This is a genomic window from Streptomyces sp. NPDC043861 (assembly GCF_056435905.1).
In genome coordinates this window covers 194172-309514 of record NZ_JBWKDP010000008.1, presented here as the reverse complement: position 1 = coordinate 309514, position 115343 = coordinate 194172, and the positions used below count along the sequence as shown (strand labels likewise).

Below are 115343 nucleotides of genomic sequence, written 5' to 3'. Positions count from 1 at the left end.
TGAACTTCCCTTCCTTCACCGTCGCCGCGATCGACGCCATCACCAACGGGGACGCCTGGACGCGCGCCTGTCCGATGGTGGCGGCCGCCTTGTCGTTGTCGCCGGTCGCGACCGGCACACTGCCGTCGTAGGTGGTGACGCCGACGTCCCAGGTGCCGCCGATACCGAAGGCCCCGGCCATGTCGTGCAACGACGAATCACCCAGCTTGCCGCGTGCGTTGACGAAGAAGGTGTTGCAGGACTTGGCGAACGAGTCCCTGAAGGTGGAGCCCCGGGGCAGGGTGAACCGGTGCTGGTTCTCGAACCGCTGGCCGTTGACATGGGCGAACTCGGGGCACTCCACGGTGTCACCGGGGGTCATCCCCTGCTTCAGCAGGGCGGCCGCGGTGACCACCTTGAACGTGGAGCCCGGCGGATAGCGTCCTTCCAGGGCCCGGTTCATCCCCCCCGGCCTGTTGGCAGCGGCGAGGATGTGGCCGGTGGCCGGATCGATCGCCACGACGGCGGCGTTCTTCCCCACTCCGTCCAGCGCTTCGGCGGCTGCCTTCTGGACCTTCGGGTCGATGGTGGTCTTCACCGGAACGCCCTTGGCGCCGCCGGTGTTGCTGAGCCGCTTCACGGCACGCCCGGACGCACGGTCCACGACGGCGACGGACTTCGCTCCTCTCGCACCTCCCGTGAGCTGCTTGTCGTAGCGGGCTTCCAGCCCGGAGATGCCTTTTCCGCTCTTCGGGTCGACCGCACCGACGATCGAGGGCGCCTGCAGGACCTCTCCATTCGCATCGAGCACGGCGGCACGTTCATGCGATTGCAGGGCCAAAGTCTGACCGGGTACCAACTGCGGATGGATGAGCGGAGTACTGAACTCCACCTGCCATTCACCCTGCTTCCTCACGACCTTTGCGGTCGAATCCCAGGTGTAGTCACCGGCTCCGGGAATCTCCATCGCAACTGTGAACGGAATACGAACATCCCCTTCACCGCTGCGTTTCCCGCCCTCGGCCGTCGCCTCTGTTTTCGACGGCTTCAGATTGGTCATGACGGACGTGATGAGGGACTCGGCATGCGCGGGAGTGTCCGTGTACGAGCCGGCCTTCCCGGCGTCTCCCGACTCCCACGCCTCGAGGAACGTGTTCAGCCGCGCCCCGGCCTCCCTGACCTCCGGGTCCTCGGACTCGCCGGCGATCAGCGTGCTGTACCCCCAGTAACCGATCGCCGCAATGGCCGCGAGTGACACCAGGGCGCCGATGACAAAGCGACGTCGAGACCGCCGCCTGTCCTGCAAGAAGTAATCCCCGTAAGATCCCTCTCGTGCCATGCGCGCATCCTATGGGCGTGCTCTCTTCGCACTCTCCTCAGCCGCGTGATTCCGGACAGGGGCATTCCCTGCGGCATTGACGATCGCCCGCCCCATTGCGCTGTTCGGGCCGAGTCGATTCGACTCCGGCTCGACCATGCGTCGAGACTCCGAACGTATATTCGCACCGGGCCGACCGATCGATATCCGCCCAGGAATGGCCGAAAGTCGAAGGCCTCCCGGGGGCGGCCCGTGCCGGGGACATGTGCAGGGGTGCATCAGGGTCCTTCCGGCCTCAGATGTCCAGCTCCCACATCCGCCGGCTGCCCGCCGACCGGAAGCCGAACTCCTCGTTGATCCTGCGCATATGGACGTTGCCCACGGCGTTCCAGGTGTCGATGGTGCGCAGCGACGGCTCGCTTGCCCGGGCGTGCCGGAGGTTGAGGGCCTTGACCAGCCGCCCCAGGCCATGACCGCGAAGGTCCGGGTCGACCACGGTGACCGCCTGGAGGGCGTTGTCGGGGTTGGCGGTGGTCATGGACAGCGCGGACCAGGCCACCAGGCGGCCCGACCCGTCATGGCACAGGCCGGTCTGGTGGGCCCGCCGGCCACGGGCGATCCGCATGCGTTCGAAGTCGCGGATACGGGAGATCGCCGCGGGCGGCGGTTCCCAGTCCAGCTCGCCGGTCGGGGCGTCCGCCGAGAGCGTGGCTTCGAGCCTGGCCGCCTCGGCGACGAGGTCGTCGGGGACCGTGCTGCCCCAGGTGCGGACCGTGTAGCCCTCCGGTACGGCGGTGGCGGCGGGCGCATCGACGACATCCAGGCGCAGATGGTCGAGGGTCATGACCGCCCGGGCGCCGAGCGTGTCCGCGAAACGGGCCCCGGGGACGGTTTCCCGGGCCCGCGCCGTCGCGTCGGCGAGGAGGAGCAGTCTGGTGCGTCCGTCGATTTTGCCCCGGGTGCCGGCGAAGTCCGCGACCTTGCGGCCGATCCCCCGACGCCGCAGACGGGGCCGTACGACGAGGACGGTGGCGGTCACGGCCGCGGTGTTCTCCTCGGTGGGGAACTCCAGGCGCAGCGAGGCGACGGCGTCGCCGCCCTCCGTGACCAGCCACTCCTCCACCCGGGTGGCGGGCGGGGGGACCCGGACGGAACCGATGAGGTCGGCCCGGCAGGGCATCGGGAGCTGCGGGGTGTCCTGGCGTGCCGCTTCCGTGCGCAGCGCGAACACCGCGTCGATGTGCCCGTCATGGTGCGGGTCGAGTGCCGTGAAGACCGCGTTCACCTGTTGCCTTCTCCCCCGGCCGGGACATCCTCGCTGTCGCCGACGAGCCCGAGGGCCTGGATGTCGTAGAGGCCGAATGCGGGGTGGACGTACACATTGGTCAGGGCGGGGTGACGGTAGTGCAGGGTGCGGTCGTGGGCCATGGGGAGGATCACGGCGTGGTCCATCACGGTCCGCTCGACGCGCTCCCACAGCTCCCTGCGCCGCTGTGCGTCCGGCTCGGCGTTAGCCTCGTCGACGAGCCGGTTCACATAAGGGTCGTCGAGCTCGGCGAAGTTGAAGTTGCCACCGCCACGCTTGATCTGCCGCCCGTCGATGAGCGGGGCGAGAAATCCGTACTCGGTCGGGTAGTCGGCGCCCCAGTCGGTCACACCGAGGCCGAGCCCCAGCTCGCGGACGGTGGCCGGGCTGCCGAGCCCCGACCGGTAGTAGGAGGCGGTGTCGAGGACCTTCACCTCGGCCTCGATGCCGACACGGGCCAGCGAAACGGCCAGTGCGCGGGCGACGAGTTCGAACTTGCCGGGCTGGGTGCCGATCGCCGTGCGGAAGCCGTCGGGCAGTCCCGCGGCGGCCAGTTCCGCCCTGGCTGCGTCGAGGTCGCCCGTCAGATCGGTCCCGGACGGGTAGCGGTCGCTGCCCGTGTGGCCGGGCAGGGTCGGCGGGATCAGCGAGGTGGCGAGCGTCCCTCCGACGCCGGCGCCTCCGCGGGCCTCGAGAAGGGCGGCCTTGTCGGCGGCGTGGAACACCGCTCGTCGGGCGTGCACGTCACCGAACGGCGGTACGGCGCGCTGCACGGTGATGTACTGCAGGAAGCCGGTCGCCGGGTTGTCCGCACACGCCCGCAGGTCCGGTGCGGCGAGCACACGGTCGCGCCCCGCGTGCTGGATGCCCCGGCCCTCCACGTCGAGGTGGAACTCGCCCGCCAGCAAACGGTCGTCGAGCTCGTTCACCTCGATCCCGAAGGCGACCGTGAGCTCGGTGGGGAGCGCTGAGCGCACGGGGTCCGTGGCCGGGTCCCAGTATGGATTGCGGACCAGATGGAGGGACCGGCCGGGCTCGTAGCTCCGGATCCGGTACGGGCCCGAGCACACCGGCGCGCTCCCGTACGTCTCGCGGGTGTCCCGGAGGCGGGGAACGGGCGCGGTGTTGGGCTGGGCCATCAGATGGTCGAAGTCCCCGAAGGGCCGCCGGAGCCGGAAGACCAGGGTGCGCTCGTCGGGACATTCGACGGCCTCGAGTCCGTCGGCGCCGTCGCGGTAGGGGCCCGGGTAGCCGCCGTGGTCGAGCAGGTCGAGCAGATAGACGGGCCCGCCGGGCAGGGTGTCCTGGGCGAAGACGCGTTCCACCGCGTACTTGATGTCGTACGAGGTGATCTCCTCCCCCGTCTCGAACCGCGCACCGGAGCGGATGCGGTACGTCCAGGTCAGGCCGGAGTCCGAGACCGCGCCCGGTGCCTCCGCCAGATCCGGGACGACGCCCTGCACGGCCGGGTCGGCGGCGAACGCCATGAGGGTGCGGTGCATCGTGCGCTGCAGCAGCCAGGACCACACGTAGTAGGTACGGGCGGGGTCGAGCGAGTCGACGTCGGCCGAGGCCACCGTCCTGATGTGCCCGCCGCGCCGTCCTGACGGGTTCGCGATCCGCCCAACGGCACCGTTCCAGCCGGTCATCGGCCGAGCTCCTTCACATACAGGTACTGCGTGGAGAGAGTGCAGCCGCGCGAGACCTTGGCCGCCGTGCTGCCGATCCCGTAGTGGATGCGCGTGACGTGGTGGGCCGGGGCATGGTCGGCGGGGGTGTAGTAGAGGAGTTCGTAGTAGAGCGGCAGACCGAGCGCGCTCTGGCGCGCGTAGTCGAATCCCGCCCGGTGGGCGAACCAGTGGCCGCCGTGGCCGAGGATCAGCCCGAAGCCGACGATCCGCCCGTCGTGCACCGCCTTGCTGACGAGGGCGCGGGGGCCCAGTTCCTGCTGCGCCGCGGTGAGCACGGCGGCGGAGCGCCGCGGATCCCAGCCGGTCATGCCGTACTTGGCGAACAGCTCGGTCTCCAGCTCCGCGAGCCGGGGTATCTCGTCCGTCACCAGCGGAGCCAGGGTGATCCGGACGCCGGACGCCTCGATACGGCGGCGTTCGGCACGGACCCGGCGCGAGCGACGGGACGGCAGACCGAGCGCGTACTCCGCGAAGCCTCCGGCCGGGATGTCCAGGGAGGCGAACTCGCCCGAGGTGTGCGAGAGATATCCACGGGCCTCGAGGACTCCGGCGACCATCCGGTCCCCTGCGTCGAGATACGGAAAGCACACGGAGGCGGCGCCCATGTCTGCCGCGATGTGCTCGGCACGCTCGACGACGCGGTGGGCGTCCTCGGCCGTGGCGGCCCCGGACACCAGCAGACGGGTGCGGCCGAGGTGCCGGCCGCCGCACATCAGCGAGGGCATCAGGCGGTCCGCGCCGTCGAAGGCGGAGAGGAGTGCGGCAGCGCCGTCCATGTCCTCGGCCGCGCAGTGCCGCATCAGCAGATCGGTGCGACCGAGCGACCAGGGGGCGGTCCGGTCGGCGAACACGAGCGGGAGGCCGGCGACGAGCCCTGGGCCGGAGCCGGGTCGTGCCGCCGTGAGATAGCGCATCGGGGCTCCGGCCGTTTCCTGCAGGACCCTCATCCATTCGGGGGTGAGGAAGAAGTCCTCGCTGCCGGCCAGCTTCGTCCAGCCGGCCCGTTCGGCCTCCGCCGGATCCTGCCATTCGTCTACGGCCGCATCATCGCCGACCGTCGTACCGGACTTTGCAGAACCGGACGACACCGCATGGGGGTTCGCTGTTCCAGACACCGCAGGAGTGTCACCCGCCGCCGTCTCCGGCTTCTCTTCGCGCACTCCCCGATACCGGCGGAAGAGAGCCCGGAGAGCAGGGCCGGTCACGGTTTCCGGGTCCCGTTCACCGCCGAACGACCTGGAGACCCATGTCCCGCGTATCGACCGGACCCAGCACGGAACCGACGGCCGCCCACGCACTCCTCACCCGGCTGCACGAGCACGGTGTCGACAAGGTGTTCGGGGTGGTCGGCCGTGAGGCCGCATCGATCCTCTTCGACGAGGTCGAGGGCATCGACTTCATTCTGACCCGGCACGAGTTCACCGCCGGTGTCGCCGCCGATGTGCTCGCCCGGATCACGGGCCGTCCGCAGGCCTGCTGGGCGACACTCGGCCCCGGCATGACGAATCTGTCCACCGGCATCGCCACCTCGATGCTGGACCGTTCGCCGGTCATCGCGCTCGCCGCCCAGTCCGAGTCGCACGACATCTTCCCCAATGACACCCACCAGTGCCTGGACTCGGTGGCGGTCATCAAGCCGATGGCCAAGTACGCGGTGGAACTGGAGCGTCCGCACGAGATCACCGATCTGGTGGACTCCGCGGTGTCGGCCGCCATGACCGAGCCGGTCGGGCCCTCCTTCATCTCGCTGCCCGTCGACCTCCTCGGCTCCTCCGAAGGCATCGACACCTCCGTCCCCAACCCGCCCGCACGCACCCCCGTCCGGCCCACCGGTGCGATCGCCCCGGGCTGGCAGACCGTGGCCGACGAGGCCGCCGAGCTGCTGCGTTCGGCCGAGCACCCGGTACTGGTCGTCGGCGCCGCCGCGATCCGCTCCGGCGCCGTCCCCGCGATCCGCGCTCTCGCCGAGCGGCTGAACATCCCCGTCATCACGACCTATATCGCCAAGGGCGTGCTGCCCGTCGGACACGAGCTCAACTACGGTGCCGTGACCGGCTACATGGACGGAATCCTCGGCTTCCCCGCCCTGGAGACCCTGTTCGGCCCGGCCGACGTCATCCTTACCCTCGGCTACGACTACGCCGAGGACCTGCGGCCCTCGATGTGGCAGCGCGGCGCCGGGAAGAAGACCGTACGCGTCTCACCGACCCCGAACCCGATCCCCCGGGTCTACCGTCCGACGGTGGATGTCGTCACCGACGTCCTCGCCTTCGTCGAGCACCTCGACGGCGCCACGGCCACGCTCACGGCGAAGGTCCGCCACGACATCACGCCACTGCGCGAGCGCATCGCCGAATTCCTCGCCGACCCGGAGAACTACGCGGACGGCATGCGGGTCCACCAGGTCATCGACTCCATGAACACCGTCATGGCCGAGACCGCAGGGCCCGGCGAGGGCACGATCGTCTCCGACATCGGATTCTTCCGGCACTACGGTGTGCTGTTCGCCCGCGCCGACCAGCCCTTCGGCTTCCTCACCTCGGCGGGCTGCTCCAGCTTCGGCTACGGCATTCCCGCAGCCATCGGCGCGCAGCTGGCCCGCCCCGGCCAGCCCACCTTCCTCATCGCGGGCGACGGCGGCTTCCATTCCAACAGCGCCGACCTCGAGACCATCGCCAGGCTCGGACTCCCCATCGTCACCGTCGTCGTCAACAACGACACCAACGGGCTGATCGAGCTCTACCAGAACCTCGGCCACCACCGCAGCCATGATCCGGCCGTGAAGTTCACCGGAGTCGACTTCGTCGCCCTCGCCCATGCCAACGGTGTCGAGGCCGCCCGAGCGACCTCGCGCGAGGAACTGCTCGCCGCACTGCGCAAGGGGACGGAACTCGGCCGGCCGTTCCTCATCGAGGTACCCGTCACCTACGACTTCCGGCCCGGCGGCTTCGGGGCGCTGAGCATCTGATCATGGAGAAGCAGGATTTCCCTGCCGCCTTCGGTTTTCTGGCCTCCGCCCGACTGGGCGAAGGCCGGATACCGGGCGCGGCCTTCGCGACCCGAGGAACGTGCACCAGGCTCCGGGAACGGCTGCGCACGCAGACGCTCGCCGTGTCGCTGGTGCATGACCCCACCCAGACTCCGGACCCGGCGCTCGCGCGCGATGCGGACACCGCCGTGCTGATCGCCGGCGAGATCTACAACCGGGGCGAACTCCGCTCCGTACTGCCCGGTGCCGACGAGGGCGACGGCGACGCACAGCTGGTCCTGAGGCTGTTCCGCCGCTACGGCCACCATGCCTTCCGCCTGGTCAACGGGCGCTTCGCCGCGGTCGTCTCGGAGGGGCAGCGCATGCTCCTCGCCACCGATCACGCCGGTTCCGTACCGCTGTATCTGCGTCCGGGACGCGGCGAGGTCGTGGCGGCGACCGAGGCGAAGACGCTCGCCCGGGACGCCAGTCCGCAGGGCCTGCCGATCGCCGGGGCGCGCCGCGTCCGACGGCTGCCCGGGCTCTACCAGGTTCCCGCCGGCGCGGTCATGGTCATGGACCTCAGGAGCGGTACCTGTGAGACGCACCCGACCTGGACCCCGCCGGTCTCGCGCCGCATCGTCGAGGAGAACGAAGCGATCGAGGCCGTACGCACGGCACTCGACGCGTCCGTACGGGCCAGGCTCGCTCCCGGTTCGACCCCGCTGGTGGTGCTGTCCGGCGGCATCGACTCCTCCGGGGTCGCCGCGCTCGCCCACCGGGCTGCCGGCAGCCTGGACACGGTGTCCATGGGCACCGACACCAACAGCGAGTTCCCGCAGGCCAGGCTGGTCGCCGACCATCTGGGCTCCCGTCACGGGGAGTTCAGCCTCCGGACCCGGGATCTGCTCACCCAGCTTCCGCACACGGTGTGGGCAGCGGAGTCGCACGACCCTGACATCATCGAGTACCTCCTCCCGCTGACCGCTCTCTACCGGGCGCTGAGCGGGCCGCGGCGCAGAATCCTCACCGGATACGGAGCCGACATCCCGCTCGCCGGGATGCATCGCGAGGACCGGCTGCCCGACCTGGACTCCGCCGTCGCACACGACATGGCCACCTTCGACGGGCTGAACGAGATGTCGCCGGTGCTCTCGGCCGTGTGCGGCCACTGGTCGGCCCATCCCTACTGGGACCGGGAGGTCCTGGACCTGCTGGTCTCACTCGAGGCCGGACTCAAGCGCCGCTACGGACGCGACAAGTGGGTCCTGCGGGCCGCCATGGAGGGACTGCTCCCCGAGGAGACCGTGAACCGGCCGAAGCTCGGCGTCCACGAGGGCTCGGGCACGACCTCCTCCTTCTCCCTGCTGCTCGCCGATCACGGCATACCGGAGGAGAGTATCCACGGCGCCAAGCGGCTCGTGGTCGAGGAGCTGTTCGACCGAACCGTCGTCGCCGGCGACCATCCGGACCAGGTGAGCACCGGCTCGGTGGTGGAGTCGGTGGCAGCCCGGCTGAAACGGGGTGCCGCATGACGGCGTACACCGGTTCACCGGGTGTCACCGGTTTCGCGGGCAAGCGGCTCGCGCTCGTGGAGTCGATGCTGCATTCCGCCTTCTACGACGGCATCCACGCGGCCCGCGAACTCGGCTGCGAGATCTGGCTGCTGGTTCAGGGCGTGGAGTGGTACACGGACGGCAAGCCGTTCGCCGACCATCCACTCTCCCGGGTCGACAAAGTCATACACACCGATACGCACGACCCCCGCGCCATCATCGACGCGATCACCGACAGCGACGGACGGCCGCTGGTCGACGGCATTCTGTCGTTCTCCGACTACCACACCGAGGCCACGGCCACTGCCGCGGAGACCCTCGGGCTGCCCTCACAGGGGCTGGAAGCGGTGACCGCCGCGAACCACAAGCACCTGCTGCGGAACCTGCTCGGCGACGATCCCGCGAACGTCCCGCATCTCCTGGCCATCTCGCCCGACGAGGTGCAGGACGCCATCGACCGGGTGGGGCTGCCACTGATCGCCAAGCCCCCGTCCGAGGCCATCTCGTACGGCGTGCGCAAGTGCCACGACGAGGCGGAGGCACTCGCCGCCTACCGGGAACTGTCCAACGTCAAGCGGTCGTTGCGCGGCCAGCCGCGACCCGGGCATGTGCTGTTCGAGCAATACGTGCCCGGGACCGAGATCTCGGTGGAGTCCATGACCGCCGGGGGCGTGACGCACTTCTACGGCGCCACCTCCAAGGAGCTGCACGGCGCGACGATGCTCGAGGAGGCCCACAGCTTCCCGGTACCGCTCGCCCCGGGAGTGTGGGAACAGGTCACCGCCGCCGTGGACCGGGCGCTCAGGGCCATCGGATACCGGCAGGGCCCGGCCCACACGGAGGTGAAGCTCACCGACGACGGCCCCAGGATCATCGAGGTCAACACCCGCCTCCCCGCGCACATGATCTCCACGATGGTGGCCGACGTCTGCGGCGCCGATCCCCATCTGGCCGCCAAACTCCTCGCGCTCGGCGGCGATCCCCGGCCGGGGATCGCCGGTGACGGCGTGACCCCGGCGGCAGCGGTCGTCGTGCTCTTTCCCGACCGGCCGGGCGTACTGACCGCGGTGCGCGGCATCGACCGGGCGGAGGAGATGGGCGGCGTCACCGTCGCGCTCCACGCCGACCCGGGCACCCGGGTGGCCTCCCGCCTGGACAACTCGGCCTCCGTGGGCTTCGTGTACGCGCATGCGCCGACTGCCGGCGCGGCGCTCGCGAAGGCGCGCGGGGCGGCTTCCCTCATCACCGTCGAGACCGTCGAGCCCGGGACCGCCGGGGACGTCAAGGAAACCGAGAAGGGGGACTGAGCCCGTGGAACGCGTCGACTCGCATGTCTCACCGCGCTATGCACAGATCCCCACGTTCATGCGCCTGCCGCACGACCCCGAACCCCACGGCTACGACGTGGTGGTGATCGGCGCCCCGTACGACGGCGGCACCAGCTACCGGCCGGGCGCCCGGTTCGGCCCCCGCGCCATCCGGAACGAGTCGGGGCTGATCCACGGCGTCGGCATCGACCGCGGCCCCGGCACCTTCGACCTGATCAGGTGCGCGGACGCCGGGGACATGGATCTGACCCCGTTCAACATGCACATCGCGATGGAGACCGCGGGCTCCCATCTCTCCAGGCTTCTCGGCGACAACGCCGCCTTTCTGATGCTGGGCGGCGACCACTCCCTCACACTTGCCGGGCTGCGCGCCGTCGCCGAGCAGCACGGACCCGTCGCCGTGGTCCATCTCGACGCGCACTCCGACACCAACCCGGCCTTCTACGGCGGGGAGTTCCACCACGGCACGCCCTTCCGGCACGGCATCGACGAAAAGCTCATCGACCCGGCCTCGATGGTCCAGATCGGCATCCGCGGTCACAATCCCAAGCCGGACTCGCTCGACTACGCACGGGGGCACGGCGTCCGGATCGTCACCGCCGACGAGTTCGCCGGCCTCGGCCCGGCCGGCACCGCGAACCTCGTCCGTGAACGGGTCGGCCGACGTCCGGTGTACGTCTCCGTGGACGTCGACGTCGTCGACCCCGCCTTCGCACCCGGCACCGGGACTCCCGCCCCGGGCGGGCTTTCGTCGCGTGAACTCCTTGCGCTGCTGCGTTGCATCGGTGACCTCGACCCCGTCGGCTTCGACGTGATGGAGGTCTCTCCGCCCTACGACCACGCCGGGATCACCTCCCTCCTGGCCACCGAGATCGGCGCGGAGCTGCTCCACCAGTACGCCCGCGCCCACCGCCCCGGAAGTGAAGGAGACCACCAGCAATGACCACTCCGGTCATCGACTGCACCCCGAACCAGGACCGGCTGCGGGCGCTCGCCGCGCAGCTCCCGCAGGTTCCGCGCGGCGACCTCCACGGATTCCTGGAAGCCGCGAAGGAGCTCTCCGCACAGCTGCCGGAGGACCTGGCCGGTGCGCTCGACGCGTTCAGGACCCATGGCAACGAGGACGGCTATCTGCTGCTGCGCGGCCTGCCCGTCGATGCGGACGAGGAGCTGCCCGGCACGCCTACGAGCACCCCGGCTCCCGCGGACCGCCCGCTGCTGGCCATGGAGGCGATGCTGGCCCTGGCCGGGCGCAGGCTCGGGCTGCACACGGGCTACCGGGAGCTGCGTGCCGGCACGGTGTACCACGATGTGTATCCGTCGCCCGGCGCACACCACCTGTCGTCGGAAACCTCCGAGACGCTCCTGGAGTTCCACACGGAGATGGCGTACCACGTCCTCCAGCCCAACTACGTGATGCTCGCCTGCTCCCGTGCCGATCACGAGCGCAGGGCGGAGACCCTGGTCGGCTCCGTGCGCAAGGCCGTGCCGCTGCTGACGGAGGACGTCAGGGCGCGGCTCTTCGAACGCAAGCTGCCCTGCTGCGTCGATGTCGCCTTCCGCGGCGGTGTCGAGGACCCCGGCGCCATAGCCAACGTCAGGCCGCTGTACGGCGAGCCGGACGACCCGCTGCTGGGGTACGACCGCGAGCTCCTCGCCCCGACGGACGCCGAGGACAGGCAGGCGGTCGCCGCCCTGTCCAAGGCGCTGGACGAGGTCACCGAATCGGTCCGGCTCACGCCCGGCGATGTGCTGATCATCGACAACTTCCGTACCACCCACGCCCGTACGCCCTTCACCCCGCGCTGGGACGGCAAGGACCGCTGGCTGCACCGCGTCTACATACGCACCGACCGGTACGGCCAGCTGTCGGGCGGCGAACGGGCGGGCGACGTGGTCGTCTTCAGCCCCCGCCGCTGAGGAGGCCCTCCGTGCGCCCTCCGGCCTGCCCGGAGGGCCGTCGGGGCGGCTGCACCGGGGCGAGCGCTCGGACCGCCGGCTGCGGGCAAGGAGCCGTACGGCACGCCGACCACGTCGGCGTCACCTTGGTCGCCCGGAAATTCACGATCACAAAAAGGCAGGGCCTTGGACGGCTGACCGTCCAGGGCCCTGCTCCGTCTTTCTCTGGATTGCTCAGAGTCGGCGACCACCTCGGCAGTTCTGGATCGTTTCAGCCGCCATCATGGCGACCGCGATGATCACGACTGCCCAGGTGCTGTTGCCGTGCGTCGCTCCCGTGGCGATGTAGCCGGCCAGGGAGGCGGCCGCGTACGTACCGGGCCTGCCGGTGATGCTGGCCTTCGCTGACATCAACGCCGGAGGAACGGGTACGCCGATGCGCTGCCAACCCTGACGGGGGGCTGGCTGCTTGTCCTCGCCCTGACCGGCGGGCGGTGTGTCATGGTGGTTCGGGTGCACGTCTCTCCTCAAGGGGGGTGTACTCCCTGCCGCCCCGATGGGTCGCTAGCCCGGGGCGGCAGGCCTCAGACGCGTTGACGGTTTCCCGCCCCGCACGAGGGGGTTTGGAAAACCCAGTAAATCCCTGATGTGATTGTCCGTCACACCTCAGAGGGGTTTGGCCTGGTCGATGCCGGACAAGCCGGGGTGACCGGACGGACAAGAAGGGCGAGCCAGTATGCCTGGCCGACAACGCGGGCCGTTACAGGGGGAAACCCCGGAGGCGGACGCCTTTGCCCAGTGGCTTCGAGACCTCGTGGGCGACACGACCCAGCGTCAGCTGGAGGAGAAGTTCAAGTACAAGCGTCAGAGCTGGAGCGATTTCCTCAACGGGCGCAAGCTGCTGCCCAGCTACCTCCTCGACGACCTCCTCCACACCTACGCGGACAAGAACAAGAACAAGCGCGGGGAAGGCGAGCGGCTCCTTCGCGAGGCCGAGGCAGCCGCACTCGGCAAGGGGGTCGTCCAGACGGAGGAGGACGAAGAGCCTTCTCCCGAGACACCCACCGAACTCGCCATACTGCTTGATCAAGCCCGTCAGGGCCAGATCGAAGCCGAACGCGCCCTGTTCTCCGTGGGTCAGATGGTCTACATGCTTTTGGGCATCGTCGCCTCGCTCAAGGACCGCTGCGCGGCCCTGGAAAGCCAGCAGGCCCAGGCGAAGGCCGAGGGCAAGGCCGAAGCCCACGAACAGTTCGCCCATGAGCTGCAGGAATCCAAAGACCGGCAAGAGGTGGCCGAACGCCAGCTCGATCAGGCCAGAAGGGAGCGCCAGGAAGCAGAAGAGATCCGTGTCGCTGCCATGCAGGCTGCCGAGCAGCATCAACGGGCCCTGCAGCGGACCTCGGAAGACAGCGTTGATGTCCCGCACGCTCGCGTGCCTGAGGATGATCAGCCCACGGTCGCCGCGCCCACGGCAGTACGGCCACTGTACGAGTACGACGCGGTACTGGAACAGTCGGAAGAACGGCTGGGACAGCAGCAAGAGAAGCTGAGCGAGCTGCGCACCCGTGTAGGGCTGGAACCGCCAGGCGAAGCGGAGGGCAGCCCGATTGTCCGTATGGAAGCTGCGGACAGAGCGGACAGCACTCAGCAGAGCCCAACCAGATCCGACGGGTTCTACCCGTACCCGAGCACAGCGTACGGAGATGGGGCCCACGGCTACGACCTCTATGGGAGCTACCGGGATCCCTACACAACCTATCCGGCAGTTTTTTACGGGGCATACCCGGCGGATCCCTACCAGTCTCCTCCTGACACGGCGCCGTATTCGTACGAGGAGCCCTCCCCTCCTGCGCCGCTTCAGGAACCAGGCGCTCCCCCGGAGGAAGTCCCGGATCCTTTTGTCCACGCATTGTCCGCGCTGTCCGCTCGCGGAACCGATGAGCATTCCATCCTGACCACCGACGAGCAGTTGCTCGCGGAAGCCGAGGCGCGCAGAAAGGCTGAGGCCCGCGCCCGCGCCGGAGCGGGGCCCTCCCACAGGTCGCCCGAATCGTCGGAATGGCTGAAGGGCGGCGTTCCACAGGTCGTGGGCCCGACCACTCGGGTAGGTCGGTGGATGCAAGCGGTGGACGAGACGACGGCGCTTCTCCGGCGGTGGCCGACGAGCAGGCAGGCGGGCCGCATCTGGAGAATGGGAGGGCTGCTGCTTTCCTGGGTGCCGGTGATGATCTGCACGAACACCTCAAGGGCGCTGCTCTTCAGCAAGCCTGACAAGCCGGTGTGGCTGCTGATTTGCGCCTGGACCCTGCCACTCTTGGGTCTTCTCCTCGGCATGCTGATGATCCGCAAAGCGGAGCGGACCGCGTACGTCGCTCACATCACGTATCTCGATGGGGGCGACCCGCTGCCTCTGCTGCTGTTGCGCATCGTCCGGCCGACGGCTGTCGTCCTGGGGGCCGTCGCGTTCTTGGTGGACCCAGCTCGCTTGGGGCCTATCGGATACCTCGCAACCAGCCTCGCCGCGCTTGTCTCCCCATCGGGCTGAGCCGAAAAGAGCTGGCTACACACATACAGCGCCTGAAGGGCAGATCGGGGTGGGCCTGGGGCGGCGACGTCGCGACTGCGGAGCCGGCCGCCACAGTTCTCAGCTTCGGCCGAACCAACGCCGCAGGCCTCGTCGACGGGCAGGCCGGTCGGCTGCCGGCGGAGGCCGGAGCGGCAGCGGGGGAAGCGGCGGCGGTGCTGGCATTGACGGCTGCGGCTCTGCGGTCGGCTCCTGCTCAGCTGGGGAAGGTGCAGCCGGGGCGGCGCCGGAGGCAACTACCGATTCGAAAACTGGTTCATCGCGCGGGGGCGTTGCAGCAGCAGGCGATGGGGCAGGCTCGGCGCGGGCTGGCGGCTTGAATGGGGCGGGGGCCTGCCCGGCTGGACGAACAGGTGCCGTAGGGAGGCATCACACGCCTGTTCCTGGAGATCCAGGCTCGCGGCTATCGCGGCAGCCGCCAGGTCGTTCGCAAACACCTCGCCGCCCTCCGCGCGGCACCGCCGAACCGGTCCGGGCCGACATCCCGAGTCCTCGCAAGATCACCTCGTGGATCATGCGGCCCCGGGAGACGCTCACCGAGGAGGTCCTCGTCAGCGAGGCTGACGAGGACCGTCAGCCAGGTTCGAGGGCTAGTTGCCGATCTCGGCATATCCCCAGGAGAGCGAGGAGTTCACTTGGGTGCAGTACGCCCAGGACCAGCTGCCGCTGCCCACCCTCTTCCACTGCTGGCCACGGACTTCCTGGCCGTTCTTGCACACCGCGACAGCCCGGAAGTAGCGGCCTTCCGCGGAGCTGCAGTAGGTGCCGAAGGTGTTGGAGTCCTGCGACTTCCGACAGCTGGCCGCTGCCGAAGCCGAGGACGGGTCTGCCACCGCTGAGCTGCCGCTCATCACGACCGTGCCAGCAGTCAGCGCCAGTCCAGCCGCTGCGACAGAGACTGTCCGAAGAAGTTTCACGATGAGATCTCCCAAGCGTAGTCGGTAGGTTCTCGAGCAGGCCAGGCCCCTTTCCCGCAAGCGAGGACCAGGGGTATCCGGGCCATAGGCTCCGGCTCTCGTGCCAGTTCCACGATGCCGGTACCGCTTTGCACAAACCTTGCGGAAACCTTGAAACAGCAGGTCAACACACCTCTCGACAGAGAGACCGATCGCCACGGCAACCTGGGTTGGGAACAGCTGAAGTTCTCCACGCCGCGTGATCCTGCGGACGTGGCGCAGTTTGTCGCGCTGCGGGTGCTACACCCGGAGACCGACTTCTGCGCAGCGGGCACGGCACGCCGTGGAGTCGACGCTCAGGTCCCACGTGATAGCACCTTCCGCGTCAGCCAGGGACTGAAGACGGGTGAGGATCCGGTGCCAGGCGCCGTCCCGCTGCCATCGGCGGAACAGGTCGTGGATCCGGCCCACGCCCGTACTCGACGGGCACGTCCCGCCACGGAACACCTGTCCGGACCCGGAACCGTATGCCGTCGATCAACTGCCGCCGAGGCCAGACTGGCGGCCGCCCCGTCCTGGCACCGTTCGGCAACAGCGGCTCCAGCACCGCCCACTGCTCGTCCGTGAGATCTCCCCGCCCCATGAACCGTGATCATTCACAGCCCGAGATCCACTTCCGATACAAGGCCTAGCCGCCGGCGGCGGTGTCGTCCGCCGACGCGAGGAGTTCCAGTGCGTGCTCCCAGCGGAAGCTCTCGTCCGTACCGAACAGCACGCCCATCCCGCGCAGCCGCTTCACACTCTCCTGGTACGCGGGATGGGCGGCGAGCGCGGCGTTCACGCTCGGCAGGACCGCGGTGGGTACGCCCGCCCCGTACGCCTCGCACAGAGTGGCCACCGCAAGGGTGTCGGCGATACCCGCGGCCCACTTGTTGATGGTGTTGAACGTCGCCGGGGCCACCGCCATTGCGTCCGCGGGCGGAAAGGGCCGTGCCACGCCCGGTCGGCGCCAGGCCGAACGGACCGGGTGCCCGGTCATGGCCGTCACGGCGTCGGCGTCGATGAAACCGAGACCCTGCGGAGTGGCGATGACGCCCACGTCCCACAGCTGTTCCTGCGCAGCGGTGATCAACTTGCCTACGTCGCCAGCGTTCCCGGCCGCGCATACGATGACGTAGAGGAATGGCCTTCCGGGCTGGTCGGTCACGCGGGTTCTCCAGTTCGAGACTGCTGAGGACTGTTTCGGAGCGCCTCGGAATTCCCAGGACCGCTTCGGACCACTTCTGCCTGGTCGGAACCGATTCTGCGGGAGTGCCGGACACCCCGGGGGTGCGCGGGCAGCGTACGGCCACCGGCCATGGGCGGTCCGTGCGGGATACCATCCGTGGCTCTGGGGTCCGGCGAGGATCGCGTGGGGATCGAGCGCAGGAGGAACCACATGACATCCCCTTCCGGCCCGGGCGTGCTCGCGCGGCTGGCCGAACTGAGCGAAGGAATCGCGGAGGACCGCAGCGGGGCACTCTGGCGCCTCTCGGCGGACGGCCGCCAGCTCGACGCCAACGTCGTCCGGCTGCCGCCGGACACCCATGTCGCCGAACACATCGAACCCGATCTTGACGTGCTGCTCCATGTCACCGGCGGGAGCGGCCTCCTCCATATCGACGGCGAGCAGCAGGACATCGCCGCCGGTTCGCTGGTCTGGCTGCCGCGCGGCACCCGCCGGTCCCTGCACGCCGGCCCCGAGGGCCTCATCCAACTGAGCGTTCACCGGCGGCGCCCCGGCCTCGCGATCAGGACCGCCGACGGGGCGGGCGCGGCGATGGACGGGGGTGAGCCCGTGTGTCTGCTGGACCGCGTCTGCGTGGAGTGCGGACGGCTCGCCACGGAATCGGACGCACGCTACTGCGGCCGCTGCGGGGAGCGCCTTCCCGACGCCGGCTGAACCGGGCCCGGAAGGAGACGGGTTGTCCCGCGTGGGGGATCGGCCCCTGCCGGAGTGGGGACGACCGGGACAACCCGCCCCCGGCCTGCCCGGCGGACCACACCGGAGTTCGCGCCGGAGTTCGTTGTGCCGGAGTTCGTTTCGTGCGGTGTACGCGTGCAATGCGGAGCAGAGGCGCCGTGCGATCCGACAACGTTGTCTCGGCATGCCGCACACGACCGTACAAGAGTTCCCCCTTCTGCGGACGGTCCGGCTGTTGCCGGCGTCGGCTTTGCGTCACACGAGCGAGGCCCAGACGAGGAGGACGAACGAGACGAGGACGAGCACCGTACGCACGGCATGGAACCGGTTCCACTTGGCTTCGAACGCCGCACGCACCTCGGAGTCGGGGGACGCCACGGAGGATGCCAGCGCGTTGTTCAGCGGGATGTTCCCGGCGAGCGTGATCAGATGATTGAGCACCGCGCAGACCAGCCCGGCCAGGACGAGCCACATCCGGGCGTCCGAACGGCCTTCGGCGGGCACGGCGAGCGCCGCCACGGGGAACGCAATGATGGCCAGAAAGACCACCAGGAACACGGCACGTGGCACCTCTTCGTTGATGCGCCGCATGGCCGGGACGAACTGGTCGTCGGGGAGCCTCGCCAGCGCGGGCATGATCCCGGTCAGAAAGATCAGCATGAAACCCGCGTACAGGCCGGTGGAGATGACGGCGAGGGCGAGCAGCAGGGAGGCCACCATGCCGCACATTCTGACGTGCCGGGCGCTCGCGCGCAGCACACCTGCCGCACCGGGCCAGCGGTCTGCCGGCCATGGCCGGGGCGGGCGCCGTCCCACGCCCGTCCCGGCCCCGCGGTTCCGCCGCCGCCCTGGAACCGGGACCGGTCGCGGGCCTCGGTCCGTCCCCGCCCCGGCCCAGCCCCTCAACCGCACCCGCACCCGCACCCGCACCGCGGACGACGGCCCGTCGGGCTCACCCGAGCAATGCGTCGGCCTGGCGGATCGACTCGGCCATCTGACGCACCGACGCGTCCTCCGTACGCCGCGCGAGGGTGCCCGCCCGCTCGGCGAGGTCGGCCATTGCCGGCGCCCCCGGTGTCCCGGCGCCGCGCAGCGCCTGGGCGAAGTACGCGGCCGTGGCGCTGACCTGGAGCCGGGGGGCGGTGTCCGCCGACCAGAGATCGCGGTCGAGCGCGGACGCCTCCACCGTGCCCGACGCCTCGTGCGGCGCCCGGCTGCGCGGATCGAGCCAGCGCACGGTGGCCGTGGCGACGTGGCCGTCCGCCCCTTCACGGAGCCGTACCGCGTAGAGCGCGGTCACGGTGTGGCCGGGGCCGACCTCGCCTCCGTCCACCCTGTCGTTGCGGAAGTCCTCGTCGGCCACTTCCCTGTTCTCGTATCCGATCAGCCGGAACTCCTGAACCGTCTCCGGGTCGAACGCGACCTGCGCCCTGGCGTCACGCGCGCGCAGCTCCACATGGGCGGGAAGCTGGTCGACGAACACCTTCCGGGCCTGCGCGGAGGTGGACACATAGGTCGTGTGGCCGTCACCGCGGTTCGTGAGCCGCTCCATCAGCTTGTCGCCGTACTCACTGCCGACCCCCACGCCGAACAGCGTGATGCCGTACTCCCTGCGGGACTCCCCGATCCGCTCCAGGATCGCGTCGGCCTCGGTCTCACCGGTGTTGGCGAGCGCGTCGGACAGAAGCACCACCCGATTGTTCGCGCCGGGCCTGCGTCCCTCCACGGCGACGTCATAACCGGTTCGGACACCGGCCTCCACATTGGTCGAGTCGGTCGGCTCCAGCCCGTCGACGATGCGGTGGACACGATCCCGGTTGCCGTCGAGCCGGGTCATCGGCAGCCGGGTCTCCGCCTCGTCGCTGAAGGTGACGAGGGCGATCGAGTCGTCGTCGCGCAGCTGGTCGGTGAGGATACCCAGGGACTCGCGGACCAGGTCGAGCCGACCGGGCTCGGCCATCGACCCGGAGATGTCGACCACGAACGTGAGGGCGGCCGGAGGGCGTTCACCGGTCCTCGTGGACGTACGGGTGGCCAGACCCACCCGCACCAGCGACCAGTCCCGCTCCTCTCGGCCACCCGCACGGGCGCCGTCCACGGTCACGGTGAAGCCGTCACCCGCGGGGCGCGGATAGTCCTGGCGGAAGCTGTTGACGAACTCCTCGGGCCGTACCGAGTCCGGCTCCGGCAGTCGCCCTTCCGACAGGGCTCGCCTCGCGTATCCGTACGACGCCGTGTCCACGTCCAGCGCGAAGGTGGACAGGAGGTCGGCCGGTGGCGCGAACTCCCGCTGCGTGTCTCCCTTCTGCTCGCCCTCGCGCGCCCTTCCGTCGGCGCCCTCCGCAGGCCGGCCGCCACCGTCGGGTGGCATCGGTGCCGCCGGACCGTCCTCCGCCCGGTGCGCACCTCCCGACGCACGGTCGGCCTGCCCGCTCGCGGAGCAGCCGGTCACCAGCACGGCGCCGGCCAGCAGCGCGACGAGCGCTCCCCTGAACGCCCTTGTCCGATTCGCCCTTGCGCAGAGATTCATCTTCGCCCCCTGGATCGTCAGCACTGTGAATGTGACGTCCGGGACGGCCCGAAGGAGCAGTCGAAGAAGTTGCGGATGAGTCTCGATGCGGCAACGGCGGCACCCGCCGGAAGGGGTCGCCGAGTCGGGGCGACGGTCCGTCAGGACACGATGTCCTTGCGGGCGAAGCCACGGAAGGCGAGGGCGAAGAGGACCAGGGCATAGGTCACGGACACCGCTGTCCCCTTCAGCATCCCTCCCCACTCCAGTTGCGGCTGCAACGCGTCGGCCCAGGCGAACTGCCAGTGGGCCGGGAGGAAGTCGCGCCAGGAACCGAGCGCCGTCACCGCGTCCAGCACATTCCCGATGATGGTCAGCCCGACCGCACCGCCGACCGCACCCAGCGGGGCGTCGGTCCTCGTCGACAGCCAGAACGCCAGCCCTGCGGTGACCAGTTGGGACACAAAGATGAACGCGACGACGAGTGCGAGCCGCGGCAGGGTGTCGGCGGTGGCCAGGGTGCCTCCGGTGGGCAGCTCCAGCGGACCCCAGCCGTAGGCCGCCGTGCCGGCCGCGAGTGCGACCAGTGGCAGCAGCAGCATCGCCGCCGCGCTGAAACCGAGGGCCACGATCAGCTTCGACCACAGCAGCCGGGACCGGGGCACCGGTGCCGCGAGCAGATAGCGAAGGGAGGACCAGCTCGCCTCGGACGCCACGGTGTCCCCGCAGAACAGCGCGACCGGCACCACCAGCAGAAACCCGGCCGATACGAACAGACAGGTGGCGGCGAAGTTCGCGCCGGACGCGGTCGCCGTGTCCATCAGCGTGATCCGGCCGCCGCCCCCGCCGCGCTCGTCCGGTGCACCGCCGATCGCGAAGGCCACGATCAGCACGAAGGGCAGTACGCCCAGGATCGCGCCCATCACGAGCGTCCGCCTGCGCTTCAGCTGACGTACCGCCTCGACGCGCAGCGGCAGGGTGTGCCGCGCCCGGTAGCCGGGCGCGGTCGCCACGGTCGTCCTGGTGTGCACGGTGCTCATGCGGATGCTCCTCCGATCAGGGTGAGGAAGGCGTCCTCGAGGCGTCGGTGCGGCCCGACGCCGGTCACCGGTACGTCCAGCCGTACGAGTTCGGCGATGAGCACGGTGGCGCTCGCGCCGTCCAGACGGACCAGCAGTCCACCCCCGTCGTCGGTGCGGACGGCGGAGCCGATCCCGGGCAGGGCCGCGATCTTCTCCACGAGCGGCTCGGACGGCGCGGCCGCGGTCGTCACCAGCAGGGTGTCGCCCGCACCGGTGATCTCGGCGACCTGGCCCGCCTGCACGAGCCGTCCGCGGTCCATGACCACCAGATCGGTGCAGGACTGCTCGACCTCCGCGAGCAGGTGGCTGGAGACGATGACGGTCCGGCCCCCGGCCGCGTACCGGATCATCACGTCCCGCATCTCACGGATCTGTGGCGGGTCGAGCCCATTGGTCGGCTCGTCGAGGATCAGCAGATCCGGCAGTCCGAGCATGGCCTGGGCGATGGCGAGGCGCTGGCGCATGCCCTGCGAGTACGTGCGCACGGCGCGGGCCAGCGCGTCGCCGAGACCCGCGATGTCGAGGGCCTCGTCGAGGTGGGAATCCTCGGCCGGCCGGCCCGTGGCCCGCCAGTACAGTTCCAGGTTCTCCCGCCCGGACAGGTGTGGCAGGAAGCCCGCACCCTCGACGAACGCGCCGACCCGGGAAAGGACGGGCGCGCCCGGCCTGATGGCATGCCCGAAGACCCGGATCTCGCCCTCGTCGGGAGTGATCAGGCCCATCAGCATGCGCAGCGTGGTGGTCTTGCCCGCGCCGTTGGGGCCGAGGAGTCCGAGAACCTGGCCCTTCTCGACGCGGAAGGACAGGTGCCGCACGGCGTACCGGTCGGCCGATCGTGCGTAGCGCTTGGTCAGCCCGGTGATCTGGAGCGGTACATCGGCCAGTTCGGGATCGGGCGCGGGTGCGGTGCTGCGGCGGCGGGCGGTGAGCAGCAGCGCCGCGGCGAGGGCGGCGCCCGCGGCCGGCAGGCCCCAGACCCACCAGGGCAGTGCGGCCGCCTGGGTGGTGACGTCCGTCGCTGTGGGCACCGTGAGCTGCCCCGACAGGGAAACGGTGTAGGTGGCCGGGGCGACCGGGGACGCATAGCCCAGGTCGGTGGCGGCGAGGACCAGCCGGAGCCGGTGCCCTGCCTCGACCTTGTGGTCCACGGCGGGCAGGGTCAGCTCGACGGCCTTGCCGTCCTTGGCTCCCTCGACCCGCACGGGGGCGACGAGCTGGGCGGGCAGCACCTGTTGGCGTCCGTCGGGTCCGACGTCGTACAGCTTGCCGAAGAGCACCGCTTCCCCGCTGTCGGACGTCACATGGACGCGGACCGTGGGCGAGCCGGTGATCCGCGTCTGCCGCTCGAGCGGGCGGGAGTCGAAGCGGGCGTGCTGTCCGGGGAAGTCGAGGGAGAGGCCGACACCGAGGGAGGAGAGCCCGGACAGTCCGCCTCCGATGCCGGGCACGGCGGAGATCCCGGGCGGGTTCGCGCCCGCGGGATTGCGGAAGCTCTGGGTCCGGCCGGTGAGTTCGACCGTGCGGGCGTCGGCCCGCAGACCCGGGTAGGCGGCCGCGGTGGCGCCGCGGAGTGTCGCCTGCCCATCGGTGGAGTCGACGCCTCCGGTCCTGCTGACCCGGAAGGCGGGACCGGTGTCCACGCTCGTGTCCCCGTTCAGATGACGGTCGAACCATGCGGAGACCCGCCCCTGGACACGGTCGCCCTCCAGATCACCACCGTCGTGCCCGCCTGCGATCCAGTCCACGGCGACGGGCGCGCCGTTCCTCTTGATCGCCTCGGCCATCGCGTCGGCGTGCGAGAGCGGGAAGAGCGAGTCGGACTGGCCCTGCACGATGAGCGTGGGCACCTTGATCCGGTTCCCGACGGCGGACGGGCTGCGCGCCTCCAGCAGTGCGCGGGCCTCGGCGTCGGGCTTGCCTGAGGTGGCGACGCGCTCGTACATGGCGCAGAGCACGGGCTCGAAGCGCCCGCAGGCGGGCACGGCACCATCGGCCCGAGGCCCCGACGGCCTGCCTGCGGCGACCGCCGCACCCGGCCCGTCCGGCGCCGGGACCCCTTCGTCCGGGCCTGCGGCGACGGCGGGGCTGTCGCCGCCGGTCCCGGTCGCGGCCTGCCCGCGCCCGGCCGGAGCCTCCTCTTCCGCAGGGGCCTCGGGGATGTCGGGCGTGAGCCCGGACGTACCCGCCGAGCCGGTGGTGAAGAACATGCCGGCCCAGAGCTTCTTGAAGACTCCGTCCGGGAACAGCGCATCCGCGAGGTTCCAGTACGTGACCGCCGGGGCGATCGCGTCCACTCTCCGGTCGTGGCCTGCAGCGAGCAGTGAGATCGCGCCGCCGTAGGACGCGCCGGTCACTCCCACCCGGGGGTCGCCGTCCGCGTCCAGTCGTACCTCGGGCCGCTTGGACAGCCAGTCGATCAGCCGGGAGACATCCTTGACCTCGCGGTCGGGGTCGTTGAGGCCGATCCGGCCGGTGGAAGCGCCGAAGCCGCGGGCGGTCCAGGTCAGGACCGCGTATCCGTCACGTGCCAGCTCCTCGGCCTGGCTCCGTACCGAGTCCTTGCTGCCGCCGAAGCCGTGCCCGAGCAGCACGGCCGGCCTGCGCCCGTCGTCCTTGCCCGAGGTGAAGTACGAGGTGTCGATCCTCGCCCCCGGCACGGTCAGCACCTGGTCCTTGCGGTGCACGGAAGGTGCGTCGTCCGATGCGGCGGCCGTCCAGGTGCCGGCGCCGACGAGGACGGCGAGCGCACCGAGCCCGGCCGCCCATCGCCCGCGGTACCGGGACACGGCGTCCCGCCGGGGAAGTCGGATCTTCATGCTGGAAACCCTAAACGGACGCAGCCGCGACAGCCGCTGCCGCCAGGCGGAAGTCACAGACCTCCTCGGGTAGTACCCGGCGCCCTGTCCGTACACCAGCCGCGGTATGCGCGTCCGATATGCGGCACTCGCAGCCTTGCACACGGTGCACATACCGGCGGACCGGGACCGGGGAATGAGACCGGGAATTCACGAACGACAGCAAATTCACCGCGCTGACCTGGCACTTCATGACTCCTTACGGTTCGGGTGATTCGCGTCGAGGGGCCATCGGAATGCGTGAGCCGAAATACCCAGCGCAAATGTCGGCGATGTCCGCCAAATTCCGTACGCCACCGGGACATTGATTCGAACCCGCCAGTAACAACCTCTTGTTTTCCCCGATCACCGCACGAGACGCTGTGCCGCACATCCGCACGAGCCGCGCGGATGTTTGTCGTGTTCCGATCAAGGAAAGGTCAGGTGCACGAGATGAGATTCACTGCCCGGCGCTCCATACGCCTGGGCGCACTGCTCCCCGCAGTCGTCCTCGCGGCCGGTCTCCAGTTCGCCGTCACCCCCACCGCGCAGAGCGCGTCACTCGGCGATCTCCGTCTCGCCCCCACTGCAACAGCTGTCGGGAACAGCTGGATCGTCGTCCTCAAGGACGGCAGCACCCGCGTCTCCGATTTCGCCGCCGACGAGGGTGTGACCCCCAAACACACCTACCGCTCGGTCCTCAACGGCTTCTCCGCCGCGATGTCCAAGGCGAAGGCCGCGCAGGTCGCCGCCGACCCGCGCGTGGCTTACGTCGAGCAGAACAGCGTCGTCCGGCTCAATGAGACCCAGACGAACGCGACCTGGGGCCTCGACCGCGTCGACCAGCGCAACCTGCCGCTGTCGACGACGTACACGTACAACGCGTCCGCTTCGAACGTGAACGCGTACATCATCGACACCGGAATCCGCACCTCCCACGGCGAGTTCGGCAGCCGCGCGAGCGTCGGCACCGACACCGTCGGCGACGGCCGGAACGGACAGGACTGCCAGGGCCACGGCACCCATGTCGCGGGAACGGTCGGCGGCGGCAAGTACGGCGTCGCCAAGGGCGTGAAGCTTGTCGCCGTGCGCGTCCTGGGCTGCGACGGCTCCGGAACGACGGCGGGCGTCATCGCCGGTGTCGACTGGGTGACGGCCAACGCCGTCAAGCCGGCCGTCGCCAACATGAGCCTGGGCGGCTCGGCCAGTGCCGCTCTCGACAACGCGGTGAAGCGGTCCATCGCCTCGGGCGTCAGCTACTCGGTCGCGGCCGGCAACGGCATCCTGATCGGCATCCCCGTGAACGCGTGCAACTCCTCGCCCTCCCGCGTGCCCGAGGCGATCACGGTCGGCGCGACGGACAGCTCGGACCGGCGGGCATCGTTCTCCAACTACGGAAGCTGCCTGGACCTGTTCGCGCCCGGCGTGGACATCACTTCGGCGTGGAAGGACAGCGACACGGCGACGAACACCATCTCCGGTACGTCGATGGCCACCCCGCACACCGCAGGAGTCGCCGCGCTGTATCTCGCGCAGAACCCCACGGCGACCCCGGCCCAGGTCCGTGACGCCCTGGTGAACAACGCGACGAACGGCAAGGTCGTGGACCCGCGTGCGGGCTCCCCGAACAGGCTGCTGCACTCGCGGTTCTGATCGCGGCCACGGCCACTGCGCCGCGCTGTTGCCCGAGGAGCCCCCTCCCCGGCCGGGCGGACCCGCTCCTCGGGCAACAGCCTCGCGCGGCACCCTTCGGACCCCCGCCCCGCACCGGACCATGGATCTCGTGCCCGAACGGGGTCATGTCGTCGACGGCCACGGTCTCCGGGTCGACAAAAGCCGGCACCGACACGCCACTTGTGTGGTGCCGCAGCGCGGTGACCGAGACCACTGCCTGTGCGAACTGCGCGACCGTCAGCAGGTTCGTCCTGTACTCCGAGGAGGACCGTGTCGTCTCGGGTTCCCCGGGAGTCAAGCAGTGGGCGACAGACATGCCCCGAGCCACGCCACCATGAGCACCCGCCGGCCAGGAGCGCCTTCCGGGAGATCTCCGCCGGGTCCCGCATCAGATCTGCCACCGCACATCACGCCGGACTGCGTGGCATCGTGGTTATGCCGCCGTTGGCATCATGACGTGCTGCCGGACGAGTTCGTAGGACCTCAAGCGGTCGGCCAGCGCATAGATCGGCGTCACCAGCATGAGCTCATCCGCACGGGTCACGTCCACGAGGTCGATCAGGCGCTTCGCAACGGTCTCGGGCGAACCGTGGGCCTGTTGGGCGCGGAAGCTCGCCAGCGCCTGCACGTCCTCCGCGGCGAACGAGTGGGGGGCTGCCTGTTCGGGCGTGGGGAAGGGGATGTCGCCCCGCCCCTTGAGGAGTTCCGCCTTGACGACATTCATCGGGCCGGCAAGCCGGGCAGCCTCCTGCTGCGTCTCGGCGCATATCGTTTCCACGCAGATCAGCACACGGGGACGCGCACACCAGCGGGAGGGAGAAAAGCGCTCGCGGTAGTGGTCGAGCGCGGGGAGGGTGTTGTCAGGACGAATGTGATGGGCGAAGGCGATCGGCAGTCCGAGTTCCGCGGCAAGCGCGGCTCCGGCCGTGCTCGAGGACAGCAGCCACGGCTCCGGGAGCGGGTCCAGCGCGACCTCGTCCACCAGGAGACGCAGAGTCTCTGACACATCGTCCCGGTACTCGTCGTCCGTGGTCGGTCCGGCGCCGCGCCGCAGGGCCCGAGCCGTCGGCTCGTCGAAGGTACCCGGGCCACGGCCGATGCCCAGATCGATACGGCCCGCGTGCAGTGCGGCCAGCGTGCCGAATTGCTCCGCCAGCATGATCGGGGCGTGGTTCGGAGCGAGAACGCCCCCGGATCCGAGACGGATGGACGACGTCAACGCGGCAGCGTGGGCGGTGAGGACGACGGGCGGGAACGCCCCGATGGCCGGGGAATGGTGATGCTCGGCGTACCAGAGTCGCCGGTATCCGAGGTCTTCCATACGGCGGGCGAACTCGGTGGTGTCTCGTAACGTGTCTGCGGCTCGGGCACCCGCTTGGACCATGGCCACTTCGAGCGCGCTGAGCGGTACGGTGATCATTCGGTCAGTATAGGAAGCGCCCGTTGGCGTTCACGCCTGTGCGCGCGAGGCCGCCCGGGACGATCGGCATCGCCGTCCTCGTCTTCCTGACGACCGGCAGGACCGGCAGGACCGGCGGTACCAGCGGGACCGGCACCAGCAACTGGACGCCGATGGCCGGGCCTTGCGCCTGGTGGACGGTGCCGTTGGACTCGGTGTGCAGGGCGCGGACCCGGTGCCTCGGCGGGTCATGACGCACGAACCCGGCACTGCGGGCGCTGCCGAAGCGTGCCGCGCACGAACTCCGGCCGATCGTCGACGAGCCCGACGAGCGCTGTTGAACGGCCGCGCGGCCCGTACGGACGAGGCATCCGTACGGGCCGCGCGGCGTCCTGCGCAACGTGGCGGAGTATCAGTGGTTGCGGGGGAAGCCCAGGTCCACACCCACCGGGGCCTCGGACGGGTCGGGCCAGCGGGTGGTGACGACCTTGCCACGGGTGTAGAAGTGCACGCCGTCGTTGCCGTAGATGTGGTGGTCGCCGAAGAGGGAGTCCTTCCAGCCGCCGAAGCTGTGGTAGCCCACCGGCACCGGGATCGGCACGTTGACGCCGACCATGCCCGCCTCGATCTCCATCTGGAAGCGGCGGGCGGCGCCGCCGTCGCGGGTGAAGATCGCGGTGCCGTTGCCGAACGGAGAGGCGTTCATGAGCGCCACGCCCTCCTCGTACGTCTCGGCGCGCAGCACGCACAGCACGGGGCCGAAGATCTCGTCCCGGTAGGCGTCGGACTCGGTGGAGACCTTGTCGAGGAGCGACAGTCCGATCCAGTGGCCGTCCTCGAAGCCCTCGACCGTGTAGCCGGTGCCGTCGAGGACGACTTCGGCGCCCTGGCCGGCCGCGCCGTGGACGTAGGAGGCGACCTTGTCACGGTGGGCCTTGGTGATCAGCGGACCCATCTCGGAGGTCGGGTCGTTGCCCGGGCCGATCTTGATCTTCTCGGCACGCTCGCGGATCTTGTCGACGAGCTCGTCACCGATCGCACCGACCGCGACGACCGCGGAGATCGCCATGCAGCGCTCACCCGCGGAGCCGTACGCGGCGGAGACCGCTGCGTCCGCAGCCGCGTCCAGGTCCGCGTCCGGGAGGACCAGCATGTGGTTCTTGGCGCCACCGAGCGCCTGGACGCGCTTTCCGTTGGCGGAGGCGGTGGTGTGGATGTACCGGGCGATCGGCGTGGAGCCGACGAAGGAGATCGCCGAGACGTCCGGGTGCTCGAGGAGACGGTCGACGGCGATCTTGTCGCCGTGGACCACATTGAGGACGCCGTCCGGCAGCCCCGCCTCGGCGAACAGCTCGGCGAGCTTCAGCGAAGCCGACGGGTCCTTCTCGCTCGGCTTGAGGACGAAGGTGTTTCCGCAGGCGATGGCCAGCGGGAACATCCACATCGGCACCATCGCCGGGAAGTTGAACGGCGTGATGCCGGCGACGACTCCGACCGGCTGGCGGATGGCCGCGACGTCCACCCGGTTCGACACCTGGGTGGACAGCTCGCCCTTGAGCTGGGTCGTGATTCCGCAGGCCAGATCCACGATCTCCAGACCGCGGGCCACCTCGCCCAGCGCGTCGGAGTGGACCTTGCCGTGCTCGGCGGTGATCAGCTCGGCGATCGCGTCGCGGTTCGCGTCGAGGAGCGCCCGGAAGCGGAAGAGGATCGTCGTGCGCTGGGCCAGCGAGGACGTGCCCCAGGTGGCGAACGCGGCCTTGGCGCTGGCTACGGCGGCGTCGACCTCCTCGACGGAGGCGAGTGCCACCTCCCTGGTCACGGCTCCGGTCGCCGGGTCGGTGACCGGACCCCAGTTGCCGGACGCGCCCTCGACGGCCTTGCCACCGATCCAGTGGTTGACGGTCTTCGTCATGACGAAAAGCTCCTTCAAGTCCTTCAGAGATGGCGGCGTCGGGCTACGACATGCCGGTCGTACTCCTCCCGGGCCTTGATCGCCGACGGGCGGGTCGCGGTCGCGGCCACAGGAACATCCCACCACGCCTGGGCCGGGGGCGCGCCCGACACAGTGTCTGCCGTTTCGGTCTCGGCGTAGACACATGTGGGGCGGTCGGCCGCGCGGGCCTCCGCGAGAGCTTCGCGCAGGTCACGCACGGTCTTCGCACGGATCACACGCATCCCGAGGGACGCGGCGTTGGCCGCGAGATCGACGGGGAGCGGTGCTCCTGTGTACATACCGTCGGCTTCCCTGTGACGGTAGGCGGTGCCGAATCGCTCGGATCCGACGGCCTCGGACAGGCCGCCGATCGATGCGTAACCGTGGTTCTGGAGGATGAGCAGCTTGATCGGGATGTTCTCCTGCACTGCTGTGACGATTTCGGTGGGATTCATCAAGTATGTGCCATCACCGACGAGTGCCCATACGGGCCGGCCGGGCGCGGCCATCGCGACGCCGATCGCTGCGGGGATCTCGTAGCCCATGCAGGAGTAGCCGTACTCGACGTGGTACTGGTCACGGGACCGGGTGCGCCACAGCTTGTGGAGGTCGCCGGGGAGCGAACCCGCCGCGTTGATCACGATGTCGTCCTCGGTGACCATGCTGTCGAGCAGACCGAGAACCTGTGGCTGGGTGGGGCGCGCCTCCTCGTCGTGCACCTCGTACGCGGCGTCGACCCGGTGCTCCCAGCGCTCCTTGTCGTCCGTGTACTCCGTCTCGTAGGTGTGCTCGACGTGGTGGCCGTGAAGGGCCGCGGTGAGGGCTTCGAGGCCGGCCCGGGCATCGGCGACGAGCGGGAGCGCGGCGAGCTTGTGCGCGTCGAAGCCGGTGATGTTGATGTTGAGGAAGCGGACCTCGGGGTGGGTGAAGAGGGTGGCGGACGCGGTGGTGAAGTCGGAGTAGCGGGTGCCGATGCCGATGACCAGATCGGCGGCGCGGGCCAGCTCGTCGGCGACCGCGGTGCCGGTGTGGCCGATGCCGCCGACGTCCGCGGGGTGATCGTGGCGCAGGGAGCCCTTGCCCGCCTGAGTGGATGCGACCGGGATGCCGGTCGCTTCGGCGAAGGCCTTGAGCGCCGGCTCAGCGGCGCTGTGATGGACACCTCCGCCGGCGATGATCAGGGGCCTGCGAGCCGACCGGACCGCCCGTACCGCCGCCGCCAGCTCCTCCGGGTCGGGCTGCGGACGGCGTACGCCCCAGATGCGCTCGGCGAAGAACTCCTCGGGCCAGTCGTACGCCTCCGCCTGCACGTCCTGCGGCAGCGCGAGCGTGACCGCGCCGGTCTCGGCGGGGTCGGTGAGCACCCGCATCGCGGCGAGTGCTGCGGGGATCAGGGCCTCGGGGCGGTTGATCCGGTCGAAGTACTTCGACACGGGGCGCAGACAGTCGTTGACGGAGACGTCCCCCGCGGAGGGGACTTCGAGCTGCTGGAGGACCGGATCGGCAGGGCGGGCGGCGAAGGTGTCCCCGGGGAGCAGGAGAACGGGGAGCCGGTTGACGGTGGCGAGCGCGGCGCCGGTGACAAGGTTGGTGGCGCCGGGGCCGATGGATGTGGTGACGGCGTGGGTGGAGAGGCGGCCGCACTGGCGTGCGTGGCCGACGGCCGCATGGACCATGGCCTGTTCGTTGCGGCCCTGGTAGTAGGGCATGTCCGGGCCGCACTCCAGCAGTGCCTGGCCGATCCCCGCCACGTTCCCGTGGCCGAAGATGCCCCAGGTGGCGCCGATCAGCCGCTGCCGGTGGCCGTCGCGCTCGGTGTACTGGCGGGCGAGGAAGGCGATCAGCGCCTGTGCCGTGGTGAGACGGCGTGTGCCGGTGGTGGGCGTGGTCGGTCCCGTGCTCATCGGTAGCCCTCCGTGTGGTCGGGGTGGAAGCAGATCCGCCATTCCCGCTCGGGACCCGGGCCCGCCATGACGTTCAGGTAGTACATGTCGTGGCCCGGCGCGGCAATGGACGGTCCGTGCCAGCCGTCCGGCACGAGAACGGCGTCCCCGCCGCGGACCTCGGCGAGCAGGTCCGTACCGCCGGGGCGCGACGGCGACACACGCTGGTAGCCGAAGCCGTGCTCACCGTCGATCTCGAAGTAGTAGATCTCTTCCAGTATCGTCTCCTCGCCCGGCCGGTACTCGTCATGCTTGTGCGGCGGATAGGACGACCAGTTGCCGCCCGGTGTGAGCACCTCGACGGCGATGAGGCGGTCGCATGCGAAGGAGTCCGCGGAGGCGAAATTGTTGACGCGGCGGGCGCAGTTGCCCGTGCCGCGGTCCTCGACGGGAACCTCCGGCGCGGGGCCGTAGCGAGCGGGGAGTCGTCGCTCGCACTTCGCTCCTGCCAGGGCGAAGCGGCCTCCCACGCCGGAGGCGATCTGTGCATGGGCGTCACGCGGCACGTAGACGAAGTCGGTGACTCCGGCGAACACGCTCTCCCTGCCCAGCAGTTCAATGGATTCGCCCTCGATCTGCACCGTACAGCCACCGCTGAGCGGAAGCACGATCCACTCGCTGTCCCCCGCGGCGAGCAGGTGCGCATCTCCCGGACCCAGCTCCAGGACCCGCAGCGCGGAGTACCCCCAGCCCGCCGTCTCGGGGTTGATGTCGAGTGCGTACGGTCCGTCGCCGGCCGTCCCTGCCCGTACGTGCCGGTGCTGTTGTGCGGTGTTGGCGTCCCTGTGGTTCATGGGTTCTCCGTACCCTCTAGAGCAGTCCTACGGCCGTGTCGACCGCTCCCGCGACGTCGTCGTCGACCGGATAGAGCAGCGAGCGCCCCACCACGAGTCCTTGCACGGTGGGCAGTTGCAGCGCACCCCGCCATTTTTCGTACGCGCGCGCCTGGCCCTCGAAGGAGCCGCCCACCTCACCGCCGAGCAGGACGGCCGGGAGCGTCGACGTCTCCATTACGCGCGGCATGTCGTCGGGGTTGTCGGTGACGGGGATCTTCAGCCATGTGTACGCCGATGTGCCCGCGAGCCCGGAGGCGATGGCTATGGAGCGGGTGACCGCATCGGCGGACAGGTCGTTGACGAGCCGCCCGTCGACACGGCGGCAGATGAACGGCTCCACGAAGACGGGCAGACGGTGCGCGGCCATCGCGTCGATCGCGCGGGCGGTGGAGTGCAGGGTGTCGAGCGATCCGGGGTCGTCGTAGTCGATGCGGAGGAGCAGTTTGCCGGCGTCGAAGCCGAGCCGTGCCAGATCCTCCGCGCGGTACCCCGTGAAACGGTCGTCCATTTCGAAGGCGGCGCCCGCGAGTCCGCCCCGGTTCATGGAGCCCATGACGACCTTGTCGTCGAGGGCTCCGAGGAGGAGCAGGTCCTCCAGGATGTCGGCGGTGGCAAGTACTCCATCGACACCGGGGCGTTCCAGGGCGGTGCAGAGCCGCTCCAGCAGGCCACGACGGCTGGCCATGGCGAACCGGCTGTCGCCGACGGCCAGGGCACCGCGGGCGGGGTGGTCGGCCGCGATGATCATCAACCGTCCGTGGTCGCGGACCAGCGGCCGCCTTCGCCGCCGGGCAGCGGCTTCGGCGACGGCCTCGGGGCGATGGGCCCTGATCCTCACGAGGTCCGCGACATCGACCCGGGTCACGACGGCATCCCGGGAACACTGCCGGGCCCGTGGTCCGGTGCACCGCCCGGCCCGGGACGGGATCCCCGCCCGGGGGCGCGGCCGTCGAGGACGGCGTCGACCTCGGTGGGGAAGGGCATCGCGGACGAGCAGGCCAGACGGGAGGCGACGATGGCGCCCGCGGCATTCGCGAACCTCATCACCCGCTCCAGCTCCCAGCCGCCCAGCAGTCCGTGCACCATCGCTCCACCGAATGCGTCCCCCGCACCGAGACCGTTGACCACTTCGACCTCCACGGGCGGGACTTCGGCGGATGCGCCGTCGCTGCGCATGGCCAGTACGCCCTTGGGCCCCTGCTTCACCACGGCCAGTTCGGCCCCTGCACGGAGGAGCGCGCGGGCTGCCGCGTACGGCTCGCGCTCGCCGGTCGCGATCTCGCACTCGTCGAGATTGCCGACGGCGACGGTCGCACGGGACAGCGCCCGTTCGTAGTACGGGCGCGCCTCACCCGGATCGGTCCAGAACATCGGGCGCCAGTCCAGGTCGAAGACCGTGGTCCCGGACTTCGCGCGGTGCTCCAGCGCGGCAAGGGTCGCGGTCCTGCTCGGTTCGGCGCACAGCCCGGTGCCGGTCATCCAGAAGACCCGCGACGCGCCGATGGCTGCCAGATCCAGTTCTTCCGTGCGCAGTTCGAGATCCGGCGCCTTGGGCTGCCGGTAGAAGTACAGCGGAAAGTGGTCCGGCGGGAAGATCTCACAGAAGGTCACGGGTGTGGGCAGTCCCGGCACTGCGGTCACCCAGCGGTCATCGACCCCGAACTCCCGCAGTGCGTCATGGAGATAGTCACCGAAGGCATCCTGCCCGGTGCGGGTGATCACCGCGGCACGGCGGCCGAGCCGTGCCGCAGCGACCGCCACGTTCGTGGCGGAGCCGCCGAGGAACTTCCCGAAGGTCTCGACCCGAGTCAACGGAACCCCCGTCTGCAGGGGGTAGAGGTCCACTCCGATGCGGCCCATCGTGATCACGTCGTACGACTGAGGCGGCTGAGGCATACGTGTCCCTTCGGTTCCACGCCCGGCTGTCCCCTGGTCTAGCCCGCCCCGCCGAGGGCTGTCAACATTTTGTCCTGACATTCGGACGAAAGCTTGACACCTTTCTGCGACGGCCGGAAAGCTGGCCGCCATGACCTCCCCCGCACCCTTGCTCAACCGCATCCGGATCGGGTCGGCCCCTGACTCCTGGGGCGTGTGGTTCCCCGACGACCCGCAACAGGTTCCCTGGCAGCGCTTCCTCGACGAGGTCGCACGGGCGGGGTACGAATGGATCGAACTCGGCCCGTACGGCTACCTCCCGAACGACCCCGCCCGGCTCGCCGAGGAGACCACGTCGCGCGGACTGAGAGTGTCGGCCGGCACCGTCTTCACCGGGCTCCACCACGGGCCGGCAGTCTGGGAGAAGACGTGGGCCCATGTCGCGGACATCGCCGCACTCACCCGTGCGATGGGCGCGGACCATCTGGTCGTCATCCCTTCCTTCTGGCGCGACGACAAAACGGGTGCAGTGCTGGAGGACCGCACACTGACCGCCGAGCAGTGGCACAACCTCACCACCCAGACCGAACGCCTCGGCCAGGAGGTCGGCGACCGCTTCGGGCTGCGCATCGTGGTCCACCCCCATGCGGACACCCATATCGACAGCGAGGAGAACGTCAGCCGCTTCCTCGACGCGACTGACCCGGACCTCGTCGCGCTCTGTCTCGACACCGGCCACTACGCCTATTGCGGCGGCGACAGCGTCAAGCTCATCGAGACCTACGGTGAGCGGATCGGCTATCTCCACCTGAAGCAGGTGGATCCGGAGATCCTCACCGAAGTGGTGGCGAACGAGGTGCCGTTCGGGCCCGCCGTCGCACGTGGCGTGATGTGCGAGCCGCCGTCGGGCGTCCCGGCACTGGAGCCGGTACTTGCCGCGGCCCAGCGTCTCGACGTCGAACTGTTCGCCATCGTCGAGCAGGACATGTACCCCTGCCCCCCGGACAAACCCTTCCCCATCGCCGAGCGCACACGCCGCTTCCTCCGCTCCTGCGGCGCGTGACACCGGACCGGCCGGCTGCCGGCTGCGCTGCACCGCAGAACGGCGGCGGCCGGGGCGGCCACAAGACCTCGCTCCGGACCGGGCACTGCCGGTTCACGACCAGACCCGGGCGCGGAATCCGCCCTCGAATCGGCGAGGGAGTCGGCCCCGCCGCCGGGAGCCGGTCGCGTCAACCGCCTGATGACGCTGGTTTCGTCACATCGGTTGCCGATCGGTCACACATGTCTCCATTACGCGGTTCTTCCGTCACAAGCCCTCGACAGCCGCTCCCCCCTCCGTACCCCGTTTCGTTCATGGGGCACAGGCTCAGTGATCGCCAGCGTCCGCGTCGCAGCCCCCCGACGGCTCCACCTGCCGCCGCTGCGGCGCGCGCAGGGAGGTGCCACAGATGACGGACAGACGGCTCTGGTCCTACAAGGACATCGCCGCACACATCCGGGTGCAGCCGGACACGGTGCGCTCGTACCGCAAGCACGGCCTCCTTCCACCGCCCGACCATGTCGAGGCCGGTAAGCCCTACTGGTTCGCGGACACGATCCGCAGCTGGGTCGCAAATCGCCCAGGCAATAGGGGCCGTAGGGAATGAGCTCGCTCAGGTGCGGTGCGGCTCGATGATCGTCACGCCCGCACCCGGGGTCTCCCCCATGGCGGAGAGTGCGGCCGGGGCGTCGTCCAGAGAGATGACCGATGTCACCAGGAGATCCGGCCGCAGCACCCCGGAGCGAACCATCTCCAGCATCGGACCGTAGGCGTGCGCAGCCATCCCATGACTGCCCAGGATCTCCAGTTCCAGACCGATGAGCCGGCCCATGGGCACCACGGGGTCCCCGGCGGCCGACGGCAGCAGGCCGACCTGCACATGCCGTCCGCGACGACGCAGACTCTGCACCGAGGCCGCGCAGGTGGCCGGTGAGCCGAGTGCGTCGAGCGAGAGATGCGCGCCCCCACCCGTCAGCTCGCGCACCGCCTCGGCCGTACCACCCGCTCCGGTGAGCAGGGTGGCGTCCACGCACTCGGCCGCACCGAACCGGCGTGCCAGTTCCAGTGCCCGCGGCGAGACGTCCACCGCAACCACCCGCGCCCCACAGGCCACTGCGATCATCACCGCGGACAATCCGACCCCACCACAGCCGTGTACCGCGACCCATTCGCCCGGCGCCGCCCGCCCCTGGGCCACCACTGCCCGGAACGCGGTCGCGAACCGGCATCCGAGCCCGGCCGCCGTCGAGAACGACAACTCCTGGGGCACGGCCACCAGATTGACGTCCGCGTGCTCCAATGCCACGTACTCGGCAAAGGAACCCCAGTGGGTGAAGCCGGGCTGGGTCTGGTGCTCGCACACCTGCTGGTCCCCGGCCGCACAGGCGCCACAGCGGCCGCAGGCACAGACGAAGGGGACGGTGACCCGGTCCCCGGGGCGCCAGTTGGCCACACCGGGGCCCGTCGACACGACGACTCCGGCGAGCTCGTGCCCGGGGACGTGCGGGAGGGTGATGTCCGGGTCATGGCCCATCCAGCCGTGCCAGTCGCTGCGGCACAGACCGGTGGCCTCGACCCTGACCACCACGCCGTGGTCCGACGGCACCGGGTCCACAACCTCGCGGACCTCGGCGTCCTGCCCGTACTCCTGGAACACCACAGCCCTCATCGGCCTCGCCCTTCCCCGGGTCCGCTGGGATCGGCTCGAACCTATCCGCCCACCGCAGCCTTGTCGCGGTCCCGGCCGTCCTGGTCCTCCTGACCGCTCCGGGCCTCGTGGTCCATGACGGTCCGCGCCGCCTCCTCCCGCTTCTCGGCGTCGTGTTCCGCCGGAGCGGGCCCGGATATACCGCCCTCGCTGATGCCGAACCTGGCATGGAAGGCACGGAGCGGGGCCGGTGCCCACCAGGTCGCGCGGCCGGTCAGCCTCATCACCGACGGGACCAGAAGGCTGCGCACCACCATCGCGTCCATCAGCACGGCGAGCGCGATCCCGAGGCCGAGCATCTTGGTGTTGCTCACACGCGAGGTGCCTATCGCGACCATCACCACCGCGAGGATCACAGCCGCCGCCGTGATCAGCCCACCGGTGCGACGCAGGCCGTAGGCCACGGAGTGCTCATGGTCGCCTGTCCGGTCGTACTCCTCCTTGACGCGGGAGAGCAGGAACACCCCGTAGTCCATGGAGAGGCCGAAGGCGACACAGAACATCAGCACCGGCAGCGTCGTCTCGATGGCACCGGTCGGGGTGAAAGCGAGCGCCCCGGACAGGTGGCCGTCCTGGAACACCCAGACCACGGCTCCGAACATGGCCGTGAGGCTCAGCCCGTTGAGCACGACCGCCTGCAGGGGAATCATGAGGCTGCCCGTGAGCAGGAAGACCAGGAGCAGCGTGGCAACCGCGATGATGACCGCGGCCCAGGGCAGCCGGTCACCGATGGCTTCCTTGGAGTCGACGAGGATCGCGGCGTTTCCGGTCACCGAGGTCTCGAACGGTGCGGGCTGCGCACGCAACTCCTTCACGAGCCGCTGGGACTCCTCGCCCACGGCCTTCTCCTCGGGCAGTACCGAGAAGGTCGCCCGCGACCCGGATACGAGAGGCCCGTCGACCCGCAGCACTCCGGGGAGGTCGGCGATCCGGTCGCGGTACTCGGCATACTGCGCCGCCGTGGCCGATCCCTCGGCGAGGACGTCCAGTCCGCCACCGGGGCTCCCGGGGAATCCGTCCCGGATGTGCTGCTGGACCACGTGCGACTCGGCGTCGGACGGAAGCTGACGGTCGTCGGCGGGCCCGAACTTCACCCCCAGGAACGGCAGTCCGAGCAACACCAGACCGGCAGTGGTGGCCACCGCGAAGACGGGTGCCCGCCGCATCACCAGGGCGACCACCCGCCCCCAGCTTCCGCCTTCACCGCCGTCCACGGGGTCGGCGTCACTGTGCTTCCTGCGGCGTCCTCGCAGCATGCGACGCAGATCCAGTGAGTTCACCCGGTGCCCCAGCAACATCAGCGCGGCGGGCAGAAGGATCAGTGCCGCCGCGGCGGCGAGCAGCACCACGGCGATACCGGCGTAGGCGAAGGACCGCAGGAAGTACTGCGGGAAGACCAGCATCGCGGCCAGCGAAACGGCGACCGTGAGTGCAGAGAACAGCACCGTCCGGCCCGCGGTGCGCAGGGTGATCCCCACCGCCTCGCGGGTCTCTGCACCTGCGGCGAGCTCCTCCCTGAACCGGCGCACGATGAACAGGGCGTAGTCGATGGCGAGTCCGAGCCCGAGGGCCGTCGTCAGGTTCTGCGAGAAGACCGAGACATCGGTGAACTCGGTGAGCCCGCGCAGGACGGCGTTCGTGCCCAGGATGGCGACGATGCCGATGCCCAGGGGCAGCAGGGCCGCGATCGCGCTGCCGAAGACCATCACGAGCAGCACCAGGGTCACCGGCAGAGCGATCATCTCCGCGCGGAGCAGATCCTCCTGGATGATCGTCTGCATGTCGTGCATGACTCCGACCTGGCCCCCGAGGGAGACCTCCACGGGACCGTGCGTGCCCCGGTACTCGGGTGCGATGCGCTCCAGTACCTCATTGCGAGCCTTCTCGTCGCCCTCGATCCGGGCGGCGATCAGTGCCTCCCGGCCGTTCTCGGATCGCAGCGCGGGTGACTTGGTCTGCCAGTAGGACCCGACGCCTGTGACGTCCTCCTCCCCGGCGAGCCGCTTCGCGAGCCGCGCCGCCTCGGCAGCGACCGCCGGGTCGTCCACGCCCTTCCCGCCGCTGTCGAGGAGCAGCAGCAGATTCGGGCGTGCGGCCGGGAACTCACGGTCGAGGGCCTTCGTGGCGTATGTCGACTGGGCGTCCGGGGCCTCCCAGCCCCCGCTGCTCATACGGTCGGCGGCTCCGCTGCCCGCGAATACGGCGAGTGCCGTGATGATCAGGGCGAGAAGCAGCGACAGCCGTGGGCGGGCAGTGACGAAGCGTGTCCAGCGACCGATCGGCGGCGAGCTGTTGACTCCAGACATGGTGCGGTGTCCCCTTCACCGAGACCGTGCAGCGCAGCAGGCAAATGGGCAGGCAGCACCGGTCGACCATTGCCATAGACTGGCAAACACGAGTCATCGCTCGCGTTTTTCAAGAATGCGAGCGACCGCTCGTGTTTGTCAACCGCGACCGGAGAGCTGAGGATCGGTGATTCCCATGCCAGAGAAGTCCAAGGCCCGGGCAGCGACCGGAATCCCGGCCGAAACCCCGCCCGGCGGTCCGGCCGGCACCCCGGCCGCACCCCGTACGCCATCGGGCGGGACATCGGCCGAGGCGTCGGCCACGGCATCGGGAAGAAGGCCGAAGAAATCGCCGACCGGAGCACCCCCCGAGGCGGCGGACACCTCGACCCGGCCTCCGGCGGGGACGCCGCACACGGATTCCGCGTCAGCCACCGGAACCCCGGCCAGGCCCGCGCAGCCACGCCGCCGCCAGGCTCGCGGCGAACGTCGCATCGCCCAGTTGCTGGAGGCCGCGGCGGGTGTTTTCTGCCGCAGCGGCTACACCGCCGCCAGCACCAACGCCATCGCCCGCGAAGCAGGCGTGTCACCCGGCACTCTCTACCAGTTCTTCCCGAACAAGGAGGCCATCGCCGTCGAACTGGGCGGGCAGTTGCTCCAGCACTGGCGCGAGTCCCACGGCGCGGTCTTCGACACGCTCGACCCCACACTCCCTCTCGACAGGCTGCTGGACTCGGTACTCGACCCGCTGATCGCATTCAACTGCGAGAACCCTGCCTTCGCCGTCCTCATGCACGGCTCCGAGATCCCCGGCCGCATCACCGAGGAGCACGATGCCGTGCACTCGGCCCTGGTCGTCCGGGTCGAGGAGATACTCGCCGAACTTCTCCCCGCGGCACGGCCGGCAGAGCTCCACCGGACGGCGTGCATGGTGTTCGCCGTGGTCAAGTCGGGGCTGGAACTGATCCTGGCCCACGAGGGCGAGGAACGGGAGGCGTTCATCGTCGAGCTGAAGTCCCTCGTGTACCGGTACCTGGCACCACTGCACGCCCAGGCGTCGCTCGGTCGGACCGAAGGCCGGTAAGAAGGGCGACACCGGGAACACGTGCCGGAGGAATCTCGCATTCATACCCCCTAGGGGTATAATCTTGGGAGTGTCAGGGGGTCCCGGCATTCCCAGGACCCCCCGCGATGCACCAATGCCTCCATTGCACGAAGTGATCGCCCGAGTGCGATACGCCCTCGAAGAGGAGAACGTCATGACCGCCGAGACCAAGACCGAGTCCCCCGAGGCCACTGGCTCCTGCTGTTCGCCCGCCGGCTCCTGCCACGGCGGCGCATCGGACGTCCAGCTGGGCGGCCTCACCACGGTCTACGAGGTGAAGGGCATGACCTGCGGTCACTGCGAGGGCGCCGTGACGAGCGAGATCTCCGAGATCCCCGGCGTCACATCGGTCGAGGCGGTCGCGTCCACAGGCCGGGTCACCGTGTTCTCCGACGTTCGGCTCGACGACTCCGCGGTACGGGCCGCCGTCGACGAGGCGGGCTACGAGCTCGTCGGCCAGGCCTGACCTAGTCCCGCTTCCGGCCGGGTCATCCGTCTCGACGGTGGGCCCGGCCCCGCGCTTGGAGCACAGTCACATGAGCAACATCGCGAGCGATGCCCCAGACACGGTCACCTCCCGGACCGAGTTGCTGATCGGCGGGATGACCTGCGCCTCGTGCGCGGCACGGGTGGAGAAGAAGCTCAACCGCATGGACGGCGTCACCGCGTCGGTGAACTACGCGACGGAGAAGGCCCGCGTCTCCCATGGCGAGGGCACGAGCGTGCCGGACATCATCGCCGTGGTGGAGAAGACGGGTTACAGCGCAACGCCTCTGAGCGCACCGCCCGCACCTGCGACCTCAGCGGCTCCCGCCACCCCGGCCCCGGAGACCAGCGGCACCGCCCGTGCACCGGAGCCCCGGGCCGCGGAACCGGCCGGCGTGACGGTCACCGCCACGGAGCACCGACCCGCCGCCGTACCGGCCCCGGACGCCGGCGGCAGGGCTCCGGAACCCCGGGCCGGGGAACCCCCCGGCGTGACGGTCACCGCCACTGACCACCCACCCGCCGTCGCACCGGCTGCCGCCCCGCCCGACGCCCCTTCCGGCCTCGCCGTCGCCGCCCTGCGCGAGCGGCTCCAGGTGTCCGCGCTGCTCACCGTGCCCGTCGTACTGATGGGGATGGTGCCCGTCCTCCAGTTCGAGAACTGGCAGTGGCTCTCCCTCACTCTCGCCGCGCCCGTCGTCGTGTGGGGCGGGCTGCCCTTCCATCGCGCCGCGTGGACCAACCTCCGGCACGGCGCCGCCACCATGGACACCCTCGTCTCCCTGGGCACCCTCGCCGCCTTCGGCTGGTCCCTCTGGGCCCTGTTCTTCGGGCACGCGGGGATGCCGGGCATGCGTCACGGCTTCGAGCTCACCATCAGCCCCTCGGCCGGTGGGACCGACGGCATGTCGGCCATCTATCTGGAAGTCGCCGCAGGTGTCGTCACCTTCCTGCTGCTCGGCCGCTACCTGGAGGCCGGCGCCAAGCGCAAGGCCGGATCCGCGCTGCGGGCCATGCTGGAGCTGGGCGCCAAGGACGTCGCCGTACTCAGGAACGGGACGGAGGTGCGCATACCGGCCGACCGGCTGGTCGTCGGCGACCGCTTCGTCGTTCGCCCCGGAGAGAAGATCGCCACCGACGGCACGGTCGTCGAGGGCTCGTCCGCCGTCGACGCGTCGATGCTGACGGGTGAGTCCGTACCCATGGACGTCGCCAGCGGGGACAGCGTCACCGGTGCGACCGTCAACACCGCGGGCAGGCTCGTCGTGGAGGCCACCCGGGTCGGCGCCGACACCCAGCTCGCCCGGATGGCCCGGATGGTCGAGGACGCCCAGAACGGCAAGGCCCGGGTGCAGCGCCTCGCGGACCGCATCTCGGCCGTCTTCGTCCCGGCGGTCCTGCTGATCGCGCTGGGCACCCTGGTCACCTGGCTGCTGGTCACGGACGACGCGACCGCCGCCTTCACCGCGGCCGTCGCCGTACTGATCATCGCCTGCCCCTGCGCCCTGGGCCTGGCCACGCCGACCGCCCTCATGGTGGGTACGGGCCGCGGTGCGCAGCTGGGGATCCTCATCAAGGGGCCCGAGGTCCTGGAGTCGACCCGTACGGTCGACACCGTCGTCCTCGACAAGACCGGAACGGTCACCACCGGCCGGATGCGCCTGCAGGACGTGTACGTCACGGGCCCCACCACCGAGGAGGAGCTGCTGAGGATCGCGGGCGCCCTGGAGCACGCCTCCGAGCACCCGGTGGCCCGTGCCGTCGCGGAGGGTGCCGCGGCCAGGGTGGGTGCGCTCCCCTCGCCCGAGGGCTTCGAGAACGTACCCGGCCTCGGTGTACGCGGCACCGTCGAGGGCCGCGCCGTCCTCGTCGGCCGCGCGCGCCTTCTCATGGACGCGGGCGTGGAGCCGCCCCACGAGCTCGCCGGGATCTCCGGGCGGACCGCGGTCGCCGTCGCCTGGGACGGCAAGGCCCGTGGCGTACTGACCGTAGCGGACGCGATCAAGGAAACCAGCGCGGAAGCCGTCACCCGGCTGCGTGCGCTGGGGATGATGCCGGTGCTGCTCACGGGTGACGACCGCGCCGTGGCCGAGTCGGTCGCGACCGAGGTCGGCATCGACGAGGTGTACGCCGGGGTGCTGCCGCACGACAAGGTCGCCACGGTCCAGCGGCTTCAGGCGGAAGGCCGGACGGTCGCGATGGTCGGCGACGGGGTGAACGACGCAGCCGCCCTGGCCACCGCCGACCTCGGTCTGGCCATGGGCACCGGCACGGACGCCGCCATCGAAGCCGGGGACCTCACGCTGGTACGGGGCGATCTGATGGTCGCCGCCGACGCCATCAGGCTCTCCCGGCGGACCCTGGCGACCATCAAGGGCAACCTCTTCTGGGCCTTCGGCTACAACCTCGCCGCCCTGCCGCTGGCCGCCACTGGCCTGCTGAATCCCATGATCGCCGGATTCGCCATGGCTTTCTCGTCCGTTTTCGTGGTCAGCAACAGCCTTCGTCTGCGATCCTTCACGTGATACACAGGACCTTCACAAAGAGATCCAGATCACAGATATTTGTGGGTAACCATTCGGGCTCTTCGCGAGTCTAAGTGGGCGATGCCAGAACGTCTTGGGGGACGTTCATGGGATGTCTTGGGGGACGTCCCAGGCAAGCGTTGGCCGGGGCACGTAGACCGGGGAGCTTTGAGCGGCCCTCCCGACATACGTACCCCGGCAGACCGCGCGAAGAGCTTCTGCTGAGTACCAGCAGACGCCCGGGCCGGATCCCGTGGGGGGAATCCGCACCGGGGATATGGGAAGCGCCCCGTTTGTCGACCCGTGGGGGGATCGGCAGCGGGGCGCTTCTCGCTTTGCCGCGAGGGACGGGCGAGGGTCGGACCGGGTCGGAACAGCCCCCGTGGCAGCCTTCGGCGACTCACTCGGGTGGGGCGAACGGTCCGGGGACGGACGTCGTAGCGGGCCTCACAGCCCGCCGTGACCGGGCCCGGGGGGATCGGGCCCCCCGGGCGGCACACAGACGTCGGCAGACGTCAGCGAGCCTCGACGGGAACGAAGTCGCGCAGGACCTCGCCGGTGTAGATCTGGCGCGGGCGGCCGATGCGGGAACCCGGCTCCTTGATCATCTCGTGCCACTGGGCGATCCAGCCGGGCAGCCGGCCCAGCGCGAAGAGCACGGTGAACATCTCGGTGGGGAAGCCCATGGCCCGGTAGATCAGGCCGGTGTAGAAGTCCACGTTCGGGTAGAGGTTGCGCGAGACGAAGTAGTCGTCGGAGAGCGCGTGCTCCTCCAGCTTGAGGGCGATGTCGAGCAGCTCGTCGGACTTGCCCAGCGCGGAGAGCACATCGTGCGCCGCCGCCTTGATGATCTTGGCGCGGGGGTCGAAGCTCTTGTAGACGCGGTGGCCGAAGCCCATCAGACGAACGCCGTCCTCCTTGTTCTTCACCTTGCGGATGAAGGAGTCGACGTCCCCGCCGTTGGCCGCGATGCCCTCGAGCATCTCCAGCACCGACTGGTTGGCGCCGCCGTGCAGCGGGCCCCACAGGGCGGAGATACCGGCGGAGATCGAGGCGAACATGTTCGCCTGCGAGGAGCCCACGAGGCGCACGGTGGAGGTCGAGCAGTTCTGCTCGTGGTCCGCGTGCAGGATGAGCAGCTTGTCGAGCGCCGCGACCACGACCGGGTCGAGCTCGTACTCCTGCGCCGGGACCGAGAAGGTCATCCGCAGGAAGTTCTCCACGTACCCGAGGTCGTTGCGCGGGTAGACGAAGGGGTGACCGATCGACTTCTTGTAGGCGTACGCCGCGATGGTCGGCAGCTTGGCCAGCAGCCGGATCGTGGAGATGTTGCGCTGCTTCTCGTCGAACGGGTTGTGGCTGTCCTGGTAGAACGTCGACAGCGCACTGACCACGGAGGACAGCATGGCCATCGGGTGGGCGTCGCGCGGGAACCCGTCGAAGAACCGCTTGACATCCTCGTGCAGCAGGGTGTGCTGGGTGATCTCGCCACGGAAGGCGGACAGCTCGTCGACAGTCGGGAGCTCACCGTTGATCAGCAGGTACGCCACCTCGAGGAAGGTGGAGCGCTCCGCCAGCTGCTCGATCGGGTAGCCGCGGTAGCGCAGGATGCCCCGCTCGCCGTCGAGGTAGGTGATCGCGGATTTGTAGGCGGCCGTGTTCCCGTAACCGCTGTCCAGGGTCACCAGACCGGTCTGCGCCCGGAGCTTCCCGATGTCGAAGCCCTTGTCGCCGACGGTGCTCTCGACCACCGGGTAGGTGTATTCACCGTCCGCGTACCGCAGTACTACAGAGTTGTCGCTCACGTCATCCCTCACCGACGTAGTGCCTCTTCTTCGAGGTGCCCTGACTGTCTCTACCATCCCCCATTTGGCTGAGGAGAGTGCACTCGGGGTCGACCATTGGACCGATTGGCGGCACTCAGTGCCGTCAACCTACTCATCCTGCCCCCTTCGCCCTGGTTCCGGAAGCGTTAGGTGATCTTTCCCACGAACCCCTCACCTGTCAGTCGGTGATCGAGTGAGGTAAAGCGTCTACCTGCGGAGACGGTGCGCACTGCCTGACCTATCGCCTTGCGGGACCCGACGAGCACGACGAGCTTCTTGGCTCGTGTGACGGCTGTGTAGAGCAGGTTCCGCTGAAGCATCATCCAGGCGCCGGTGGTGACCGGAATCACGACCGCCGGATACTCACTGCCCTGCGAGCGATGGATCGTCACGGCGTACGCATGCGCGAGTTCGTCCAGCTCATCGAAGTCGTAGGGCACCTCCTCGTCCTCGTCCGTCAGCACCGTCAGCCGCTGATCGACCGGGTCGAGTGAGGTCACCACGCCGACCGTGCCGTTGAAGACTCCGTTCTTCCCCTTCTCGTAATTGTTGCGGATCTGCGTGACCTTGTCGCCGACACGGAACACCCGCCCACCGAACCGCTTCTCCGGCAGATCGGGCCGGGCGGGGGTGATGGCCTGCTGCAGCAGCCCGTTGAGCGTCCCCGCGCCGGCCGGTCCACGGTGCATGGGAGCGAGCACCTGCACATCGCGCCGCGGGTCCAGGCCGAACCGGGCCGGGATGCGCCGAGCCGCGACGTCCACGGTGAGCCGGCCGGCCTCCTCGGTGTCGTCCTCCACGAAGAGGAAGAAGTCGTCGAGGCCCTGGGTGAGGGGGTGGGACCCGGAGTTGATGCGATGGGCGTTGGTCACCACCCCGGACTGCTGGGCCTGCCGGAAGATCCGGGTCAGCCTGACGTTCGGCACCGGTCCGGAGTCGGCCAGCACGTCCCGCAGGACTTCGCCCGCGCCGACGCTCGGCAGTTGGTCCACGTCCCCGACCAGCAGCAGATGCGCGCCGGGGGCCACGGCCTTGACGAGCTTGTTGGCGAGGAGCAGATCCAGCATGGACGCCTCGTCGACCACCACCAGGTCGGCGTCGAGCGGCCGGTCCCGGTCGTACGCCGCGTCCCCGCCGGGCTTGAGCTCCAGGAGCCGGTGCACGGTGGAGGCGTCGGCGCCGGTGAGCTCGGCAAGCCGTTTCGCCGCCCGCCCCGTGGGCGCGGCGAGCACCACCTTGGCCTTCTTCGCGCGTGCCAGCTCCACGATCGAGCGGACCGTGAAGGACTTGCCACAGCCCGGCCCGCCGGTGAGGACGGCCACCTTCCGGGTGAGCGCGAGGCGCACGGCCTGCTCCTGCTCGGGGGCCAGCTCCGCTCCCGTACGGTCCGCCAGCCAGGCGAGCGCCTTGTCCCAGGCCACGTCGTGGAAGGCCGGCATGCGGTCTTCCGCCGTACGCAGCAGGCGGATCAGCTGGGCGGTGAGGGACAGCTCGGCGCGATGGAAGGGCACCAGATAGACCGCGGTGACGGGATCCCCGCCGTCCGGGCCGGGGACCTGCTCCCTCACGACCCCTTCGTCGTCGGCGGCGAGTTCGGCGAGGCAGTCGATGACCAGGCCCGTGTCGACCTGCAACAACTTCACCGAGTCGGCGATGAGCCGCTCCTCGGGGAGGAAGCAGTGGCCCTGGTCCGTGGACTGCGACAGTGCGTACTGCAGACCGGCCTTGACCCGGTCGGGGCTGTCGTGCGGAATGCCGACGGCCTGGGCGATCCGGTCGGCGGTGAGAAAGCCGATGCCCCAGACGTCCGCCGCGAGGCGGTACGGCTGGTTCTTCACGACGGAGATCGAGGCGTCCCCGTACTTCTTGTAGATCCGGACGGCGATCGACGTGGAGACGCCCACCCCCTGGAGGAAGACCATCACTTCCTTGATGGCCTTCTGCTCCTCCCAGGCGGCGCCGATCATGCTCGTGCGCTTCGGGCCGAGGCCGGGCACCTCGATGAGCCTCTCCGGCTCCTGCTCGATGACGTCGAGCGTGTCCGACCCGAAGTGGTCGACGATCCGCTCGGCGATTCTGGGGCCGACGCCCTTGATGAGGCCGGAACCGAGGTAGCGGCGAATGCCCTGGACAGTGGCGGGGAGGACCGTCGTGTAGTTCTCGACGGTGAACTGTTTGCCGTACTGGGCATGGGAGCCCCAACGGCCCTCCATGCGCAGTGATTCACCCGGTTGCGCACCGAGGAGGGATCCGACCACCGTGAGGAGATCAACGCTGCCACGGCCGGTGTCGACCCGGGCGACGGTGTATCCGTTCTCCTCGTTGGAGTAGGTGATCCGCTCGAGGACCCCTTCCAGCACTGCCAGATTGGACATGACCCGACGCTACCGCCCGGGTCGGACAGTCGGTCCGGCCTGTGGAGAAATCCCCTGCCGCCGGCGGTGACGGCCAGCGGACGCACCCGCGACCGCCTCGCCCGTACCTCACCGAACAGGTCAAGGGGCCCGGCCGCCTGGCCGGGCCCCGCGCACTCCCCCTCCGACAGAGCTCCCCGATCCCCCCAGATCCCTCCCCGGGAACCCTGACGCCAAGTACGACTCGCCTCACGCCAGAAGGGTTGCACGATTGCGGGCAGTTATTTTTCCGGAATTCCGAAATGCTGACATACCGGGGCACCCTTAGCGTTTTCGCCATGAGTGACGATTCACTGCAGCAGGACGTACTGAACGAGCTCGGGGACGACCGCCTTCACGAGATCGCAGGGCTTCTCGGCACGGACGGGGCAGCGGCTTCGAACGTCGTGGGCACGTCGGTGTCCGCACTCTCCGGAGTCCTGCGCGAGGCCGCCGCGGAACCGGAGCACGCGGAAGAAGTGCGACAGGCCCTCTCCGAGGTGTCCGAACCTCCGCTGGAGGGCGTGATGACCCTGGGCGGGCTGGGCGGGGGCCTGATGGCGAGCGTGCTCTCCCGGCTCGCCAGACCCGCTGCCGCGGCCGTGGCCAAGAAGACCGGCATCCCTGTGGCCACGGTCAGCCGCGTGCTCGAACTGCTGGTCCCCGTGATCGTCACGGTCCTCACCAAACGCGCAACGAAGGGCCGGCCGACCGCATCCGGGGCCGGCCACCCTGCGGGAGCCTCCGGCCCCACCGCCCCTCAGGCCGGCGGGGCCGACGCCCTGGGCGGCCTGCTGGGCGGCGCCACCAAGGAGCGGTGAGCAGGACCGGGAAGAGGGGAGAGCTGCAGGAACCCGCAGCACCCGCGCGCCACGCGGCGTCGCACCGGCGAACCTGCACAGCACACACAGCACATACCCCGACCCGAAATCCTGCGCGGGGCAGGTCACACGGCGTCAGCTGGTCGATGTCGAGCACACGTTGCATGAAACGCGCTGCATGAAACGGACCGTCGCCCCCGACTGCGCGCGGCACCGTCCGCGCCCACCGCTCCTCGAAGGCTCCGCCTCGATCGGCGCAGCGGCCGGCTCCGGGACCCGGCACGGCGTCCATCCGCCGATGGCCTCAGCCCGAGTTCGCCAAGCCACCGCACACACCCTCGAGCGGACCCCGGATACGGCTCCCCCAGGGCAATGTGACGAAGGAACAACTCGCACAGCGCTGTGAACCTGTGCGGCGATGCACACGGTCGCGCCCGGCACGAAGCGGCCCGTGCGTCCCGCGCCTCACGAAGCCGCACCCCTGACTCCGCCCTGCCGTCCGGACATCGCCTCGATACGGCCGCGAAACGGTGACAGCAAGCGCTTTCTGTGCGCTATGACGCTAGCCTGCGCACACTGGCCCGGCAAGTGCTCGCGGCCCGAGCCCCGGAGGAAAGCGATGACAGTCACGCTGGCGGATGTGGCGGCCCGCGCCCGGGTGTCTCCGGCGACCGTCTCCCGGGTCCTGAACGGAAACTACCCGGTGGCCGCGACGACCCGGGAGCGAGTGCTCCGCGCCGTCGACGAACTCGACTACGTACTCAACGGCCCGGCCAGTTCGCTGGCTGCCGCCACCTCCGACCTGGTCGGGATCCTGGTCAACGACATCGCCGACCCGTTCTTCGGAATCATCGCCGGGGCGGCACAGACCGCCATCGGCGAGGGCCCTTCCGGACGGGCGGGCGGCGAGAAACTGGCGGTCGTCTGCAACACGGGCGGCTCGGCGGATCGCGAACTGACCTATCTCACCCTGCTGCAGCGGCAGCGGGCTGCGGCGGTCGTCCTCACCGGAGGCGCGCTGGAGGACCCCGACCATGCGGCCGCCGTGTCGGCCAAGCTGGCGAAGCTCGCGCATGCGGGTACGACCGTCGTGCTGTGCGGTCGGCCACCCGTGCCGGGCGGGTCGGTCACGGCGACGCTCACGTTCGACAACCGGGACGGCGGGCGACGGCTCACCGAGCATCTGATCACGCTCGGGCACCGGCGGATCGGGTACGTCGCGGGCCCGGCGGAACGGACGACCACCAGGCACCGCCTCGAGGGCCACCGGGCGGCACTGGCCGCCGCGGGGATCCGTGAAGATCAGGAAAACCTCACCGTGCACGGCATGTACGACCGCCGCTCCGGCTACGACGCCACGCTGGAGCTACTGCGGCGAGACCCGGAGCTCACCGCGATCGCCGCCGCCAACGACACGGTGGCGCTGGGTGCCTGTGCAGCGCTGCGCGACCGGGGCCTGCGCATTCCGGAGGACGTCTCCGTGGCCGGCTTCGACGACCTGCCGTTCTCGGTGGACACGGTCCCCGCACTGACGACGGTCCGGCTGCCGCTGCACGAGGCGGGGGTACGCGCGGGGCGGCTGGCCATGGGGAAGGAGGCACCACCTCCCGGTGGCATCGCGAGGATCGGCGCGGAGTTGATGGCACGGGCGTCGACGGCGCCGCCGAGGAGGGCGTGAGACGCCGGACCGGACGCACTCCGGGCGGGGCGGCGCCGACATGGACGGACCCGACCGGTCCGTGATGCCGGACCGGAACCGGGCCGACGGGGGGCTCCCGCCCGTCCCGGGCCGGCAGGGCGACACCCGTGCGGGGCGGAGCGGTCGGCGCAGGGCTGCCGGCATCGACCGACCGCAACCGGATCGACGGGAGGCCCGGCCGGGTGGAGCCGCGCCCGACAGAACCGCTGATCGCGGCAAACCCGCGGATCGCAGCAGAACAGCGGCAGCCCAGGCGGCACATGCGGCCGACGGCCCGCCGGAGCGCGCCCCGGACCGGGTCCCGGCAGCGGACTGTCGGAACACGGGTTCCTGAAACCGCAGCGGTCCGGATCAGGGCGTGGACCAGGCCTGATCAGGGCGGCACCCGGACCGGGCTCGCTGCAGAGGCGCACGTTCCGACCTGTCGTGGGACGAAACCGTCGCACTCGATCTGCGCCGGCGGCTCCGCCCGGGAGTTTTCCACAGGCCTTGTCGCGGGTCGCGGCCGAAGCCTAGCCTTGACTCAGTCAAAGGAAGGTCGGGGTGGGTCATGGCCGTGCACGAGATCCGCGCTTTCAACCGCTTCTACACGAACCTCATCGGCGCGCTCGACTACAGCAAGCATCTGTACACGCCGTACACACTGACCGAGTCCCGTGTGCTCTACGAACTGGCGCACGCCCCGCGCACGGATGCCGCCGACCTCCGGGTCGAGCTCTCCCTGGACGCCGGCTATCTGAGCCGGCTGCTCGGCAAGTTCGAGCGTGACGGCCTGGTCCAGCGGGCCCCCTCCGAAGTGGACTCACGGCGCCAGCGCATCACGCTCACGCAGCGTGGGCGTGAGGCGACGGCGTTGCTGGACGAGCGGTCGCGCGAGGCGGTCGGCAGGCTGCTCTCCGCGGTGCCGGAAGAGGACCGCCCCCGTCTGACGGATGCGATGCGTACGGTGCGGGACATACTGGGCGAGGCCCGGCCCGACCAGGAACGGCACCGCGGCGGGCCCGTGCTGCGCGATCCGGCACCCGGTGACCTGGGCTGGATCGTCCAGCGCCACGGCGCGCTCTATGCGACGGAGTACGGATGGAACACCGAGTTCGAAGGTCTGGTGGCCCGCATAGTCGCGGACTTCGCCCAGGACCATGACCCGCATCTGGAGCGGGTATGGATAGCGGAGCTCGACGGCCGTCCGGTCGGTTCGGTGATGTGCGTGCGGGACGAGGCACCGGCCACCGCCCGGCTGAGGCTGCTCCTGGTCGAGCCGGAGGCACGAGGCCATGGCCTCGGTGACCGGCTGGTGGAGGCGGTCGTGGAGTTCGCCCGTGGAGTCGGCTATCGGGAGGTGGTGCTGTGGACCAACGACGTACTCACCGCAGCCCGGAAGATCTACCAGCGCGCCGGCTTCACGCTCGTCGCCGAAAAGCCCCACCGCTCGTACGGAGCCGATCTCGTCGGCCAGGACTGGCGGCTCTCGCTCACGGAAGGATCGCTCCTGTGAAGCTCGCTTTCTCCACCCTTGGCGTCCCTGGAATGCCCGTTCCCGAGGTGGCTTTCCTCGCTGCCACGACCGGCTACGACGGTGTCGAGCTGCGCGCCGCACCTGACGAGCCGGTGCACCCGGGCATGGGCGCGCATGAACGGGCCGCAGTGGCGGCGCAGTTCGCCGATGCAGGCATTGAGGTCCTGACGATCGCCGGGCACGCGCGCGTGGCCTCCGCGGGCGACGACGAGGCCGTACGCCAGGAGCTTGACGGGTTGCTCCGGCTGGCCAAGGACCTGGGCGCCTCGTACATACGGGTCTTCCCGGGCGGCGGCGACCAGAAGCCGGACGACGCGGACGCCACGGCAGCCCGCCGCCTCGCCTCCGCGGCGGAGACAGCGGCCGACCTGGGCGTGCGCATCCTGCTGGAGACCCACGACTCGCACAGCACCGGCGCGGCGGTGTCCCGTGTCCTGGGTACGGTCGGCCATCTGCACACAGGCGCGCTGTGGGACGTCCTGTATCCCTGGCTGGAGGACGAGTCCCCGGCCGCCACCCACGCAGCCCTCGCCCCGTTCCTCGGCTATGTGCAGGTGAAGGACGTGGCCTCGCCGGAGAATCTCGCCCCCCTCCCCCTCGGTTCCGGGGTGCTGCCGCTGGCCGAGTGCCTCGCCCTCACCGACGAGGACGGCTGGGTGTGCTGGGAGTACGAGAAGCACCGGCACCCGGAAGCTCCGGACCTGTCCGGACTGTTGGTACCGGGGAGGGAGCACCTGGAGTCGATGTCCGCATCAGCGACGTGAGAGCCACTCCAGCACGAGGAGTGCACGAGAAGCGCCGCAGCTCCCCGGCCGCCGGCGGCTGATCACCTCGTCGGGCGTCAGAGCCGCTGCGGACACCCCCGAAGGTCCGGGACGGGAGGGAGAACGGCGCCGCTGAACAGGGCAGGGCACCGGCGCAGGATCGGGCTCCGGCTCCGCAGCCGAAGACCGCGGAGATCCACGCGGTACGGACGACCGCCCGGCGGCGGACCAGCCGAAATAACGCGATGTGCGGCGAGGTCCCGGTCCGGGGCTCCGCACAGTGGTGACGACGGCCAGAGCTCTACCGGCGGAATACACGCTGCGAGCTCCTCGCGGACACAATGATGTAGCACCAGAGCGGATTCTCCCCCACTGGAGGAAGCAGTGCTAAAGAATCGGGAGCGTCGGGTGATGAGTAGGCTGGTAGCGCCGCTTCTGCTCGGCAAGCCGTGGAGGTCCCCGTGAGCCACGACCAGCAGCACCGGGCCCCGCAGGGCATTCAGGCCACAGAAAGCCCTCGGGCCCCCCACAACCGCGCCCCCGCCGTCATCGACTGGAGCCACGGCGACCAGGTCGTGCGCTGGACGGACGACGGGCAGACCGTGGAGAAGCGATATGCCCGCCCCACCCAGGCGGCCCTGGCGTGGGACGGTCGGGTCCTCGTCGTCGAGGCGATGGACGACGCGCCGTACACCCCCACCGACAACGCAGTCGTGTACGAGGCCGACGGGACGGAACTGATACGCCTCAAGCCCCCGAGAGACCTGGTCGCAGAGCCGTCGTGGGTGTTCGGGTTCTACACGGCGCACCTCGGCACGGATGGGCTGCCGGTGCTCGTCGTCGCCACCCAGGTCGGGGACTACTGGGGACACCCCGATCTGGCGGCCGGCACTCTGAGGGACGTACAGGAGTGGCGCTGACGCACAGCGCACAACGTTCGCCGCCGCAGGGCCTTTTGCGCGCTGGCGCTCGCGGGCCGCAGAGGCTTCGTGGAGCCAGGGGGTCCACACCTTCGTGGAGCCCGGGGAACGCGGAGAGTGCGCGTTCATGGGTGCACCCCCTTCGGAGCCTTGCCCCATGGGCCCTGCTCATCCCATGAGCCCTGTCCGGTTCACGGGCCGGATGCGCTTCACAAGCCGCATGCACTTCACAGGCCGCAACAGCCGCCGGGAAGCACAGCCGCGCGTGCGGTTCACCGATGCAGCACTGGAGACGGGAGACCCATGAATGGGGCCGCATCCTTCCCATCCGCACCATCTGTCCGGAATCCCAGAAATCCGGGCAAGTCGGGGAACCCTCCGGCATCCCGGGGCGTCCAAGCGCCGCCCTGCCGGTGAGTCACCGCAGAGCGGTGTCGGCTCTCGCTGCTGGCCGCGATCGCTGACTCCCCTCTACAACCGCCTGCGGCCGGCAGTGCACGCCGCCACCGGTGCACCCCCTCCCTGACGCCGGTGGCGGCCCCCACTCCCCCGCCACGCGCCGGCAGCCCGCCGGCCCCCGGCCCGTCGAAAGGCCCGCGACCCCTTCCTGCCGCCCGGACCGCCCGGCCGCCGTCCGGCGCGCCCTTCGCGCCAGATCTCTTGACTGGCAGTTACTTTCCCTATATCCGTGGCTCCTTGGAAGTTTCCTTCACGGAAGGAGCACCAGTGCCGGACCGGACCACCCCCTCCAGACGCACACTTCTTGCCGCGGCTGCCGCAACCGCCGCCGGCACCGCGACCGTCGCGCTCACCCCGAACCGGGCTAGTGCCGGCAGCCGCAGCAGCCTCGAGCGGCTCATCTCCCGGATGAGCCTCGAAGAGAAGGTCGGACAGCTCTTCGTCATGCGGGTGTACGGGCATTCGGCGACCACACCCGACCAGGCCGATATCGACGCCAACCTCAAGGAGATCGGCGTCAGGACCGCCGCCGAGCTGATCGCGCGCTACCACGTCGGCGGCATCATCTACTTCGTCTGGGCGCACAACACCCGTGACCCCCACCAGATCGCCGACCTCTCCAACGGCATCCAGCAGGCAGGCCTGGCCCAGCCCACCCCGATCCCCCTGCTGATCTCCACCGACCAGGAGCACGGAGCCGTCGCCCGTGTCGGCAGACCCGCGACCCTCCTGCCGGGGGCGATGGCGCTCGGGGCGGCCGGTTCGCGATCCGGAGCCCGTGAGGCCGCACGGATCGCAGGCACCGAACTCGCGGCGATGGGCATCACGCAGAACTACGCACCGGTCGCCGATGTGAACGTGAATCCGGCCAACCCCGTGATCGGCGTGCGCTCGTTCGGCGCCGATCCGGGGGCCGTGGCCGGGCTCGTCGACGCCCAGGCGCGGGGCTACCGGAGTGCCGGTGTCGCCGCCACGGCCAAGCACTTCCCGGGACATGGCGACACCAAGGACGACAGCCACTACGCCCTGCCCACCATCCATCACACACGCGAGCAGTGGGGCGTGCTCGACGCACCGCCGTTCCGGGCGGCGATCGCCGCGGGGATCGACTCGATCATGACGGCGCACATCGTGGTCCCCGCGCTCGACGCGAGCGAGGACCCCGCGACTCTCTCCCGCCCGATTCTCACCGGCGTCCTGCGTGAGCAGCTCGGGTACGACGGCGTCGTCGTCACGGACGCGCTCGACATGGCAGGCGTACGGAAGAAGTACGGTGACGACCGTGTGCCGGTCCTCGCTCTCAAGGCCGGCTGCGACCTGCTGCTCAACCCACCCGACCTGGGCGTCGCCTGGAACGCGGTCCTCCAGGCAGTCAGGAACGGCGAGCTGACGGAACAGCGGCTCGAGGAATCGATCCTGCGCGTCCTCCTCCTGAAGTGGAAACTGGGCCTGTTCCACGACCCGTTCGTCTCGCACGAGGGCGTCGACCGCACGGTCGGGACCGGCTCCAGTCTGCGGGCAGCGAACCGCATTGCCGAGGGAACCACCACCCTGCTGCTGAACGAGAACGGCCTGCTGCCACTCTCCCCCCGCCGCCACGGCGACATCCTGGTCGTCGGCGCCGACCCGGCTTCCCCTTCCGGAACGACCGGCCCGCCCACCTCCACCCTCGCCGGCGCCTTCGCCGAACTGGGCTTCACCGCCACGGCGCTGTCCACGGGCATCACCCCGACCCCGGCAAGGATCGAGGAGGCGGTGACCGCCGCGACGGGCAAGGACGTGGTCCTCGTGGCCACGTACAACGTCTCGGCAACGAGTCCCCAGCGCACCCTTGTGTCCCGGCTCGCCGCGACCGGCGTTCCGGTGGTCACGGTCGCCATCCGCAATCCGTACGACATCGCACAGCTGACCGGCACCGGCATGGCGGCCTCGCTCGCCGCCTACTGCTGGACCGACGTCGAACTGCGCGCTGCCGTGCGGGTGATCGCCGGCCGCGCCGAACCCGGGGGGAGACTGCCGGTGCCGGTCCAGCGTGCCGATGATCCGACGCAGGTGCTGTACCCGCTCGGACACGGACTGACGTATTAAGGCGTAGCGCGCGGTACGCTGCGCCGGCGGTGCACCACCCCCACACGGCGGAAAGCCCCTGGCTTTCCTGGCGTGTCCCGCCTGTCCCGGTCACGCTGGACGGACCGATCGGGGGTCTTTCATGCGGATGCGGCGGCTGAGCGTGGGGGTGGTCTGTGCACTCGTCATCGGCTGCCAGCAGTCGCCGGGGGGCGACCGCCGGGAGGACGGCGGCACCCCGGGCCCCGGGACCATGACGCCGTCCGGCTACGGGGCGGTCTTCCTGGGGCCGGGCGACTGCAGCGGCCGTGGCGGCGGGAACGATGTCCGCGAGGTGCCCTGCACCAGCGAGAAGGCGTTCGCCCGGGTCGTCGTGCGCCATGACGGGCGGCAGCCGGCCGAGGGACCTGCCTGCCCGGTCCCCACCGACTTCGTCCTGCACATCTCGGAGAGACGGCCGTCGGCCGACGAGGACGGTGACGGGTCGGTGCCGCAGGGCTATGCGTGCATGCGCAACCTGGAGCCACCGCATCCGGGTGATCCGGGCGGCGGTGGTGGACCGAACACCCTCGTCGGCGATTGCGTCTACACCTCCCGCAAGGGGCAGGTGCGGGAGACCGCGTGCGACGGTACGGGAGAGCAGCGGCCCGAATTCGAAGTGGCGTCCGCGGTGGCCGAGCGTGCGCAGTGCCCGCAGTCGACCGATCTCTATGTGGAGCTGGGCGGGCAAAGGCCGGTGGGCTGCGCCCGCCGTGTGTGACGTCATCACACACGGTCGGCGGGCGCAGCCCACACGGACTCGGCCGGCCAGGGCAGCACCCGGCCGGGCGGGCCGGAGTTACGGACGCAGCATGGGCTCACGCTCGATGTCCAGCTTGTCGAGCTTCGCGTCGTACCGCGTCAGTCGCTTCGCCTTCGACGGGTCGTCCTGGACGACGGCCGGGGCCACGCCCGCCCAGTCGAGGATCCGTGCAGTGGCCTTCGCCTTCTGCTCGGGGTTCAGCCCCGCCACGCCGGCTCCGTGGTTGGCGCCCGGCGCGGTAAGGACATAGCTGTCACGCGCACCCTTGCCGAGACGGAACGGCTCCGAGCCCCACGGGTCGTTCTGGCCGTAGACGAACAGCATCCGCTTGGCGTGGTGCCGGACCCAGCTGTCCACGTCGTCCATCACCCACGGCTTGAAGTGCATGGGGATGTCCCGCGGGACGAAGTTCCGCGGCGGCTGGTAGCCGTAGCGGCTCAGCCCCTTCAGATGCGGCTGCTTGATCGTGGGTGCGCCCAGCTCGGTACCCGACTGGTAGTAGTACGGGGTGTACGGTTCCAGGCCTTGATCGGTGTAGAAGGAGAAGCCGGAGATGGCATCGACGCTGTCCCAGATCTCCTGGTCGGACGCGGTGGCAGCGACCGGGACCGAGGCACAGTCGTCGAGCAGGCTGTACTGCCAGAAGGCCCAGGTGTAGTCGAGGACGACGGCCTCGAAAGCCTTGTCGAGAGAACCGACGGTCTTGAAGGTGTAGTCATTGTCGGCCGCGTAGCCGGTGTAGATGGCCTCGAGCGGCTTGCGACGCACGAGGGCTTCGCGCTGCACGGCGTTCAGCTTGTCGCGGCACTCCTTGGTGCCCACCTTCTCGAAGAACCGGTCGTAGGCCGAGTCCTCCTTGTTGTTCACGTCGTTGGGCGCGACGTAGGCCACGACGCCGTCCATGTCACGCGGGTAGAAGCGCTCGTAGTAGGTGGCCGTCATGCCGCCCTTGGAGCCGCCTGTGGCCAGCCACTTCTTGCCGTAGATCTTCTTCAGTGCGGTGAAGACGCGGTGCTGGTCCGCGGCGGCCTGCCGGATGTCCAGCTTGGACCAGTCGGCCGGGGCGGGACGCGACGGGGTGAAGAACCGGTACTCCAGGTCAACCTGGTTGCCGTCGACGATCTGGGTGGGTTCACGCCGGCGGGGGTTGGTGCTCACCGCGTAGCCGCTGGTGTGGAAGACGGTCGGACGGGCGGTGTCCTTGTGCAGCACCGTGATGCGCTGCTGGAACGTGCCCTTGGACGGGTGCCGGTGGTCCACCGGCTGGGTGTAGTTCAGGACGAAGTAGCGGTAGCCGGGGTACGGCTTCTCCTCGATCAGGCTCATCCCCGGGATCGCAAGGATCCGGTCCTTGATGTCCTGGGGCGTCCCCTGGCCGGTGGCCGGATCGGCGGCGGTCGCCGCGCTCGCCGTTGCCCCTGCCATGCCTATGAGCACGACCAGCGACAGCAGCCATCTCAGCGCCTTGCGCATGCACCCTCCCCTTGGTTCACAGCGGTCGCCGTGAAACTAGCGGGGCAACAGCCGTACCGCCAGACCCAGTTGGATCAGCGCATGGAATTCGGCTGAGGCGCGGTCGGTGTCAGCAGAGAATCCAGCCGGTCGAGGCACGCTTCCCTGCGACGGCGCCCGTGGCGCGAACGCAGCGGTGGAGCGCGTGCACGGTGACCGGTCCCGCCTGCCGGGTGAAGCTGCCCCTGTCCACCGCCGGGCGTCCGCCCCGCGGCTGGAGCGACACCGACATGATCCGCCGCGGGCCGGGTCCCCTGGCGACGGTGAGCGCACAGGCGTATGCGCGGCTCTTGTAGACGCGCAGCTCACCCGTGGAGAACTTCAACGTCTTCGCCGGGCGCCCGGAACACACGGAAGCGGCTTCCGCCCGCTGAATGCCCGGGCCCGTCAACGAGAGGGCTCCCACGACCGCGAGCACTGCGAGTACGTGCACCAGAAGTCTTCCGAACACTCTTGCTCCCCTCCCGCACCGGACCGTACAGACGTACGACGCAGCGAGGGCCCGGACGGTTGCCGTCCGGGCCCTCGGCCGAATCATGTCCTGGCGCACCCCCGCACTCAGGCGGGTGCGGGCGCCTCCTCGCCGATGAACGTCCGCCACAGGTCGGCATACCGCCCGCCCCGTGTCAGCAACTCGTCGTGCGTACCGTCCTCGACGACCCGGCCGTGGTCCATCACGATCACCCGGTCCGCCCGCGCCGCCGTGGTGAGCCGGTGGGCGACGACGAGGGTGGTGCGTCGCCCGGTGAGCCGGTCGGTGGCCTGGTTGACCTGTGCCTCGGTGGCCAGGTCCAGTGCGGCGGTCGCCTCGTCGAGCAGCAGCACGTCCGGGTCGACGAGCTCCGCCCGCGCCAGGGCGATGAGCTGGCGCTGGCCGGCCGAGAGATTGCGCCCGCGCTCGGCGACCTCGTGCAGATATCCGCCCTCGAGCGTGGCGATCATGTCGTGGGCACCGACCGCCCGAGCGGCCGCCTCCACCTCGGCGTCCGTCGCCTCCGGGCGGCCGTAGGCAATGGCGTCGCGCACCGTTCCGGGGAAGAGATACGCCTCCTGCGGAACCACACCGAGCCGGTGCCGGTAGGCCGTGATGTCCAGGTCGCGCAGGTCGGTGCCGTCGGCGGTCACCCTTCCGCTCGTCGGGTCGTAGAACCGCGCCACCAGCTTGACCAGCGTCGACTTGCCCGCGCCGGTCTCGCCGACGAACGCCACCGTCTGTCCGGCCGGGATCCGCAGGTCGATGCCGCTCAGGGCCGCCCCGTCCACAGCCACGTCCCCGTCGGCACCGTAGCCGAAGCTGACGTCCTCGAAGGCGATCTCGCCGCGCAGTGACAGCACATCGACCGGCCGGCGTGCCTGCGACGTCGACGTCGGCTCACGCAGCAGCTCCTGGATCCGGCCGAGTGACACGGTTGCCTGCTGGTAGCCGTCGAAGACCTGGGACAGCTGCTGCACGGGTGCGAAGAACAGATCGATGTAGAGGAGGTACGCCACCAGTGCACCGGTCGTGAGCGTGCCCGCCTCGATCCTCCCGGCGCCGACGATGAGCACGGCCGCAGCGGCCACGGAAGACAGCAGCTGGACGAACGGGAAGTACACCGAGATCAGCCACTGCCCGCGCACCCTCGCCTCGCGATAGCTGTCGCTGCGGTCCTGGAACCGGCGGTTTCCGTAGCGCTCCCGCCGGAAGGCCTGCACGATCCTCAGCCCGCTGACCGACTCCTGCAGGTCCGCGTTGACGACGCTGATCCGTTCACGTGCCAGCTCGTACGCCTTCACCGAGCGGCGGCGGAACAGGACCGTGCCGATGAGCAGCACCGGCAGGGTGGCGAAGACCACCAGCGCCAGCTCCACGTCGATCACGAGCAGGACGACCATGATGCCGACGAAGGTGACGACGGACACGAAGGCCGTGACCAGACCGGTCTGCAGGAACGTGGACAAGGCATCCACATCCGTCGTCATCCGGGTCATGATCCGCCCGGTGAGCTCGCGTTCGTAGTAGTCGAGCCCGAGCCGCTGCAGCTGGGCGAAGATCTTCAACCGGAGCGCGTAGAGGATGCGCTCACCGGTGCGTCCGGTCTTCCGGGTCTCACCGATCTGGGCCGCCCACTGCACCACCACCGTGACCAGAGCCAGCAGGGACGCCGCCCACACAGCGCCGAGAGCCGCCCGCTCCACACCGTCATCGATGCCGTGCCGGATCAGCACCGGCAGCAGCAGCCCCATGCCCGCGTCGACCGCAACCAGCAGCAGGCTGAGCAGCAACGGCGGTCCGAAGCCGCGCAGCAGACGGCGCAAACCGTAGGAGTCCTCGGGCGTCACCGCCCTCGCTTCGTCGACCTGGGGGGTGTCGGCAGCCGGGGGCAGTGCCGCGACCTGGGCGAGGAGCTCGGGTGTGGCGCCGGTGGCCTCATCCTCCTCCGCCTCCTCCTTGCGTACCCAGAGCGGTGGTGTGATGCCTCGCTCGGCGTCGAACTCCGCGTCCATCTCGGCCCGTAGCGTGTGGTCCTCGGGAATCTCGACGGGGAGGGTGTGCCCGGGCGACACACCGCCCAGCTCGTCCGGGTCGGTCAGCAGCCGCCGGTACAGAGGTGAACGTTCCTGCAGTTCGTCGTGGGTGCCGATGTCCGCCAGCCGGCCGCCGTCGAGCACGGCGATGCGGTCGGCGAGGCCGAGCGTGGAGCGGCGGTGGGCGATCAGCAGCGTGGTGCGCCCGGCCATGACGCCGCGCAGCGCCTCGTGGATCTCGTGCTCGACCCGCGCGTCGACGGCGGAGGTCGCGTCGTCGAGCAGCAGCAGCCGGGGGTCGGCCAGGATCGCCCGGGCCAGGGCGATCCGCTGGCGCTGACCGCCCGAGAGGGTGAGGCCGTGCTCGCCGACCTTGGTGTCGTATCCGCCCGGCAGCTCCTCGATGAAACGGTCCGCCTGTGCGGTGCGGGCCGCCTCGGTGATCTCCTCGTCCGTCGCGTCGGGATTTCCGTAGGCGATGTTCGCGCGCACGGTGTCGGAGAAGAGGAAACTGTCCTCCGGCACCAGTCCTATGGCGGATCGCAGCGAGTCCAGGGTCAGCTCGCGCACATCGTGCCCGCCGACCAGGACGGCGCCGTGCGTCACGTCGTAGAAACGCGGCAGCAGCAGCGAGACGGTGGACTTGCCACTGCCTGATGTGCCGACCATCGCGACGGTCTCACCGGGTCTGATCTCCAGCGAGAAACCGTCGAGCACGGGCGGCGAACCTTCCGCGTCCCCGTACGAGAAGCTGACGCCGTCGAACTCGACGGTCGCCGGGGCGTCGGCGGGGAGCTCCTTCGTTCCGTCCTTGATCGTCGGCTCGGTGTCGATGAGCTCCAGTACCCGCTCCACACCTGCCCGCGCCTGCTGGCCGACGGTCAGGACCATGGCGAGCATCCGCACCGGGCCGACGAGCTGGGCGAGATACGTCGAGAACGCGACGAACGTACCGAGGGTGATCTGCCCGCGGGTGGCCAGCCAGCCGCCCAGCGCCAGCATCGCCACCTGCCCCAGTGCGGGGACCGCCTGGAGCGCGGGGGTGTACTTGGCGTTCAGCCGGATGGTGCGCAGCCTGCCGGCGAAGAGCCTGCGGCCGACGTCCCTCAGCTTCCCGGTCTCCTGATCCTCCTGCCCGAAGCCCTTGACGACCCGTACGCCGGACACGGCCCCGTCGACCACGCCCGCGACGGCGGCGGCCTGCTGCTGGGCGTACCAGGTGGCGGGGTGCAGCTTCACCCGGCTGCGCTTGGCGATGAACCAGAGGGCGGGGGCGACGGCGAGGGCGACCGCGGTGAGAGGCAGCGACAGCCAGGCCATCACGACGAGCGAGATGAGGAAGAGGAGGACGTTCCCGATGGTCATCGGGAGCATGAAGAGGAGACCCTGGATGAGCTGCAGGTCGCTGGTGGCGCGGCCGACCACCTGTCCGGTGGACAGCTCGTCCTGGCGTCGCCCGTCGAGGCGGCTGATCGTCCCGTACATATCGGTGCGGAGATCGTGCTGGACGTCGAGGGCGAGGCGGCCGCCGTAATAGCGACGGATATAGGTGAAGACGTAGACCGCGACCGCGCCGGCGATGAGCAGTCCGGTCCAGACCGCCAGAGAACGGGTGTGATCCCCGATGACGTCGTCGATGACGACCTTGGTGATCAGCGGAACGACGGCCATCACGGCCATGCCCGCGAGCGACGACCCCAGCGCGAGCACCACGTTGCGCCGGTATCGCCAGGCGTAACCGGCCAGTCGCCGCGCCCACCCCTGTTCTGCCCCCGCCACTGGTGCCTCCCGGTTCGGGTCTCGGAAAATCCGACCTGACCTGCCGGAAGGCACCAACGCGGGCGCGGGCGGATTTCATCCCGCTGCAACAAAGACCGGTCCCTGGTCCTAGGACCGTCCTGGGACCGTCCTGGGACCGGAAGCCGGGGAACCGGGGAAACTAGGAGGCCGGGCCGCGCTCCGGCACCGCGGGCATGGACTCTTGCGGGATCGCGGGCGGGGTGACGACCGAGCGCGTCGACGCGCTCGGGTTGAGGTCCTTGTGCACGACACGGGCGACGGCCTGGATGGTGTTGATGCCGTCGGTCATCGTCGTGTTGTCGTGGGTCAGGACGGTGATCGAGTAGTTCGCGTTCGGGCCGGTGAAGGCGCCGATGCTGTGCACTCGCCAGCCGTGCGTGGCCCGGGAGAGCCAGCCGTTCTTGACGTGGACGGTCACTCCGGTGGGCGCACCGACCGGGGTGCCCCAACGCTGCGAGGAGACCACGCGCCGCATCAGGCTCTGCATGTAGGAGCGGGCGCTGTCGCTGAGCACGCCGTTCTTGTTGGTGACCAGACCGAGCAACTTGCGCTGGTCACGGGCGGTGATCTGGGTGAGCCCCCAGTAACCGCCCGAGCCGGGGACGGTCATCGTCATACCGGCGGTCTGCATGAACGCCTTGACCTTGGTGACGCCGAGCTGGCTCCACAGCGTGCTCGTGGCCGCGTTGTCGGACTTGGTGATCATGGCGGTGGTGAGTTCGACCTCGCGCTCGGTCAGCCGCCGCTGCTGCTTGCCCGCGTCCCACAGCAGCGTCGCGAGCACGGTCGCCTTCACGACACTCGCGGAGTCGAACTTCTGCGTGGCCCGAAGCTCGCAGTGGGTGTTGGTGGTGCGGTCGTAGACGGCGACCGCCGTCATCGACGAGCGTCCGCGCAGCGCGGCGGTGATGTCCGTCGTCAGCTTGGTGGCAAGCCCGGCCTTGGCCGAGGTACAGCTCACGGTGGGGGTCGCGGCGGAGGCGGGCGCCGTCGACAGGGCTGTCGGCAGGAGCACACCCACGGCGAGGGCCACACCGAGAGCGCCCCGGGTGCGCCGGCGGGATATGGAGTGGTGAGTCACGCATCCGAAGACTCACCGGAGGGCGAAAAGTTGTACGGACACCGGGCACCTGTCCGATCACTCCCCCGCGCCGGACGGGGGGCGGGCCCGCCCCCGGGCAGCGGCGGGCCTGCGGTGCGCCGCGCGCCAGGCCCGGTCCGTGCACCGGACGCTCATGAGCTGACCGGTGCACGGCCTCCGGCGCGTCGGCTCAGAGGTGCGTCGGCGCGAACATCTTCAGCAGTGCGGGCAGCACGACCACCGAAGGCCCGGACCGCGCCAGGGACTTGGCCAGGTCCTCGCGCAGCGACTCCGTGGTGGTGCGGACCGCGGGCACCCCGAAGGACTCGGCGAGTGCGACGAAGTCCGGGCGGGCCAGTTCGGTCGCGGTCGTCTCACCGAAGGTGTCCGTCATGTATTCGCGCAGGATGCCGTAGCCACCGTCGTCCACGATCAGCCAGGTCACCGGCAGGTTGTACTGCTTCGCCGTCGCCAGCTCGGCGATCGAGTACATCGCGCCGCCGTCGCCGGAGACGGCGAGCACCGGCCGCCCGGGGTCCGCGGCCGCGGCACCGAGGGCGGCAGGGAAGCCGTACCCGAGACCGCCCGCGCCCTGCGCGGAGTGCATGGTGTTCGGCTGCCGCGCGTCGAAGGCGGACCAGGCCCAGTAGGCGAGGATCGTCATGTCCCAGAAGCTCGGGGAGTCGTCCGGCAGGGCCTCACGGACCGCGGCGAGCACCTCCTGCTCCAGGGGCAGCTCCTGGCCGGCGATCCGCTCACGGATCTTCGTCAGCAGGGCCCGGACCCGTTCCGCGGCCGCGGGGTCGTCCCGCTCCCCCACGGTCTCCAGCAACGCGGAGAGGGCGATACGGGCATCGGCGTGGATACCGAGGGCGGGATGGTTGGACTCCAGCTTGCCGAGGTCGGCCTCGATCTGGACGACCCGGCCGCGCGGGGCGAACGTGTGGTAGTTCGAGGAGAGTTCACCGAGCCCCGAACCGACGACCAGCAGGACGTCGGCGTCCTCCAGGAGGTCGGTGGTGTGCCGGTCCTCCAGCCAGGACTGCATCGACAGCGGGTGCTCCCAGGGGAAGGCGCCCTTGCCGCCGAAGGTGGTGACGACGGGAGCGTCCAGCCTCTCGGCGAGTGCCCGCAGCTTGCCGGAGGCGTCCGAGCGCACGACACCACCGCCTGCGATGATCGCCGGACGCTCGGCGTTCTGCAGCAGGTGCGCGGCGACCGCGGTCAGTTCGGGACGGGGCACCAGGTCGTGCGGAGTGGCGTCCATGGCCGTGACGACCGGCAGGGACGTCTCGGCGAGCAGCGCGTCCTGCGGGATCTCCACCCAGACCGGGCCGTGCGGGGCGGTCAGGGCGGACTCCCAGGCGGCGGCGATCGCGGACGGGATCTGCGAGGCGGTACGGACGGTGTGCACGGATTTCACGATGTCGCGGAACGACGCCTTCTGGTCGCGCAGTTCGTGCAGATAGCCGTGGCGCCCGCCGCCGAGGCCGGCGGTGGGGATCTGGCTGGAGACGGCGAGCACCGGAGCGGACGCGGCCGCCGCCTCCTGGAGCGCGGCGAGCGACGTCAACGCGCCGGGCCCGGTGGACAGCAGCAGCGGGGCGGCCTCACCGGTGATCCGGCCGTAGCCGTCGGCGGCGAAGCCCGCGTTGTTCTCGACCCGCAGACCGATGTACCGGAGCGTGGAGCGGCGCAGGGCGTCGAACATGCCGAGTGCGTGCTGGCCGGGCAGACCGAACACGGTCGTGGCCCCGAGGCCCTGGAGCGTCTCGACGACCAGGTCGCCGCCGTTGCGTCCGGCTGGAGGATCGAGCGCAGCCGCGGTCTGCGCCCCGGTGGGACGCAGAACGAGGTCGTGATCGTGGGTCACTGCGCGGTCCGGGAGGCGGCGATCTGACGGGCCATGATCGTCGTCAGCTCGTACGCGGTGTGGGAGGCGGCGACCGAGGTGATCTCCGCGTGGTCGTAGGCCGGTGCGACCTCGACGACATCGGCGGAGACCAGGTTGCAGGAGGCGAGTCCGCGCAGGATCTCCAGCAGCTCGCGGGAGGTCATGCCACCGGCCTCGGGGGTGCCGGTGCCCGGGGCGTGCGCCGGGTCGAGGCAGTCGATGTCGATGGAGATGTACAGCGGGCGGTCACCGATGCGCTGGCGGAGCTGGTCGGCGACCTCGTCGGCACCGCGGCGGTAGACGTCGGACGAGGTGACGATGCCGAAGCCCATCTTCTCGTCGTCGGTCAGGTCCTGCTTGCCGTAAAGGGGGCCGCGGATACCGACGTGCGAGAGCGCCTCGGTGTCGAGGATGCCCTCCTCGACGGCACGGCGGAACGGGGTGCCGTGCGTGTACTCGGCGCCGAAGTACGTGTCCCAGGTGTCCAGGTGCGCATCGAAGTGGAGCAGCGCGACCGGGCCGTGCTTCTTGGCGACCGAGCGCAGCAGGGGCAGCGCGATGGTGTGGTCGCCGCCGAGAGTCATCATGCGGGCGCCGGTGCCGAGGATGTCGTCGGCGGCGGCCTCGATGGTCTCGACGGCCTCGTTGATGTTGAACGGGTTGGCGGCGATGTCACCCGCGTCCGCGACCTGGGCGAGCGCGAAGGGCGAGGCGTCCTGGGCCGGGTTGTACGGACGCAGGAGCCTCGACGCCTCACGGATGGCGTTGCCGCCGAAGCGCGCGCCGGGGCGGTAGGAGACCCCGGCGTCGAAGGGCACGCCGACGACGGCGACATCGGTGCTGCCGACCTCGTCGAGCCGCGGCAGCCGGGCGAACGTCGCGGGTCCGGCGTACCGCGGGATGCGGGACGAGTCGATGGGGCCGCGCGGCGTCTCGTTGCTGCTCATGGTCATGCCTACTTCCTACGCTTTTCCTACAGTTTGCTTATTTCGCTACGGATTGACTTTAGCGGCCTCGGGCCGGGCCTCGGCCCCATCCGCCCGGCGGGCCACTGCCACCGAGTCCGCGGCAGGTTCCCGGGCCGCCCCGGGGCTGCGGCCCGCGAGGCGCTCGCGCCAGTCGGCCAGGATCGCCTCGTCCGTCGGCCGGGTGGCCAGCGAGACGATCACATACGCCGAGAGGGAGGCCGTCAGACCGTAGTAGACGGGCTCGTTGGCAAGGATTCCGTACTTCCCCATCAGGCCGATCACGGCCATGCCGCCGACGGCGACCGAGGACAGCGCGCCGTACACCGTGCCGCGCTTCCACAGCAGTCCGCCGAGGATCGGCACGAGCAGTCCTCCGACGAGCAGGTTGTAGGCGACCGTCAGCGCCTCGATCACATTGTTGAGCGCGATCGCGATGAGGATGACGGCGATGCCCATCAGGAGGATGAACGTCCGGTTGCCCTTGACCTCGTCGTGCGCCTCGCCGTCCCGGTCGCGCGTGACGGCGCCGCGCAGCTTCGACCAGATGTCGTTGTTGGCAACGGTGGCGCAGGCGATCAGGGCGCCGGAGGAGGTGGACATGACCGCGGCGAGTGCGGCGGCGAGGACCAGCCCCCGGACACCCGTCGGCAGCGCGTCCTTGACGATGGTGGCGAAGGCGTCGTCCGCGTCGGCGAGGTTCGGGTAGAGCACCTTGGCCGCGGTGCCGATGACGGCGCCGGCAAGGGCGTAGAGGAGGCAGTACGTGCCGGCGACGGTGCCGCCCCAGCGGGCCACCTTGTCGTTGCGGGCGGTGAAGACGCGCTGCCAGATGTCCTGGCCGATCAGCATGCCGAAGGTGTAGATCAGCACGTAGGTGAAGATCGTCTCGCCGCCGATGCCGAGCGGGGCGAAGTAATCGGTGGGCAGCTGGGCCTTCATCTCGGCGAATCCACCCGCCTTGATCACGGCGATGGGCAGCAGCAGGACCAGCACTCCGACCGTCTTGACGACGAACTGCACCATGTCGGTGAGGGTGATGGACCACATGCCGCCGAGCGTGGAGTAGGCGACGACGATCGCACCGCCGAGGACGATCGCGACCGTCCGGTTCATGTCGAACAGGACGTCGAAGATCGTGGCGTAAGCGATGGTCGAGGTGACCGCGAGCATCAGTGTGTACGCCCACATCACGACACCGGCCAGGAGACCGGCCCGGCCGCCGTAGCGCAGGTCGAGCATCTCGGACACGGTGTAGACCTTCAGCCGGGCGATGCGCGCGGAGAAGAAGATCGAGAGGGCGAGGAGGCCGAGTCCGATGGTGAAGACCATCCAGGCGCCGGAGAGACCGTACTTGTAGCCGAGGCCGACGCCGCCGATCGTGGAGGCGCCGCCCAGGACGATGGCGGCCATCGTGCCGGAGTACATCCAGGGGCCGAGCCTGCGGCCCGCCACCAGGAACTCGCTCTTGGACCTGGCGCGGCTCATGCCCCACCAGCCCATTGCCAGCATGCCGGCCAGATAGACGACGATCACTGCGTAGTCGACGGCCATGGGGCCCTCCTTCGCTCACTTGGTGGCGTGTCGTGCATCGGATCCGAAGGGGACTCAGCAGCTCGTGCGCGGGGACATCCGCCCGTACCCGCGGCTGCTGGACGGCACGACCATAAGTGGCCGGAAAGCAACGTTGAAGTGTACGTTTCATCCATTCCGGAACACGACCTCGGATGGAACGTCCACCATGTCGGACCCCACCGCTCGCCCCATCGGCCCCCCGGCCCCGCCCATCCCGCTGGCCGCACTGCTGGCACGCAAGGACCTCGGCCTGCGCCTCGCCGCGGGCGCCACGGACGCCAGGAACGTCTTCATCCAGTGGGTGCACACATCGGAGATGGCCGACCCGTACCCGTATCTGCTCGGCGGCGAGCTGCTACTGACGGCGGGCGTGCTGCTCGAGGACCCGGACACCTATGCGTCACGGGTGATCGAAGCAGGTGGCGCGGCCATCGGCTTCGGGGTCGCCCCGGTGCACGACACCGTCCCGGAGGCGCTCGTCGCGGCGTGCGAGCGGCTCGGGCTGCCGCTGCTCGAGGTTCCGCCGCAGACTCCGTTCACGGCGATCGCCCGGGCGGTCTGGCGCCTCATGGCCCAGGTCCGGCTGGAGGAGGTGCGCCGCGTGAACGAGGCCCAGCAGGGCCTGGCCGGCGCGGCGGCACGCCCCGACCCGGTCCCTGCAGTGCTGCAGCAACTGGCCTCACGGCTGGGCGGCTGGGCGGTCCTTCTGTCACCGGACGGGTCTGCGGTGCAGTCGGCCGGGCGCGCGCCGGGGCGGGACGCGCGCGAGGCGCTGGGTCAGCTGTCGCGGGTGGTGAGACCGGGCACGGCGGAGGGCGAGACCGGAGCGGACGGGGCCCCACGCCGCGCCCCGGCGTCCGCCACCGACACGCTCGGGGCACATCAGCTCGCCGCGTATGCGCTCGGGGGCGCGGAGGGGCTGGTCCTCGGGGTCGCCACCGAGGCCCGCGAGCCCGGCGGGCACACCGTGGCGGGGATGGCCGTCGTCCTGCTGTCACTGCTCACCGCACCACACCAGGGTGCGGATCCGGCCGGGCGGTCCGCCGCGCTGGTGCGGCTGCTGCTGGGGGCAGCGCCCGCCGATGTCGCGCCGGAACTCGGCCCGGGGCCGTGGGCCGTGGTGCATGCCACTCGGGCGGGGCTGCCGCCCGACCGGATCGCGGCGTCGGCGCTCGGCACGGCACTGGGCAGCGCACTGGTGGACACGGACGGCGCGACCGTACGGATCCTGCTCTCCGGTGACCGGCCGATCGAGCCGCAGCCGGGCTGGACGCTCGGGGTGAGCGCTCCGGCCGTGCCCGCCGAGCTCACCGCCGCGGACACGGCCGCCGCGCGTGCCCTGCGCAGGGCCGAGGCGACCCGTGAGCCACTGGCCCGCCAGCGCGACGCGGGTCTGGCCGAACTGGTCGCCCCCGACGAGGCCGCGGTGCACGCCCGCACCCTGCTGGCGCCGATCGTGGGCTTCCCCGCACTCACCGAGACCCTGCGGGTCTGGCTCTCGCTGCACGGAAGCTGGGACCGCACGGCCGTGGCGATGGGCGTCCACCGGAACACCGTGCGGCAGCGCATCGCGCGCTGCGCGGCCCTGATGGGCGCGGATCTGGACGACGCGGACGTGCGGATGGAGCTGTGGTTCGCCCTGCGCTATGCGTGACAGGCTCCTCCATACCCGCCGGTACTGCACTGGAGGGAATCCACCAAGGTGCCCCTGCAAGGCTGTGCGCGATCGACCAACTCCCTTGAGAGTCAGCCGTGTTGGAATCCCGGTATGACGACCACCACTGTGGGATCCGCACAGCTCCACCCCGACGGACCTTCGCGCCGGCTGCGCGCCGAGGTGGAGCGGTTGCGTGACGAGGCGACGCGGCAGAGGACGCTCGCGCACCGCCGCGCCGAGTTCTGGACCAAGGCCGACATCGCCCTCGGCTTTCCCTCGGCACTGCTGGCCGGAACGGCAGGCGCGGCGGGACTGGCCACGGCGGACGCACGGGTCCCCGCCGCACTGCTCGCCCTGGCCTCGGCCGGGTTCGCCGCCGGGGCGGGCTTCCTTCGGAGCGCCACCCGCTGCCGGGCCAACAAACGCGCCCGGCACGCGTGGGCGGCCGTGGAAGGCAGGGCCGCGGTGACACTGGCACGCGATGCGGTGACCCCCGAGGACCTCGCCGAGCTGCTGACGCACCGCCAGGCTGCGCTGGCGGCCTACGACGGCGACGAGCCGCAGCCGGCACCGCCTCCCGTCACCGCGGCCTGATTCGACGGGCCATCGGGCGAACGAGCCGGACCGGACCGCCACGCCGCACACACCGCCCGACGCGTCGGGCCCGCCGCGGCGCGCCGGGGCAGCGCCTGCCCGGGCAGCCGTCCGGGGCCGGCACCCCGCCCGCTTCTCCGCGGCTGGGTGACCGGGCGCCGGGTCCACGGACGGCGCGAGGGCGCGGAGCGTGCCCAGCATCACTCTGGACACTTTCAACAACCGCCGGGTAACTTATTTCTGAGCAAGCGCTTAGACAGCGTAGCGTGCCCAGCCAGTCACCTGACACAGTCCCGAGGAGGCGTCCGTGCGCCGCACAGTATTCGACGAGGACCACGAGGCGTTCCGGGAGACCGTCCGCGCCTTCATCGAGGCCGAGGTCGTCCCCGTCTACGACGAGTGGTTCGCCGCCGGCCAGGCGCCGCGCGACTTCTACTACAAGCTCGGAGAGCTGGGCGTCTTCGGCATCAACGTCCCCGAGGAGTTCGGCGGCGCGGGTCTGGACACGCACAAGTTCGAGGCCGTGCTCTACGAGGAGACCTCCCGCGCGGGCGTCAACTTCGGCGGCTCCGGCGTGCATGTGCTGCTCGCCCTGCCGTACATCAAGCTGCTGGCGACCGACGAGCAGAAGAAGCGCTACCTGCCGAACTTCGTCACCGGCGAGGAGATGTGGGCGCTGGCGATGACCGAGCCGGGCACCGGCTCCGACGTCGCGGGCATGAAGACGACCGCCAAGCTCTCGGAGGACGGCACGCACTACGTCCTCAACGGCGCCAAGACCTTCATCACCGGCGGTGTGCACGCCGACCGCGTGATCGTGTGCGCCCGCACGTCCGCCCCGCGTGAGGACGACCGCCGCTTCGGCATCTCCCTGTTCGCGGTGGACACCAAGTCCGAGGGCTACTCCATCGGCCGCAAGCTGGACAAGCTCGGTCTGCGCACCTCCGACACCGCCGAGCTGGCCTTCGTCGACGTCAAGGTTCCGGTCGACGACCTGCTCGGCGAGGAGAACAAGGGCTTCTACTACCTCGGCCAGAACCTGCCCTCCGAGCGCTGGGGCATCGCGTTCGGCGCGTACGCACAGGCCAAGGCCGCCATCCGGTTCGCCCAGCAGTACGTGCAGGACCGCACCGTCTTCGGCAAGCCGGTCGCCTCCTTCCAGAACACCAAGTTCGAGCTGGCCGCCTGCCAGGCCGAGGTGGACGCGGCCGAGGCCGTCGCCGACCGCGCCCTGGAGGCCCTGGACGCGGGCGAGCTGACGCCTGCCGAGGCCGCCTCCGCGAAGCTGTTCTGCACCGAGGTCGCGCACCGTGTCATCGACCGCTGCCTCCAGCTGCACGGCGGCTACGGCTACATGAACGAGTACCCGATCGCCCGCCTCTACGCCGACAACCGCGTCAACCGGATCTACGGCGGCACCAGCGAGGTCATGAAGTCGATCATCGCCAAGTCGATGGGCCTGTGACTCTGTGAGCACAGGCGCACAACCGCTTGACGACCTGCTCGATCTGCTCGACCTGGAGCAGATCGAGCAGGACTACTTCCGGGGCCGCTCGCGCTCGGCGATCGTGCCCCGTGTCTTCGGCGGACAGGTCGCGGCCCAGGCGCTCGTCGCCGCGGGCCGCACCGTTCCCGGCGACCGCGCCGCCCACTCGCTGCACGCGTACTTCCTGCGCATGGGTGACCCCGGCGCCCCGATCGTCTACACGGTCGACCGGATCCGCGACGGCCGGTCGTTCACGACCCGGCGGGTGGTCGCGGTCCAGCACGGCCAGCCGATCTTCCATCTCTCGGCGTCCTTCCAGACGTACGAGGAGGGGCTGGACCACCAGTACCCGATGCCCGTCGCACCGGACCCGGAATCGCTGCCGACGGCGGCGGAGACCCTGCCCCTCCACGCCGAGCGCTTCGGTATCGATCCGGACACGGCGCGACGGATGCTCGAGGCCCGGTCCGCGGTCGATCTGCGGTACGTGGACGCACCTCCCTACGCCACCGTCGGTGAGCCGCGCGAACCGCGCTCGCAGGTGTGGTTCCGTACGAACGGCAAGCTCGCGGACGACCCCATGCTGCACGTCTGCCTCGCCACGTACGTCTCCGACATGACGCTGCTCGACTCGGTACTGCTCGCGCACGGGCGCGGCGGCTGGACGGTCGGAGACGTGGTCGGAGCCTCACTGGACCACGCGATGTGGTTCCACCGTCCGTTCCGGGCCGATGAGTGGCTGCTGTACGACCAGGAGTCGCCGTCGGCGCACGGCGGGCGCGGCCTGGGCCAGGCCCGCATCTACACGCAGGACGGCCGGCTGGCGATCTCCGTGATCCAGGAGGGCGTCGTCCGCGTCCCGCACGGCGCGCCCTGACACGCGGCCACGCCGGCGTCCGCGCGTCGTCGACCGGTCCGCAGTGATCACCACGAGGCGGGCGCCGGCAACGGCAGCACCGCCTCGAGGGCGAAACCGCCGTCCGGTGCCGGAGCTGTGGTGAGGGTGCCGCCGAGGGCCGCCGTGCGGACCCTCAGACCCGGCAGGCCGTGGCCGCCCCCGGGCTCGGGCCGCGGGCCGGGCACCGACGGTGGCCCGTTGCGGACGGAGATGTGCAGGGAGCCGGGAGTGCAGCGCACCGTGACATCGGCCCGGGCACCCGGCGCGTGACGGCGCACGTTCGTCAGGGCTTCCTGGACGATGCGGTACGCGGTGTGCTGGATCTCCGGCGGGCAGCCCGTGAGGTCCACATGGCCGAGGTCCGCATGTGCGCCGCCGCCCGCGGCCATGACGAGATCGGGTATCTGCGCCAGTCCCAGGGTCTCGTGGCGGATCGCCTGGCGCAGGTCGGCCGCCGCGTGTCTGCTGAGCTCGCCCAGTGCCTCGGCCTTCCGGCGGTAGCCGGGGGAGTCCGCCGCGGCGGCGAGTGCGGTGCAGTGGAGGCTGATCAGGCTCAGGTGGTGGGCCGCGGTGTCGTGGACGTCCCGGGCCAGCCGCTCCCTTTCCCGCAGCGCCGCCTGCTCGGCGGTGTGGCGGCGCTCGCGTTCCCGGGACAGAGCCAGTTCGGCGAGGCGGCCGGCGAGTTCGCGGCGGACGCGGCCGAGCAGGCCCAGCGCGGCGGGGGCGACAGCGAGCAGCCCGGCCAGCAGGACGCCGAGGGTGGTGTCGGGGAGCGTCCAGACGTACCCGTCGAGGTCCTGCCACGGGACGAACGCGACGACCGCGACGACCGCCGACCCGGCGATCACCTCGCCGCGACGGCGTTCGGAGCCGGCGAGTGCGTGCAGCGCGCCCATCGCGGGCAGCCACAGCACGCCGGTGGCGAGGGTGGGCAGCGTGAGAGCGAGCACCGTACGGGGGAAGCGTCTGCGCAGGACGAGGGCGACCGCGACGACGAGCGCGCCGGCGAACATCCAGTCCTCCAGCCAGTGCCGGGTCGCCAGTGCCTCGGCGACGGCGGCGATGACATAGAGCGCTTCGAGTGCCCACCGCCGGGCTGTCATCCCGCACCCGGCCCGGTCGCGTGCCGGTGCAGCACGGCGGCGAGGCCCACCCGGCTGGTGACGGCAAGTTTCCGCTTGAGCGCCCCGATGTGGGTCTTGACCGTGGTCACGCCCATACCGAGGTGGGTGGCGATGTCGGTGTTGGACAGTCCGGCCGCGATCAGCGCAAGGACCTCGCGCTCACGTTCGGTGAGCCCGGTCAGCCCGTCGGACTCGGCCGCCGACGCCTCGGGAGCGGGCCTCGGGGCCGAGCCGGCGTAACGGGCGAGGACGGCCGCGCTGCCGGACGGTGTGCAGATGACGCCGCCCGAGCCGAGCAGTCGCACGGCGTCCACGAACAGCCGCGGCTCGGTGCTCTTGAGCAGGAACCCGGACGCGCCGCTTCGCAGCGCGCGCTCGACGTGGTCGGCCCTGTCGAGGGCGGTGAGCATGGCCACGACGGGCGGGCGGGGAAGTGCGCGCAGGAGGCGCAGGACGTCCAGGCCGCCCATGGACGGCATGTCGATGTCCAGCAGCACCACGTCGGGGGCATGTCGCCGCACGGCCTCGACGGCTTCGTGGCCGTCACAGGTCCCTTCGACGGTGATCGCGTCGGCGGCGTCGAGGATGCGCTGGAGTGCGGCGCGTACGAGCTCCTCGTCGTCGACGACGAGCACACGCACCGGCGGCCTCAAGTCGTAGAGCAAAGGTCGTCCTGTGGTGTGAGCAAAGTGGTGCCTGGAGCTGCGAGCCTGGATCCAGATCCTAGGACGCAACAGCGCCGAATGGGATCCCCGGGGCTCGACCAAACTCCCGGGACTTCGCTGCACGGGCCTCTGGGCCGCACGCGAAGGGGTTTCGTGTGCGGTGCCACCGGCCGAGGAGGAGCCGTCGCAAGCCGATGAATCGGCATGCGACGCGGCCCGGACCACCGCCCCGGCGAGGCGTCGCCTCCGCTTGGGCGGTGGGGCCCGTCGACAGATCCGATCCGATCGACCTGGCCCGTCGTCCTTCCCGGCGCAGGGGCAGGGGGCGGTCCGGCCGACGCCCGGACCGCCGTCGGGAGCGGGCCTGCCCCTTGGGCGGGGCTGAGCCCTTCCGAGTGACGTCCCCCATGGGTCACTCGGAGGAGCTGAGTCCCGCCGCGTCCAGCAGATACGCCGTCAGCGGGTCGTAGAAGCGCGGGTCCGTGACATGGTCGTCCAGCGGGACCGTCACCCGTACGGTCCCCTCCGCCTCGCCGATGAACAGCGCCGGGTCGTTGCAGTCCGCGTAGGCGAGGGCGTCGATCCCGCGCTGGCCCGCGCAGCCCGCCCAGCCGTGGTCGGCCACCACCAGGTCGGGCTGCGGCCGCTGCTGGCCCGCCAGACCGTCCAGGATCGCGGCCATCGGTTCCGGCGAATGGGTGTGCCACAGGGTCGCTCCGCGCTCCAGCACGGCAACCGACGCGAACTGGAAGACCATGCCCTCGTCCGCCGTGAGCCCGGACGGAATCTGCACGATCTCGCACCCCGCGGCTCTCAGGGCGTCCGCGGTCTGCCGGTGCACGTCGAGCAGACCGCCCGGGTGCCCGGTCGCGAACAGGACGGACTCCCTCGCGGCCGCTGCCTCCTTCAGCCGCGCCGCCATCCGGTCCAGCGCGTCGACGGTCAGTTCCGGGTCGATGGTGTCCTGTCCGAAGCGGTACTGCGGATCGTCGTTGACGCCGCAGCGCTCCGCCATCACGGCCAGCACGTCCTGCTCGTCGGTCCAGCGGTCGCCGAGCTCCAGGCCCAGCCAGTAGTGGCGGTCGCCGTTGGCGAGCTTGCGGTAGTGGGAGAGGTTGTTGTCCCGGGGAGTGGCGACGTCTCCGGCGATACGGGTGCGGACGAGGTGGTCGACAAGGGCGGCACGGTTCGGTATCGGCATGTGCCCATTGTGCCGTCAGGTGTGCGGAGCGTGCCGGGCATCCCGAACCGCGGACGCCTGCCGGGCCCGCTCGGCCGTCCGTGGGCCCGCGATCAGGCGGACAGCGAGGCGAACGCCCCGTGGGCCAGCTTGCGCAGCATTGCCTCCATCGCGGCGCGGCCGGGCAGGCCGTTGCCGTACGAGCCGAGGTGCGGGGTCGAGTTGAGGAGTCCGAAGACCGCGTGGACGGCGGCCCGGGCCTGGCCCTCGGGAACCTGCGGGTGCAGCTTGCGCACGACGTCCACCCACAGCTCGACGTACTGCCGCTGGAGCTGCCGCACCAGCTTGCGGTCGCTGTCGCGGAGCCGGTCGAGCTCGCGGTCGTGGAGGGTGATCAGCGGGCGGTCGTCGAGGGCGAAGTCGATGTGCCCGTCGATCAGCGAGGCGAGCACCTCCTCCGGAACCCCGTCCGCCTCCGCGACCCGGCGCCTGCCGCCGTCCAGCAGCCGGCCCGAGATCCCGACCAGCAGCTCGGCGAGCATGGCGTCCTTGCCCGCGAAGTGGCGGTACAGCCCGGGCCCGCTGATACCGACCGCCGCACCTATCTCGTCGACACCCACGCCGTGGAAGCCGCGTTCGGCGAAGAGGCGTGCGGCTTCCCTGAGGATCTGCTCGCGGCGGGTCAGGGCGTCGGTCCTGGTGGTCATGCCACCAATTCTAGACAACGCGGTTAGCGCTCGTTAACCTGTGGGAAATGGGTTAACGCTCATTAACATCATTCGATCGGGCAAGGGGGCTCGACACGATGCTGCAGGCACCTGTGCTGGCGAGCGCGGCAGACCCCGCCTCCGAGGCCTGGCAGGCCAACGAGGCGGCGCACCGCGAGCTGGCCGACACGCTGCGCGCGAAGCTGGCCGCAGCCCGGCTGGGCGGCGGTGAGAAGGCCCGCGCCCGGCACACCGCGCGCGGGAAGCTGCTTCCGCGTGACCGTGTGGACACACTTCTGGACCCGGGCTCGCCCTTCCTGGAGCTGGCGCCGCTCGCGGCGGACGGGATGTACGAGGGCCAGGCCCCGGCCGCCGGGGTGATCGCCGGGATCGGCCGGGTCAGCGGCCGCGAGGTGGTGATCGTGGCCAACGACGCCACGGTCAAGGGCGGCACGTACTACCCGATGACGGTGAAGAAGCACCTCCGGGCCCAGGAAGTGGCTCTGGAGAACCGTCTGCCGTGCGTCTATCTGGTCGACTCCGGCGGCGCCTTCCTGCCCATGCAGGACGAGGTCTTCCCGGACCGTGAGCACTTCGGCCGGATCTTCTACAACCAGGCGCGGCTGTCGGGTGCCCGCATTCCCCAGGTCGCCGCCGTGCTGGGCTCCTGCACGGCGGGCGGGGCGTACGTCCCGGCGATGAGCGACGAGGCCGTGATCGTCCGGAACCAGGGGACGATCTTCCTCGGCGGTCCGCCCCTGGTGAAGGCCGCGACGGGTGAAGTCGTCACGGCGGAGGAGCTCGGCGGCGGCGAGGTCCACTCCCGGGTCTCCGGTGTCACCGACCATCTGGCCGAGGACGACGCCCACGCCCTGCGGATCGTGCGGAACATCGTCGCGACGCTGCCGGAGCGCGGTCCGCTCCCCTGGTCTGTGGAGCCCGCCGAGGAGCCGAAGGTCGACCCCTTCGGGCTGTACGGAGCGGTGCCGGTGGATTCGCGCACTCCCTACGACGTGCGGGAGGTCATCGCCCGCATCACGGACGGCTCGCGCTTCGCCGAGTTCAAGTCGGAGTTCGGGCAGACGCTCGTCACCGGCTTCGCCCGGATCCACGGACACCCGGTCGGCATCGTCGCCAACAACGGGATCCTCTTCTCCGAATCCGCCCAGAAGGGCGCCCACTTCATCGAGCTGTGCGACCAGCGCGGCATCCCGCTGCTCTTCCTGCAGAACATCTCGGGCTTCATGGTCGGCAAGGACTACGAGGCCGGAGGCATCGCCAAGCACGGCGCGAAGATGGTCACGGCGGTGGCCTGCACACGTGTGCCGAAGCTGACAATCGTCGTCGGCGGTTCGTACGGCGCGGGGAACTACTCGATGTGCGGCCGGGCGTACTCACCGCGCTTCCTGTGGATGTGGCCCAACGCCAAGATCTCGGTGATGGGCGGCGAGCAGGCCGCCTCCGTGCTGGCGACCGTCAAGCGGGACCAGATCGAGGGCCGCGGCGATCAATGGCCCGCCGATGAGGAAGAGGCCTTCAAGGCCCCGATCCGCGCACAGTACGAACAGCAGGGCAACGCGTACTACGCGACGGCACGGCTGTGGGACGACGGCGTGATCGACCCCCTGGAGACCCGGCAGGTGCTGGGTCTGGCCCTGACCGCGTGCGCCAACGCCCCGCTGGGTGACCCCGGCTTCGGCGTCTTCCGGATGTGAGGACTGCAGTGACACTCAAGGAACGGGCGATGTTCGACACTGTTCTGGTCGCCAACCGAGGCGAGATCGCGGTCCGCGTCATCCGCACGCTCCGCGCCATGGGAATCCGCTCGGTCGCCGTGTTCAGCGACGCGGACGCGGACGCCCGGCATGTGCAGGAGGCGGACACGGCGGTGCGGCTGGGCCCGCCGCCGGCGGCCGAGAGCTATCTCTGCGTCGAGCGGCTGCTGGACGCGGCCCGGCTCAGCGGGGCGCAGGCGGTCCATCCGGGCTACGGCTTCCTCGCCGAGAACGCGGGATTCGCACGAGCCTGCGAGGAGGCGGGCCTGGTCTTCATCGGACCGTCCGCCGAGGCGATCTCCCTGATGGGTGACAAGATCCGCGCGAAGGAGACCGTGCGGGTGGCCGGAGTGCCGGTCGTGCCGGGCTCTTCGGGATCCGGCCTGACGGACGATCAACTGGCGGATGCCGCCCGGGAGATCGGCATGCCGGTGCTGCTGAAGCCCTCGGCGGGCGGCGGCGGCAAGGGCATGCGGCTCACCCGCGTGGAGTCGGCGCTGCTGGAGGAGATCGCAGCGGCGCGACGTGAGGCGCGAGCCTCGTTCGGCGACGACACGCTGCTCGTGGAGCGCTGGATCGACCGCCCCCGGCACATCGAGATCCAGGTCCTCGCGGACGGGCACGGCAACGTGGTCCACCTCGGCGAGCGCGAGTGCTCGCTGCAGCGCCGCCACCAGAAGATCATCGAAGAGGCGCCGTCCGTCCTGCTGGACGAGGCGACGCGCGCCGCGATGGGCGAGGCGGCGGTCCAGGCGGCCCGCTCCTGCGGATACCGCGGCGCGGGCACCGTCGAGTTCATCGTCCCGGGCAGCGACCCCTCGGCCTACTACTTCATGGAGATGAACACACGTCTCCAGGTCGAGCACCCGGTGACCGAGCTGATCACCGGCCTGGACCTGGTGGAGTGGCAGCTGCGCGTCGCCGCTGGCGAGCAACTGCCGTTCGGCCAGAAGGACATCGGCCTCACCGGCCATGCGATCGAGGCCCGCATCTGTGCCGAGGACCCGTCGCGCGGCTTCCTGCCCTCCGGTGGCACCGTCCTCTCGCTCCAGGAACCCCAGGGCGACGGTGTGCGCACCGACTCGGGCCTCACCCGGGACACCGAGGTGTCGAGCCTCTACGACCCGATGCTGTCGAAGGTCATCGCCCACGGGCCCGACCGCGCGACCGCGCTGCGCAAGCTGCGCGCCGCCCTGGCCGACACGGTGACCCTCGGCGTCCCGACGAACGCGGGCTTTCTGCGCCGCCTGCTGGCCCACCCCGCGGTGGTCTCGGGCGACATGGACACGGGGCTCGTGGAGCGGGAGGCGGACGGCCTGGTACCGGACGGAGTGCCGGACGAGGTGTACGAGGCGGCCGCACTCCTGCGGCAGCCGGCTCCGTCCTCGGGCCACGGCGGCTGGGTCGACCCCTTCTCGGTCGCGAGCGGCTGGCGCCTGGGCGGCGAACCGGCCTCGACCGTCCACCACTTCAGGATCCCGGGCCACGACCCCGTCGAGGTCCGGGTGCGCGGCACGGCTTCGGGGACCGAATGTGCCGTCGGCGGCGCGCCGTGGAAGCCCGTCCGGCGCGTGCGGACGGACACAGGTGCCGCGCTCCCGGCAGAGGGTTCCGCATCGCGCCCGGCCGGCACCGTCGGCATCGACGTCGACGGTGTCACCCACACCTTCGCCCACGCCACCGCCCCCGGAGGGATCTGGCTCGGACGCGACGGCGACTCCTGGCAGGTCCAGGACCACGACCCCGTCCAGGCAGCACTCAGCGGCGCCGGGCGCCAGGGCGCGGACACACTGGCCGCCCCCATGCCCGGCACCGTCACGGTCGTGAAGGTCGCCGTCGGGGACGCGGTCGACGCGGGCCAGAGCCTGCTGGTCGTCGAGGCGATGAAGATGGAGCACGTCATCTCCGCCCCGCACGCCGGCACGGTCACCGAGCTGGACGTCAGGCCGGGCACGACCGTCGCCATGGACCAGGTGCTGGCGGTTGTCACGGCCCATGAGGACGGCGAGAAGGAGGGCGGGAAATGATCGACGGACTGCCGATGGAGGTGCCCGTCGCGGCCCTTCCGCCCCGCGTGCGCATCCATGAAGTGGGGCCGCGCGACGGACTGCAGAACGAGAAGGGTGTCGTCCCGACCGAGGTGAAGGCGGAGTTCATCCATCGCCTCGCCGACGCCGGCCTGACGACCATCGAGGCCACCAGCTTCGTCCACCCCAAGTGGGTGCCCCAGCTCGCGGACGCCGAGGATCTGTTCCCCCGGCTCGTGGGCCTGGAGGGCGTCTCCCTGCCCGTCCTGGTACCGAACGAGCGCGGGCTCGACCGCGCCGTCGCCCTGGGCGCCCGCCGGATCGCGGTGTTCGGTTCCGCGACCGAGACCTTCGCGGCCCGGAATCTCAACCGCACGATCGACGAGTCGCTCTCGATGTTCGAGCCGGTCGTCGCCCGCGCCAAGGCCGACAAGGTCCATGTCCGCGGCTATCTCTCGATGTGCTTCGGTGACCCCTGGGAGGGCAAGGTCCCGGTCCACCAGGTGGTCCGGGTCGCCAAGCGGCTCATGGACCTGGGCTGCGACGAGCTGAGCCTCGGCGACACCATCGGTGTCGCCACGCCCGGTCATGTCCTCACCCTTCTCGCCGGCCTGAACGAGGAGGGCGTGCCCACCAGCGCCATCGGGGTGCACTTCCACGACACCTACGGCCAGGCGCTCGCCAACACGTTCGCCGCCCTGGAGCACGGCGTCACCACGGTGGATGCCTCCGCCGGCGGCCTCGGCGGCTGTCCTTACGCGAAGAGCGCCACCGGAAATCTCGCCACCGAAGACCTCGTGTGGATGCTCCACGGCCTCGGCATCGAGACCGGGGTCGATCTCGGCCGCCTCACCGCCACCAGCGCGTGGATGGCCGGGCAACTGGGCCGTCCCAGCCCTTCCCGCACCGTGCGTGCCCTGTCCCACAAGGAGTCCTAGTCATGTCGCTCGACCACCGTCTCGCACCCGAGCACGAGGAGCTCCGCCGCACCGTCGAGGAGTTCGCCCACGACGTCGTCGCCCCGAAGATCGGTGACTTCTACGAGCGGCACGAGTTCCCTTACGAGATCGTCCGTGAGATGGGCCGTATGGGCCTGTTCGGTCTGCCCTTCCCCGAGGAGTACGGCGGGATGGGCGGCGACTACCTCGCCCTCGGCATCGCCCTGGAGGAGCTCGCCCGCGTCGACTCGTCGGTCGCGATCACGCTGGAGGCAGGTGTCTCGCTGGGCGCCATGCCGGTCTACCGCTTCGGCACCGAGGAGCAGAAGCGCGAGTGGCTGCCCCGGCTGTGCTCCGGTGAGATGCTCGGCGCCTTCGGCCTGACGGAGCCGGACGCCGGTTCCGACGCGGGCGGCACGAAGACCACCGCAGTGCGCGACGAGGCCACCGGCGAGTGGGTGATCAACGGCTCCAAGTGCTTCATCACCAACTCGGGAACGGACATCACGGGCCTGGTCACCGTAACCGCGGTGACCGGCCGCACTCCCGAGGGCAAGCCGCTCATCTCCTCGATCATCGTTCCCTCCGGCACTCCCGGCTTCACCGTCGCCGCCCCCTACTCCAAGGTGGGGTGGAACGCGTCGGACACGCGCGAGCTGTCGTTCTCGGACGTCCGCGTGCCGTTCGCCAATCTGCTGGGCGAAGAGGGCCGCGGGTACGCCCAGTTCCTGCGCATCCTCGACGAGGGCCGGATCGCGATCGCGGCGCTGGCCACCGGCCTCGCCCAGGGCTGTGTGGACGAGTCCGTGAAGTACGCCGGGGAGCGGCACGCCTTCGGCCGTCCGATCGGCGGCAACCAGGCCATTCAGTTCAAGATCGCGGACATGGAGATGCGGGCGCACATGGCCCGTATCGGCTGGCGCGACGCGGCCTCCCGCCTCGTCCTCGGCGAGCCGTTCAAGAAGGAGGCGGCGGTCGCCAAGCTGTACTCCTCCACGGTCGCCGTCGACAACGCCCGTGAGGCCACCCAGATCCACGGCGGCTACGGCTTCATGAACGAGTACCCGGTCGCCCGGATGTGGCGCGACTCCAAGATCCTGGAGATCGGTGAGGGCACCAGTGAGGTCCAGCGCATGCTGATCGCACGGGAACTGGGACTCGGGGGCTGATCGTCCGGCCCGCCCCGGCAGCGGCCGGTCCGGTGTCCCCGGAGCACCATTCGGGGACACCGGACATGGCGACGCAGCCGACATGCCTCGGCACGACCACAGCCACAACCACGCACATCACCCACGGCCACAACCACGGCCTCACCGCCGTGCAACCCCGCCGTGCCACCCTGCCGGGACGCTCCCCCGGTGCGGAGCCGCCCGGGCCGTTCCAGGGACTCGGCCATGCGTCGGGGGATCCTTCGTTCCGACACCGTGTGCCGCCCTGTGCGGGCGCCCGAACGGCGCACCGGGGCAGGCAGGATCATGCCCCGACGCACGGCGGCGCCGATGCCGCGGCCAGGAAGCGCCGGCGGCCCGGCCGGGCGGGCGCGTCTGCCGAATCGCCGGGGCCGGGCTCCCTCTTTCGTCCGAGCCGCCGCGCTGACGGCCGGGGCCGAGCAGACGACCACGGCCGCCGTACCGGCGCAGAGCACCGATCCGCGTGCCATCGGACCGAGCCGGGCAGGGCAGACGAACACCGGCGGGCGTCAGCGGCCTTGGGGGCCTTCATGCAGGCGCTGCCGAGCCGTACGGGCCGTTCGGGCACCGGTACCCGCCTCCTGGGCGATGCTCAGGTTAGGCTAACCTAATGCGAGCTTCCGGCCAGAACCGCACGCACGAAACACGCACGTACGAAAGCAGAACTCAGCCATGCCGAACGCCCGCCTCGTGCCCCCATCACGCCGCGGCATACTGACCGCCGGTGGTGCCCTGGGCCTCGGCGCCCTGCTCACCGCCTGCAGCAACGGCAGTGACAGCGCCGGCTCGTCCGGCGGCGCCGCCTCCGGCCCGTGGGACTTCAAGGACGACCGCGGCCGGACCGTCAAGGCCGGGTCCACCCCGAAGAACATCGTCGCCTTCACCGGCACGGCGGCCGCACTCCACGACTTCGGCATCGAGGTGAAGGGCGTCTTCGGCCCGACGTACGTCACGGACAAGGCGAAGGGCACCAAGGTCCCCGACGTCCAGGCCGGCGACCTCGACATCGAGAAGGTCGAGATCCTCGGCAATGTCTGGGGCGAGTTCAACGTCGAGGCTTACGCCGCGCTCAACCCCGAGGTCCTCATCACCGACATGTGGGTCAAGGACGAGCTCTGGTACGTGCCGGACCAGTCCAAGGACAAGATCCTCAAACTGGCCCCGAGCGTCGCACTGTGGGCCTCGGACCTCACAATGCCGAAGGTGCTCCAGCGCCACGTCGACCTGGCCGAGTCCCTGGGCGCCGACGTGCGGGCCAAGAAAGTCACCGACGCCAAGGCCGCGTTCGAGAAGGCCGCCGCCCGGCTGCGTGCCGCCGCCAAGGCCAAGCCGGAGATCAAGGTGCTCATCGGCTCCGCGAGTGAGCAGCTCTTCTACGCCTCGACTCCGGTCCGCCCGACCGACACGTTGTACTTCAAGGAGCTCGGCGTCAACTTCGTGACTCCCGAAAAGCTCGACGCCGACGGCTTCTTCGAGGGCCTCAGCTGGGAGAACGTCGACAAGTACCAGGCCGACGTCATCATGATGGACAACCGCGCCTCGGCCCTCCAGCCCGACGCCCTGAAGTCCAAGCCCACCTGGGCCCGGCTTCCTGCGGTCAAGGCCGGACAGGTCATCCCGCGCGTGGCCGAGCCGGTCTACTCGTACGAGAAGTGCACACCGATCCTCGAGAACCTGGCGAAGGCCATCGAGAACGCGAAGAAGGTCGTCTGACCATGCCGGCAGCCGCAGCCGCCCCGTTCCGTTTCTTCCCCCTGCAGGTCGTACGGACGCGGCGGCTCGGGCCGTCGCTCATCCGCGTCACCTTCGGCGGGGAGGCCCTCAGGGATTTCGATTCCGGAGGACACGACCAGTCCCTGTCCCTCTTTCTGCCGCACCCCGGGCAACAGGACCCGGTCGTGCCGGTACCGGAGGACGGAGACATGTACGCCGCGCTCGGCGCGTGGCGGGCCCTTCCCGACGACGTGCGGGCCGTGATGCGCTCGTACACCGTGCGGGAGCAGCGCCGCGACGACGGTGAGCACGGCGAGGTCGACATCGACTTCGCCGTGCACGAGGACGGCGGGCCCGCCTGTCGCTGGGCGCAGAAGGCTTCCGCCGGGGACCGGGTGGTCATCCTCGGCCCGGCGGTGTCCGACAACACGGGTGTACGTTTCCGGCTGCCCGACGATGCCGACGAGGTGCTGATCTGGGCCGACGAGACGGCCCTTCCCGCCGCCTCGGCGATTCTGGAGCGGCTGCCCGCCGGTGTCCGGGCACAGGTCTGGCTGGAAGTCCCGCACCCGGAGGACCGGCTGGAGCCGAGGACGGCGGCCGACGCCGTCATCACCTGGCTCGTACGGGCAGAGGGCGCACCCTCGTCCGTCGAGGCCGTGCGCGCCGCGACGCTCGCCGGGTCGGCTCCTTACGCCTGGATTGCGGGCGAGTCGGGTGCGGTGAAGGCACTCCGCCGCCATCTGGTGAACGAGCGTCGGCTCGACCGGCGCCGTGTCACGTTCGTCGGGTACTGGCGTCAGGGCCTCAGCGAGGACGCACTGCGCGAGGCCCCCGAGGAGCCCTCCGACGAGACCTCCGCAGACATGCCGGCCGAAGCCTGAACGACCGTACGCGGCCGCGGTGTCCACGAGGGACACCGCGGCCCTCCGCAGGTGAACGACCTGAGGAACCCCCTCGCGTACATCAGGTGACGGACCGGCGGGCGCCCTGCGGAGGACGGTCCTCCGGGGGGCGCCCGCTTGTCACTCCGCCGGCCAGGGCACCTGCGGAGAGCGGTAGTAGTCGATGCCGAGCGCCGACATCCGCGGCCCCTGCGCGGCGAGCCTCACCCTGTAGGAGTCCCAGTCGTGCGTGGCCGCCGGGGACCAGCCCAGTTCCGCGACTCCCGGGAGCCTGGGGAACGCCATGTACTCGATGTGGTCACTGGTCGACACGGTCTCCGACCAGAGCGGTGCCTCCACGCCGGCGATCGCCGATGCGGGCGCACCGGGCAGATAGGCGCCGGGATCCCAGTCGTACGAGCGCTGCACCTCGACGTAGCCGGCCCAGGCAAGACCCAGCGGGGTGTCCTTGTTGTACTTCATGTCCAGGTAGATCCGGTCGGCGGGCGACAGGATCAGCCTGGTGCCGTTCCGCGCGGCCTTGGCGACCTGCTCCTTCTCGGCGGCGCTGGTTCCGTCGAGTCCCCAGTACTGGGCGACGGCACCCGCGGCCGGGTTCGCCCCGGTCAGCTGGTGCCAACCGACGACCGTCTTGCCGTACTTGGCGACGGCGGCCTGCGCCTTGTCCATGAACGCCACATAGTCGGCGTGGCTGGTGGAATGAGCCTCGTCACCGCCGATGTGGAGGTACCTGCCCGGGGTGAGCGCCGCCAGTTCGCGAACGACGTCGTCCACGAAGTCGTACGTCACGGCCTTCGGCACGCACAGGGAGCTGAAGCCGACGTCCGTGCCCGTGTAGAGCGGCGGGGCGACACCCGTGCAGTTCAGCTCGGCGTAGGAGGCGAGGGCGGCGTTCGTGTGGCCCGGCATGTCGATCTCCGGGACCACCTCCATGTAGCGGGAGGCGGCGTAGGCGATCAGCTCCTTGTACTGGGCCTTGGTGTAGTGGCCGCCAGGACCGCCACCGACCTGGGTGGAGCCTCCGTAGGTGGCGAGCCTCGGCCAGGAGTCGACGGCGATGCGCCAGCCCTGGTCGTCGGAGAGATGCAGATGCAGTTTGTTGATCTTGTAGAGCGCAAGCTGGTCGATGTAGCGCTTGACCTGGCCGACGGTGAAGAAGTGCCGGGAGACGTCGAGCATCGCACCCCGGTGGCCGAAGCGCGGGGAGTCGGTGATGGTTCCGCCGGGGACCTGCCAGGGGCCGCTCTGGCGGCTGCCCTTCTCGACAGCGGCGGGCAGCAGCTGACGGAGCGTCTGGACGCCGTGGAAGAGTCCGGCGGGCCTCCGGGCGGTGATGGTCACGCCGCCCGGGCCGGACTCCAGCCGATAGCCTTCGTCGCCGAGGCCCGGATCGCGCGAACCGAGCGTCAGGCGGATTCCGCCGTGGCCGCCCGCGGAGGTGACCGGCAGCGCATGCCCGGTGGAGGGCCGCAGAAGCCCTGCCAGGTACCCGCCGATACGCCGCGCCTCCCGAGAGTCGCCGTCGACCCTGATGCGGGTCGCGGACGTGAGGGCATAGGGGGCGCCGGAGGGCTTCACGGAGGCGGGCGCGGGGACGACTTCCCCGAGGGGTCTGGGGGCCCCGGCGACGGATGCCGCACCGGTGCCGCCCGGAGCGGCAGCGGTACCGGCGATGCCGGCGGTGGCCACGAGCAGCAGCGAGCCGAGGAGCCGGGGGAGCGTTCTGTGCTGTCTCACAGGCTGGGTCCCTTCCGAGGGGGCGTCACATCTGTGGTGCCGAGCAACCGAACGGTCACCATGCGTACCGTGTGCCTCAGGCGGGGGTCAAGGTGTAGACCACTTCCGCCCGGGCCCGGGGAACCCCGATGGCTCCGGCACCGCGCCGAGTCGCGGAGTCGGGGCCTCCGCACCGCCGGTGCCACAATCACCCCCATGGCGGAAATCATCCAGAAGGACGGCACCTGGACCTTCGACGGGGACACCGTGCGCATCGTGCCCAGCCATGACAAGGGCGTGAGCCCGTTGCGCCGGACCCTCGGCGAACTGGCCGTACCGCTCGGCGCATTGGCGGGGATCTCCTTCTCCTCCGGCAAGAAGTCCGGGCTGCTGAAGCTGCGTCTGCGCGAGGGCGCCGACCCGCTGCTCCAGATCACCCGCGGCCGGCTGGACGACGGTTCGGACCCGTACCGGTTGACCGTGTCGGGCGACCGCGCCGGCGTCGCCGAGTACTTCGTCGACGAGGTGCGCAACGCCCTGCTTCTCGAGGAGGTGGACGAGGGGCCCGTCACCTCGTATCTCCTTCCGGGTCCCGCCCTCCCCATCAGCGTGGGCGCGGGCGACGGCACCGTCACCTTCGACGGGGAGCGGATCCGGCTGGAGTGGAACTGGAAGACGGAGGAGTCCAAGTCCTCCGGCGGTGCCCGCGTCCTGCACGTCGACGACGTCGACGCGGTGGAGTGGCTGCCCGCGGCCGGTCTGGAGAACGGCTATCTGAGGTTCCGGGCGGTCAGGGCCGGCTCCCCGCCCGCCCCGAAGTACGACCCGCACGCCGTGGAGCTGTGGGGCTTCCGCAAGGACCCGCTGATGGCACTGGTCGGGGCCGCGGTCCTCGCACGGATGCCGCACGCGTACGCTCCTCAGGACGTCGCCGCCCTGCCCGCCCCCGCACCGGCTCCCGACGATCACGATGTGCTGCTGCGTAGACTGCGCGAGCTGGGCGAGCTGCACGGGGCCGGGATACTGACGGACGACGAGTTCGCCACGGCCAAGCAGGCCGTACTGAAGCGCATGTAGATGCCACGCAAACTGCCACTGTAAGCATGATCACGCAGGTTCCTGCCCGAAATCGGGCAGGTTTCTTGCGCAAGAGCCCGGATACCCCTCAATATCTACGGGTGCTCGAACGCCGTTCGCCGTCGCATGACGATCTCATCGACCACCTGGTGCGCAGCACCGCGCTCCACCGCGGTGAGGCCTCCCGGGTGGTGCTCGACGTGCTGGCGTTCTTCGACGAGACAACCGAGGAATTCGTCCGCCGCCGCCATCGTGAGCTGCAGTCCGGTGGCGCCGTGAACACGGAGATCTTCGAGCGCATCGCGGCAGAGCTGCCGCACCGCGCCGTGGCGCCACCGGAGCTCTCGCTCCGACAGTTGCGCCGCATCGTCTACGGCTGACAGCAGGGTCGGCAGTCGGCCTGGCACACACCCACGAACCTGGAGGGGCAAAGAGTCTATGTGCGGAATCGTCGGTTACATCGGCAAGCGTGACGTCGCACCGCTGCTGCTGGAGGGTCTGGCACGGCTGGAGTACCGCGGCTACGACTCCGCGGGCATGGTGATCACCAGCCCCAAGAGCGCGGGGCTGAAGATGGTCAAGGCCAAGGGCCGCGTCCGCGACCTGGAGGCCCGGGTCCCCAAGCGCTTCGCCGGAACCACCGGTATCGCACACACCCGCTGGGCCACCCACGGCGCGCCGAGCGACCACAACGCGCACCCGCACCTCGACGCCGAGAACAAGGTCGCCGTGGTCCACAACGGCATCGTCGACAACGCGTCCGAGCTGCGGGTCAGGCTCGAGGCCGACGGCGTCGTCTTCGCCTCCGAGACCGACACCGAGGTGCTCACCCACCTCATCGCCCGCTCCCAGGCCGAGACCCTCGAGGAGAAGGTCCGCGAGGCCCTGCGCCACGTGGAGGGCACGTACGGCATCGCCGTCATGCACGCCGACTTCAACGACCGCATCGTCGTCGCCCGCAACGGCTCCCCTGTCGTCCTCGGCATCGGCGAGAAGGAGATGTTCGTCGCCTCCGACGTCGCCGCGCTGGTGGCCCACACCCGTCAGGTCGTCACCCTGAACGACGGCGAGATGGCCACCCTGAAGGCCGACGACTTCCGCACGTACACGACCGAGGGCTCGCGCACCACCGCCACCCCCGAGACCGTCGAGTGGGAGGCCGCCTCGTACGACATGGGCGGCCACGACACGTACATGCACAAGGAGATCTCCGAGCAGGCCGACGCCGTGGACCGCGTGCTGCGCGGCCGCATCGACGACCGGTTCTCCACCGTGCACCTGGGCGGCCTGAACCTGGACGCCCGCGAGGCGCGCGGCATCCGCCGGGTCAAGATCCTCGGCTGCGGCACCTCGTACCACGCGGGCATGATCGGCGCCGGGCTGATCGAGTCCCTGGCCCGGATCCCCGCGGACTCCGAGCCCGCCTCCGAGTTCCGCTACCGCAACCCGGTCGTGGACCCGGACACCCTCTACATCGCCGTCTCCCAGTCCGGTGAGACCTACGACGTGCTCGCCGCCGTCCAGGAGCTCAAGCGCAAGGGCGCGCGCGTCCTGGGCGTGGTGAACGTGGTCGGCTCCGCGATCGCCCGCGAGACGGACGGCGGCGTCTATGTGCACGCCGGCCCCGAGGTCTGCGTGGTCTCGACGAAGTGCTTCACCAACACCGTGGTCGCCTTCGCACTGCTCGCGCTGCACCTGGGCCGTATCCGCGACCTGTCGGTGGCCGACGGCAAGCGGATCATCGAGGGCCTGCGCAGGCTGCCCGCCCAGATCTCCGAGATCCTCGAGACGGAGGACGAGATCAAGAAGCTGGCGGAGGAGTACGCCGAGGCCAAGTCGATGATGTTCATCGGACGGGTCCGCGGCTACCCGGTGGCGCTCGAGGCCTCCCTGAAGCTCAAGGAGATCTCGTACATCCACGCCGAGGCCTACCCCGCCTCCGAGCTCAAGCACGGCCCCCTGGCGCTCATCGAGCCCGCGCTTCCGACGGTCGCGATCGTCCCGGACGACGAGCTGCTGGAGAAGAACCGCGCCGCGCTCGAGGAGATCAAGGCCCGTAGCGGCAAGATCCTCGCGGTCGCGCACCAGGAGCAGGAGAAGGCCGACCACACGGTGATCGTGCCGAAGAACGAGGACGAGCTCGACCCGATCCTCATGGGCATCCCGCTCCAGCTCCTCGCCTACCACACGGCCCTGGCCCTCGGCCGGGACATCGACAAGCCGCGCAACCTCGCGAAGTCGGTGACGGTGGAGTAGCCCCCGGCACACCACGGCGATCCCCCCTGCGTACGCCACCGGTACGCAGGGGGGATCGCTCTTTTCGTCGGCCGACGCCGCCCTCGCGCCGGCCCCTGGCCGCTCAGCCGGTGGCCGTCACCCCCCGGCCGGCAGCGCGCCCGGTGAAGGTGGGCCAGTGGGCGAGCGCCGCCGTGGCGCCGTACCAGGCCGCGAGGCCCGCGACCGCGCCGACCCAGCCGCCGGCCTTCGCAAGGCCGTCGTTGTCCGCGAACGCGGCGATGCCGAGCAGCAGCATCGAGATGAACAGCAGCCCGTAGACGCCCTGTCCGAAGACTCCACTGCCCGCGGAAGCCGCGGTGAGAGTGAGCGCCAGCAGCGCGAACAGCAGCAAAAAGAGGCCCGCGGCCTCCGCCGAGACCTGGGAACCGGCACCGGTGCCCCAGGTGAACCAGAAGGCGCCGAGGCCCGCGAAGGCCGTGCCCGTGCCGCCGTTGCCCGCCCGGAACTCGAGCAACCCGACGATGAACAGTGCGACCCCGCCCACCCAGGTCGCGAGTGATGCGGCGTCGGACGCCGCGACATTGTCGATCACACCGGTGTTGCCGACACCGAAGGCCAGCAGGGTCAGTCCCAGTGCGAGATGGCCGAGAGTGGATGATGTGGCGCTTCCCGCGGAGACTTCGTTGTCCACGGCGGGCTCCCTTCATGCGCGCTTAGGTGCTGCTTCCCAGCCACCCTTATCTACCCTTCACAAGCGCACAATCCACCTGTACGGGCGAGTAGATTTGACGGTCGTCAAGGAATCATGATGTGCGCCCGACCTGGGCGGACAGGGGATGCCGTCCGCGGACCGCGGGTCAGGGGATGACGATGACGGGCCGCTGAGCGCGCTTGGCCAGCCGCCCGGCGACCGAGCCGAAAATACGCCCCACGAGGCCGTGCGTGGAGCCGACGACGATCGCGTCCGCCGAGTACTCCCGGCCGACTTCCTCAAGCTCATGACAAATGTCGCCGCCACGCTCCACCAGGATCCAGGGGACCTCGGAGAGGTAGTCGGCGCAGGCGAGCTCCAGCCCGAGCACCTCGGTGCGGTGGTCCGGGACGTCCACGAAGACCGGCGGCTCACAGCCCGCCCACACGGTCGTGGGGAGGCGGTTGGCGACATGCACGATGATCAGGCCGGAACCGGAGCGCCTCGCCATGCCGATCGCGTACGCGAGCGCCCGCTCGCTGGAGGTCGATCCGTCGAAGCCCACGACAACTCCGTGCCGGAACGCGGGGTCGCAGGAATGGCGTGACTCTTCCGCCGCTTGCAGATCCGACAGGGGGTCGGCGACCTGCTTGCGGTCTGCGGGTTCGGAGAATTCGTGACCGGCCATCGGTGTCTCGGCGTTTAGATCCTCATGAGAGGGCGACGGTTGGCGGCGGAGCTGTGTCCGGGAATCATCTTCCCAACCCCATACCCCCAAGGGTACGGCGACACTCCTCCCCTGCCCAGAGCCGACAGCCCTACGCACGGCGTCCCAGGGAGCATGCACGAGCACGCTCCGTATGGCAATGGCGCCTGTCTCATACAGCCTTCGGCCCGGGCGGCCGCGGGCCTGGCCCGTCGGGTGTCCCGGCAACGGCGCCCGGGGGGCTCCGATCCCTGTCGGCGACCCGGGCCGCGCCACGCCCACGGGAAGGCACCTGGACCAGTGCCGCCGACCGTCCCGACTCCGCGTCATGACGACACCCGGGACGATGCCGGGACCGATCGGAGCCCGGCCCCGGGGGCGCCCCCGGGGCCGAATCGGGAGATCGCCGGGAGACGACGACCCATCACCGTCCGGACAACGGCCCCGGCCGGTCACGGCGCACGCCGTCCGGCCGCTCACCGTTCCGCGGGGACGGACCCGGCCGCGGGACCCGCCCCGCACCGGCCTCATGGGGGACGCGACCGCTCGTGCCCGGCCGTGACCGACACGCACCGGGCACCGGTCCTGGGCCCTGGAGGGGCTGCCACACCGCCCGTTCGAACTTCCCTTCGGGCCGCGTTCGAGCCGGGGGCGCACGGGGGCGGACGCCGGCGCGTATGAAATACGCCGTGAGACCGACGAATTGGCCCCTTCGCAACCGAATGTTTTCAGCCAACTTCACGCCTACGGCCGACTCTTGCCCCAATGGCCTGTCAACCCCCCTGTCACCAGGGAAGAAAGGACCAGTACCGTCTTTCGCACCCTACGGGGACGGGCCATGCATGCCAGGCGCACTTCCCTGCGCGGCCCGCGAGTGGAACGCTTCGTGATCGAATGCTTCGCGCCAAGTGCCCTTGTCGACAATGTGCCGGATTCAGAACTTGTCACGCCGGCGCCACGGGACGCAGTAGATTCGATCATGGGTATCGCAGGCTGGGGACTCGTGCAAAACCGAGGGGAAACGTGCAGGAGCGACATGCCCGACACGAACGGGGAGACGCGAACACTGAGGGGGGCTTAGCGTCATGAGTCAGGACTCGGCCACGCCGGAGGCCGCACGGAAACTGTCCGGGCGCCGCCGCCGGGAGGTCGTAGCGGTGCTGCTGTTCAGCGGTGGCCCCATTTTCGAGAGCTCCATCCCGCTCTCGGTGTTCGGAATCGACCGCCAGGACGCCGGAGTTCCCCGCTACCGGTTGCTGGTGTGCGCCGGTGAGGAAGGACCCCTGCGGACCACAGGGGGACTCGAACTCACCGCACCGTACGGGCTGGAGGCGATCGGCAGAGCGGGCACCGTCGTGGTACCGGCCTGGCGGTCCATCACATCACCGCCGCCGCCGGAGGCGCTCGACGCGCTGCGCCGCGCCCACGAGGAGGGGGCGCGGATCGTCGGGCTGTGCACCGGAGCGTTCGTCCTTGCTGCTGCGGGGCTGCTGGACGGCCGTCCGGCGACCACGCACTGGATGTACGCACCGACGCTCGCCAAGCGCTATCCGTCGGTCCACGTCGACCCGCGCGAGCTCTTCGTCGACGACGGTGACGTGCTCACATCGGCGGGGACCGCGGCTGGAATCGATCTCTGTCTGCACATCGTGCGGACGGATCACGGCACGGAGGCCGCGGGGGCACTGGCCCGCCGGCTGGTCGTGCCGCCACGGCGCAGCGGCGGTCAGGAGCGCTATCTGGACAGGTCTTTACCGGAGGAAATCGGCTCCGACCCGCTCGCCGAGGTCGTGGCCTGGGCGCTGGAGCATCTCCACGAGCAGTTCGACGTGGAGACCCTGGCGGCACGCGCGTACATGAGCAGGCGGACCTTCGACCGCAGGTTCCGCTCGCTCACCGGGAGCGCTCCCCTGCAGTGGCTGATCACTCAGCGGGTACTGCAGGCGCAGCGGCTGCTGGAGACCTCCGACTACTCGGTCGACGAGGTCGCGGGCCGCTGCGGCTTCCGTTCGCCAGTGGCGCTGCGCGGGCACTTCCGGCGCCAGCTGGGCTCCTCGCCCGCGGCGTACCGGGCCGCCTATCGAGCCAGGCGCCCGCAGGGCGACTCCGGGGGCGGCGCGGCGGCGATGGACCCGATGGTGCCGGCGCAGGCGTCGGTGCCACAGGCGAGGCGGCCGGCCGCGGCGACGGCCCCGTCCGGTCACGGGCCGGCGGCTGCCTCCGCGCTGCCGCACGAGTCCGGCAAGCCGCACTCCGATGCGTACGCCCCCGGGCGTACGACGGTCCCGGGCCAGCGGAGTGCGCCTTAGGCGGACCGGTGGTCGGACAGGGTACGGGTGGGGCCCCACGGCTGAGCCGTGGGGCCCCACCCATATTTTCGAGGGGTCGCGGCCGAGCGGCGGGAGCCATCGGCACGCGACGCCGCACTGCGATCGCCGGTCGGCCTAAGGTAGGACGCATGAACGATCGCATGGTGTGGATCGACTGCGAGATGACCGGGCTCTCGCTGGCCGACGACGCACTCATCGAGGTGGCCGCGCTGGTCACCGACTCGGAACTGAACGTGCTCGGTGAAGGGGTGGACATCGTGATCCGCCCGCCGGACGCGGCGCTCAGGACGATGCCCGACGTGGTGCGCCAGATGCACACCGCGTCGGGTCTCCTCGACGAGCTCGCGGCCGGTACGACCCTCACCGACGCCGAGGACCAGGTCCTGGCATACGTACGGGAGCACGTCAAGGAACCGGGCAAGGCCCCGCTGTGCGGAAACTCGGTCGGCACCGACCGCGGTTTCCTCCTCCGTGACATGCCGAAGGTGGAGGAGTACCTCCACTACCGGATCGTCGATGTCTCCTCGGTCAAGGAACTGGCCCGCCGCTGGTACCCGAGGACGTACTTCAACAGTCCGGAGAAGAACGGCAACCACCGGGCCCTTGCCGACATCCGTGAATCCATCGCCGAGCTGCGCTACTACCGCGAGGCGATCTTCGTCCCGCAGCCCGGCCCCGACTCCGACACCGCGAAGTCCATCGCGGCGCGTCACGTCCTGCCTGCGCAGTAGCCAGGACGGCCCGTGCACGGGTCCCGCGACAGGGGGACGTAAACATGGGCGCGAGCACCCTCCAGGACCCTGTACACTTTTTCTCGGCCGGTCGGAAAAGCGACCGGTCGTGGTGGGTGTAGCTCAGCTGGTAGAGCACCTGGTTGTGGTCCAGGATGCCGCGGGTTCGAGTCCCGTCACTCACCCTGATAAGGGCCCGGCCTGTGAAAGCAGGCCGGGCCTTCTTCATGCCCGAAACCACGAGGTCCCGTGGGGGTCAGCTGCCGCCGGAACCCGCCTGTGGTCTCCGCCACGGCATACGCCCCCGGAAGAACGCCCGCGCACGGTCGGCTGGTGCCCGGAGACTCCCAGTGACACCCTCCGGGTCCACCACGGTGGCCATCGAGCGCGAGCGGCTACGCGGCTCGGTCGAGACCGGTTTCGCCAAGCTCGAAGGCCGCCGCCTGGACACCGCTTGCAGCGGACCACGCAGACCCGAGAAGGACATCGAAGAGCTGGAGCAGCGCGTGACCGCGCTGGAGAAGAACCGGTGGCCGCTGCCTGCGACGGCCGCACTGACCGGCTTGGCAGGGCTCGGCGCGAGCCTGTACACGATCGCCGTCCGCTGAACGACGCCCCCTGTCTCGCCATCGGGCCGGGCAGGGGGCGCATTCGTGCTGTCCAGGGGTTAGGCCTTCTCTCCGAGAACAGCGCGCAGCCAGTCCAACGGCCCCTGGCCCAAAAGCGCTTCCGCCAGGCGCTGACCCGTTCCTGTGACGATGCGGCCCCGGCTGTTGTCAATCCAGCGCTGGGCGCTCTCGTAGCCCTGCGCCTTGTACTCGATGCCCTGGAGCATGCACTCAAGCTTGTCGGCATCCCGGGCGCAGATCGCCTCGGGCGATTCCTTCGCCTCGTACTCTGCCACCAGCTCCCGCACAGTCGTAGCCAAGGCCTCGGGCATGCCCGCCACCTGGTCCGCGGTCACTGCCTGCGGGTCTGCCTCAGTCGAGTACTTCTTTCCGAGATAGTTCACGTCGCCGGTGCGCGTCTCCTGCGAGTCGTGCCACACGGCGAGGAATGCTGCACGGGCGGGGTCGGCGCCTTCCAGCTTGGCGATGATCGAGGCGATCAGCGAGGTTCGCCAGGCGTGCTCGGCGACGCTCTCGGGGTCACGCACCCCCGCCATCCACCATCCCGTGCGGCGCGTGTTCTTCAGCGTGCCCGCCTCGTACAGGAACTGCGCTACCGCAGACAGGTCGTCGGCCACCGCTCGTCTCCTCTCACGCCTCGGACAGGCGGATCGCGTATCGGATGCTCTCAAGCTCACGGCGAGCCCGCGCCGGAAGCCCATGGTTATCCAACATCACGGGCAGCCGTTCGCGTAAAGCTCGGCCGGTATCGCTGGGGCGTACGAGGCTGGGTCGAGACGCGATCAGCGCCCACAGGGTGTGGACGTTGAGGTCGAAGAACCCGTGCTCGGGTGTGAGGCCGTGCACCAGGTGTCCCATCAGTTTGTGACCGGGCCAGTTGCTCGGGTCCTCTGTCGCGATGAACTCGTCCGAGAGTTGTACATGAGGCGCCTCGCCAATCCAGTACGCCCAGTAGTTGAGGTTCGCCGCCTCGCTGGCGTCGTCGTCCTCGAGCGTCTTGGCGATGAAGTGGTTCATCCGATCCCGGTCGCCCTGGCGGGCCGCGACAGCAGCCACGGAGCGGGCGTTGAGCCACCTGGTAAGCCAGTCGTCCGGCCGCTCGGTGCGCTGCTGGTGGGCCAGCCATTCGGCTGTGTCCGTCGCGGAGTCGTACCCAGCCAGGTAGAGGGCCTGGCGCCGGAGTAGGAAGCGGTCGGCACCGCGGGCGGTTTCGGCGGTTCTTCGCATGCGTGCGAAGAACCGACGGCGGTCGTCGGCGGGGAGCTCGGGGCCCTTGGGCACAGGGCCACGTCGGGGGCGCGGCGATGCTGGCAGGTTCCGCAGGGGGGCGGGCGGCACTCCGTTGAGTGGCCAGGAGAGGACCTCGACGAGGTTGCGCTGCATCACCCATGCGCCGATCGGATCACGGTCCGTCGGCAGGTTGTCGTCGAGCGCGCTTGAGAGCAACACGTCTGCCTCCATAGCTCGTTCGAGGGCCAGGAGAAGCGCCGGCGCGGCGCCAAGCTGGAGAAGACGATGGCGATGCACGAGCATCTGGCCCACAGGCACCGAGGTGAGGGGCCGGCGGCCGGACTCCCACCCAGCGAGGGTGTCGGACGCGACGCGCAAGTGCTCGGCGAGCGTCTCTTGCGTGTGCCCAAGCTGCTCTCGAATCAGCCTGAGAACGTACCCCGACACTATGCCGCCGCGGCTGCGCGGGGCGGTTCCCTGGTCGTCAGTCAGGGTGGATCGCCTGTTGCTGTCCATGGAGTTCCTCTTGGCCCGTCAGTCCCGGCCGGTACCCGTACCCGCAGTCACTACTTCGGGAAGGTCATCTTTCCTACCGTCGTAGTCAGTGACGAGGAGCAACTCAGCGTAGTAGAAGGGGCCCACTCCGTGAACGCCAATCTGCAGAGACCGGCAGCCCCTGCCCCTTCGGATCTCCCCCCGATCGGGACGCTGTCGCAGCGGCAGCAACGCGGCCAGGACTGCGTGCACTGCGGCATCGTCCTCACCGCCCAGACGGCGGTGGCCATTCCCGGCGAGCACACGTTCCGACTCCTCGACATGCGCGTCCGCTGGTACCCCCGCGCCTGCCGTACCTGCCCGAAGGGCGGTCGGCCGTGATCTGCGCAAAGTGCCATGAAGGCATCCGCCGCGACGAGCAGTACGAGCGGCGAGACATCCACTCCGCCTCAGGCCCTGGCTGCGTCGTGTACTTCCACGTCGCGTGCCCGCCGCAACTGCGCCGCTGAGACTCCCCGCCCGCTGTCGTTGCGGCGGCTCTGGCAGCGGGCGAGGCACCACCCATCCACCGAAACGGGAGGACTCCCATGACCCAGACCCCACGCGCGTTACTTTCCGACGCGCAGTTCAACGACGTCCGCGCCACGGTGCTCGACAACAATCCCGGCATGGAGCCCGAGCTCGCCGTCCGCATCGTGGTCGACGCCCTCGGGTTCGTCGCCGCAGCAGCAGTCAACCCCGGGCGGGGCCTGGCGCCGTCGCGGGTGGTGGATGAGGGCTGGCACGCCCTGATCCTCCACACCCGCCTCTACGACGACCTGTGCACGCGCCTCGGCGGTTTCATCCACCACGCACCCGAGCGGCCCGACCCGTCCCGCCATACCGACGAGGGCACCGCGCGCACGATCGCTGCGATCGAGGCCCTCGGCTACGAGGTGGACCGGGACCTGTGGCGCGGCCCGGATGACGAGCTCGTCTCAGTGGCCGCGTCGTGCCAGCACTCGGATGACTCTGGTCCGATCGTGACGATCCCGAAGCCCAAGCCCAAGGGCTGACCGTAGGCTGCGGCACGGAAGGGAGACGTTCATGTCCGAATGGATCGACCCCCGGTACGCGGAGCTGGTGGCCGCATGGAAGCGGGCGCAGCAGCCCGACTCTCGGGATCCCGAACCGCGGCTGAAACGCGCGTTCATCGTGCCGCAGCGCTAGCCCCAGACCGCCCCGGCCCGGCCGTCCCCCGTCGGCCGGCCGGGGCTTCTGTGTGTGCCATCCCAGCCTCCGCCGATGCACACGTATGGGTACTGCCCCTCAGGTGATCGCGACAGCGACATCCACTCGCGTCGAACAGTTCCGATTTGGCCTGCTTTTCGGCATCGCCGCAGGTCAAATATAGGTAACAAAACTGGTTCGAGTCCCGTCACTCACCCTGATAAGGGCCCGGCCTGCGAAAGCAGGCCGGGCCTTCTTCATGCCCGAAACCACGAGGTCCCGTGGGGGTCAGCTGCCGCCGGAACCCGCCTGTGGTCTCCGCCACGGCATACGCCCCCGGAAGAACGCCCGCGCACGGTCGGCTGGTGCCCGGAGACTCCCAGTGACACCCTCCGGGTCCACCACGGTGGCCATCGAGCGCGAGCGGCTACGCGGCTCGGTCGAGACCGGTTTCGCCAAGCTCGAAGGCCGCCGCCTGGACACCGCTTGCAGCGGACCACGCAGACCCGAGAAGGACATCGAAGAGCTGGAGCAGCGCGTGACCGCGCTGGAGAAGAACCGGTGGCCGCTGCCTGCGACGGCCGCACTGACCGGCTTGGCAGGGCTCGGCGCGAGCCTGTACACGATCGCCGTCCGCTGAACGACGCCTCCTGTCTCGCCATCGGGCCGGGCAGGGGGCTTCTGTGCTGTCGCCATCTGCTCCCGGCGCGGCTGGAATGCAGTGCGCTAGCTGCGCCCCCAGGGGTTTCCGTCATTAGGCTCCCGCCCATGACTGACTTCGTGCAGGTGTCGACAGCGACACCGACCCGGGAGCAGGCCATCGCGCTGGCGCAATCGGTGGTGAAGGAGCGACTCGCGGCAGGAGCCCAGATCATCGGGCCCGTCACGTCAGTGTTCTGGCACCTCGGCGAGTTCGGCACCGGCGAGGAATGGCAGCTACTACTGAAGACCCGCGCCGAGAGGTACCCAGACCTTGAGGCCCATCTCCTCAAGAATCACCCGTGGGACAACCCGGAGGTAGCGGCAGTGCCGATCGTCGCGGGCGCGGAAGCATGCCTGCGCTGGGTATCCGAGAACACTCAGCGCGAGAGCGCATAGATCACAAAACCGCCTTGTCCAGGGCGTCGTCGACTTCGGCGACGCCTCGATATTCCGTCAAGCGCGCGAGCACGGGATCCAACCTGCGGCGGGGCCGGACGGACGCGACCCCGTTGGTGAGGTCCAGCGCACGGCTCCTCGTTCAACTGGACGCAGTACCCCGACCACGGCCCGGGCGCCGAGATCCTCGACGTCAGCCGCGGCTCGGTGGTTCTCGACCTGGGCTGCGGCAGCGGCGGCAACCTCGCCGACCTCGCCACGCTCGGCGCCCGCCGAAGCGCTCGTACGGAGCGGAACGAACACGAAGAAGCCCGGCCCTCCCCGCGCGATGACGCAGAGACGGCCGGGCCGCAGCGCTGCTTACCCGGCGAGGTCGCTCTTGTAGAAGACGGTCGACTGGAACTCGTCAGGACTGACGGCGATCTTGCTGGAGAAGCCGAATGCGAGCCGCGGGCCGCTGGGCGACCGCCAGATCGCCATTCCCTGAGGTTCGCGACCAGGCAGCGAGTTGCCCGCGGTCGTCGCGAACTTCTCGTTGTACTGCCCCCCGGTCTGGTTCATATCGAGACGAACCAGATAGGACGGCCTGGCCGGATCCGAGGGCTTCACGGGCGGTCCACCGTAGGACAGGTATGCGTACTGGCCGTACGAGGTCACGCCCTGGAATTTGTCGGAGTCGCTGAGACCGAGTTGGGCGTTGGTCGGCAGGGCGCGCTTGGCGAGCGGGCGAGTGTCGTCGTTGATGCCTCGGGCGATGACATCGGAGAGGTCGAACAGGGCGAGGCGCCACGGACTCGTCGTCCCCATGTACCGGACGAGCAACCGGTTCGTGTAGGGATCGATCGACGGTCTCGGACAGTCCCGGAAATCGGAGAGACCGATCTCGAATTTCGCGACGCCGGAGCTGGTGGGGTAGTCGATCAGAGCCCCGTCCTTGTACCTGATGCGGCAGATCGTGTGGCTGTTGGGGGCCTCATCGGGCTCCAGGCTCCGCCAGTCGCCCGCGAGCCAGATGAACGGAGATCCGGACGTAACCGGCTGGATCCCCATCGAAGAGCCGTGGTCGAACCCGTGGAGCGCCATGGCGCCCAGTACGTTGCCGCTCAGGTCGGTCCTGGTCACCCAGAGGTCGCCGTTATTGCTCCCGACCTTGCTCTGCACGAAGTAGATGTGCCCGTGCACGTGGTCGAAGGCGAAGGACTGCATCGCCCAGTAGGGCTGGTGGAGCGTTTTCCGTACGACAGGATCACCGCCACCCCCCTTGAGTACGAAGTACTGCGACGGGGCGACGTCCGCGTGCGCCGTTTCAGCCGTCAATAAGGAGAAACCGCCGCTCGCGGCGGCGGCGGCTATCCCCGTGCCGGTCCGGAGGAGCGTGCGGCGGCTTACGGCATTCCCTCTACCGCTTTGGGAAGTTCCACTCAAGTGCATCACCCTGTCTGCCAGTTCAGCCGTTTTCGTTGATCACGATCAACCTAGCAACCGGGCTTCTGGGTGTCGATATGCCGAACTGAAGGCGAACTGAAGGCGAGATGTGCTCACTTCACCTGCCAGAAGCCATATTTGGTACCGGGCACCGGGGGGTTTTCGGACCGGGCCCCGGTCATGCCCCCGCGCCGGTGCGGCTGGAATGCGGCGCGCTACCTGCGCCCGGGAGTTTCGTCACCAGGGCCCGTCCGGCGGATCCGCCGGACGGGCCCTGTGACGGGGAGGGTTCAGCGCTTGAGCATGAAGGTGAAGTCGCCGGAGAGCTTGCCGCTCAGCCGGACCGCCGAAACGAGATTCCCCTCCATGATCAGTCTCTCGACCTCGGCCCGCGAAAGACCGCAACCTTCAGCGATCAGTCGCACCGGCCGCACTGGGATCCGCGCCGCAAAGCGGACCGAGACGTCGAGCACTTCGCGGTCCGGCTGATCCGATCCGCCGGTGTCGAGGCGCCAGGCGTTGCCCCAGTCGAGGGCGATGCGATTACGGCGCCGCACGACAGGATCCTGGAGCAGCTCAGCTGCCAGGTCAGGATCGTTGTCATGCAGCCGGTCGAGCAGCTCAGGTCGTACGGAGCGCACGTTCTTCCGCTCCAGGAACGTGAGCTTTGCAGTTTCCCCGCAAGCGGTGCAGAGCGCGAGGAGCCAGGCGTCGATGAGTTTGTGGTTGGCGTTGACGCGAAATTTACCGCTCGTCCGGAAGCGCTCGGACGCGCACGTGTGGCAACGGCGGAGAACGAGAGGCAGGCAGGTGGGCACGACCACCCAGTTTTCGAGCACAGAAGTACACCGGTTCCAGTGAGAAATCCGCAGCAAAAAGGAGCGCGGCGCACATGCGCGACGCGCGACGATTCAGCACTCGGGAGGTCTCACAGGGTGTACAACGGCACGTCCTTGCCCAGACGACTTGGTTCGGCAGCACGGTAATGGCGCACAGCGGCGCTGCTCCAGTGGTTTTTGGAGCGCCTCACCGCCAGGTTCTGTTCCGGCGGTCATCGACGAAGCCGGAGCCGGATCACGGCGGCGGTACGCCTTGTCGCCGCCGAGGTGATCGGGACGTGTGTTTTCCGGCACCCGCGGCGCTTCCTGCGCGCTACGGCGGCGTGTCGGTGGGCGCGACAGGAGGTGGAATCCACGCTCGCCATGGACCGGTCGATGCGGCCTGCCCGTCGGCGTCCGCATGGACGGCCCGCAGGGTCTCCCGGAACTGGATCCCGTCGACCGTCCTGCGGTGGTTCTTCCAACGCCCGCACCGCCGGCCCGCCTTGGGCAAATGCGGCTACGGCCGGGCCCACGCGTCGTTCGTCGGATCTCCTCGTCCCACGACGGGCGCGACGACCCCGGCCCCGGACCAGTCCCACGATCCGCCGGACAGGCCCTAAACCTTCGAGTCCGGCTTCCAGTCCTGGACGAGGAGCCCGAGCAGCACCTCGTCGAGGAACTCGCCCATCACCCAGGCCGAGGAGCGCAGCACGCCCTCGCGGACGAAGCCGTTGCGCTCGGCGGAGCGCAGCATCGCGGCGTTGTCCGACAGCGTCTCGATCTGCAGCCGCTGCAGGCCGCGCACGACGAAACCGTAGTGACACAGCACCGCGACCACGTCGGTGCCGTAGCCCTTGCCGCGGGAGGACGCCAGCAGCCCCAGCCCGATGTGCGCGGACCGGTGGTGGTTGTCGATGCCCCACAGCGACGCGGTGCCGACCAGCGTGCCGCCGTCCAGCTCCACCACGGAAAACGGGACGTGCCCCTGCTCCTTGTCGTCCACCACGAGCGGCGAGTCCTTCGAGCCGGGCGTGATCGGCCGCCACGGCCGGCCTTCGGCCCGCGAGGCGTTGACCACATCGTCGTAGAGCTCAGCCTGCAGGATCGGGATGTCGTCGTCGTGCCGGGCCCTGAGCCCGACCTTGCTGCCCCTTAGCATGCAAGCTTCCTATCCGACCGGGCTCGCCCACAGCAAACCAATAGGGCAACTGCACGGGCCGGCCCGGGGCGCGCCGCGGGCCCGGGAATGTGTAGTGCACCGGGGCCTCGCCATGACGCCCGTCCCGGGCTCGCGGCCCCGAGGCTCCGCGCCCGATCATGACGAGTCGCGGACCACGAGCTCGGTGGGCAGCACCAGTTGGGGCCGCTCCACCGCCGTGGGCGCGGCGATCTGCTGCAGGAGGAGGGCCGCCATCGTCCGGCCCATCTCCTCGATCGGCTGACGGACGCTGGTGAGAGCCGGGTCCATGTGACGGGCCACGGCCGAGTCGTCGAAGCCGACCAGGGCCACGTCGTCGGGGATGCGACGGCCCGCCTCGCGCAGGGCCTGCCGGGCACCCGCTGCCATGACGTCGGAGGCGGCGAAGACGGCGTCCAGGCCCGGGCGGCGTTCCAGGAGGGCCCGCATGGCACGGCTGCCGCCCTCCTCGGTGAAGTCCGCGGGTGCGATCAGCTGTTCGTCGGGCGCCAGACCGGCCTCGGCGAGCGCTTCCCGATAGCCGTCGAGACGGCATCTGGCTCCGTACACATCGAGCCGGCCGGTGATCGTCGCGATGGTGCGGCGGCCGCGGGACGCAAGGTGGCCGACAGCCGCACGTGCGCCTTCGGTGTTGTCGGAGTCGACTGCGGCCAGCGGCTCGTCCGCCGAGCGGCGGCCGCTGATGACGGCCGGGATCGTGAGCTGCTCCAGCAGATCGGGCAAGGGATCGTCGGCGTGCACGGAGACCAGCAGCACGCCGTCCACACGGTCCGCGGCCAGATACTGGGCGAGCCTGCGGCGCTCACGGTCCGAGCCGGCGAAGGTCAGCAGCAACTGCATGTCGGTGTCTGCGAGAGCGGCGCCGACGCCCCTGACGATGTCGGAGAAGTAGGGTTCGGCGAAGAACCTCGCCTCGGGCTCGGGCACGACGAGAGCGATGGCATCGGTGCGGTTGGCCGCGAGCGCACGGGCTGCGCGATTGGGCACGTAGCCGAGCTCGGCGACCGCGGCCTCGACCACGGCACGGGTCTCGTCGCTCACCCGGGGCGAGCCGTTGATCACCCGGGAGACCGTGCCGCGGCCCACTCCGGCGCGGGCAGCGACCTCCTCGAGGGTCGGTCTGCGTCCGCTCCTGCCTCCGGCAGGGGCACCGGCAGTGCCCCTGCGGACGCCGGCCTTCCGGCGATCGACCATGTCCGCCTCCCGTAATCCGCTGGCCGAGAACATAACGCGTCGAGTGCCTTGACACCCCCACAGGGAGCCGCGACCCTTCAACACATCACACATGGGAGCGCTCCCATCGTACCTCACCCATTCAGGACCCGCACGTTCCCCACCCGAGCCGCTTGCTCCAACGAACGCGCGCAGTACGACAGTTGGCCCGGGGGTCGGCACGTCAGGGCACAAGGAGGACGCAATGCGCAGGACCGTAATCCTCGCGGCCGTCGCCGCGCTCGGCGCCGGGCTGCTGGCCGGCTGTGCCGAGGACAGCGACGCACCCGCCGCCGACAGCTCGAAGGGCGGGGGCGACGGCAGAGGCAGGACCACGATCACGGTGGGCGTCTTCGGCGCCTTCGGCCTGAAGGAGGCCGGGCTCTACGACGAATACATGAAGCTGCACAAGGACGTCGTCATCGAGCAGACCTCGATCGAGCGCAACGAGAACTACTACCCCCAGCTGCTCACCCATCTCGGCAGCGGCAGCGGCCTCGCCGACATCCAGGCCGTCGAGGTCAACAACATCGCGGAGATCACCTCGACACAGGCGGACAAGCTCGTCGACCTGGGCAGGGCGGAGGGCGTCGGCAAGGAGAGCTTCCTGCCCTGGAAGTGGGCGCAGGCCACGACCAAGGACGGAAAGACGATCGGTCTCGGCACCGACATCGGCCCGCAGGGCATCTGCTACCGCAAGGACCTGTTCGCCAAGGCCGGGCTGCCGACCGACCGGGAGGCCGTCGGCAAGCTCTGGGCGGGCGACTGGGGCAAGTACCTGGCGGCAGGAAAGCAGTACAAGGCGAAGGCACCGGGCGGCACCGCCTTCGTGGACTCCGCGTCCGGCGTGATGGCCGCGATCACCGGCAGCAACGCCAAGCGGTTCTACGACGAGGACGGCAAGATCATCTACAAGACCAACCCCGCGGTGAAGGAGGCCTGGGACACAGCCGCCTCGTTCGCCACCGAGGGACTGACCGGCAGGCTCCAGCAGTTCACCCCCGCCTGGGACCAGGGGTACGCCAACGGCACCTTCGCCACGGTCTCCTGTCCCGCCTGGATGCTCGGCTACATCCAGGACAAGGCGGGTGCGGCCGGCAAGGACAAGTGGGACGTGGCCCCTGCTCCGAGACCGAGCAACTGGGGCGGCTCGTTCCTGATCGTGCCCGAGGCCGGGAAGAACAAGACCGAGGCGGCGAAGCTCGCGGCCTGGCTCACCGCACCCGAGCAGCAGGCGAAGCTCTTCGAGAAGCGCGGGAGCTTCCCCAGCGCCTCCGCCGCGTATGCGCTGCCGGCAGTGTCGGGAGCCAAGCTCGAGTACTTCGGAGGCGCCCCGATCGGCCAGATCTTCTCGACTGCCGCCCAGGGCGTCCCGGTGACCATCGTCGGCCCGAAGGACCTGGTCATCGCCCAGAACATGGCGGACATCGGGATGCTCCAGGTCGACCAGAAGGGCAAGTCCCCGAAGGAAGGCTGGGAAGCCGCGGTGAAGGCCATCGACAACGCGCTGGACCAGTGACGGGCACGGGACGGATGACCGGCCACGGACCGCCGGCCGGTACGGCCAGTGACGGCACCGCCCCCGCGCTCTCCCAGGGGAAGGAGGGCGCGGCCCCGGCGGCCCCGGCCAAGGACACCGCGGCGGCCGAACGGCGTCGCGCGCGGCGCAGCCGCCGGCACAGACGTGATGTGCGCTGGAGCCCGTACGCGTTCATCGCACCGTTCTTCGTGTTCTTCGCGGCCTTCGGCCTCTTCCCGCTGCTCTACACCGGCTGGGCCTCGCTGCACCGGGTGGAACTGACGGCGCCGAACGACATGGAGTGGGTGGGACTGCGCAACTACTCCCGCCTGCTGGAGGACGAGTTCTTCTGGAACGCACTGCAGAACACCGTCACCATCGGGCTGCTCTCGACCGTGCCCCAACTGCTGATCGCCCTCGGCATCGCGCATCTGCTCAACTACCGGCTGCGCGGCTCGATGTTCTTCCGGGTCGCGGCGCTCACCCCGTACGCCACATCGGTGGCCGCGGCGACGCTCGTCTTCGTGCTGCTCTTCGGGCGTGACTACGGGATGATCAACTGGGCGCTCGGCCTGGTCGGGATCGACCCGGTCGACTGGCAGAACGGTACGTGGACCTCGCAGATCGCGGTCTCGACGATCGTGATCTGGCGCTGGACCGGCTACAACGCACTGATCTATCTGGCGGCGATGCAGGCCATCCCCCACGACCTCTACGAATCGGCGGCCCTGGACGGGGCTTCGCGGTGGCAGCAGTTCGTGCATGTCACCGTCCCCTCGCTGCGGCCGACGATCCTCTTCACCTGTGTCGTGTCGACGATCGGCGCGACCCAACTGTTCGGCGAGCCACTGCTGTTCAACGGAAGCGCGGGCGCGACGGGCGGCGCGGACCACCAGTTCCAGACACTCGGGCTCTATCTGTACGAGCAGGGCTGGGTGAACCTCCATCTCGGCCGGGCCTCGGCGATCGCCTGGACGATGTTCCTGATCCTGCTGGTGATCGGCGCGGCGAACTGGCTGCTCGCCCGCCGGCTCCGCACGAGCGCCTAGGGGGCTGATGTGCTGACGACGAAACAGGGGGCGGGCCGCGGGGCCGGCCGGCAGCTGCACGGCGGGCGTCTCACCCATGCCGTGCTGATCGTGTTCACCGCGGGGTCGCTCTTCCCCCTGGTGTGGACGGCCGTCGCCGCCTCCCGCACCAGCGGCCGGCTCGCCCAGACTCCCCCGCCCTTCTGGTTCGGCGGCAATCTGCTCAGGAATCTGGAGATCGCCTGGACCGATGCCAACATGGGCACGGCGCTGCTCAACACGACGGTCGTCGCGGGGACGGTGGCGGCGGGGACGGTCCTCTTCTCCACACTCGCGGGGTTCGCCTTCGCCAAACTCCGCTTCCGCTTCAAGAACCTGCTCCTGCTGCTGGTGATCGGCACGATGATGGTGCCGCCCCAGCTCGGCGTCGTTCCGCTGTACATGCTGATCGCCGAGCTGTCCTGGACCGACCGGCTGCAGTCCGTCGTTCTCCCCGCCCTCGTCTGTGCCTTCGGCGTCTTCTTCATGCGGCAGTACCTGACCCAGGCGCTGCCGTCCGAACTGATCGAGGCGGCCCGGGTGGACGGCGCGAGCAGCCTGCGCATGGTGTGGCATGTGGTCTTCCCGGCCGCGCGGCCCGCGATGGCCGTCCTCGGCATGCTCACCTTCGTGATGGCCTGGAACGACTTCTTCTGGCCGATCATCGCGCTGACCCAGAACGGCAGCCCCACCGTGCAGGTGGCGCTGACCGGTCTGGGCCGCGGCTACATCCCCGACCAGTCGGTGATCATGGCAGGCGCGCTGCTGGGCACGCTCCCGCTGCTGATCGCCTTCGTGATCTTCGGTAGGCAGATCGTCGGCGGCATCATGCACGGCGCGGTCAAGGGCTGACGGCCGGCGTCCGATCGATTCCTCCTTCTGCACACACGTTGGGAGCTCCTCCATGTCCGTCAGCTTTCCGCCCGGGTTCCTGTGGGGCACCGCCACCGCCGCGTACCAGATCGAGGGTGCCGTGAGGGAAGGCGGCCGTACGCCGTCGATCTGGGACACCTTCAGTCATACGCCCGGCAGGGTGGAGAACGGGGACACCGGCGACGTCGCCGTCGACCACTTCCACCGCCGCGCCGACGACGTCGCGCTCATGGCGGACCTCGGTGTCAACGCGTACCGGTTCTCGGTCTCCTGGCCCCGGGTCCAGCCGACCGGCCGCGGCCCCGCCGTCCAGCGCGGCCTCGACTTCTACCGGGCGCTCGTCGACGATCTGCTGGAGCACGGCATCACTCCCGTACTGACGCTCTACCACTGGGACCTGCCGCAGGAGCTGGAGACCGCCGGAGGCTGGCCGGAGCGGGACACCGCAGGCCGCTTCGCCGACTACGCGCATGTCGTCGCCGATGCACTGGGCGACCGGGTGGAGCGGTGGACCACCCTCAACGAACCCTGGTGCAGCGCCTTTCTCGGATACGGCTCCGGTGTCCACGCCCCCGGCCGAACCGATCCGGTGGCCGCGCTGCGCGCTGCGCACCATCTCAACCTGGCCCATGGCCTGGCCGTCCAGGCGCTGCGCACCGCGCTTCCCGCCCGCGCTCAGCTGTCCGTGAGCCTCAACCCCAGTGCGGTCAGGGCGCGTACGCCGTCGGAGGTGGACCTCGATGCGCAGCGCAGGATCGACGCCCTGGCCAACAGGATCTTCACCGGTCCGATGCTCCACGGCTCGTACCCCGGCGATCTCCTCGCGGACACGGCACACCTCACCGACTGGTCCTTCGTCCACGGTGACGACACGGCCGCCATCCGGCACCCCCTGGACTCGCTCGGGATCAACTACTACGCACCCACGGTCGTATCGGCCGCGAACGGCGGTGACGGCCGGGCCGAGCGGAACGACGGCCACGGCGCGAGCCGGCACTCCCCCTGGCCCGGTGCGGACTCGGTCGACTTCCACCGGTCGCCGGGCGAAGTCACCGAAATGGGCTGGCCGGTGGATCCGTCCGGACTGCACGATCTGCTGATGCGCTACACGCATGAGGCGCCGGGCCTGCCGCTGGTGATCACCGAGAACGGCGCGGCGTACGCCGACAAGCCCGCGGCGGACGGCAGCGTCCACGACCCCGAGCGGATCGGCTATCTGCACGGCCACCTGTCCGCCGTGCACCGGGCGATCAGCGACGGGGCGGACGTCCGCGGCTACTTCCTCTGGTCACTGATGGACAACTTCGAGTGGGCGTACGGCTACGGCAAGCGCTTCGGCGCGGTGTACGTGGACTACGACACCCAGGCACGTGTCCCGAAGTCCAGTGCCCGCTGGTACGGACAGCTGGCCAGGACAGGGGTGCTTCCCGACTGCTGACGGCCACCGGCGGGGCCCGTCCGTGATCCGGCGGCATCCGTGATCCCGCGGGTCCGTCCCCGATCCTGGGTCCGCACGCGGCTCGTCACGCCGGACGAGTTGTGCGTGCCCCGGCCGGGGGTGGGGGATGGGGCCGGCCGGGGCACGCGGCGGGGGGCGGACGCTACTTGTAGGCGCCGAACGCCTTCGTGAAGGCCAGCGGCTCCTGGAGGATCGAACTGCAGGTCGCGTCAGCCGAGTTCTGGGCACCGCCGGGGCACTGCTTGTCCCGGGTCGACGACCACATCGCGAGCCGGCCGAGCCCCTTCGACCTGGCGAAGTCGACCAGCTGGGCCGCGTCGTCGACCTTGAAGATCTCCGTGGTGACGTCGTTGACGCCGATCATCGGGGTGACGGCGACGGCCTTCCACGCGGCCGCGTCCGAGAGCCCGAGCACCCCCTTGATCTGCGCCTGCGTCGCCGTGGCGGCCTGGATCGCATAGGTACCCATGTCCCCGCTGTAGGCCGGCCCGTAGTCCATCGCCATGATGTTGACGGCATCGGTCCTCACGCCGTTCTTCCTCGCGTCGGCGAGCAGATCGACGCCCGGCTGGGTGAGGCCCTCGGGCATGACGGGCAGGGTGAACGAGACGTCCAGGCCGGGGTGCTGCTTCTGGAGCTGGGCGATGGCCCCGGAGCGGCGGGTGTTGGCCGCCGTGTCCGGAAGGGCCGCGCCCTCGATGTCGAAGTCGACCTTGGTGAGCTCGTACTGGTCGATGACCTTGCCGTACGCCTTCGCCAATTCGGCTGCCGAGGAGCAGTTGAGGGCGAGTTCGTGTCCGGCCGCGCCGCCGAAGGAGACCCGGACGTCGCCGCCCTTGGCGCGCAGCGCGGATATCTGCGCCGCGACCTTGTCGTCCTCGAGGCCGGTGACGCCGCCCCAGAGCGGGGCACAGCCGCCGCCGGAGGTGACGAAGGCGAGGGTGAAGTCCTTCACGCCGGTCCTGGCGGCCGTGTCGAGCATGTCGTAGGCCGGGTGGAGGGATGTGTCGATGTACGGCTCGAACCTCGCCCCGCCACCGGTGGGTGCGGTGGCGGTCGCGGTCGGCACCGGGGTCGGTGTGACCGTCCGTGTGGGCGTCCCGGTGGGGCGGGGCGGTGTCGTGGGGGTGCTCGCCGTGGGGGTGGGCCGGGGCTGTTCCGTGGGGCGGCCGCTCGGCTGCGGCGTCGCGCCCTCGTCGACCGAGCAGTCCGCCTCGTCGATGAGGCAGCCGGAGGGATCGCCCGCCCTGCCGCTCGCCGAGGTCACGAAGCCGACCGTGACGGACGCTCCGGGCGCCAGCCGCTTGTTCCAGCTCGCGGGCTTCACGGTGATGTGCTGCCCCTGGACCGTGTGCTCCCCGTTCCAGAGGGAGGCGATCCTCGTTCCGGCGGGCAGGTCGAATTCGAGGACCCAGCCGGACTTGTCCTTGCCGGTCTCGTTCGTGATGAGGTACTGGCCGGTGTAGCCGCCGTCCCAGGAACTGGTCCTGGTGTAGGCGGCGCCGACCGCGGCCGCCTGCGCCGTACCGGTGAGTGCGAATGCCGCGCCGCCGATGACCGCGGCGGCCACGACGGCACCGGTCGTCTTCGCCCTGCCGCTCGCCCTGCGCCGATGCGTGCTGCTGCTGACCATCGTGTGCCTGCCTCTGTCTTGCGGAATCCGGGGGTGGTGCGGCAGCACGCTAGCGAGACAGGAACGGGCAATTCCGGCGATCCGGGCCCCGGTTGGGGTTCTTAGGGTGCGCTTAAGGACGGCATCGGCGGCGATTAATGCTGCTTCGGACCTCTGCGCCTGCGCCTGGCCGACCGGCTGCCCAGCCGCCGCTGCGAGGGACCGCCCACGGAGCCGCCGAGGCCGATCCAGATCCGGACCTCGGTCCCGCCGAGCACCGAGTGCCCGATGCGCACATCACCGCCGGTCGACTCCGCGACCCGGCGCACGATGTCGAGCCCGAGGCCCGTCGATCCTTCCCTGCCCCCGCTGTTGCCCCGCGCCAGTGCAGCCTCCGGGTCGGCGATGCCCGGTCCCGCGTCCGAGACGAGCACGATCACCGCGTCGTCGCCGTTGTGCACGTCGACCGAGAAGGCGGTGCCCTCCGGTGTGTGGCGGAAGACGTTGCCGAGCAGTGCATCGAGCGCCGCGGTCAGTTCCGGCCGGGCGACGGGGATGCGCACCGGCCGGTCGACGCCCGCCAGCCGCACCTTGCGCCCCTCGTCCTCCGCGAGTGCCGACCAGAACTCCATCCTCTCGCGCACGATTCGGGAGACGTCGCACCCCGCGCCCGGCCCGGTGGCCTGCGTCTGGGGCTTGGCCTCCCGGGCGGTACGGATGATCGTGTCGACCTCACGCTCCAGCTGCTCGACGGCCGCCCGGGTCTGGTCCGCAGCCGGACCGTCACCGAGCGATGCGGCGTTGAGACGCAGCACGGTCAGCGGTGTACGCAGCCGGTGCGAAAGATCCGCGGCCAGCTCGCGCTCGTTGGCGAGCAGCTGGACCACCTGGTCGGCCATGGAGTTGAACGCGGCCGCTGCGGAACGCAGCTCGGTGGGCCCTTCCTCCGGCACCCGGGCACCGAGCTTCCCCTCGCCCAGATCCTGCGCCGCGCCCGCGAGCCGCTGCGCGGGCTGCACCATCCGCACACCGAGCCGGTCGGCGACCGCGACCGAGCCGACGACGAGTGCCGCACCGACCGCCGCGAGAACCAGCCAGGCGGTCGTCACACCGTTGCTGACCTCGTTCTCGGGCACGAACACCTCGACGACCGCGATCTTGCCGGAGCTGAGCGCGGTCGGCTGGAGAAGTGCGGAGCCTCCGGTGACTTCGGTGGTGGAGGCACGGCCCATCTCCTGGGTGGTGGCGAGGTCCCGCACGGCCGCCCGCCGGGTGCCGATCTCCAGCGCCTGGCCGTCGGTCTCGTCCGACGCGGGGATGTGCAGGGCCATCCGCCCGGCCGCGCCGGCCTGCGTGCTGGCGACGGCACGCTCCAATTGGTCGCGGTCGGTGGTGATGGAGAGCGTGGGCCCGATGGCGGCGGCCTGCCGCTCGGCATTGGAGAACGCGCGGTCCCTGGCCATCTCCTGGATGACGACCCCGAGAGGCACCGCGAAGGCGATCACGACCATCGCCGTGACCGCCAGGGACACCTTGACCAGCGCCCATCTCATCCCAGTCGGCTCCCCTCCTGAGCCACCCGGGAGGAGGCGCCCCCGGGACCGCCCCCGTCGCCGCTCGCGCGGCACAAGGGTGCGGGAATCGAAGTTCTCCGCGGCCCGGTGGCCGCGCGGGAAGCGCTCACTGCGGCGGCTCCAGCTTCACGCCCACCCCGCGGAGGGTGTGCAGATAGCGGGGCCGGGCGGCCGTCTCCCCCAACTTCCTCCTCAGCCAGGACAGATGGACATCAATGGTCTGGTCGTCGCCGTACGACTGCTGCCACACCTCGGCGAGCAGCTCCCTGCGGGGTACGACGACACCCGGCCGTCCGGCGAGAAAGGCGAGCAGATCGAACTCACGGCGGGTCAGGTCCAGCCGTTCCCCGTCGAGTTCGGCCTGGCGGCGCAGCGGGTCGATCGACAGACCGCCGACCTGGATGACCCTGCTGGGCGGAGCCTCACCCGCTGCGGCCCGTGAGCGCCTCAGCACGGCGGACATCCGCGCCGACAGGTGCTCGACCGAGAAAGGCTTGGTGAGGTAGTCGTCGGCACCGTCGTTGAGCAGCCGCACGATCTCCGTCTCGTCGTCCCGCGCGGTCGCGATGATCACCGGTACGTCGGTGATGCCGCGGAGCATCTTCAGCGCCTCGGCCCCGTCCAGATCGGGCAGTCCGAGGTCGAGAATGACCACGTCGAACCGGAAATGAGCCACCTCGCGCAGCGCCTCGAGGGCCGTCCCGACGCTCCGTACCGTGTGGGAGGCCTCGGTCAAGTGCCTGATGAGGGCGGAGCGCACGAACTGGTCGTCCTCGACCACGAGCACACTTGCCATGGGCGGCACCGTACGCCATCCGGGGTACCCGAGGAGCCGGGGGCGGGCACCGTCGCATCCGGAGCCCACTGGGACAAGCGTGGCGGGTGTGGTGCACTATGGCCCCGATGCGGAGAGGACTCGTACACGCCATGGCGTGGTCGCTCGCCACGGGCGCGGCGGTCACGCTCTCGTGGTGGGGTGTGCACACGGTGATGGCGGGAACGGCGTACGACCGCCCCCGCGCGCTCCCGATCACCACGGACGGCCGCACCACTCAGGGCGCCCCGCCCCGTTCGTCCTCCACACAGCAGCCAGGTACGCCGTCGCCGTCGGCGTCCTCCGGCGGGAAACCGGACGGCGCCCGCAAGCCCCCGGCCTCCGCGCCGGCCTCGAGTGCCGGCACCGGCAGGCCGAGCAGCAGCCCGCCCCGACCCAAGCCTCCTTATTCGCCCGCTCCTGCGGGGAATGTGAAGAGCTACACGGTCGAGGGCGGCCGGGTCGCCTTCGACGTCGGGCCGGCGTCGGCGGAACTGGTCTCGGCGACTCCCTCCGGCAGCTGGACGATGCAGATCTGGAAGCAGCCCACGTACATCAGGGTGACGTTCTCTCAGAACGGCCGGGAGATCGACGTCTTCTGCACCTGGCACGACACGGCGCCGCGTGTGGACATCGAAGAGCGCTGAGCGCGGCGGCGACGACGACGAACGGTGGGCGGCCCGTCTGCGAGCGGTCCCCGGCCGCAGCGGCTAGTGCTGTGACCGGATGGGTTCACCGGCTCGCGACGCCCTGCACGGCACTCCCCCTGGCTTCGCCAAAAGGCGCCCCCACGCTGCGTTGTCGAATCACCCGAGTACATCCAGTACGAGGGCGATCTCCCCCAGCCTCCGGCCGGTGGGGGTACCCCCGGGCGGAGCCAGGAGGAGCACCCCCACCTTGCGATACGTCCCCTCGGCCCCAAGAGGCCGGGGAAAACCCCACGCCCGCGGCCCCAAGAGGCCGGGGAAAACCCCACGCCCGCGGCCCCAAGAGGCCGGGGAAAACCCCACGCCCGCGGCCCCAAGAGGCCGGGGGAAACCCCACGCCCGCGGCCCCAAGAGGCCGAGGGAGACCCCATGCACCGGACGCCGCGAGCTTCCCGGCAAACCCATCCGGTCACAGCACTAGCGGAAGACCGAGGGCGGTGGCGCGGGCGATGGCCTGGCGCTGGCGTCGGTCACCACGGCCGCGCCGCCGGTGAAGTCGGCCAGGGCCTTCCCGTGCTCCACCCGTCCGGCATGCGGGTCGCCCGCGACCCGGCGGGTCAGCTCGGCGACGGGCAGCGGCAGATCGGAGGCGAGCAGCACCGCGTTTCCGAAGCGCCGTCCGCGCAGGACCGTGGGGTCGGCGGCGAGCGCGAGTTCGGGGAAGACCGTCGCGGCGGTGGCTATCTGACCGCGCAGATGGGCGAGCGGCGGACCGTCGGCGAGGTTGGCGGCGTAGTGCCCGCCCGGTCTCAGCACCCTGCGTACCTCGGTGAGGAACTCGGCGCTGGTGAGGTGGGCGGGGGTGCGGGCCCCGCTGAAGACATCCGCAATGACGAGGTCCGCCCAGTCGTCGGGGAGCTTGCCGAGGCCGGCGCGGGCATCGGCCGACCTGACCCGTATCCGGGCGTTCGGATCGAGCGGAAGGCGGGCGCGCACGAGCTGGACCAGCGGTCCGTCAACTTCGACGACCTGCTGGGTGGAACGCGGACGGGTGGCAGCGATGTACCGCGCGAGGGTGAAAGCACCGCCGCCGAGGTGGACGGCGTTCACCGGCCGGCCGGCGGGCGCGGCGAGGTCGGCGACATGACCGAGGCGGCGCTGGTACTCGAAGGTGAGCAGGGAGGGATCGTCGAGGTCGACGTGGGACTGGGGGGCGCCGTCGAGCACCAGGGTCCAGCCGTGGGGCCGTTCGCGGTCGGGTACGAGCTCGGCGAGCCCGCCGGCCACGCTCTCGACGACGGTCTCCGGAGCCGCCGTGCGACCACGCTGCTGCTTCTTCCTTGCCACCTGCCCATTATCGGCCGGTCACCAGGAGGTGGGGCACCGCCCCGGGGGACAGCCTCCGACAGCCGGGGGCGTCCCGGGCGTGGCTCCGGGGGATGCGGTCAGCCGACGGTGCGGCGACGCGCCGTGCAGGGCGCCGGCGTGCCGGTGCACCCTTCCGGTCACGCTCCTCAGATGCTGTCCGCGGCCTCGATCATGCGCGCGGCCTCACCGAGGGCCTCGCGGAGTACGACGGGATCGGTGACGTGCCCGGCGTCGCCGGGGGGCAGCAGCCAGCCACTGCCCGAGAGCGGGGGCTCCGCGGGAATGGCCGGGGCACCGGGCTCGACGGGAATGCGCAGACCGCGGCCCGACGTCTGCGTACAGGCGCTGCCGGGCATGTCCCAGCCGGCCGCGGTGCCGGGGGGCACCAGGAAGCCGAGGGTGTCGCAGCTGCCGTCGTGGAGTACGGGGCCGACGGCCGGGCAGCCGCCGCGGCGCAGGATGTCGACCGCTTCGAGGCCCTGGCGGGCCGGTACGGTCACCAGGTCACAGGGCGCGGGGTGCCCGGGGAGTGCCCGGTCCGGCGGAACGCCTTCGGGACCCGGGCCGACCGGGCCCGGTGCGGTGCTGTACTCGTCGGTGGGCAGGTGCTGGGCACTCGTCACGCTTGTCCGCGAGCCACTGCTGGTCTCCATGCCGACCTCCAACAAGGGAACCCCTCCTCGCCGAGTGAGGACACGTACCGCATCCCCTCACGGTTCAACGCCCGTGGGCGTCAAGGGCTACGGTGGCACGCCGCCACAAAGGATGGCAGTTCATGGCGGATCGCGGGTGAGATATCCCGTTTGTAGCTAAACCCTGCGTGCTCGCCTCGTCACAGCAGGTACGTTCTTGCCCCGCCGGACCGACAGAATCTGCGTCACCGAAGAACCGGAGTGGGCGCCGGCAGTACCAGGAGAGGGCTCGGCCATGGCGTCGTCACGGGCAGTTCCCAACCTCGAGTTCCGGCGGCTTCGCGGACAACGCTCGCCGGGTGAGTTCGCTGCGCTCGTACGCAGAGCGGCCAGGGAGATCGGCGAGCAGGTCGCCTGCGACGCCCGCTACATCGGACGCGTGGAGGCCGGAGAGATCCGGTGCCCCAACTACGCCTACGAGCGGGTCTTTCTGCACATGTTCCCCGGCTCGACCCTGGCGGATCTGGGATTCGCCGCCCGTGAGGCGGTGAGGGGGCGCGGAGCACGGGACCGTACCCCACCCTCGTCGGACACATGCAACAGCAACAACGGCACCAACTGCACCTACAGCAACGAGGAGAGCGACGTGCTGCGTCGCGCATTCATGACCAGCGGCACCGCCACCGTGGCAGCCGCATCCCTGGGTCTCGGCTCCCTGCCGGGGTTCGACGGGCCCCGCGCCGATGTGCCCCGGCAGCGGATCGGCGCCTCCGAGGTGAGT

The 115343-nt window shown here is 70.1% G+C and carries 94 protein-coding genes, 1 tRNA gene and 3 pseudogenes (2 of these 98 cut by a window edge); 49 read left to right on the top strand and 49 right to left on the bottom strand.

Going from position 1 to position 115343, the window contains the following annotated elements; genetic code table 11:
* The 4 genes from AC068D_RS20745 to AC068D_RS20730 all read right to left on the bottom strand — a co-directional run.
* Nucleotides 1–1318: the 5' portion of a penicillin-binding transpeptidase domain-containing protein gene (locus AC068D_RS20745; RefSeq protein ID WP_478824469.1), read on the bottom strand. 329 nt of this gene lie to the left of the window's left edge; 1318 of the gene's 1647 nt are visible here — the first part of the coding sequence; the start codon lies at nucleotides 1316–1318; its stop codon lies beyond the left edge, outside the window.
* A gap of 274 nt (nucleotides 1319–1592) precedes the next feature.
* Entirely contained in the window at nucleotides 1593–2582 is a 990-nt protein-coding gene (locus AC068D_RS20740; protein WP_478824468.1) for a GNAT family N-acetyltransferase, read from the bottom strand.
* Nucleotides 2579–4252: an ABC transporter substrate-binding protein gene (locus tag AC068D_RS20735; protein ID WP_478824467.1), complete on the bottom strand. Its 1674-nt coding sequence runs from the start codon at nucleotides 4250–4252 to the stop codon at nucleotides 2579–2581. Before AC068D_RS20735 ends, AC068D_RS20740 begins: the two co-directional genes overlap by 4 nt.
* Complete coding sequence (locus AC068D_RS20730; RefSeq protein ID WP_478824466.1) at nucleotides 4249–5409, bottom strand: GNAT family N-acetyltransferase; 1161 nt, start codon at nucleotides 5407–5409, stop codon at nucleotides 4249–4251. Before AC068D_RS20730 ends, AC068D_RS20735 begins: the two co-directional genes overlap by 4 nt.
* Nucleotides 5410–5540: 131 nt before the next feature.
* On the opposite strand from AC068D_RS20730, the gene AC068D_RS20725 reads away from it, so the two are divergent.
* The 5 genes from AC068D_RS20725 to cs1 are packed head-to-tail and all read left to right on the top strand — an operon-like array spanning nucleotide 5541 to nucleotide 12066.
* Nucleotides 5541–7262, top strand: coding sequence for a thiamine pyrophosphate-binding protein (locus tag AC068D_RS20725; RefSeq protein WP_478824465.1), 1722 nt, complete (start codon nucleotides 5541–5543; stop codon nucleotides 7260–7262).
* Between the two features lie 2 nt (nucleotides 7263–7264).
* Complete coding sequence (locus AC068D_RS20720; protein WP_478824464.1) at nucleotides 7265–8797, top strand: asparagine synthase-related protein; 1533 nt, start codon at nucleotides 7265–7267, stop codon at nucleotides 8795–8797.
* Nucleotides 8794–10125: an ATP-grasp domain-containing protein gene (locus tag AC068D_RS20715; protein WP_478824463.1), complete on the top strand. Its 1332-nt coding sequence runs from the start codon at nucleotides 8794–8796 to the stop codon at nucleotides 10123–10125. Before AC068D_RS20720 ends, AC068D_RS20715 begins: the two co-directional genes overlap by 4 nt.
* Before the next feature lie 4 nt (nucleotides 10126–10129).
* Nucleotides 10130–11089, top strand: a complete 960-nt coding sequence (speB, locus tag AC068D_RS20710) for an agmatinase (protein WP_478824462.1) — start codon at nucleotides 10130–10132, stop codon at nucleotides 11087–11089.
* Nucleotides 11086–12066, top strand: coding sequence for a clavaminate synthase Cs1 (gene cs1, locus AC068D_RS20705; protein ID WP_478824461.1), 981 nt, complete (start codon nucleotides 11086–11088; stop codon nucleotides 12064–12066). Before speB (AC068D_RS20710) ends, cs1 begins: the two co-directional genes overlap by 4 nt.
* Before the next feature lie 213 nt (nucleotides 12067–12279).
* On the opposite strand, the gene AC068D_RS20700 is transcribed toward cs1, so the two are convergent.
* The gene (locus AC068D_RS20700) at nucleotides 12280–12456 is read right to left on the bottom strand and encodes a hypothetical protein (protein ID WP_478824460.1); all 177 of its coding nucleotides are present in this window, start codon (nucleotides 12454–12456) and stop codon (nucleotides 12280–12282) included.
* A 403-nt stretch (nucleotides 12457–12859) separates the two neighbouring features.
* Here AC068D_RS20700 and AC068D_RS20695 point away from each other — a divergent pair, with 403 nt between their 5' ends.
* On the top strand, nucleotides 12860–14593 hold the full coding sequence (locus AC068D_RS20695) for an ATP synthase subunit B family protein (protein WP_478824459.1): 1734 nt from the start codon (nucleotides 12860–12862) through the stop codon (nucleotides 14591–14593).
* A 629-nt stretch (nucleotides 14594–15222) separates the two neighbouring features.
* On the opposite strand, the gene AC068D_RS20690 is transcribed toward AC068D_RS20695, so the two are convergent.
* From AC068D_RS20690 to AC068D_RS20680, 3 genes and pseudogenes are all read right to left on the bottom strand, one after another.
* Nucleotides 15223–15483, bottom strand: coding sequence for a hypothetical protein (locus AC068D_RS20690; RefSeq protein WP_385433691.1), 261 nt, complete (start codon nucleotides 15481–15483; stop codon nucleotides 15223–15225).
* A 351-nt stretch (nucleotides 15484–15834) separates the two neighbouring features.
* Nucleotides 15835–16171, bottom strand: a pseudogene (locus tag AC068D_RS20685) (transposase); the annotation flags it as partial.
* Nucleotides 16172–16216: 45 nt separating this feature from the next.
* On the bottom strand, nucleotides 16217–16735 hold the full coding sequence (locus AC068D_RS20680; RefSeq protein WP_478824458.1) for a flavoprotein: 519 nt from the start codon (nucleotides 16733–16735) through the stop codon (nucleotides 16217–16219).
* A 231-nt stretch (nucleotides 16736–16966) separates the two neighbouring features.
* Here AC068D_RS20680 and AC068D_RS20675 point away from each other — a divergent pair, with 231 nt between their 5' ends.
* Nucleotides 16967–17470 (top strand): cupin domain-containing protein, encoded by a 504-nt coding sequence (locus AC068D_RS20675; protein WP_478824457.1) that lies wholly within the window; start codon nucleotides 16967–16969, stop codon nucleotides 17468–17470.
* A gap of 276 nt (nucleotides 17471–17746) precedes the next feature.
* Here AC068D_RS20675 and AC068D_RS20670 read toward each other — a convergent pair whose 3' ends face one another.
* From AC068D_RS20670 to AC068D_RS20655, 4 genes are all read right to left on the bottom strand, one after another.
* Nucleotides 17747–18208, bottom strand: coding sequence for an anthrone oxygenase family protein (locus AC068D_RS20670; protein ID WP_478824520.1), 462 nt, complete (start codon nucleotides 18206–18208; stop codon nucleotides 17747–17749).
* A 235-nt stretch (nucleotides 18209–18443) separates the two neighbouring features.
* Nucleotides 18444–20021, bottom strand: coding sequence for a vWA domain-containing protein (locus tag AC068D_RS20665; RefSeq protein WP_478824456.1), 1578 nt, complete (start codon nucleotides 20019–20021; stop codon nucleotides 18444–18446).
* Nucleotides 20022–20161: 140 nt separating this feature from the next.
* Entirely contained in the window at nucleotides 20162–21040 is an 879-nt protein-coding gene (locus AC068D_RS20660; RefSeq protein ID WP_478824455.1) for an ABC transporter permease, read from the bottom strand.
* Nucleotides 21037–23898 (bottom strand): alpha/beta fold hydrolase, encoded by a 2862-nt coding sequence (locus AC068D_RS20655; RefSeq protein WP_478824454.1) that lies wholly within the window; start codon nucleotides 23896–23898, stop codon nucleotides 21037–21039. Before AC068D_RS20655 ends, AC068D_RS20660 begins: the two co-directional genes overlap by 4 nt.
* Before the next feature lie 471 nt (nucleotides 23899–24369).
* Here AC068D_RS20655 and AC068D_RS20650 point away from each other — a divergent pair, with 471 nt between their 5' ends.
* Nucleotides 24370–25569, top strand: a complete 1200-nt coding sequence (locus AC068D_RS20650) for a S8 family peptidase (protein ID WP_478824453.1) — start codon at nucleotides 24370–24372, stop codon at nucleotides 25567–25569.
* A 454-nt stretch (nucleotides 25570–26023) separates the two neighbouring features.
* Here AC068D_RS20650 and AC068D_RS20645 read toward each other — a convergent pair whose 3' ends face one another.
* Genes AC068D_RS20645 through iolC form a run of 7 tightly spaced genes read right to left on the bottom strand, consistent with a single transcriptional unit; the run spans nucleotide 26024 to nucleotide 33600 of the window.
* Nucleotides 26024–27010, bottom strand: coding sequence for an LLM class flavin-dependent oxidoreductase (locus AC068D_RS20645; RefSeq protein ID WP_478824452.1), 987 nt, complete (start codon nucleotides 27008–27010; stop codon nucleotides 26024–26026).
* A 4-nt stretch (nucleotides 27011–27014) separates the two neighbouring features.
* Nucleotides 27015–27389, bottom strand: a complete 375-nt coding sequence (locus AC068D_RS20640) for a hypothetical protein (RefSeq protein WP_478824451.1) — start codon at nucleotides 27387–27389, stop codon at nucleotides 27015–27017.
* Nucleotides 27390–27401: 12 nt separating this feature from the next.
* Entirely contained in the window at nucleotides 27402–28904 is a 1503-nt protein-coding gene (gene mmsA, locus AC068D_RS20635) for a CoA-acylating methylmalonate-semialdehyde dehydrogenase (protein ID WP_478824450.1), read from the bottom strand.
* Between the two features lie 23 nt (nucleotides 28905–28927).
* Nucleotides 28928–30829 (bottom strand): 3D-(3,5/4)-trihydroxycyclohexane-1,2-dione acylhydrolase (decyclizing), encoded by a 1902-nt coding sequence (gene iolD / locus AC068D_RS20630; RefSeq protein WP_478824449.1) that lies wholly within the window; start codon nucleotides 30827–30829, stop codon nucleotides 28928–28930.
* Nucleotides 30826–31662, bottom strand: coding sequence for a 5-deoxy-glucuronate isomerase (iolB, locus tag AC068D_RS20625; protein WP_478824448.1), 837 nt, complete (start codon nucleotides 31660–31662; stop codon nucleotides 30826–30828). The genes iolD and iolB overlap by 4 nt, the downstream gene beginning before the upstream one ends.
* A 16-nt stretch (nucleotides 31663–31678) precedes the next feature.
* The gene (locus AC068D_RS20620) at nucleotides 31679–32569 is read right to left on the bottom strand and encodes a Cgl0159 family (beta/alpha)8-fold protein (protein ID WP_478824447.1); all 891 of its coding nucleotides are present in this window, start codon (nucleotides 32567–32569) and stop codon (nucleotides 31679–31681) included.
* Nucleotides 32566–33600 carry a 5-dehydro-2-deoxygluconokinase gene (gene iolC, locus AC068D_RS20615; protein WP_478824446.1) on the bottom strand — a complete coding sequence of 345 codons (1035 nt, stop codon included), beginning with the start codon at nucleotides 33598–33600 and terminating at the stop codon, nucleotides 32566–32568. Before iolC ends, AC068D_RS20620 begins: the two co-directional genes overlap by 4 nt.
* 130 nt (nucleotides 33601–33730) lie before the next feature.
* Here iolC and AC068D_RS20610 point away from each other — a divergent pair, with 130 nt between their 5' ends.
* Entirely contained in the window at nucleotides 33731–34642 is a 912-nt protein-coding gene (locus tag AC068D_RS20610; protein ID WP_478824445.1) for a sugar phosphate isomerase/epimerase family protein, read from the top strand.
* A gap of 388 nt (nucleotides 34643–35030) precedes the next feature.
* A complete protein-coding gene (locus AC068D_RS20605) occupies nucleotides 35031–35228 on the top strand; it encodes a helix-turn-helix transcriptional regulator (protein ID WP_478824444.1) in 198 nt (65 codons plus the stop codon).
* A 6-nt stretch (nucleotides 35229–35234) separates the two neighbouring features.
* Here the strand turns inward: AC068D_RS20605 and AC068D_RS20600 are convergent, their stop codons facing one another.
* The gene (locus AC068D_RS20600; RefSeq protein ID WP_478824443.1) at nucleotides 35235–36290 is read right to left on the bottom strand and encodes a zinc-dependent alcohol dehydrogenase family protein; all 1056 of its coding nucleotides are present in this window, start codon (nucleotides 36288–36290) and stop codon (nucleotides 35235–35237) included.
* A 41-nt stretch (nucleotides 36291–36331) separates the two neighbouring features.
* Complete coding sequence (locus AC068D_RS20595; protein WP_478824442.1) at nucleotides 36332–38635, bottom strand: MMPL family transporter; 2304 nt, start codon at nucleotides 38633–38635, stop codon at nucleotides 36332–36334.
* Nucleotides 38636–38810: 175 nt separating this feature from the next.
* Here AC068D_RS20595 and AC068D_RS20590 point away from each other — a divergent pair, with 175 nt between their 5' ends.
* The 3 genes from AC068D_RS20590 to AC068D_RS20580 all read left to right on the top strand — a co-directional run bounded on the left by AC068D_RS20590 (nucleotide 38811) and on the right by AC068D_RS20580 (nucleotide 42730).
* Nucleotides 38811–39698 (top strand): TetR/AcrR family transcriptional regulator, encoded by an 888-nt coding sequence (locus tag AC068D_RS20590; RefSeq protein WP_478824441.1) that lies wholly within the window; start codon nucleotides 38811–38813, stop codon nucleotides 39696–39698.
* Nucleotides 39699–39873: 175 nt separating this feature from the next.
* Nucleotides 39874–40185: a heavy-metal-associated domain-containing protein gene (locus tag AC068D_RS20585; protein WP_478824440.1), complete on the top strand. Its 312-nt coding sequence runs from the start codon at nucleotides 39874–39876 to the stop codon at nucleotides 40183–40185.
* Between the two features lie 70 nt (nucleotides 40186–40255).
* On the top strand, nucleotides 40256–42730 hold the full coding sequence (locus AC068D_RS20580) for a heavy metal translocating P-type ATPase (protein ID WP_478824439.1): 2475 nt from the start codon (nucleotides 40256–40258) through the stop codon (nucleotides 42728–42730).
* A 515-nt stretch (nucleotides 42731–43245) separates the two neighbouring features.
* Here the strand turns inward: AC068D_RS20580 and AC068D_RS20575 are convergent.
* The gene (locus AC068D_RS20575; protein ID WP_478824438.1) at nucleotides 43246–44535 is read right to left on the bottom strand and encodes a citrate synthase; all 1290 of its coding nucleotides are present in this window, start codon (nucleotides 44533–44535) and stop codon (nucleotides 43246–43248) included.
* Between the two features lie 167 nt (nucleotides 44536–44702).
* A complete protein-coding gene (gene recD2 / locus AC068D_RS20570; RefSeq protein ID WP_478824437.1) occupies nucleotides 44703–46931 on the bottom strand; it encodes an SF1B family DNA helicase RecD2 in 2229 nt (742 codons plus the stop codon).
* 317 nt (nucleotides 46932–47248) lie between these two features.
* On the opposite strand from recD2, the gene AC068D_RS20565 reads away from it, so the two are divergent.
* From AC068D_RS20565 to AC068D_RS20535, 7 genes are all read left to right on the top strand, one after another.
* Nucleotides 47249–47770, top strand: coding sequence for a DUF937 domain-containing protein (locus AC068D_RS20565; RefSeq protein WP_478824436.1), 522 nt, complete (start codon nucleotides 47249–47251; stop codon nucleotides 47768–47770).
* A gap of 619 nt (nucleotides 47771–48389) precedes the next feature.
* Complete coding sequence (locus tag AC068D_RS20560) at nucleotides 48390–49448, top strand: LacI family DNA-binding transcriptional regulator (protein ID WP_478824435.1); 1059 nt, start codon at nucleotides 48390–48392, stop codon at nucleotides 49446–49448.
* A gap of 571 nt (nucleotides 49449–50019) precedes the next feature.
* Complete coding sequence (locus AC068D_RS20555; protein ID WP_478824434.1) at nucleotides 50020–50964, top strand: bifunctional helix-turn-helix transcriptional regulator/GNAT family N-acetyltransferase; 945 nt, start codon at nucleotides 50020–50022, stop codon at nucleotides 50962–50964.
* Nucleotides 50961–51749, top strand: a complete 789-nt coding sequence (locus tag AC068D_RS20550) for a sugar phosphate isomerase/epimerase family protein (RefSeq protein ID WP_478824433.1) — start codon at nucleotides 50961–50963, stop codon at nucleotides 51747–51749. The genes AC068D_RS20555 and AC068D_RS20550 overlap by 4 nt, the downstream gene beginning before the upstream one ends.
* Nucleotides 51750–52210: 461 nt before the next feature.
* Nucleotides 52211–52669: a hypothetical protein gene (locus AC068D_RS20545; protein WP_478824432.1), complete on the top strand. Its 459-nt coding sequence runs from the start codon at nucleotides 52211–52213 to the stop codon at nucleotides 52667–52669.
* A gap of 726 nt (nucleotides 52670–53395) precedes the next feature.
* A complete protein-coding gene (locus AC068D_RS20540; RefSeq protein WP_478824431.1) occupies nucleotides 53396–55216 on the top strand; it encodes a glycoside hydrolase family 3 protein in 1821 nt (606 codons plus the stop codon).
* Nucleotides 55217–55337: 121 nt separating this feature from the next.
* The gene (locus tag AC068D_RS20535; RefSeq protein WP_478824430.1) at nucleotides 55338–55955 is read left to right on the top strand and encodes a hypothetical protein; all 618 of its coding nucleotides are present in this window, start codon (nucleotides 55338–55340) and stop codon (nucleotides 55953–55955) included.
* 78 nt (nucleotides 55956–56033) lie between these two features.
* Here AC068D_RS20535 and AC068D_RS20530 read toward each other — a convergent pair whose 3' ends face one another.
* The 7 genes from AC068D_RS20530 to AC068D_RS20500 form a co-directional block, all read right to left on the bottom strand.
* On the bottom strand, nucleotides 56034–57470 hold the full coding sequence (locus AC068D_RS20530; protein WP_478824429.1) for a S28 family serine protease: 1437 nt from the start codon (nucleotides 57468–57470) through the stop codon (nucleotides 56034–56036).
* A 109-nt stretch (nucleotides 57471–57579) separates the two neighbouring features.
* The gene (locus AC068D_RS20525) at nucleotides 57580–57960 is read right to left on the bottom strand and encodes a hypothetical protein (protein ID WP_478824428.1); all 381 of its coding nucleotides are present in this window, start codon (nucleotides 57958–57960) and stop codon (nucleotides 57580–57582) included.
* 107 nt (nucleotides 57961–58067) lie between these two features.
* Nucleotides 58068–61796, bottom strand: a complete 3729-nt coding sequence (locus tag AC068D_RS20520; protein WP_478824427.1) for an ABC transporter ATP-binding protein — start codon at nucleotides 61794–61796, stop codon at nucleotides 58068–58070.
* A 160-nt stretch (nucleotides 61797–61956) separates the two neighbouring features.
* Nucleotides 61957–62898: a serine hydrolase gene (locus AC068D_RS20515; RefSeq protein WP_478824426.1), complete on the bottom strand. Its 942-nt coding sequence runs from the start codon at nucleotides 62896–62898 to the stop codon at nucleotides 61957–61959.
* A 190-nt stretch (nucleotides 62899–63088) separates the two neighbouring features.
* Nucleotides 63089–64771, bottom strand: coding sequence for a thiamine pyrophosphate-binding protein (locus AC068D_RS20510; RefSeq protein WP_478824425.1), 1683 nt, complete (start codon nucleotides 64769–64771; stop codon nucleotides 63089–63091).
* Nucleotides 64768–65739: an agmatinase gene (speB, locus tag AC068D_RS20505; protein ID WP_478824519.1), complete on the bottom strand. Its 972-nt coding sequence runs from the start codon at nucleotides 65737–65739 to the stop codon at nucleotides 64768–64770. The genes AC068D_RS20510 and speB (AC068D_RS20505) overlap by 4 nt, the downstream gene beginning before the upstream one ends.
* A 45-nt stretch (nucleotides 65740–65784) precedes the next feature.
* A complete protein-coding gene (locus tag AC068D_RS20500; protein WP_478824424.1) occupies nucleotides 65785–67311 on the bottom strand; it encodes a sodium:solute symporter family protein in 1527 nt (508 codons plus the stop codon).
* Between the two features lie 187 nt (nucleotides 67312–67498).
* Here AC068D_RS20500 and AC068D_RS20495 point away from each other — a divergent pair, with 187 nt between their 5' ends.
* The 4 genes from AC068D_RS20495 (at nucleotide 67499) to AC068D_RS20480 (ending at nucleotide 71946) form a co-directional block, all read left to right on the top strand.
* The gene (locus AC068D_RS20495; RefSeq protein WP_478824423.1) at nucleotides 67499–68986 is read left to right on the top strand and encodes a PucR family transcriptional regulator; all 1488 of its coding nucleotides are present in this window, start codon (nucleotides 67499–67501) and stop codon (nucleotides 68984–68986) included.
* Nucleotides 68987–69100: 114 nt separating this feature from the next.
* Nucleotides 69101–69583 carry a hypothetical protein gene (locus AC068D_RS20490; protein WP_478824422.1) on the top strand — a complete coding sequence of 161 codons (483 nt, stop codon included), beginning with the start codon at nucleotides 69101–69103 and terminating at the stop codon, nucleotides 69581–69583.
* 307 nt (nucleotides 69584–69890) lie between these two features.
* Nucleotides 69891–71048, top strand: coding sequence for an acyl-CoA dehydrogenase family protein (locus AC068D_RS20485; RefSeq protein ID WP_478824421.1), 1158 nt, complete (start codon nucleotides 69891–69893; stop codon nucleotides 71046–71048).
* Between the two features lie 4 nt (nucleotides 71049–71052).
* Entirely contained in the window at nucleotides 71053–71946 is an 894-nt protein-coding gene (locus tag AC068D_RS20480) for an acyl-CoA thioesterase (protein ID WP_478824420.1), read from the top strand.
* 47 nt (nucleotides 71947–71993) lie between these two features.
* Here the strand turns inward: AC068D_RS20480 and AC068D_RS20475 are convergent, their stop codons facing one another.
* The 4 genes from AC068D_RS20475 to AC068D_RS20460 all read right to left on the bottom strand — a co-directional run bounded on the left by AC068D_RS20475 (nucleotide 71994) and on the right by AC068D_RS20460 (nucleotide 75643).
* Nucleotides 71994–73070: a sensor histidine kinase gene (locus AC068D_RS20475; protein WP_478824419.1), complete on the bottom strand. Its 1077-nt coding sequence runs from the start codon at nucleotides 73068–73070 to the stop codon at nucleotides 71994–71996.
* The gene (locus AC068D_RS20470) at nucleotides 73067–73756 is read right to left on the bottom strand and encodes a response regulator (RefSeq protein ID WP_478824418.1); all 690 of its coding nucleotides are present in this window, start codon (nucleotides 73754–73756) and stop codon (nucleotides 73067–73069) included. Before AC068D_RS20470 ends, AC068D_RS20475 begins: the two co-directional genes overlap by 4 nt.
* A gap of 412 nt (nucleotides 73757–74168) precedes the next feature.
* On the bottom strand, nucleotides 74169–74957 hold the full coding sequence (locus AC068D_RS20465) for a phosphatase (protein WP_478824417.1): 789 nt from the start codon (nucleotides 74955–74957) through the stop codon (nucleotides 74169–74171).
* Nucleotides 74958–75049: 92 nt separating this feature from the next.
* On the bottom strand, nucleotides 75050–75643 hold the full coding sequence (locus AC068D_RS20460; protein ID WP_478824416.1) for an SACE_7040 family transcriptional regulator: 594 nt from the start codon (nucleotides 75641–75643) through the stop codon (nucleotides 75050–75052).
* A gap of 98 nt (nucleotides 75644–75741) precedes the next feature.
* On the opposite strand from AC068D_RS20460, the gene AC068D_RS20455 reads away from it, so the two are divergent.
* The 6 genes from AC068D_RS20455 to AC068D_RS20430 all read left to right on the top strand — a co-directional run bounded on the left by AC068D_RS20455 (nucleotide 75742) and on the right by AC068D_RS20430 (nucleotide 84170).
* Nucleotides 75742–77358 (top strand): carboxyl transferase domain-containing protein, encoded by a 1617-nt coding sequence (locus tag AC068D_RS20455; protein WP_478824415.1) that lies wholly within the window; start codon nucleotides 75742–75744, stop codon nucleotides 77356–77358.
* A gap of 29 nt (nucleotides 77359–77387) precedes the next feature.
* Entirely contained in the window at nucleotides 77388–79445 is a 2058-nt protein-coding gene (locus AC068D_RS20450) for an acetyl/propionyl/methylcrotonyl-CoA carboxylase subunit alpha (protein ID WP_478824414.1), read from the top strand.
* Entirely contained in the window at nucleotides 79442–80383 is a 942-nt protein-coding gene (locus tag AC068D_RS20445; RefSeq protein WP_478824413.1) for a hydroxymethylglutaryl-CoA lyase, read from the top strand. The genes AC068D_RS20450 and AC068D_RS20445 overlap by 4 nt, the downstream gene beginning before the upstream one ends.
* Before the next feature lie 2 nt (nucleotides 80384–80385).
* On the top strand, nucleotides 80386–81552 hold the full coding sequence (locus tag AC068D_RS20440; protein WP_478824412.1) for an acyl-CoA dehydrogenase family protein: 1167 nt from the start codon (nucleotides 80386–80388) through the stop codon (nucleotides 81550–81552).
* 693 nt (nucleotides 81553–82245) lie between these two features.
* Nucleotides 82246–83286 carry an ABC transporter substrate-binding protein gene (locus AC068D_RS20435; protein ID WP_478824411.1) on the top strand — a complete coding sequence of 347 codons (1041 nt, stop codon included), beginning with the start codon at nucleotides 82246–82248 and terminating at the stop codon, nucleotides 83284–83286.
* A gap of 2 nt (nucleotides 83287–83288) precedes the next feature.
* Nucleotides 83289–84170 carry a siderophore-interacting protein gene (locus AC068D_RS20430; protein WP_478824410.1) on the top strand — a complete coding sequence of 294 codons (882 nt, stop codon included), beginning with the start codon at nucleotides 83289–83291 and terminating at the stop codon, nucleotides 84168–84170.
* A 141-nt stretch (nucleotides 84171–84311) separates the two neighbouring features.
* Here the strand turns inward: AC068D_RS20430 and AC068D_RS20425 are convergent, their stop codons facing one another.
* Nucleotides 84312–85928, bottom strand: a complete 1617-nt coding sequence (locus AC068D_RS20425) for a beta-N-acetylhexosaminidase (RefSeq protein WP_478824409.1) — start codon at nucleotides 85926–85928, stop codon at nucleotides 84312–84314.
* A 195-nt stretch (nucleotides 85929–86123) separates the two neighbouring features.
* On the opposite strand from AC068D_RS20425, the gene AC068D_RS20420 reads away from it, so the two are divergent.
* The 3 genes from AC068D_RS20420 (at nucleotide 86124) to glmS (ending at nucleotide 89240) form a co-directional block, all read left to right on the top strand.
* A complete protein-coding gene (locus tag AC068D_RS20420) occupies nucleotides 86124–86984 on the top strand; it encodes a DUF4429 domain-containing protein (protein WP_478824408.1) in 861 nt (286 codons plus the stop codon).
* Nucleotides 86985–87085: 101 nt separating this feature from the next.
* On the top strand, nucleotides 87086–87364 hold the full coding sequence (locus AC068D_RS20415) for a hypothetical protein (RefSeq protein ID WP_478824407.1): 279 nt from the start codon (nucleotides 87086–87088) through the stop codon (nucleotides 87362–87364).
* A 58-nt stretch (nucleotides 87365–87422) separates the two neighbouring features.
* A complete protein-coding gene (glmS, locus tag AC068D_RS20410) occupies nucleotides 87423–89240 on the top strand; it encodes a glutamine--fructose-6-phosphate transaminase (isomerizing) (RefSeq protein ID WP_478824406.1) in 1818 nt (605 codons plus the stop codon).
* A gap of 103 nt (nucleotides 89241–89343) precedes the next feature.
* On the opposite strand, the gene AC068D_RS20405 is transcribed toward glmS, so the two are convergent.
* Together AC068D_RS20405 and AC068D_RS20400 are read right to left on the bottom strand one after the other, a co-directional pair.
* Nucleotides 89344–89913, bottom strand: a complete 570-nt coding sequence (locus AC068D_RS20405; protein WP_478824405.1) for a GPR1/FUN34/YaaH family transporter — start codon at nucleotides 89911–89913, stop codon at nucleotides 89344–89346.
* Nucleotides 89914–90079: 166 nt separating this feature from the next.
* Nucleotides 90080–90601 carry a universal stress protein gene (locus tag AC068D_RS20400; protein ID WP_478824404.1) on the bottom strand — a complete coding sequence of 174 codons (522 nt, stop codon included), beginning with the start codon at nucleotides 90599–90601 and terminating at the stop codon, nucleotides 90080–90082.
* A gap of 1103 nt (nucleotides 90602–91704) precedes the next feature.
* Between AC068D_RS20400 and AC068D_RS20395 the strand changes: the two genes are divergently transcribed.
* The 4 genes from AC068D_RS20395 (at nucleotide 91705) to AC068D_RS20380 (ending at nucleotide 94288) form a co-directional block, all read left to right on the top strand.
* Nucleotides 91705–92928 carry a helix-turn-helix domain-containing protein gene (locus AC068D_RS20395; protein ID WP_478824403.1) on the top strand — a complete coding sequence of 408 codons (1224 nt, stop codon included), beginning with the start codon at nucleotides 91705–91707 and terminating at the stop codon, nucleotides 92926–92928.
* Nucleotides 92929–93077: 149 nt separating this feature from the next.
* Nucleotides 93078–93680: an oligoribonuclease gene (gene orn, locus AC068D_RS20390; RefSeq protein ID WP_478824402.1), complete on the top strand. Its 603-nt coding sequence runs from the start codon at nucleotides 93078–93080 to the stop codon at nucleotides 93678–93680.
* Nucleotides 93681–93792: 112 nt separating this feature from the next.
* A tRNA-His gene (locus AC068D_RS20385) sits at nucleotides 93793–93865 on the top strand.
* Nucleotides 93866–94030: 165 nt separating this feature from the next.
* A complete protein-coding gene (locus tag AC068D_RS20380; protein ID WP_478824396.1) occupies nucleotides 94031–94288 on the top strand; it encodes a hypothetical protein in 258 nt (85 codons plus the stop codon).
* 59 nt (nucleotides 94289–94347) lie between these two features.
* Here the strand turns inward: AC068D_RS20380 and AC068D_RS20375 are convergent, their stop codons facing one another.
* Together AC068D_RS20375 and AC068D_RS20370 are read right to left on the bottom strand one after the other, a co-directional pair.
* Nucleotides 94348–94926 carry an HD domain-containing protein gene (locus tag AC068D_RS20375; protein WP_478824401.1) on the bottom strand — a complete coding sequence of 193 codons (579 nt, stop codon included), beginning with the start codon at nucleotides 94924–94926 and terminating at the stop codon, nucleotides 94348–94350.
* Between the two features lie 13 nt (nucleotides 94927–94939).
* Entirely contained in the window at nucleotides 94940–96055 is a 1116-nt protein-coding gene (locus AC068D_RS20370; protein ID WP_478824400.1) for a helix-turn-helix domain-containing protein, read from the bottom strand.
* Nucleotides 96056–96184: 129 nt separating this feature from the next.
* Here AC068D_RS20370 and AC068D_RS20365 point away from each other — a divergent pair, with 129 nt between their 5' ends.
* The 6 genes and pseudogenes from AC068D_RS20365 to AC068D_RS20340 all read left to right on the top strand — a co-directional run.
* On the top strand, nucleotides 96185–96415 hold the full coding sequence (locus AC068D_RS20365) for a hypothetical protein (protein ID WP_478824399.1): 231 nt from the start codon (nucleotides 96185–96187) through the stop codon (nucleotides 96413–96415).
* A gap of 206 nt (nucleotides 96416–96621) precedes the next feature.
* Nucleotides 96622–97089, top strand: a complete 468-nt coding sequence (locus tag AC068D_RS20360) for a glycine-rich domain-containing protein (protein WP_478824398.1) — start codon at nucleotides 96622–96624, stop codon at nucleotides 97087–97089.
* Nucleotides 97090–97120: 31 nt separating this feature from the next.
* Complete coding sequence (locus AC068D_RS20355; protein ID WP_478824397.1) at nucleotides 97121–97243, top strand: hypothetical protein; 123 nt, start codon at nucleotides 97121–97123, stop codon at nucleotides 97241–97243.
* Nucleotides 97244–97625: 382 nt separating this feature from the next.
* On the top strand, nucleotides 97626–97883 hold the full coding sequence (locus tag AC068D_RS20350; RefSeq protein ID WP_478824396.1) for a hypothetical protein: 258 nt from the start codon (nucleotides 97626–97628) through the stop codon (nucleotides 97881–97883).
* A 128-nt stretch (nucleotides 97884–98011) separates the two neighbouring features.
* Complete coding sequence (gene cutA, locus AC068D_RS20345) at nucleotides 98012–98341, top strand: divalent-cation tolerance protein CutA (protein WP_478824395.1); 330 nt, start codon at nucleotides 98012–98014, stop codon at nucleotides 98339–98341.
* A 141-nt stretch (nucleotides 98342–98482) separates the two neighbouring features.
* A pseudogene (locus AC068D_RS20340) lies at nucleotides 98483–98614 on the top strand (class I SAM-dependent methyltransferase); the annotation flags it as partial.
* Between the two features lie 87 nt (nucleotides 98615–98701).
* Here AC068D_RS20340 and AC068D_RS20335 read toward each other — a convergent pair.
* From AC068D_RS20335 to AC068D_RS20315, 5 genes and pseudogenes are all read right to left on the bottom strand, one after another.
* Nucleotides 98702–99658: a phage baseplate protein gene (locus AC068D_RS20335; protein WP_478824394.1), complete on the bottom strand. Its 957-nt coding sequence runs from the start codon at nucleotides 99656–99658 to the stop codon at nucleotides 98702–98704.
* 398 nt (nucleotides 99659–100056) lie between these two features.
* Nucleotides 100057–100605, bottom strand: coding sequence for a DUF1062 domain-containing protein (locus AC068D_RS20330; protein WP_478824518.1), 549 nt, complete (start codon nucleotides 100603–100605; stop codon nucleotides 100057–100059).
* A 278-nt stretch (nucleotides 100606–100883) separates the two neighbouring features.
* Nucleotides 100884–101014 (bottom strand): annotated as a pseudogene (locus AC068D_RS20325) (IS5/IS1182 family transposase); the annotation flags it as partial.
* 189 nt (nucleotides 101015–101203) lie between these two features.
* Nucleotides 101204–101746 carry a GNAT family N-acetyltransferase gene (locus AC068D_RS20320; RefSeq protein ID WP_478824393.1) on the bottom strand — a complete coding sequence of 181 codons (543 nt, stop codon included), beginning with the start codon at nucleotides 101744–101746 and terminating at the stop codon, nucleotides 101204–101206.
* A gap of 156 nt (nucleotides 101747–101902) precedes the next feature.
* A complete protein-coding gene (locus AC068D_RS20315; protein WP_478824392.1) occupies nucleotides 101903–102979 on the bottom strand; it encodes a LacI family DNA-binding transcriptional regulator in 1077 nt (358 codons plus the stop codon).
* A 223-nt stretch (nucleotides 102980–103202) separates the two neighbouring features.
* On the opposite strand from AC068D_RS20315, the gene AC068D_RS20310 reads away from it, so the two are divergent.
* The 4 genes from AC068D_RS20310 to AC068D_RS20295 are packed head-to-tail and all read left to right on the top strand — an operon-like array spanning nucleotide 103203 to nucleotide 107894.
* A complete protein-coding gene (locus AC068D_RS20310; RefSeq protein ID WP_478824391.1) occupies nucleotides 103203–104516 on the top strand; it encodes an ABC transporter substrate-binding protein in 1314 nt (437 codons plus the stop codon).
* Between the two features lie 14 nt (nucleotides 104517–104530).
* Nucleotides 104531–105565 (top strand): carbohydrate ABC transporter permease, encoded by a 1035-nt coding sequence (locus AC068D_RS20305; protein WP_478824517.1) that lies wholly within the window; start codon nucleotides 104531–104533, stop codon nucleotides 105563–105565.
* 12 nt (nucleotides 105566–105577) lie between these two features.
* Nucleotides 105578–106435 (top strand): carbohydrate ABC transporter permease, encoded by an 858-nt coding sequence (locus tag AC068D_RS20300; RefSeq protein ID WP_478824516.1) that lies wholly within the window; start codon nucleotides 105578–105580, stop codon nucleotides 106433–106435.
* Nucleotides 106436–106487: 52 nt separating this feature from the next.
* Nucleotides 106488–107894, top strand: a complete 1407-nt coding sequence (locus AC068D_RS20295; RefSeq protein WP_478824390.1) for a GH1 family beta-glucosidase — start codon at nucleotides 106488–106490, stop codon at nucleotides 107892–107894.
* A 163-nt stretch (nucleotides 107895–108057) separates the two neighbouring features.
* Here the strand turns inward: AC068D_RS20295 and AC068D_RS20290 are convergent, their stop codons facing one another.
* The 3 genes from AC068D_RS20290 to AC068D_RS20280 all read right to left on the bottom strand — a co-directional run bounded on the left by AC068D_RS20290 (nucleotide 108058) and on the right by AC068D_RS20280 (nucleotide 111897).
* Nucleotides 108058–109548 carry a glycoside hydrolase family 18 protein gene (locus AC068D_RS20290; protein ID WP_478824389.1) on the bottom strand — a complete coding sequence of 497 codons (1491 nt, stop codon included), beginning with the start codon at nucleotides 109546–109548 and terminating at the stop codon, nucleotides 108058–108060.
* A 134-nt stretch (nucleotides 109549–109682) separates the two neighbouring features.
* A complete protein-coding gene (locus tag AC068D_RS20285) occupies nucleotides 109683–111080 on the bottom strand; it encodes a sensor histidine kinase (protein ID WP_478824388.1) in 1398 nt (465 codons plus the stop codon).
* A 127-nt stretch (nucleotides 111081–111207) separates the two neighbouring features.
* Nucleotides 111208–111897 (bottom strand): response regulator transcription factor, encoded by a 690-nt coding sequence (locus AC068D_RS20280; protein WP_478824387.1) that lies wholly within the window; start codon nucleotides 111895–111897, stop codon nucleotides 111208–111210.
* A gap of 98 nt (nucleotides 111898–111995) precedes the next feature.
* Between AC068D_RS20280 and AC068D_RS20275 the strand changes: the two genes are divergently transcribed.
* The gene (locus AC068D_RS20275) at nucleotides 111996–112562 is read left to right on the top strand and encodes a hypothetical protein (RefSeq protein WP_478824386.1); all 567 of its coding nucleotides are present in this window, start codon (nucleotides 111996–111998) and stop codon (nucleotides 112560–112562) included.
* Between the two features lie 477 nt (nucleotides 112563–113039).
* On the opposite strand, the gene AC068D_RS20270 is transcribed toward AC068D_RS20275, so the two are convergent.
* Complete coding sequence (locus AC068D_RS20270) at nucleotides 113040–113909, bottom strand: spermidine synthase (protein ID WP_478824385.1); 870 nt, start codon at nucleotides 113907–113909, stop codon at nucleotides 113040–113042.
* 167 nt (nucleotides 113910–114076) lie between these two features.
* Complete coding sequence (locus AC068D_RS20265) at nucleotides 114077–114583, bottom strand: hypothetical protein (RefSeq protein WP_478824384.1); 507 nt, start codon at nucleotides 114581–114583, stop codon at nucleotides 114077–114079.
* Between the two features lie 274 nt (nucleotides 114584–114857).
* Between AC068D_RS20265 and AC068D_RS20260 the strand changes: the two genes are divergently transcribed.
* Nucleotides 114858–115343 carry the 5' end (the start) of a tetratricopeptide repeat protein gene (locus tag AC068D_RS20260; RefSeq protein WP_478824383.1) on the top strand. It continues 894 nt past the right edge of the window, so 486 of the gene's 1380 nt are visible here — the first part of the coding sequence; it begins with the start codon at nucleotides 114858–114860; its stop codon lies beyond the right edge, outside the window.

What these genes read in the sequence shown, in the direction of transcription:
- AC068D_RS20675 (WP_478824457.1), top strand. Translation starts at nt 16,967, where the DNA reads ATGACATCCCCTTCCGGCCCGGGCGTGCTCGCGCGGCTGGCCGAACTG.
- AC068D_RS20395 (WP_478824403.1), top strand. Translation starts at nt 91,705, where the DNA reads ATGAGTCAGGACTCGGCCACGCCGGAGGCCGCACGGAAACTGTCCGGG.
- AC068D_RS20490 (WP_478824422.1), top strand. Translation starts at nt 69,101, where the DNA reads ATGACGACCACCACTGTGGGATCCGCACAGCTCCACCCCGACGGACCT.
- AC068D_RS20290 (WP_478824389.1), bottom strand. Translation starts at nt 109,548, where the DNA reads ATGGTCAGCAGCAGCACGCATCGGCGCAGGGCGAGCGGCAGGGCGAAG.
- AC068D_RS20500 (WP_478824424.1), bottom strand. Translation starts at nt 67,311, where the DNA reads ATGGCCGTCGACTACGCAGTGATCGTCGTCTATCTGGCCGGCATGCTG.
- AC068D_RS20580 (WP_478824439.1), top strand. Translation starts at nt 40,256, where the DNA reads ATGAGCAACATCGCGAGCGATGCCCCAGACACGGTCACCTCCCGGACC.
- AC068D_RS20440 (WP_478824412.1), top strand. Translation starts at nt 80,386, where the DNA reads ATGTCGCTCGACCACCGTCTCGCACCCGAGCACGAGGAGCTCCGCCGC.
- AC068D_RS20275 (WP_478824386.1), top strand. Translation starts at nt 111,996, where the DNA reads ATGGCCCCGATGCGGAGAGGACTCGTACACGCCATGGCGTGGTCGCTC.
- AC068D_RS20585 (WP_478824440.1), top strand. Translation starts at nt 39,874, where the DNA reads ATGACCGCCGAGACCAAGACCGAGTCCCCCGAGGCCACTGGCTCCTGC.
- AC068D_RS20360 (WP_478824398.1), top strand. Translation starts at nt 96,622, where the DNA reads ATGACCCAGACCCCACGCGCGTTACTTTCCGACGCGCAGTTCAACGAC.
- AC068D_RS20600 (WP_478824443.1), bottom strand. Translation starts at nt 36,290, where the DNA reads ATGAGGGCTGTGGTGTTCCAGGAGTACGGGCAGGACGCCGAGGTCCGC.
- AC068D_RS20690 (WP_385433691.1), bottom strand. Translation starts at nt 15,483, where the DNA reads ATGAGCGGCAGCTCAGCGGTGGCAGACCCGTCCTCGGCTTCGGCAGCG.
- iolD (WP_478824449.1), bottom strand. Translation starts at nt 30,829, where the DNA reads ATGAGCACGGGACCGACCACGCCCACCACCGGCACACGCCGTCTCACC.
- AC068D_RS20610 (WP_478824445.1), top strand. Translation starts at nt 33,731, where the DNA reads ATGACCTCCCCCGCACCCTTGCTCAACCGCATCCGGATCGGGTCGGCC.
- AC068D_RS20450 (WP_478824414.1), top strand. Translation starts at nt 77,388, where the DNA reads ATGTTCGACACTGTTCTGGTCGCCAACCGAGGCGAGATCGCGGTCCGC.
- AC068D_RS20595 (WP_478824442.1), bottom strand. Translation starts at nt 38,635, where the DNA reads ATGTCTGGAGTCAACAGCTCGCCGCCGATCGGTCGCTGGACACGCTTC.
- AC068D_RS20560 (WP_478824435.1), top strand. Translation starts at nt 48,390, where the DNA reads ATGACAGTCACGCTGGCGGATGTGGCGGCCCGCGCCCGGGTGTCTCCG.
- AC068D_RS20665 (WP_478824456.1), bottom strand. Translation starts at nt 20,021, where the DNA reads ATGAATCTCTGCGCAAGGGCGAATCGGACAAGGGCGTTCAGGGGAGCG.
- AC068D_RS20310 (WP_478824391.1), top strand. Translation starts at nt 103,203, where the DNA reads ATGCGCAGGACCGTAATCCTCGCGGCCGTCGCCGCGCTCGGCGCCGGG.
- AC068D_RS20295 (WP_478824390.1), top strand. Translation starts at nt 106,488, where the DNA reads ATGTCCGTCAGCTTTCCGCCCGGGTTCCTGTGGGGCACCGCCACCGCC.
- AC068D_RS20735 (WP_478824467.1), bottom strand. Translation starts at nt 4,252, where the DNA reads ATGACCGGCTGGAACGGTGCCGTTGGGCGGATCGCGAACCCGTCAGGA.
- AC068D_RS20535 (WP_478824430.1), top strand. Translation starts at nt 55,338, where the DNA reads ATGCGGATGCGGCGGCTGAGCGTGGGGGTGGTCTGTGCACTCGTCATC.
- AC068D_RS20265 (WP_478824384.1), bottom strand. Translation starts at nt 114,583, where the DNA reads ATGGAGACCAGCAGTGGCTCGCGGACAAGCGTGACGAGTGCCCAGCAC.
- recD2 (WP_478824437.1), bottom strand. Translation starts at nt 46,931, where the DNA reads ATGTCCAATCTGGCAGTGCTGGAAGGGGTCCTCGAGCGGATCACCTAC.
- orn (WP_478824402.1), top strand. Translation starts at nt 93,078, where the DNA reads ATGAACGATCGCATGGTGTGGATCGACTGCGAGATGACCGGGCTCTCG.
- AC068D_RS20460 (WP_478824416.1), bottom strand. Translation starts at nt 75,643, where the DNA reads ATGACCACCAGGACCGACGCCCTGACCCGCCGCGAGCAGATCCTCAGG.
- AC068D_RS20590 (WP_478824441.1), top strand. Translation starts at nt 38,811, where the DNA reads ATGCCAGAGAAGTCCAAGGCCCGGGCAGCGACCGGAATCCCGGCCGAA.
- AC068D_RS20285 (WP_478824388.1), bottom strand. Translation starts at nt 111,080, where the DNA reads ATGAGATGGGCGCTGGTCAAGGTGTCCCTGGCGGTCACGGCGATGGTC.
- AC068D_RS20475 (WP_478824419.1), bottom strand. Translation starts at nt 73,070, where the DNA reads ATGACAGCCCGGCGGTGGGCACTCGAAGCGCTCTATGTCATCGCCGCC.
- AC068D_RS20465 (WP_478824417.1), bottom strand. Translation starts at nt 74,957, where the DNA reads ATGCCGATACCGAACCGTGCCGCCCTTGTCGACCACCTCGTCCGCACC.
- AC068D_RS20530 (WP_478824429.1), bottom strand. Translation starts at nt 57,470, where the DNA reads ATGCGCAAGGCGCTGAGATGGCTGCTGTCGCTGGTCGTGCTCATAGGC.
- AC068D_RS20355 (WP_478824397.1), top strand. Translation starts at nt 97,121, where the DNA reads ATGTCCGAATGGATCGACCCCCGGTACGCGGAGCTGGTGGCCGCATGG.
- AC068D_RS20720 (WP_478824464.1), top strand. Translation starts at nt 7,265, where the DNA reads ATGGAGAAGCAGGATTTCCCTGCCGCCTTCGGTTTTCTGGCCTCCGCC.
- glmS (WP_478824406.1), top strand. Translation starts at nt 87,423, where the DNA reads ATGTGCGGAATCGTCGGTTACATCGGCAAGCGTGACGTCGCACCGCTG.
- AC068D_RS20420 (WP_478824408.1), top strand. Translation starts at nt 86,124, where the DNA reads ATGGCGGAAATCATCCAGAAGGACGGCACCTGGACCTTCGACGGGGAC.
- AC068D_RS20555 (WP_478824434.1), top strand. Translation starts at nt 50,020, where the DNA reads ATGGCCGTGCACGAGATCCGCGCTTTCAACCGCTTCTACACGAACCTC.
- AC068D_RS20445 (WP_478824413.1), top strand. Translation starts at nt 79,442, where the DNA reads ATGATCGACGGACTGCCGATGGAGGTGCCCGTCGCGGCCCTTCCGCCC.
- AC068D_RS20315 (WP_478824392.1), bottom strand. Translation starts at nt 102,979, where the DNA reads ATGGTCGATCGCCGGAAGGCCGGCGTCCGCAGGGGCACTGCCGGTGCC.
- AC068D_RS20715 (WP_478824463.1), top strand. Translation starts at nt 8,794, where the DNA reads ATGACGGCGTACACCGGTTCACCGGGTGTCACCGGTTTCGCGGGCAAG.
- iolB (WP_478824448.1), bottom strand. Translation starts at nt 31,662, where the DNA reads ATGAACCACAGGGACGCCAACACCGCACAACAGCACCGGCACGTACGG.
- cs1 (WP_478824461.1), top strand. Translation starts at nt 11,086, where the DNA reads ATGACCACTCCGGTCATCGACTGCACCCCGAACCAGGACCGGCTGCGG.
- cutA (WP_478824395.1), top strand. Translation starts at nt 98,012, where the DNA reads ATGACTGACTTCGTGCAGGTGTCGACAGCGACACCGACCCGGGAGCAG.
- AC068D_RS20565 (WP_478824436.1), top strand. Translation starts at nt 47,249, where the DNA reads ATGAGTGACGATTCACTGCAGCAGGACGTACTGAACGAGCTCGGGGAC.
- AC068D_RS20305 (WP_478824517.1), top strand. Translation starts at nt 104,531, where the DNA reads ATGACCGGCCACGGACCGCCGGCCGGTACGGCCAGTGACGGCACCGCC.
- AC068D_RS20655 (WP_478824454.1), bottom strand. Translation starts at nt 23,898, where the DNA reads ATGAAGATCCGACTTCCCCGGCGGGACGCCGTGTCCCGGTACCGCGGG.
- AC068D_RS20650 (WP_478824453.1), top strand. Translation starts at nt 24,370, where the DNA reads ATGAGATTCACTGCCCGGCGCTCCATACGCCTGGGCGCACTGCTCCCC.
- AC068D_RS20725 (WP_478824465.1), top strand. Translation starts at nt 5,541, where the DNA reads ATGTCCCGCGTATCGACCGGACCCAGCACGGAACCGACGGCCGCCCAC.
- AC068D_RS20495 (WP_478824423.1), top strand. Translation starts at nt 67,499, where the DNA reads ATGTCGGACCCCACCGCTCGCCCCATCGGCCCCCCGGCCCCGCCCATC.
- AC068D_RS20430 (WP_478824410.1), top strand. Translation starts at nt 83,289, where the DNA reads ATGCCGGCAGCCGCAGCCGCCCCGTTCCGTTTCTTCCCCCTGCAGGTC.
- AC068D_RS20605 (WP_478824444.1), top strand. Translation starts at nt 35,031, where the DNA reads ATGACGGACAGACGGCTCTGGTCCTACAAGGACATCGCCGCACACATC.
- speB (WP_478824519.1), bottom strand. Translation starts at nt 65,739, where the DNA reads ATGAGCAGCAACGAGACGCCGCGCGGCCCCATCGACTCGTCCCGCATC.
- AC068D_RS20660 (WP_478824455.1), bottom strand. Translation starts at nt 21,040, where the DNA reads ATGAGCACCGTGCACACCAGGACGACCGTGGCGACCGCGCCCGGCTAC.
- mmsA (WP_478824450.1), bottom strand. Translation starts at nt 28,904, where the DNA reads ATGACGAAGACCGTCAACCACTGGATCGGTGGCAAGGCCGTCGAGGGC.
- AC068D_RS20320 (WP_478824393.1), bottom strand. Translation starts at nt 101,746, where the DNA reads ATGCTAAGGGGCAGCAAGGTCGGGCTCAGGGCCCGGCACGACGACGAC.
- AC068D_RS20645 (WP_478824452.1), bottom strand. Translation starts at nt 27,010, where the DNA reads ATGATCACCGTACCGCTCAGCGCGCTCGAAGTGGCCATGGTCCAAGCG.
- AC068D_RS20700 (WP_478824460.1), bottom strand. Translation starts at nt 12,456, where the DNA reads ATGTCAGCGAAGGCCAGCATCACCGGCAGGCCCGGTACGTACGCGGCC.
- AC068D_RS20280 (WP_478824387.1), bottom strand. Translation starts at nt 111,897, where the DNA reads ATGGCAAGTGTGCTCGTGGTCGAGGACGACCAGTTCGTGCGCTCCGCC.
- AC068D_RS20400 (WP_478824404.1), bottom strand. Translation starts at nt 90,601, where the DNA reads ATGGCCGGTCACGAATTCTCCGAACCCGCAGACCGCAAGCAGGTCGCC.
- AC068D_RS20370 (WP_478824400.1), bottom strand. Translation starts at nt 96,055, where the DNA reads ATGGACAGCAACAGGCGATCCACCCTGACTGACGACCAGGGAACCGCC.
- AC068D_RS20455 (WP_478824415.1), top strand. Translation starts at nt 75,742, where the DNA reads ATGCTGCAGGCACCTGTGCTGGCGAGCGCGGCAGACCCCGCCTCCGAG.
- iolC (WP_478824446.1), bottom strand. Translation starts at nt 33,600, where the DNA reads ATGCCTCAGCCGCCTCAGTCGTACGACGTGATCACGATGGGCCGCATC.
- AC068D_RS20435 (WP_478824411.1), top strand. Translation starts at nt 82,246, where the DNA reads ATGCCGAACGCCCGCCTCGTGCCCCCATCACGCCGCGGCATACTGACC.